At 34.1% G+C, this 89,586-nt stretch carries 82 protein-coding genes, 2 tRNA genes and 2 pseudogenes (1 of these 86 cut by a window edge); 19 read left to right on the forward strand and 67 right to left on the reverse strand.

Annotated features, from left to right (window positions below; translation table 11 throughout):
• The 29 genes and pseudogenes from NAAC61_RS05390 to NAAC61_RS05530 form a co-directional block, all read right to left on the reverse strand.
• A protein-coding gene (locus tag NAAC61_RS05390; RefSeq protein WP_202695448.1) for an AlbA family DNA-binding domain-containing protein crosses the window boundary here: on the reverse strand, positions 1–300 show its 5' end (the start). 1,158 nt of this gene lie to the left of the window's left edge; 300 of the gene's 1,458 nt are visible here — the first part of the coding sequence; it begins with the start codon at positions 298–300; the stop codon falls past the left edge of the window.
• Positions 290–793, reverse strand: a complete 504-nt coding sequence (locus tag NAAC61_RS05395; protein ID WP_012209541.1) for a DUF1016 N-terminal domain-containing protein — start codon at positions 791–793, stop codon at positions 290–292. The genes NAAC61_RS05390 and NAAC61_RS05395 overlap by 11 nt, the downstream gene beginning before the upstream one ends.
• Entirely contained in the window at positions 783–917 is a 135-nt protein-coding gene (locus NAAC61_RS11020) for a formate--tetrahydrofolate ligase (RefSeq protein ID WP_147429919.1), read from the reverse strand. Before NAAC61_RS11020 ends, NAAC61_RS05395 begins: the two co-directional genes overlap by 11 nt.
• 60 nt (positions 918–977) lie before the next feature.
• Positions 978–3,134, reverse strand: coding sequence for a glycogen debranching protein GlgX (gene glgX, locus NAAC61_RS05400; protein WP_202695449.1), 2,157 nt, complete (start codon positions 3,132–3,134; stop codon positions 978–980).
• A 43-nt stretch (positions 3,135–3,177) separates the two neighbouring features.
• The gene (locus tag NAAC61_RS05405; protein ID WP_202695485.1) at positions 3,178–3,939 is read right to left on the reverse strand and encodes an ABC transporter ATP-binding protein; all 762 of its coding nucleotides are present in this window, start codon (positions 3,937–3,939) and stop codon (positions 3,178–3,180) included.
• Positions 3,936–4,979 carry a FecCD family ABC transporter permease gene (locus NAAC61_RS05410; RefSeq protein WP_202695450.1) on the reverse strand — a complete coding sequence of 348 codons (1,044 nt, stop codon included), beginning with the start codon at positions 4,977–4,979 and terminating at the stop codon, positions 3,936–3,938. The genes NAAC61_RS05405 and NAAC61_RS05410 overlap by 4 nt, the downstream gene beginning before the upstream one ends.
• Positions 4,980–5,011: 32 nt before the next feature.
• A complete protein-coding gene (locus NAAC61_RS05415) occupies positions 5,012–6,016 on the reverse strand; it encodes an ABC transporter substrate-binding protein (RefSeq protein ID WP_202695451.1) in 1,005 nt (334 codons plus the stop codon).
• Complete coding sequence (locus NAAC61_RS05420; protein WP_202695452.1) at positions 6,013–6,630, reverse strand: nucleotidyltransferase family protein; 618 nt, start codon at positions 6,628–6,630, stop codon at positions 6,013–6,015. Before NAAC61_RS05420 ends, NAAC61_RS05415 begins: the two co-directional genes overlap by 4 nt.
• Positions 6,631–6,659: 29 nt before the next feature.
• Positions 6,660–7,982 carry an NCS2 family permease gene (locus NAAC61_RS05425; protein ID WP_202695453.1) on the reverse strand — a complete coding sequence of 441 codons (1,323 nt, stop codon included), beginning with the start codon at positions 7,980–7,982 and terminating at the stop codon, positions 6,660–6,662.
• A gap of 23 nt (positions 7,983–8,005) precedes the next feature.
• On the reverse strand, positions 8,006–9,718 hold the full coding sequence (ade, locus tag NAAC61_RS05430; protein ID WP_202695454.1) for an adenine deaminase: 1,713 nt from the start codon (positions 9,716–9,718) through the stop codon (positions 8,006–8,008).
• A 14-nt stretch (positions 9,719–9,732) separates the two neighbouring features.
• Positions 9,733–10,824, reverse strand: a complete 1,092-nt coding sequence (locus NAAC61_RS05435; protein ID WP_202695455.1) for a 4Fe-4S dicluster domain-containing protein — start codon at positions 10,822–10,824, stop codon at positions 9,733–9,735.
• A 4-nt stretch (positions 10,825–10,828) separates the two neighbouring features.
• Positions 10,829–11,380 (reverse strand): nucleoside-triphosphatase, encoded by a 552-nt coding sequence (locus tag NAAC61_RS05440; RefSeq protein WP_202695456.1) that lies wholly within the window; start codon positions 11,378–11,380, stop codon positions 10,829–10,831.
• On the reverse strand, positions 11,373–12,368 hold the full coding sequence (locus NAAC61_RS11195) for a molybdopterin cofactor-binding domain-containing protein (RefSeq protein ID WP_202695457.1): 996 nt from the start codon (positions 12,366–12,368) through the stop codon (positions 11,373–11,375). The genes NAAC61_RS05440 and NAAC61_RS11195 overlap by 8 nt, the downstream gene beginning before the upstream one ends.
• Complete coding sequence (locus NAAC61_RS11200; protein ID WP_202695458.1) at positions 12,365–13,642, reverse strand: molybdopterin cofactor-binding domain-containing protein; 1,278 nt, start codon at positions 13,640–13,642, stop codon at positions 12,365–12,367. Before NAAC61_RS11200 ends, NAAC61_RS11195 begins: the two co-directional genes overlap by 4 nt.
• Positions 13,629–14,123, reverse strand: coding sequence for a (2Fe-2S)-binding protein (locus NAAC61_RS05455; RefSeq protein WP_103067409.1), 495 nt, complete (start codon positions 14,121–14,123; stop codon positions 13,629–13,631). Before NAAC61_RS05455 ends, NAAC61_RS11200 begins: the two co-directional genes overlap by 14 nt.
• Entirely contained in the window at positions 14,120–14,422 is a 303-nt protein-coding gene (locus NAAC61_RS05460) for a hypothetical protein (RefSeq protein WP_202695459.1), read from the reverse strand. Before NAAC61_RS05460 ends, NAAC61_RS05455 begins: the two co-directional genes overlap by 4 nt.
• A gap of 71 nt (positions 14,423–14,493) precedes the next feature.
• The gene (locus NAAC61_RS05465; RefSeq protein ID WP_202695460.1) at positions 14,494–15,036 is read right to left on the reverse strand and encodes an FAD binding domain-containing protein; all 543 of its coding nucleotides are present in this window, start codon (positions 15,034–15,036) and stop codon (positions 14,494–14,496) included.
• Positions 14,978–16,309, reverse strand: a complete 1,332-nt coding sequence (ssnA, locus tag NAAC61_RS05470) for a putative aminohydrolase SsnA (RefSeq protein WP_202695461.1) — start codon at positions 16,307–16,309, stop codon at positions 14,978–14,980. The genes NAAC61_RS05465 and ssnA overlap by 59 nt, the downstream gene beginning before the upstream one ends.
• 20 nt (positions 16,310–16,329) lie before the next feature.
• Positions 16,330–17,697 carry an 8-oxoguanine deaminase gene (locus NAAC61_RS05475; protein WP_202695462.1) on the reverse strand — a complete coding sequence of 456 codons (1,368 nt, stop codon included), beginning with the start codon at positions 17,695–17,697 and terminating at the stop codon, positions 16,330–16,332.
• Positions 17,698–17,702: 5 nt separating this feature from the next.
• Complete coding sequence (locus tag NAAC61_RS05480) at positions 17,703–18,176, reverse strand: (2Fe-2S)-binding protein (RefSeq protein WP_202695463.1); 474 nt, start codon at positions 18,174–18,176, stop codon at positions 17,703–17,705.
• Positions 18,177–18,208: 32 nt separating this feature from the next.
• The gene (locus NAAC61_RS05485) at positions 18,209–19,057 is read right to left on the reverse strand and encodes an XdhC family protein (protein ID WP_202695464.1); all 849 of its coding nucleotides are present in this window, start codon (positions 19,055–19,057) and stop codon (positions 18,209–18,211) included.
• A 26-nt stretch (positions 19,058–19,083) separates the two neighbouring features.
• On the reverse strand, positions 19,084–19,962 hold the full coding sequence (locus NAAC61_RS05490; protein WP_202695465.1) for an FAD binding domain-containing protein: 879 nt from the start codon (positions 19,960–19,962) through the stop codon (positions 19,084–19,086).
• Entirely contained in the window at positions 19,959–22,151 is a 2,193-nt protein-coding gene (locus tag NAAC61_RS05495) for a xanthine dehydrogenase family protein molybdopterin-binding subunit (protein WP_202695466.1), read from the reverse strand. Before NAAC61_RS05495 ends, NAAC61_RS05490 begins: the two co-directional genes overlap by 4 nt.
• Positions 22,152–22,270: 119 nt before the next feature.
• Positions 22,271–23,281 (reverse strand): ornithine carbamoyltransferase, encoded by a 1,011-nt coding sequence (locus NAAC61_RS05500; protein ID WP_202695467.1) that lies wholly within the window; start codon positions 23,279–23,281, stop codon positions 22,271–22,273.
• A gap of 19 nt (positions 23,282–23,300) precedes the next feature.
• The gene (gene hydA / locus NAAC61_RS05505) at positions 23,301–24,656 is read right to left on the reverse strand and encodes a dihydropyrimidinase (protein WP_202695468.1); all 1,356 of its coding nucleotides are present in this window, start codon (positions 24,654–24,656) and stop codon (positions 23,301–23,303) included.
• Positions 24,657–24,670: 14 nt separating this feature from the next.
• Complete coding sequence (locus NAAC61_RS05510; RefSeq protein WP_202695469.1) at positions 24,671–25,873, reverse strand: YgeY family selenium metabolism-linked hydrolase; 1,203 nt, start codon at positions 25,871–25,873, stop codon at positions 24,671–24,673.
• A 93-nt stretch (positions 25,874–25,966) separates the two neighbouring features.
• Entirely contained in the window at positions 25,967–27,232 is a 1,266-nt protein-coding gene (locus NAAC61_RS05515) for a threonine synthase (RefSeq protein ID WP_202695470.1), read from the reverse strand.
• A gap of 1 nt (position 27,233) precedes the next feature.
• Positions 27,234–28,699 (reverse strand): annotated as a pseudogene (locus tag NAAC61_RS05520) (phosphoribosylaminoimidazolesuccinocarboxamide synthase).
• Between the two features lie 256 nt (positions 28,700–28,955).
• Positions 28,956–30,314, reverse strand: a complete 1,359-nt coding sequence (locus NAAC61_RS05530; protein WP_012209516.1) for a uracil-xanthine permease family protein — start codon at positions 30,312–30,314, stop codon at positions 28,956–28,958.
• 263 nt (positions 30,315–30,577) lie between these two features.
• Here NAAC61_RS05530 and NAAC61_RS05535 point away from each other — a divergent pair, with 263 nt between their 5' ends.
• The 3 genes from NAAC61_RS05535 to NAAC61_RS05545 are packed head-to-tail and all read left to right on the forward strand — an operon-like array spanning position 30,578 to position 32,490.
• Positions 30,578–30,901, forward strand: a complete 324-nt coding sequence (locus NAAC61_RS05535) for a hypothetical protein (RefSeq protein WP_012209515.1) — start codon at positions 30,578–30,580, stop codon at positions 30,899–30,901.
• Complete coding sequence (locus tag NAAC61_RS05540; RefSeq protein ID WP_012209514.1) at positions 30,901–31,410, forward strand: hypothetical protein; 510 nt, start codon at positions 30,901–30,903, stop codon at positions 31,408–31,410. The genes NAAC61_RS05535 and NAAC61_RS05540 overlap by 1 nt, the downstream gene beginning before the upstream one ends.
• A gap of 9 nt (positions 31,411–31,419) precedes the next feature.
• Positions 31,420–32,490, forward strand: coding sequence for a hypothetical protein (locus tag NAAC61_RS05545; RefSeq protein WP_202695473.1), 1,071 nt, complete (start codon positions 31,420–31,422; stop codon positions 32,488–32,490).
• A 119-nt stretch (positions 32,491–32,609) separates the two neighbouring features.
• Here the strand turns inward: NAAC61_RS05545 and eno are convergent, their stop codons facing one another.
• The 10 genes from eno to NAAC61_RS05595 all read right to left on the reverse strand — a co-directional run bounded on the left by eno (position 32,610) and on the right by NAAC61_RS05595 (position 42,352).
• Positions 32,610–33,908, reverse strand: coding sequence for a phosphopyruvate hydratase (gene eno / locus NAAC61_RS05550; RefSeq protein WP_121959661.1), 1,299 nt, complete (start codon positions 33,906–33,908; stop codon positions 32,610–32,612).
• A 78-nt stretch (positions 33,909–33,986) separates the two neighbouring features.
• On the reverse strand, positions 33,987–34,685 hold the full coding sequence (pyrH, locus tag NAAC61_RS05555; RefSeq protein ID WP_012209511.1) for a UMP kinase: 699 nt from the start codon (positions 34,683–34,685) through the stop codon (positions 33,987–33,989).
• Between the two features lie 98 nt (positions 34,686–34,783).
• Positions 34,784–35,377 (reverse strand): translation elongation factor Ts, encoded by a 594-nt coding sequence (gene tsf / locus NAAC61_RS05560; RefSeq protein WP_121515393.1) that lies wholly within the window; start codon positions 35,375–35,377, stop codon positions 34,784–34,786.
• A gap of 132 nt (positions 35,378–35,509) precedes the next feature.
• Positions 35,510–35,998, reverse strand: coding sequence for a pantetheine-phosphate adenylyltransferase (gene coaD / locus NAAC61_RS05565; protein ID WP_012209509.1), 489 nt, complete (start codon positions 35,996–35,998; stop codon positions 35,510–35,512).
• Between the two features lie 2 nt (positions 35,999–36,000).
• Positions 36,001–37,104, reverse strand: coding sequence for a tRNA 2-thiouridine(34) synthase MnmA (gene mnmA / locus NAAC61_RS05570; protein ID WP_012209508.1), 1,104 nt, complete (start codon positions 37,102–37,104; stop codon positions 36,001–36,003).
• The gene (locus tag NAAC61_RS05575; protein ID WP_012209507.1) at positions 37,097–37,567 is read right to left on the reverse strand and encodes an RrF2 family transcriptional regulator; all 471 of its coding nucleotides are present in this window, start codon (positions 37,565–37,567) and stop codon (positions 37,097–37,099) included. The genes mnmA and NAAC61_RS05575 overlap by 8 nt, the downstream gene beginning before the upstream one ends.
• 89 nt (positions 37,568–37,656) lie before the next feature.
• Entirely contained in the window at positions 37,657–39,450 is a 1,794-nt protein-coding gene (locus NAAC61_RS05580; RefSeq protein ID WP_202695474.1) for a LysM peptidoglycan-binding domain-containing protein, read from the reverse strand.
• Positions 39,447–40,109: a DUF2225 domain-containing protein gene (locus tag NAAC61_RS05585; RefSeq protein WP_202695475.1), complete on the reverse strand. Its 663-nt coding sequence runs from the start codon at positions 40,107–40,109 to the stop codon at positions 39,447–39,449. Before NAAC61_RS05585 ends, NAAC61_RS05580 begins: the two co-directional genes overlap by 4 nt.
• Positions 40,106–41,020: a signal recognition particle-docking protein FtsY gene (gene ftsY / locus NAAC61_RS05590; protein ID WP_103065483.1), complete on the reverse strand. Its 915-nt coding sequence runs from the start codon at positions 41,018–41,020 to the stop codon at positions 40,106–40,108. Before ftsY ends, NAAC61_RS05585 begins: the two co-directional genes overlap by 4 nt.
• A gap of 51 nt (positions 41,021–41,071) precedes the next feature.
• Positions 41,072–42,352 (reverse strand): alpha-amylase family glycosyl hydrolase, encoded by a 1,281-nt coding sequence (locus NAAC61_RS05595; protein ID WP_103065482.1) that lies wholly within the window; start codon positions 42,350–42,352, stop codon positions 41,072–41,074.
• A gap of 262 nt (positions 42,353–42,614) precedes the next feature.
• Between NAAC61_RS05595 and NAAC61_RS05600 the strand changes: the two genes are divergently transcribed.
• The 3 genes from NAAC61_RS05600 to NAAC61_RS05610 are packed head-to-tail and all read left to right on the forward strand — an operon-like array spanning position 42,615 to position 45,059.
• Entirely contained in the window at positions 42,615–42,989 is a 375-nt protein-coding gene (locus tag NAAC61_RS05600) for a DUF2089 domain-containing protein (RefSeq protein ID WP_012209502.1), read from the forward strand.
• A gap of 16 nt (positions 42,990–43,005) precedes the next feature.
• Positions 43,006–44,115 (forward strand): DUF4097 family beta strand repeat-containing protein, encoded by a 1,110-nt coding sequence (locus NAAC61_RS05605; protein WP_103065481.1) that lies wholly within the window; start codon positions 43,006–43,008, stop codon positions 44,113–44,115.
• Positions 44,116–44,117: 2 nt separating this feature from the next.
• Positions 44,118–45,059 carry a hypothetical protein gene (locus NAAC61_RS05610; protein WP_103065480.1) on the forward strand — a complete coding sequence of 314 codons (942 nt, stop codon included), beginning with the start codon at positions 44,118–44,120 and terminating at the stop codon, positions 45,057–45,059.
• Here the strand turns inward: NAAC61_RS05610 and NAAC61_RS05615 are convergent, their stop codons facing one another.
• Positions 45,060–45,776, reverse strand: coding sequence for a WecB/TagA/CpsF family glycosyltransferase (locus NAAC61_RS05615; protein ID WP_202695476.1), 717 nt, complete (start codon positions 45,774–45,776; stop codon positions 45,060–45,062).
• A gap of 214 nt (positions 45,777–45,990) precedes the next feature.
• Here NAAC61_RS05615 and tig point away from each other — a divergent pair, with 214 nt between their 5' ends.
• The 3 genes from tig (at position 45,991) to NAAC61_RS05630 (ending at position 47,523) form a co-directional block, all read left to right on the forward strand.
• Entirely contained in the window at positions 45,991–47,319 is a 1,329-nt protein-coding gene (gene tig, locus NAAC61_RS05620; RefSeq protein ID WP_103065478.1) for a trigger factor, read from the forward strand.
• Positions 47,320–47,365: 46 nt separating this feature from the next.
• A tRNA-Asp gene (locus NAAC61_RS05625) sits at positions 47,366–47,442 on the forward strand.
• A 4-nt stretch (positions 47,443–47,446) separates the two neighbouring features.
• Positions 47,447–47,523 (forward strand) — tRNA-Cys (locus tag NAAC61_RS05630).
• A gap of 13 nt (positions 47,524–47,536) precedes the next feature.
• Here the strand turns inward: NAAC61_RS05630 and proB are convergent.
• From proB to flgB, 24 genes and pseudogenes are all read right to left on the reverse strand, one after another.
• Positions 47,537–48,640: pseudogene (proB, locus tag NAAC61_RS11330) on the reverse strand (glutamate 5-kinase); the annotation flags it as partial.
• Between the two features lie 7 nt (positions 48,641–48,647).
• Positions 48,648–49,643, reverse strand: a complete 996-nt coding sequence (locus tag NAAC61_RS05640) for an isocitrate/isopropylmalate dehydrogenase family protein (RefSeq protein ID WP_103065477.1) — start codon at positions 49,641–49,643, stop codon at positions 48,648–48,650.
• A gap of 11 nt (positions 49,644–49,654) precedes the next feature.
• The gene (locus NAAC61_RS05645) at positions 49,655–50,158 is read right to left on the reverse strand and encodes a 3-isopropylmalate dehydratase small subunit (RefSeq protein ID WP_103065476.1); all 504 of its coding nucleotides are present in this window, start codon (positions 50,156–50,158) and stop codon (positions 49,655–49,657) included.
• Between the two features lie 30 nt (positions 50,159–50,188).
• Complete coding sequence (locus NAAC61_RS05650; RefSeq protein ID WP_012209494.1) at positions 50,189–51,448, reverse strand: 3-isopropylmalate dehydratase large subunit; 1,260 nt, start codon at positions 51,446–51,448, stop codon at positions 50,189–50,191.
• A complete protein-coding gene (gene nifV / locus NAAC61_RS05655) occupies positions 51,423–52,577 on the reverse strand; it encodes a homocitrate synthase (RefSeq protein WP_103065475.1) in 1,155 nt (384 codons plus the stop codon). The genes NAAC61_RS05650 and nifV overlap by 26 nt, the downstream gene beginning before the upstream one ends.
• Before the next feature lie 146 nt (positions 52,578–52,723).
• Positions 52,724–53,770 carry an N-acetyl-gamma-glutamyl-phosphate reductase gene (argC, locus tag NAAC61_RS05660; protein ID WP_103065474.1) on the reverse strand — a complete coding sequence of 349 codons (1,047 nt, stop codon included), beginning with the start codon at positions 53,768–53,770 and terminating at the stop codon, positions 52,724–52,726.
• Positions 53,767–55,092: an argininosuccinate lyase gene (argH, locus tag NAAC61_RS05665; RefSeq protein ID WP_103065473.1), complete on the reverse strand. Its 1,326-nt coding sequence runs from the start codon at positions 55,090–55,092 to the stop codon at positions 53,767–53,769. The genes argC and argH overlap by 4 nt, the downstream gene beginning before the upstream one ends.
• Positions 55,089–59,579: a carbamoyl-phosphate synthase (glutamine-hydrolyzing) large subunit gene (gene carB, locus NAAC61_RS05675; protein WP_237729786.1), complete on the reverse strand. Its 4,491-nt coding sequence runs from the start codon at positions 59,577–59,579 to the stop codon at positions 55,089–55,091. The genes argH and carB overlap by 4 nt, the downstream gene beginning before the upstream one ends.
• A gap of 25 nt (positions 59,580–59,604) precedes the next feature.
• Positions 59,605–60,648: a glutamine-hydrolyzing carbamoyl-phosphate synthase small subunit gene (gene carA, locus NAAC61_RS05680; RefSeq protein WP_012209489.1), complete on the reverse strand. Its 1,044-nt coding sequence runs from the start codon at positions 60,646–60,648 to the stop codon at positions 59,605–59,607.
• 1 nt (position 60,649) lies between these two features.
• Positions 60,650–61,834: an acetylornithine transaminase gene (locus NAAC61_RS05685; RefSeq protein ID WP_103065471.1), complete on the reverse strand. Its 1,185-nt coding sequence runs from the start codon at positions 61,832–61,834 to the stop codon at positions 60,650–60,652.
• On the reverse strand, positions 61,821–62,720 hold the full coding sequence (gene argB / locus NAAC61_RS05690) for an acetylglutamate kinase (protein WP_012209487.1): 900 nt from the start codon (positions 62,718–62,720) through the stop codon (positions 61,821–61,823). The genes NAAC61_RS05685 and argB overlap by 14 nt, the downstream gene beginning before the upstream one ends.
• Complete coding sequence (argJ, locus tag NAAC61_RS05695) at positions 62,717–63,913, reverse strand: bifunctional glutamate N-acetyltransferase/amino-acid acetyltransferase ArgJ (RefSeq protein WP_369973685.1); 1,197 nt, start codon at positions 63,911–63,913, stop codon at positions 62,717–62,719. Before argJ ends, argB begins: the two co-directional genes overlap by 4 nt.
• A 286-nt stretch (positions 63,914–64,199) precedes the next feature.
• Positions 64,200–66,905, reverse strand: coding sequence for a CBS domain-containing protein (locus tag NAAC61_RS05700; protein WP_202695477.1), 2,706 nt, complete (start codon positions 66,903–66,905; stop codon positions 64,200–64,202).
• Positions 66,906–66,967: 62 nt separating this feature from the next.
• Positions 66,968–68,722 carry a M3 family oligoendopeptidase gene (locus NAAC61_RS05705; RefSeq protein ID WP_202695478.1) on the reverse strand — a complete coding sequence of 585 codons (1,755 nt, stop codon included), beginning with the start codon at positions 68,720–68,722 and terminating at the stop codon, positions 66,968–66,970.
• A gap of 17 nt (positions 68,723–68,739) precedes the next feature.
• Positions 68,740–69,630 carry a riboflavin biosynthesis protein RibF gene (ribF, locus tag NAAC61_RS05710; RefSeq protein WP_012209483.1) on the reverse strand — a complete coding sequence of 297 codons (891 nt, stop codon included), beginning with the start codon at positions 69,628–69,630 and terminating at the stop codon, positions 68,740–68,742.
• 2 nt (positions 69,631–69,632) lie between these two features.
• A complete protein-coding gene (truB, locus tag NAAC61_RS05715) occupies positions 69,633–70,550 on the reverse strand; it encodes a tRNA pseudouridine(55) synthase TruB (protein WP_012209482.1) in 918 nt (305 codons plus the stop codon).
• Positions 70,547–70,900 (reverse strand): 30S ribosome-binding factor RbfA, encoded by a 354-nt coding sequence (rbfA, locus tag NAAC61_RS05720; RefSeq protein ID WP_012209481.1) that lies wholly within the window; start codon positions 70,898–70,900, stop codon positions 70,547–70,549. Before rbfA ends, truB begins: the two co-directional genes overlap by 4 nt.
• Positions 70,887–71,786: an HDOD domain-containing protein gene (locus NAAC61_RS05725; RefSeq protein WP_158245208.1), complete on the reverse strand. Its 900-nt coding sequence runs from the start codon at positions 71,784–71,786 to the stop codon at positions 70,887–70,889. The genes rbfA and NAAC61_RS05725 overlap by 14 nt, the downstream gene beginning before the upstream one ends.
• Positions 71,787–71,837: 51 nt before the next feature.
• Positions 71,838–73,187 carry a magnesium transporter gene (gene mgtE, locus NAAC61_RS05730; protein ID WP_202695479.1) on the reverse strand — a complete coding sequence of 450 codons (1,350 nt, stop codon included), beginning with the start codon at positions 73,185–73,187 and terminating at the stop codon, positions 71,838–71,840.
• A gap of 97 nt (positions 73,188–73,284) precedes the next feature.
• Positions 73,285–74,538, reverse strand: a complete 1,254-nt coding sequence (locus NAAC61_RS05735; RefSeq protein ID WP_369973684.1) for an MFS transporter — start codon at positions 74,536–74,538, stop codon at positions 73,285–73,287.
• On the reverse strand, positions 74,535–74,747 hold the full coding sequence (locus NAAC61_RS05740; RefSeq protein WP_012209478.1) for a hypothetical protein: 213 nt from the start codon (positions 74,745–74,747) through the stop codon (positions 74,535–74,537). The genes NAAC61_RS05735 and NAAC61_RS05740 overlap by 4 nt, the downstream gene beginning before the upstream one ends.
• A 157-nt stretch (positions 74,748–74,904) precedes the next feature.
• Positions 74,905–75,204 (reverse strand): flagellar hook-basal body complex protein FliE, encoded by a 300-nt coding sequence (gene fliE / locus NAAC61_RS05745; protein WP_012209477.1) that lies wholly within the window; start codon positions 75,202–75,204, stop codon positions 74,905–74,907.
• A gap of 18 nt (positions 75,205–75,222) precedes the next feature.
• The gene (gene flgC / locus NAAC61_RS05750; protein ID WP_012209476.1) at positions 75,223–75,645 is read right to left on the reverse strand and encodes a flagellar basal body rod protein FlgC; all 423 of its coding nucleotides are present in this window, start codon (positions 75,643–75,645) and stop codon (positions 75,223–75,225) included.
• A complete protein-coding gene (gene flgB, locus NAAC61_RS05755) occupies positions 75,642–76,043 on the reverse strand; it encodes a flagellar basal body rod protein FlgB (RefSeq protein ID WP_012209475.1) in 402 nt (133 codons plus the stop codon). Before flgB ends, flgC begins: the two co-directional genes overlap by 4 nt.
• A 100-nt stretch (positions 76,044–76,143) precedes the next feature.
• On the opposite strand from flgB, the gene NAAC61_RS05760 reads away from it, so the two are divergent.
• Positions 76,144–77,169 (forward strand): polysaccharide pyruvyl transferase family protein, encoded by a 1,026-nt coding sequence (locus NAAC61_RS05760; RefSeq protein WP_012209474.1) that lies wholly within the window; start codon positions 76,144–76,146, stop codon positions 77,167–77,169.
• Here NAAC61_RS05760 and NAAC61_RS05765 read toward each other — a convergent pair.
• Positions 77,150–78,139, reverse strand: coding sequence for a WD40 repeat domain-containing protein (locus tag NAAC61_RS05765; protein WP_147429918.1), 990 nt, complete (start codon positions 78,137–78,139; stop codon positions 77,150–77,152). The genes NAAC61_RS05760 and NAAC61_RS05765 overlap by 20 nt on opposite strands.
• Before the next feature lie 294 nt (positions 78,140–78,433).
• Between NAAC61_RS05765 and NAAC61_RS05770 the strand changes: the two genes are divergently transcribed.
• From NAAC61_RS05770 to NAAC61_RS05810, 9 genes are all read left to right on the forward strand, one after another.
• The gene (locus NAAC61_RS05770) at positions 78,434–80,362 is read left to right on the forward strand and encodes a hypothetical protein (RefSeq protein ID WP_202695480.1); all 1,929 of its coding nucleotides are present in this window, start codon (positions 78,434–78,436) and stop codon (positions 80,360–80,362) included.
• Between the two features lie 25 nt (positions 80,363–80,387).
• Positions 80,388–81,488 (forward strand): BMP family lipoprotein, encoded by a 1,101-nt coding sequence (locus NAAC61_RS05775; RefSeq protein WP_121959644.1) that lies wholly within the window; start codon positions 80,388–80,390, stop codon positions 81,486–81,488.
• A gap of 109 nt (positions 81,489–81,597) precedes the next feature.
• Positions 81,598–83,184 carry an ABC transporter ATP-binding protein gene (locus NAAC61_RS05780; protein ID WP_121515367.1) on the forward strand — a complete coding sequence of 529 codons (1,587 nt, stop codon included), beginning with the start codon at positions 81,598–81,600 and terminating at the stop codon, positions 83,182–83,184.
• Between the two features lie 39 nt (positions 83,185–83,223).
• Positions 83,224–84,300 carry an ABC transporter permease gene (locus NAAC61_RS05785; protein WP_041534425.1) on the forward strand — a complete coding sequence of 359 codons (1,077 nt, stop codon included), beginning with the start codon at positions 83,224–83,226 and terminating at the stop codon, positions 84,298–84,300.
• On the forward strand, positions 84,297–85,247 hold the full coding sequence (locus NAAC61_RS05790; RefSeq protein ID WP_012209468.1) for an ABC transporter permease: 951 nt from the start codon (positions 84,297–84,299) through the stop codon (positions 85,245–85,247). Before NAAC61_RS05785 ends, NAAC61_RS05790 begins: the two co-directional genes overlap by 4 nt.
• A gap of 25 nt (positions 85,248–85,272) precedes the next feature.
• The gene (locus NAAC61_RS05795) at positions 85,273–85,899 is read left to right on the forward strand and encodes a ribonuclease HII (protein WP_012209467.1); all 627 of its coding nucleotides are present in this window, start codon (positions 85,273–85,275) and stop codon (positions 85,897–85,899) included.
• A 13-nt stretch (positions 85,900–85,912) separates the two neighbouring features.
• The gene (locus NAAC61_RS05800) at positions 85,913–86,920 is read left to right on the forward strand and encodes a peptidyl-prolyl cis-trans isomerase (RefSeq protein ID WP_121959643.1); all 1,008 of its coding nucleotides are present in this window, start codon (positions 85,913–85,915) and stop codon (positions 86,918–86,920) included.
• Between the two features lie 13 nt (positions 86,921–86,933).
• Entirely contained in the window at positions 86,934–87,239 is a 306-nt protein-coding gene (locus NAAC61_RS05805) for a metal-sulfur cluster assembly factor (protein WP_012209465.1), read from the forward strand.
• A 9-nt stretch (positions 87,240–87,248) separates the two neighbouring features.
• Positions 87,249–88,055 carry a HemK/PrmC family methyltransferase gene (locus NAAC61_RS05810; protein WP_103065465.1) on the forward strand — a complete coding sequence of 269 codons (807 nt, stop codon included), beginning with the start codon at positions 87,249–87,251 and terminating at the stop codon, positions 88,053–88,055.
• Here NAAC61_RS05810 and NAAC61_RS05815 read toward each other — a convergent pair.
• Together NAAC61_RS05815 and NAAC61_RS05820 are read right to left on the reverse strand one after the other, a co-directional pair.
• Positions 88,036–88,812: a DUF6115 domain-containing protein gene (locus NAAC61_RS05815; protein ID WP_202695481.1), complete on the reverse strand. Its 777-nt coding sequence runs from the start codon at positions 88,810–88,812 to the stop codon at positions 88,036–88,038. The two genes, NAAC61_RS05810 and NAAC61_RS05815, sit on opposite strands and share 20 nt — an antisense overlap.
• A 26-nt stretch (positions 88,813–88,838) precedes the next feature.
• A complete protein-coding gene (locus NAAC61_RS05820) occupies positions 88,839–89,453 on the reverse strand; it encodes a DUF4897 domain-containing protein (protein ID WP_103065463.1) in 615 nt (204 codons plus the stop codon).
• Between the last annotated feature and the right edge of the window lie 133 nt (positions 89,454–89,586).

Raw genomic sequence — 89,586 nt, forward strand, 5'->3', positions numbered from 1 at the left:
ACCATCTGGAACTTCAACTTCAAGGATTTCTTTTCCATCTAGTGTATATGAACTGATCTTCAAAGGTATTGGAGGATCACAGTTTCTGGCTATACTCTCCAACCTTGAAATTTGATCATTAACATCAGATATACCAACAACTTTGCCATTATTATCGGCTCCAACTATGATGTGGCCGCCACCTGAATTAGCGAATGCTACTATCTCACGATCAACCGAACTAGAAACAGATCGCTTCAGCTCCACAAATTGCCCCTCCGGATGGGATAGCATGAACCTTAAACTCTTTTCAGAATCCATATGCCAACTCCTCCAGATTTGCTTTTATCTGTTTCTTTAATTTCCTCTGTTTTTCGTCTTTTATTTTATTTATAATGGTAAGATTATGTCCCCAGGGAATTTCTGCCACAGCTTGTGGCAGATTTACACCATCGAGAGCCAGCACAAGTTGGGCGAGGTCCTTAGATGAACTTTCTGGCACAGCCTGTGAGAGTTTTATAACATCTTCGGTAAAAGCCAAATAGAACGCACGCATCCGCCAGATATTCCTTGAAGAGAAGCCCTTTACATCTGGGAACTCTCGCCGTAGATCTTTAGCCAACTGCTCCACCACACTTTTGCCCCAGCCCATATCCTCTTGTTTCTCAACTATACTTTTGCCGATGTTCCAGTAAAGATAAATTAATTCCCTGTTTACGCTCAAAATCGCTTTAGTCTGGGCAATTTGGATGCGCTCTTTTAGTTCATTGATGAATTCTGTATACTCAGCTCGTTTTATAATATCAGAATCCATATCCCAACCCCTCCAGATTTGCTTTTATCTGTTTCTTTAATTCTTCTGATTTCTCGAACTGCTCTGCAAGTTGTGTTGACAACCGTTCTATCTTCTCCTCGAAAGGTTCACCGTCGTCCTCCATCTCTTAAGTTCCGGTTGGTCACCTTGATCCTCGTGCTATCGACGGCAATCAAGTATCTAATTATTTTGAAATTAAAACTATTGAGCTTCTTGAATTTACTGTATAGTGATTATCTTGAATTATAGCAGGTTCTAAGAGGAAATCTTGGGGTGATTCTTGAGAGGTATCTACTACCCTATACCATTTTTTCCCGTTCGGTAATTTTGGAATTTCAAATTGTAAATCCTTTATGAAAGCATTTAAGGCTACGTATATATCACTGTCTTTTTCTTTACATCCTTGAATATAGTCATCGCCACTTATCATGAACGCTAGACTGTGAGAATAATATCCAAAATCAGGTTTGAATGGTTTGACTCCATGCCAAGTTATGTCTGCTATGCCATCACCACTTAGATCTCTTCCCGTAAAAAATCTGTCTCTTCTAAGTGCACAATGAACTTTTCTAAAATGGATCATATTTTTTGTAAAATTAAAAATGTCATTGAATTTCGCTTTTCTACTCCAGTCCACCCATGAAATGTGGTTATCCTGACAGTAAGCGTTGTTGTTGCCAAATTGAGTTCTACAAAATTCATCACCCATTAAAATCATGGGTAACCCTTGTGATACCATTAATATTGTTATGAAATTTTTAATTTGTTGTTTTCTAAGTTTTACTATATTTTCGTCGTTACTGTCCCCTTCAACCCCGTAATTGAAACTATAATTCGCGTTGGTTCCATCACGGTTATTTTCCCCATTGGCTTCATTGTGCTTGTTATTGTAGGAGACTAAATCCCACATGGTAAATCCATCGTGTGAAGTAATAAAATTGACACTATGATAAGGCTTTCTACCTCTTTTTTCAAAAAGGTCTGGGCTTCCAGCTATTCTTGTTGCTAAATCCGAAACTACTCCATTATCCCCTTTCGCAAATCTTCTTACCGTGTCTCTGAACTTTCCGTTCCATTCTGCCCAACCAGTAGGAAAATCACCGACGTAGTATCCTCCAGCAGCATCCCAACCTTCCGCTATGAGTTTAGTTCCTGCCAAGATTGGATCATCGGCAATGTCTTTTAAGAGAGACAGATCGCCAATCCAATTTCCCTTTGAATCTCTTCCCAAGATAGAAGCTAGATCGAATCTGAAACCATCCACATGCATCTCGGAAACCCAATACCTCAAGCTATCTAAAATCATTTGTTTTACCACATAATGACTAGAATTAATAGTGTTTCCTGTTCCTGAAAAATTTTCATAATATCTTAGGTTATCTTTCTTCAATAGATAATAAACCGAATTTTCCAATCCTCTAAAGTTGAGAGTTGGTCCCAATTCATTTCCTTCTGCTGTGTGATTAAAAACAACGTCCAATATTACTTCTATTCCATTTTTGTGTAATTCGAAAACTAAATCTTGAAACTGGGTTATCTCCTCACCAATTTTTACGCCGTATCTGTAATTGCTTGTCACAGCAAAAAAGTTTACTGGATTGTACCCCCATACATTTTTTAATTTTTCACCAGTGATAGGATTAACGTTGGGGGTATCGTTCAAAGGAAAAGCGAATATTGGCATGAGTTCAACGGCGTTTACTCCTAAATCTTTTAAATAATTTATTTTTTCCGCGATTCCCTTGTAAGTTCCTCGATGTTCTACATTAGAATTTGGATTTATTGTGTACAACCTGATATGCATTTCATAAATAATTATGTCGTTTAGTGTATAACGTGGATGCTCATCACTTTTCCAATTATATTCACGACTATCCCAAATAAAAGACTTAACTTGAGATCTTGCCGAATCTAAAGTAGAACAACTAAGGTCTTTTTTTGGATCGTTTTTATCATAACCAAAAATAGATTCATCCGAAAAATCTAAAGTTCCTCCAATAACTTTGGCATAGGGGTCTAAGAGTAATTTGTTTTTGTTGAACCTAAATCCCTCCTCAGGCTTATAGGGGCCTTCTATACGCCAACCGTAAGACATCCCAACTTTTGCTTGTTCAACAAAAACATGCCAAATGTCACCGGTTCTATTTCCTTTTTTATCAAGAACATATTTGAAAATTGGTTCTTCATCATAGTAATTTTCAAATATCTCCAAAGTAACCGATGTTCCGTTTCTAGTGAAGACACCAAAATTAACTCCAGTTTTTTCTATCGTGGCACCTAAGACGGGAAATCCTTTGCTGACCTTAAATTTTAGTTTTTCATTAATTTTCGTTTCTTCCATAACGTCACCTTCTAAGAATATAAAAAATTATCATAACATTTCGTTAGTTGATGTAAATTATACTGACATCTTCTACCTTGTTCATTGAAACTGGTGTATCGTACAAGATTTGCAGATTTTGTGGGTTCATAACTTTGGTGTTTTCACCACTAAAAATTACTTCACCATTTTTCACCATTATTATTCTATCACAGAATCTTAAAGCTAAATTCGGATCGTGAAGAGCTGTAATGACACCCTTCCCGTTTTCACTCAATTTTTTTAATTCTTTCATCAATAGATGTTGATTCTTAAAATCCAAGTGGGACGTGGGTTCATCCATAATTAAGTAATCTGTATCTTGCATCAGGGCTCTTGCAATCAGAACCAACTGTTTTTCTCCACCACTCAATTGGTTATAATTTTTTTCAGCAAGGTCTTGAATATTGAAAAATTCTAACTTTGTGTATGCTTCCATGTAGTCTTTTTTTGTAGGCATCCTTCCAAAGGAAAGATAAGGAGTTATTCCCATAGCTACTATATCTATCACAAGGTATGAAAATACGGCAGAGCGTTCTTGAGGAACTACACTTATGAGCTTTGCTATTTCTTTATAACTTAGATCTTTGATACTATAATTTTCTATGTATATTTCCCCAGTTTTTTGTTTCAATGTTCCGTTTAAACATTTTAGTATAGTAGTTTTACCTGAACCATTGGGTCCTAAAAGGGCAATTAATTCTCCTTTGTTCAAATTAAAACTTATATTTTTAATGGTATCTCCAACTGTGTTGTAAGAAAAGGATATATTTTTTACAGATATCATTGATTCCACCCACTTTCCCTTCTTCTTACTAAAAGATAGACAAAAAAAGGTGCACCTATAAAGGCGGTAACAATGCTTATAGGAATTTCGGCAGGTGTGATAGTTCTTGCGATGTCGTCCATAATAAGCAAAAGTAAAGATCCTAAAATGCACGTTGCGGGGAGCATGTACCTATGATTGGCACCTATTATATACCTTGCAATATGGGGAGTAACTAAGCCGATCCAGCTTACTTGACCAGCTATAGCCACTGTAGGGGCAACCATAACGGTACTTACAATGATCAATAAAATTCTCATTCTTCGAACATTTATTCCCATGGATAATGCTTCTTCTTCCCCCATAGACATAACGTTCAAATACCATCTTAAAATAAGAAGAATTATTATCCCTGGAAGCATTGTAAATAATGAAATATATACTTCTCTCCAACCTGCCCTGTTGAAACTTCCCATTAACCAAAATACTATGTTTGGTAACTTTTCATAAGGGTCTGCTAAGTATTGTACTAAAGAGGCACAGGCGTTGAAGAAAGAGGTTACCGCCATTCCCGCCAAAACAAGTACGGTTACCCCCTTCACTTTACTCCAAACGGAAATAAAAAACGTAATAAAAACGGCTACTAACCCTAAAAGAAAAGATAATAAGTAAGTACCTATTAAAGACTCTTCATTTATCAAAATAGCCAAAGCTACTCCAAATGCTGATCCGGCTGATACGCCAAGTATTGATGGAGAGGCTAATGGATTTCTAAAAACGCTTTGATATGTTGCACCAGTTATAGACAGAACCGAACCCACAAACATTACCAATATAATTCTCGGCAAACGAATATGAAAGAAAACTAACCAATCGTTACTACTTTGAACATCATTACGTAAGAGTAAGTTTTTTATAGTGTTGGTAATTTCAACGATCGAGATTTTGTATCTTCCAACAAAAAGTGAAATAACAAAAACCAATAACAGAATTAATAAAAGATAGAGAAGTGTTCTTTTTTGATGTTGACCTAGAGTTTGGTTTTTATTTTGAATGTGCATATTAATATCTCCATGTAAATAAGTTTAATGATTTAATTTCCAATTTTAGATAACAATTCAATGTATGAAACTCCATACAAAGTGTAATAAAACTCGTCAGCTACTTTATTGAAATCGATATCCGAAAAAAGTTCGGGATGTATTTTTGTTGCTAACCAAAGCATGCCCAAATAAGATGAGGGATTTGGATAATCCCATGGTTCAAGCTCTGAAGGGAACCGGTAAATTTGTTTGTTCTTAAAAGCATTAACGTTTTGATATTTTTCTTCTTTATACAACTCCTCTATATCACCTTGAAATGTCTGGGATGTAACTATAACATCAGGATTCCAAGCTATTAACTGTTCTGGTGATATCTTTATGAACCCCACATCGCTTTTTGCAGCTGGATTTATTCCTCCAGCCCACTCTATCATATCCGTTTGCATCATATCTTTTCCTACTGTATCCAATAGCTGAGAATTAGCAAAATAGACAATTTTTTTCTGATTGTCAGGCAAATTTTTAGACTTTTCCAACAATTTTAAAATATTGTCAAACTGGTTATCTACAATTTCCGCTCTATCTTCTAATCCCAATACTTTCCCTAACAATCTATTCGTTTCTCGTATTTCTTCTAAACTTTCAGGATTGATAATAATTGTGGATATCCCCAAAGTTTCTAATTTGGAAGCAGTGAATTCGGCTTGGTTATGTGGGAATAGTATTACTAAGTCGGGATTTAAAGATGCCACAGTTTCAATATTTATCCCTTCTCTTTTTGAACCCACTTCTACTAACAATTCTACTTCCGGATAAATTGAAGTAAATAATTTTTCTCTTGTTGATGTATTATCCACGCCAGCAAGCATTTCTTGGGCGTTTAATGCAAATACAAATTGAGTGGCTGGCTTGTAAGTTGTTACGATACGTTCTATATTAGAGGGTATTGTTACCTCCCTTCCAGCCATATCAGTAACCGTTATTGTGTTGGCAAATAATACGTATGTGAAAGTTAAAAGAAATAAAATCAAAAAAAAGGATGAACCTCTCTTCACTTACTATCATCTCCCTGTTGCTTTTTTAGATATATATTGTAATCTTCAATTGTATCAATATCGATGATAATACCTTCATCGCTAACTTCGTGCAAAGTTACCCTTTCAGGATGCTTACTTAAAAGTGTTCTTAACCCGCCAGGTCCTGATAATTGAAAAATATCTGGTATCTGGCTTTTGTGTACAATCAGTGGATGCCCCCTCTTCCCATGATAAATAGGTGCCAATATAGTTGTTTTAGAATTTATTGCAAAGTTAATAAGTTCGTTGAAGCTTTCAATCTTGATTAAAGGCATGTCGCCAAGTGTGAAGAGTATGTATTCTGAACTTTTTGTTAATGAGTTCAAACCACTCCAAACACTTGTTAACATACCTTTTTTGTAATCGTTATTCTTTACAATTTTCAAACGGTGGTCTTCATACTTCGAAAAAATGGGGCTTATCTTCTCAAAGTTGCCTCCTAAAACGACTATTATTTCGTCATCTATATATTGACATTTCAAAAGTCTAGTAACAACGGTTTCTAAAACAGTTTTGTCTCCCCAAGGCAAAATCTGTTTTGGAGCCTTCATCCTCAGGGACTCTCCAGCTGCTAATACCACCGCTGATATCATTGTAAAACTTCACTTCCTACATAAAAAATTTAAAGCCAAATAAAGTAGACAATAAAAAGAGCACACAAAACGTATACTAACCAGTGAACTTCTTTACCTTTGCCGGTGAATAATTTGATTAAAGGATAGGTTATAAAGCCTAGAGCTATTCCGTTAGAAATAGAATAAGTTAAAGGCATTACTATCATTGCCACGAAAGCCGGAAAAACTTCAGTAAAATCTTCCCATTTTATGCTCATTATATTTGACAACATCATTACCCCGACGATTATCAATGCTGGTGCTGTTGCAGCACCTGGTACTATAGCTATTATAGGCTGAAAGAATAAAGAAAGGAAGAATAAAATAGCAACAACGATACCTGTTAACCCTGTTCTTCCTCCTTCAGATACGCCTGAAGCCGATTCAACGTATGTTGTAACGGTACTAGTTCCAAAGAGTGCACCACCTGTAGTAGCGATAGCGTCAGCTAAAAGAGCTCTATCTGCTTTTGGCAAAGAACCGTCTTCTTTCAAGTAACCCGCTTGTTGACTAACCCCTACCAACGTACCTGCCGTATCAAAAAGATCTACAAATAAGAACGAAATCAAAATACCTATCATGCCGATATTAAATGCAGATCTAATATCGAGTTGGAACAAAACTTGAGACCAATCAGCCATTCTTGGCAACGCCACAACGCCTTCAGGTGTTGGTGTGACCCCGTTGAATAGTCCTAAAATTGTAGCGATTATAATTCCCAACAATAGAGCCCCTTTTACCCTTAAAGCGTGTAAAATTCCCGTTATAATTAGGCCTAATAGTGCTATTAAAGCTGGTCCAGCGAATAAGTCTCCCATTCTTACCAATGTTGCAGGATCTGCTACTACTATACCCGCGTTTTGCAAACCTATAAAAGCTATAAATAAACCTATTCCTGAACTTATCCCCGTTTTCAGACTCATTGGAATCGAATTAACGATCATCTTTCTTACAGGTGTAACACTAAGCACAATAAAGATTATACCTTCTATAAATACTATTCCTAGAGCGGTTTGCCAAGAGACTCCCATACCTATTACGACTGAATAGGCAAAGAAAGCGTTCAAACCCATTCCTGAAGCCAATGCAAACGGATAATTGGTAAGTAAGGCCATCATGACGGTACCTAAAATTGCACCAGCTATAGTGGCTATGAAGACACCGTTGAAAGGCATTCCTGCATCACTAAGTATAGAAGGGTTTACGAAGATGATATAAGCCATCGTCATAAACGATGTTATACCTGCTAAGACCTCAGTTCTAACGTTTGTACCGTTCTCTTTTAACTTGAAAGCCCTTTCAAAAAAACTTTTTTGCTGAGTGTTTGCCATAAGTTTAGCCCCCTTTTTAAATGTCAATTTACAACCAATGATACAAAGATATGATTTTCAACGTCGTATAACCCATCACAAGTTATCTTTAATTTGGGAACCACTGGTAATCCCATAAACGCCAATGTCATGAAAGGACTATTCGTTTTGACCCCTAAATTATGGGCAATTTTTCTAAGTTCTTGCAGTTTTTCAGATACTTTCCCGATTGGGTCGGTAGAAATAAGCCCTCCAATGGGTAGTTCGATGAAATCAACGATTTTTTGATTATTTGCAATCACAATTCCTCCCTGAATTTCTGCAATTTTTTCTACTGCTATCTTCATATCGCATGAATTTGTTCCTAAAACAATAATGTTGTGAGAATCATGGGCTATGGAGCTTGCGATGGCACCAGACTCTAATCCAAAACCCCTTATCAAACCCAAACCAATCTTTCCAGTACTTTTGTGTCTTTCTACAACCGCAATTTTATTTATATTATACCTTATAAATCGTTCTTCTTCAAAACTGTATGGAAATGAGAAAAACTCCTCTCCTGTGATAATCTGATCCTGAATCATGTTAATAACACGGTAAGTTTTCCCTTTAGGAATTTTGAAATCCTCTTCTCTAATGGGGGCAATATTTACAGAATGAAAAATTGTTGGAGGCCTTTCAAAGTTATTAGAATTAACTTGGAATAAGGCTTTCCCATTTTCCGCTACTTTTTTTCCGTCTTTGTACACCTGGAAAATGCCCAATTCATCTAAATTATCTATTATTAGAAAATCAGCCTTGTATCCTGGAGCAATACCTCCAAGATGGTGTAATCCTAACGAGCGTGCAGCATTTAGAGTGGCAAGTTTTATCGCTCTAAGTGGTTCCATCCCGAGCTTTATAGCCTTTTTAATCATAAAATTTATATGGCCTTCTGAGATAAGGTCTTCAGGGTGTTTGTCATCTGTGGCAAATAAAAAGTTACAGTTGTTTTTATCGTTAATTGCAGGTAACAAACTCTGAAGATCCCTCGTGACGGAACCTTCTCTAACCATTATGTACATTCCTTTTGAAATCTTTTCTAATGCCTCGTTGGGGGATGTAGTTTCGTGATCGGCCATGATTCCAGCTAAAAGATAGGCGTTTAAAATTTTTCCTTGTAATTTTGGAGCATGGCCATCAATGAAATAGTCTTTCATGAGTTCTATCTTATCCCAAATATAATCTTGACCTGTTATAACTCCTTCATAATCCATAACCTCACCAAGACCAAAAAAATTTTCTTCTGTAATTAATTCTTTTATTTTCTCTGCATTTAGTACAGATCCTGATTTATCGAAAGTGGTCACGGGTACACAAGAAGGAACCATTAAATTAAAATTCCATGGTATGTTATTCCCGATTGTTAAGAAATATTTTATACCAACCTTCCCAGCTACATTTGCTATCTCATGTGGATCGGCAACGAGAGTCAACGTTCCTAAAGGGATAACCGTTTTAGCGAATTCTTCTATTGTCACCATGGCACTTTCTAAATGCAGATGAGCATCTATAAACCCCGGAGATATGAATTTACCTTCTAAGTCAACTTCTTCCTTGCCTTCATACTTTCCAAAGCCGATTATTACACCATTGGAAATGGCCAAATCCTCTTCTATAACTTTTTCGTTAAAAACATCAATTATTTTCCCGTTTTTGAATACTAAATCTGATTTTTCCTTTCCTAAAGCTATTGGTAAAAGATCTTTGTTTGACAATATATTTTCCCCCTTTATAAAGATAAAGAGAGAGAATTGAAATTACATCTTGTCACACATAATCCACAACCAGCGCATTTGTTTGTATCTATTCTCACACTGTGAAGTTCTTTTATGAGATGGATCGCATCATAAACACAACTTTTAACACATAGCCCGCATTCTGTACATTTTTCATCTTTTACGGTTGGAAATATCAAATTATAATTTGCCTCATTAACAATATTTTTTTGAGCAATACCCCTAATTTCCTCTAAAGACTTAAAATTATGGTCGTCCAAATACTTTTCAATTTCATTGGCAATCTTTTTATATATTTGAGGTCCATTCAAAATAGCTGCAGTACAAACTTGTATCGCTTGGGCTCCTGCCATTATCATTTTTATTGCTTCTTTACCTGTACTGATTCCACCTACTCCAACCACGGGAATATTAACCGACCTTACAGCCTCAAAAACAGCCCTCAAAGCTAAAGGAAATATTGCCTGACCTGATAACCATCCGAACCCATTTTCGCTTCCCAATAAAGGTTTACCGTTCTCTAAATCAATGTCTAAAGTAGGACCAAAAGAGTTGATTAAGACCAAACCATCTGCACCAGCCTTTTCAGCCTCTTTAGCGAACGTTGGAATGTCTATTTGAGGACTAAGTTTTACCATAACGGGTAGATCTGTACTTTCTTTTGCCGCTCTTATACTATTAATCATGGGGGTAGGGTCATTACCAAGGTAATGTGTAGACAGTTCAAAAGCATCAGCGAACCGTTCTACTTTTGGTATTACTTCTTTTATATCTTCAGAGGTATACCCAACGCCTATTATCACAGGCAACCCTGTTTCAACTACCTGAGGATATTCATTTTCAATCCATTGTTCTAGAGATAATTCGGACCAAAGTTCGGTATTTATAAACCCTCCTTTTACTTGAGCCATGTTTGGTTTTGGAACTTTTGCAGCCCTCACAGAAACGGTTTTGGTAACGATCGCTCCAGCTCCCCCTTTTTTGGCTTTGTGAGCACTCTCTCCATCTTTAATAGGTGGTCCAGCCGCAGGCATTACAGGTGTTTTTAACAACATTCCCAGTAAATCGACAGATATATCAGCCATAAATTCACTCCTTTATTGAAAGTATTAGTTTTATCTGGCTTAGCACCTTTTTGTAAACTTCTTCACGGTTTTCTGAAGTCACGCTAAATATTTGAACATCTTTTCTATTCCTAATCTTATCCAAAAATGGATTAGATTCATCCTTTATTACACCCAAAACAGGTTTATCACTGTTTAAAACTTCATATACTTTCTGCTGGAACTGGTAAGCAGTTAACTCGAATCTTCCCAATTCATCCATGATTACAATCTCAGCATCATCAATGTTTGTAAGAAGTTGTACACCAATTTCGTTAAATACTTGAATACTTATCTCCCAATTTTTAGAGTTATCTTTTCTGCAGGCAAATCTGTTATATTTAGATTTTTTAGATCGATCACCGTTATTAAATGAAGATGCTTCTACTAAATAAAAGGCGTTCCAATTATTTTTTTTACCTTCTCTATCAACTGAAAAACCACAAACATGCAATGATAGTTGATTAATCACTTTACGTATAATCGTTGATTTACCTACACCTATAGAACCTGTAAGAAAGATGTTATTTTTAAACATTCTCTTTTTCTTTTAGAGCTTTAAGAATTTTTTCAGGGGTGATAGGCAATTCATAAAATCTAATACCTATAGCATCGTATATAGCGTTAGCAATGGCAGGGGAAGCTGCAATGGTTGTTGGTTCTCCTATACCTTTTGCACCAAATGGCCCGATAGAATCTTCATTTTCTATTAATACAGAATGAAAATTCGGAATATCCATAGAAGTTGGAACCAAGTAACCTGTCATATTTGGATTTAATGTGATTCCATTTTTTATTACTTGTTCTTCCATAAGAGCCATACCTATTCCTTGAGTTGTACCACCCTCTATCTGTCCTTCCACATTTATAGGGTTTATAGCTTTTCCACAATCAAGTGCGGTGTAAACATCTTTCACATCAACTTTTCCAGTGGTTGTGTCAACCTCTACATCGACTATTTGAGTCATAAAGGTATAAGCAACGTAGACTTCATGGGCCTGTCCGGATATTAAATCGGGAGAATATGTTGGTGGAAAGTAGGTCGCTTCACCTTTCAAAGTTTCACCTTTTTCTTCTACCTTTCTTTTTAAATCCCAGTAAGTAATTGTTTTTTCAGGGTTAGGATTGTAGATGATTGTTCCATCTTTCAAAGTTAGTTCAGGATAATTACTATTGAACTCTAAACTCGCATAATGGAAAATTTTTCCCTTTAAGTTCTCACACGCTTGTTTTACGGCGTTCCCTGTAAAGGTAGTTTGACGAGTTGCAGATGTTGATCCTGAATTCATAGTTTTATGAGTATCTCCCTGAATGACTTTTATTTTTTCAACCCCTACAGAAAGAACTTCTGCCGCAATTTGACTGATAACCGTTAAAACTCCTTGTCCTACATCGGCAGCCGCGGTTACCACTAAAACCTTTTCATTATCCGTAAATTCAACCGTCGCATGAGAAAAATCGGGAAATCCTTCACCGTAACCATATCCGAACATTATTGTAGCCATACCTCTTCCTTTTTTCTTCAATGTCGAACACCTTCTTTCTCTTTTGAAAGCTTTAAAGCTTCCTGTATTGTTTCAACGACGTTGACACTTTGTGTAAGCTTTTGACCATTTGGAGTAATTGAGCCAATTCTGTAAGCGTTCTTTAGTCTAATCTCTGCTGGATCCATACCCAACTTTTCAGCTAATATGTTCATTTGAGATTCATAAGCAAAAGCCATCTGCGTTGTTCCAAATCCTCTCATGGCTCCACCATACGTATTATTAGTGTAAACGGTATAAGCTATACCCTTAACGTTAGGTACATTGTATGGACCTGTACAATGATACATACCTTTATGTACAACAGCAGGACCACTGGATGCATATGCTCCGGTATCCCCTACAACTCCAACCTCCCAAGCCTTTAGAATTCCATCTTTTGTGGCTCCTGTTCTAGCCTTAATATACAGTGGATGCCTTTTAGACTGTGCAATCATAGATTCTTCTCTGGTGTAAGTTAATTTAACAGGATGTTTTGTACTCATTGCAGCTAAAGCTAAATGTATATGTACAGAAATATCTTCTTTTCTACCAAATGCCCCTCCAATAACGGGTTGTATTATCCTGATTTTTTCTTTTGGTAAATTTAAAGATTGGGCTATATCAGCTTGTGTATCGTGAAGCCATTGTGTGGATGCCCAAATAGTTATTACACCTGTTTTTTCATCGTAAACAGCTACACCAGACTCTACTTGTAAAGGTAGTTGATCAACATGCTGCGTTTTATACTCTCTTTCTATTATTACATCAGATTCGTCAAAACCTTTTTTTACATCCCCTTTGTTTAATTGATGAGTAACAACTATGTTTCCACCTTCATGAATTTTTGGAGCGTCTTCTTCCATTGCCCTGAAAGGATCGGTAATGACCTCTAATTCTTTAACTTCGACTTTTATTAAATCAATAGCTTTAGTGGCAATTTCTTTACTCTTTGCAACAACTATAGCCAATGCGTCTCCCATAAAGCGTGTTTTTTCTCCTATTCCTACTAAAACAGGTTGATCTTTAATTATCAATCCAAACTTGTTCAAATGAGGATAATCCTTTGCAGTGATAACTTTAATTACTCCAGGTAATGATTCAGCTTTAGAGACATCTATTTTTTGAATATAAGCGTGTGGATGCGTAGCACGTTTAACTTTCACATAGAGCATGTCCTCAAAGTATATATCATCCGGATAGATGGCTTTACCCAATACTTTGTCTTTGGCATCAACTTTGAAAACATTCTCTCCTACATATTTATTTGGTATCAACTTTCTCACCTCTCTTATACTCAGCAATTTTAGTAGCCGAGAGTTTGACCGCATCTATTATTTTTTGGTATCCAGTACATCTACAGATATTGCCGGATAAACCTATTTTTATTTCCTCTTCCGTTGGGTTTGGAATTTCGTCAAGAAGTTTCTTAGTTGCTAGTATAAATCCAGGTGTGCAAAAACCACATTGTACAGCTCCAGTTTCAATGTATGCCTCTTGTATAGGATGTAAAATATTTTTATCACTCAAACCTTCAATAGTAACTATTTCTGCGCCATCTGCTTCGTATGCAAGCACTAAGCAAGAAGCTACGATTTTATCATTCATTATAACCGTACATGCACCACATTCTCCTTTTCCGCAACCTTCTTTTGTACCTGTAAGATTCAGATCGTCCCTAATTAAGTCTAACAAACGGGTAGTTGAATTTACATTGCATTCTCTTTTAATACCATTTATGGTAAAGCTTATTTTCAATCTACCCTCACCATCCTTTCTATTTCGTTTAATGCGCTAATTGTTAGATTTTTAGCAACTTCCCTTCGATATTCTTTGGTACCTCTTATGTCGTCTATTGGTGAAATGTTATTGGAGACTACTTTTCCAATCTGAGAATAGTCTAATTCGTTAAACCTTTTTCCAACCATAAGAGGTTGAATTTCTGATATCTCAATTGGAACTGGAGCCACAGAGCCAAGAGAACATTTAACTGTTTTTATGCGTTCATCATCATTGAAGGTCACAACAATAGCCAACGTTATACTTGAAATTATCAAGGCGTTTCTTTTTCCAACTTTTAACCATTTTCCATAAGTGTGTTTTTGAGGTATTGGAATGATAATTTTTTCTAAAATTTCATCATTTCTAAGTACGTTTTTTTAGGTCCTAGAAAAAACTCTTTTGCAGGGACCTCACGGGTTTCATTTTGGGAAGTTATTTTGAATACAGCATCGTAAGCTATTAAGGGAGGTAATAAATCTCCAGCAGGGGAAGAATTTGCAATATTACCACCAATGGTACCCCTGTTTCTGATTTGTGGTGAACCGACATCTAAGGCAGCTTGACTTATTAGCGGTAAATATTTTTGTATAATTTCAGATTTTACTAATTCCTCGTGTGTGACTAGAGCACCCACTTCTATTCGATCGTTGTTTATTTCAATTTTTTTTAGTTCATCGAGGTTCTTTAAACTCATCCACCTTTCTACTTCATCAAGACGGTCAAAGTAATCTACCAGAAGATCTGTGCCCCCTGCGATGATTTTGATGTTGGGGCTGTATTTTGCGAGAATCTCTGTGGCTTCTTTCAATGTGGTGGGAGCAAAGTAATCATCAGAATCTCTCCCAAAATCTTCTTGCTTGCTCCCTAGTTCTCCTGTGTATTCTTTCATAATCTAAAACCGTCACCTCCCGATTATCCATAATAATTTTGCCGTCTATAATAACTGTTTCAACCATCCCACCGTTCACTCCAAAAAGGATATGAGAATAAACGTTATCTTTTTCTATTGGAGTTGGTGGAATATAATCTACTATTATTAAATCTGCACGAAAATTTTCTTTTATTTTTCCAATTTCGACACCTAATAGGTTTGAAACAATTTGTATATTGTTATTAAAGGCCATGTTGTAAACTTCGTTCCACCCCGCTTGTGGATCACCCAATTGATGTTTTTGGAGCAAGTTTGCAACCTTTATACTTTCGAACATATCGTGTGTATAAGCATCTGTTCCCAGACCGGTTAGGATTTCGTGATCAAAAAAATCTTTTATTGGAGCTGCTCCTACCGCGTTCCCCATGTTTGATTCTGGATTGTGAACAACCCACGCACCACTCTCCTTCAAAATAGGAATCTCTTCTTTCTTGATATGAACACCATGAGCAGCTAAGGTATGTGGCCTTAATATTTTAAATTTCGTTAATCTATCGACTACACCCATGTAACCTCTTTTTACGCTGTCCTGTAAATCTTCTCTCCCCTCAGCAACGTGGATATGAAACGGAACGTGTAACTCGTCTGCTAATTCTGAAGCTTTATTTAAGGTTCTATCTTCAAGTGTAAAAGAAGCATGTAACCCAATCATTCCACCTAACTTATCATTTTGAGAAACCCGAATTTTTCTAATAAACCTTTCATTTTCTTTCAGAGATGCATCGCTTTTAGTTTGACCATGTCTATCTGATACTTCATAACAAAGATTAGCCCTTATACCAACTTCCATTGCTGCTTGTGCAATGATGTCTAAACTGCCATCTATATAATTAAAGCTAGCATGATGATCAAAAATGGTGGTAACTCCGTTTTTTATACACTCTAAAATTGCAAATAACGCACTATAATAAATATCATTCTCGTTTAAAGTGTTGTCTAATCTCCACCATAATTTTTCTAATATTTCTAGAAAGTTTTGTGGGGGAGTGCCAGTTTTTAAGTTCATTCCTTTGGCAAAAGTACTGTACAGGTGAGTGTGAGTGTTTATTAAACCAGGCATTAGAATTTTATCTTGGGCGTTTTTGAAAACAGCGTTTGGATATTTTTGAAGTAAAACTTCGGTTTCTCCTATTTCTTTTATTTTTATGCCTTCTATTAACACCGCACCATTATTAATTATAGGAGTTTCTTCGTCAAAGGTGAGAACAGTGGCGTTACCTATTAACAACATGTTCATTTACCTCCAAATTTTTAGGCCTCGAGTATCCTTTTAGATAGTTCATTAGCCTTTTCGATGATTTTTCTTTCATCAACTTTAACAAGTTCACCATCTTTTACAACTATTTCTCCATTGACTATCGTAATATCTACAATTTGAGAATCACCTGTATTAATAATCATTGAAATAGGATCATAAAAGCCTCCTGCATAACCCAATCGATCCCAACGAACCAAGAACATATCTGCGGCCTTACCTTCTTCTAAACTTCCAATTTCCGGCTGATTTATAACTTCACTTCCACCTTTTGTGGCCATACGCAATACATCCTCGGTAGTGATAGTGCTTATACCGTAAATTAATCTGCTCATCAAAAAAGCAGTTTTCATTTCTAAAATCATATTAGAAGAATCGTTGCTTGCACTCCCATCGACAGCTAGGCTTACTTTAACACCCTTTTTTAACATAGAAGGGATCTTTGCAGCCCCAGAGGCTAGTTTTGAATTAGAAACGGGGCAGTGAGCAACCCCTGTTTTAGTTAATGCCAGTTTAGCTATCTCTTCTTCGTTGAAATGAACTCCATGGGCAAACCATACATCAGAACCTAACCAATCTAAACTCTCCATGTATTCTAAAGGTCTCTTACCAAAGGCATCTATACAAAATCTCTCTTCGTCTTTTGTTTCAGCTAGATGTGTATGACTACAAACACTATATTCTCTTGCCAATTGAATAGATTCGTTGAGGAGTGTAGAAGTCACAGAGAATGGAGAGCATGGAGCTAGAACGACTCTATGCATGGCAAATGGAGAAGGATCATGAAATTTTTCGATAATTCTTTGGGAATCTTTCAAAATTTCGTTTTCTGTTTGAACGACGGAATCAGGGGGCAGACCTCCATCTTTTTCACTCAATGACATACTTCCTCTACTGCCGTGTAATCTGATGCCGATTTCCTTTGCTGCATAAAATTCATTGTCAAGAAGATCTGGTGGTTGATTTTTTGGAAAAACATAGAAGTGATCAACAGATGTTGTGCATCCGGTTTTGAGTAATTCGGCTGTTGCAACTAAAGTACTGTAGTAAACAACCTCTGGTGTCAACTTTGACCATATGGGATACAAAAACTTTAACCAATCAAATAATTCTACATTTTGTACTTGAGGAATGTTTCTTGTAAAGGTTTGATAGAAATGATGATGTGTGTTAATTAATCCTGGATATACATAATATTTGGAACCATCTATAACTTCATCAATTTGTTTGTCTGACACTTCTATATTTTGGGAAATTTTATGTATTATCTTATCTTTAATTAAAATATCGTGATCCTTCAATTGATCCTTCTTCGCGTTCATAGTGGTTATGACTTTAGCATTTTTTATCAATATGTTCGACATATATATCAGCCTTCCTTTATTTGTGTGACTGCTTCTATTGCTTCGACTATTTGCTGATATCCAGTACATCTACAGAGATTTCCTTCTATTGCAGTTTTTATTTCTTCCTTTGAGGGGCTGGGATTTTTATTCAACAAAGCCTTGGCGGACATAATCATTCCAGGTGTACAAAAACCACATTGAACGGCTTGATGATCAATAAAAGATTGTTGAATTGGATCTAATTTTCCATTAACTTCCAACCCCTCGGTCGTAAGAACTTCATAACCATCAATTTGAGCTGTTAATATCAAACATGAATGAACAGCTTCACCATTTAAAATAACAGTACAAGCTCCACATTCGCCTACTGCACATCCTTCTTTTACACTTGTTAATTTCAACTGATTGCGTAGAGTATCAAGAAGTCGCTCCGTTGGTTCCACTTGTAATGTCTCTTTTGTATTGTTCACATAGAGAGTTACTTCAATTTTTCTCATTTTTTGAATACCTCCATAAACATAAGTTTCAATCAATTTTGTACACTGCTTGTTTCTTTGCTTCCAATTGTGTTGTAGAATGGAAGACGGAGTGTATCTAAATCAGCACCTTTTTCCACAGCTATTAATTCAGCAAGTATCGATATGGCTAATTCTTCTGGTGTTTCTGCCTTAATTGGTAGACCTATGGGGGCATGAATCTTGTCCAAAAAGTGTTGGGAGACGCCAACTTTGAGAAGATTTTTCTTCATTTCAGCAATCTTGTGCTTTGAGCCTATGACGCCAAGATAGGCAAAAGGTTTATTTTCAAGGGATTGTACTACCTCTTTGTCTACAGCATGTCCCCTCGTTACGACCACAACATAACTTTTGTTGTGTAAGCGTATTTCAGTATCCAAGGCCTCTTTTAATGGAGAACAAACCACATGTCCCCAGGGTATATTATCCTCATTTGCAAAATCTCTACGATCGTCCCATACGGTTACCTTGTAGCCAGTTAGAGTCGCCACACGAGCCAAAGCTTTACCCACGTGCCCTGCACCGAAAATAACAACTTCACGATTCTGCCCTATCACTTCGAGGAACACTCCCAAACTACCCCCACAGATGGCACCTTCATCTCCAGCTTCTTTTGTGTTGAGCGATTCCCTATATAGAAGAACTTGAGCTTTGCCTTTAAGTAAATTGAGAGCTTCATCGATTACATGGTGTTCGACTATGCCTCCTCCTATGGTTCCAATTGTACTGCCGTCTGCACTAACCCACATTTTGGCTCCCATACTGCGAGGAGTAGATCCCTTTTCTTCAACGACTGTACACAAAACCCCTTCAGGTCCTTCTTTAAGAGCTTTATCTATTGCTTTTAGAATGTCTTCGTTCATATGTGTTGCACCTCTCTTTATCAAAATCAAAATCTTTGGCTTGAGTTTGTAACCTCCATGATAGCCTTTTTGAAAATTGCCCCTAAGGCTGGTTTTTTGTAAGGAGTAGACCATCTTTCACCAGTTATTTTCACCATTTCGTCACCTATTTTTTTTGCTAACTCTTCCAAATTTAATTGATTGGCTTTTTGATTTAGTATTTCCCCTTCTATATTCTTAAATCTTACCGGAAAAGGTGTTGCAGAACCTGGAACTATTCTTATATCTTCAATTTTTGAGTCTTGTTCATTTATTTTTGCAACGACAGCTAAGTTTAGTCTTGCTATATTCAAAGCTCTTCTTCTTCCAATTTTTTGAAAACTAAAACGATAATTTTCATCTACTTTCGGTATTATTATTTTAGTTACAAGTTCATCTTGATTTTTACTAGTCTTGTAAGGTCCTACAATATACTGATCTAAAGGCATATATCTTTTCCCATTTATGGAGCTTAGCTCTATCTTAGAATTTAAAGCCATCAAAGGAGGAATTAAATCAGCTGCTGGAGATGCGTTGGATATATTTCCTCCAACGGTACCTCTGTTTCTAATCTGAACGGAACCTATACTTTTTGCTGCAGTTACGAGAAATGGGAAATATTTGTTGATAACGCTTGATTGAATTAACATTGTATGCGTACACAAAGCTCCCAACTCGACATTATCTTCCTTTTCATCTATATATTGAAGACCTTTGATATTAGAAATATCCAATATATAATCAAATTTTTCTAATCTTTTACTTTCTTTATGTATATCTACCAGTATATCAGTTCCACCAGCTAATACCTTTATATTTTCATATTTATGCATATATTCTAAAGCAGAATCAACATCTTTAGCAATTAAAAAATCATATTCAATCATTTTTTCTTCCTTCCTTTTTTCAAAGAATGACCTACAACAATTTTCTCTAAGTTTATGGGCAAGGATCTTATTCTTTTCCCAGTTGCTTGAGCAACAGCGTTAGCTATAGCAGCAGCACCTAATTCTAAGGTGGGTTCTCCTACGGATTTTGCTCCGTAAGGCCCACTAGGATCAGGGTTTTCAACTATAATGGGAGTTATATCCGGCATATCTTTTACTGTGGGTATCAAATATTCGTCAAAATTGGTGTTGTTGATGTATCCCTCGTCTATATCCAACTCTTCCATGATACCGTATCCAAGGCCCATTGATATTCCACCATAAAATTGTCCAAGAACGCTTGCTGGATTGATAGCTCTTCCAACATCATGAGCAGCTACCATTTTCAAAACTTTTATCTCACCAGTGCAGATATCAACTTCAACTTCTGCTATCTGACATCCATAAACATATGTAAAATAGGGTCTGCCTTGCCCTGTTTCTTCATCCCAACTTATCTCAGGTGATTTGTACCAACCATATGAAGATAAAAAGACGCCAGAGTTGTATGCACTGGAAGCAGCTTCATCAAAAGACATTAATTTTTCTTGATCGGGAGTATAAATCGAATTGTCTTTAAATATTAATTCTTTGTTGGATAAATTGTATTTTTTAACAAGAAAATCCGTTAATTTCTGCTTAAGCTTTTTAGCGGCATCTATTGTTGCATTCCCACCAACCAATGTCGCACGAGAAGCCACCGTAGAACCGCTATCTGGAGATATCAAAGTATCAACGACCATGAAGTTGATCTTTTCAATATCGATCCCTAATTCTTCAGCTACAATTTGAGAGAAGGCAGTTTTAAGACCTTGTCCATTTTCAGCCAAACCGCTGTATAAATATAATGTTCCATCTTTTTGTATGGATAATATGACACCAGCAGCATCTACAGCTTCTGCTCCTAAACTACAGCCTCTATAACTTATAGCCATTCCTATTCCTTTCCTTTTATCACCTTTTTGTTCCTTACTGTATTCTTTGTATTTTTCTAAAAAATTGAGCGATTCAGTAGCCTTTTTAATTACTTCTCCGAGACTGACTTTGTGATTATCAAGTTTTTGGCCACTTGCTGTTACAGAATTATCGTGAAAAATATTTTTCAATCTAAGTTCCAAGGGATTCATCCCAAGTTCTTGAGCTAATTCATCCATTAGGGATTCATTGGCAAATATAACTTGAGGAGAACCGTATCCACGCATGGCTCCAGTGTATACATTGTTGGTATAGTATCCAAAAGTGTCTGTCTTAACGTTTGGAATTTCATAAGGACCAGTAGCTTGAACAACAGATCTCCAGGTAACAAATGGGGTTTGACAGGCGTAAGCTCCACTGTCTGCAATTGCCTCAATTTCCATAGCCAGTAACTGGCCATCTTTTGTTGCTCCGACTTTGTATTTCAGTTTGTAAGGATGCCTTTTATAACTTTCGATAATTGATTCTTCCCTTGTATTTTTTAATTTTACAGGTCTATTCGTTTTCAAAGCTAGAACAGCAGCTCGAGCAGCCATAGAAGAAATCACTTCATCTTTGCCACCAAACGAACCTCCTATGTGATTTTGAACTATTCTAACTTGGTTGAATCCAATTTTAAGAACAGAGGCAACTGCGTTACGACAAGCAAAAGGGTTTTGTACAGACCCATATATAGTAACTACACTGTTGTTTTCATAAGGAACGGCAATTACAACCTCAGGTTCTAAGTATGCATGCTCAACAAATTGAGTTTGATACTCTCTTTCCAAAATTACATCAGATCTTTTAAATCCTTCTTCTACATCACCTTTTCTAAGTTTATGGTGAATGACCTGATTATTGTCTTTATCTTCATGGATAGTTGGTGCATTTCTAGACTCTAATGGATCAAAAATTCCAGGGAGCTCTAGGTATTCTACTTTTATTCTTTCAACCGCTTTTTTTGCGGTCTCATAAGTTTCTGCAGCGACCAAGGCTATTCCATCACCTATGAAATAAGTCCTTTCTTTAGCTAAAACTTGTTGGTCTGGGATAATAACACCAAATTCGTTATTTGGTATATCTTTTGCAGTTATAATAGCTTTCACTCCAGGAATTTTTTCGGCTTCATCTAAGTTTATGTTCAATATTTTCGCCGAAGGATACTTAGTTCTCAGAACCTTCGCATACAACATATTTGGAAATTCTAAATCATCTGCAAATTTAGCTTTTCCAGTAACCTTTTCGTATGCGTCTATTCTCTTTTTTGGTTGATTAACAGTTTTAAAAATGATTGTTCACCTCCAAATAATGATCAGGGCCTTCCTCCCATAGTCAAAGCCATGATTGCTTTTGCTGTATGTAAACGATTTTCTGCTTCATCGTATATTATAGAATGAGGACCATCTATAACAGAATCAGTTACTTCTTTGCCTCTGTCTGCGGGCATCGCGTGCATATAAAGGACATCTTTATCGGCTAAAGACATTCTTCTTTCATCACAGATCCAATCTTTGTGTTTTTCAAGATTTTCCTTCATCTGTTTTTTACCTTCATCTGTATCAGGATCTTCAACTCCTAAAAATCCACCCCAATTCTTTGGAATTACAATTTGGGCTCCATCGAAAGCCTCATCCATATCGTTTGTGAACTTTAAACTTCCACCATGTTTTTCTGCGTTTTGCTTTGCTTGTTCTAGGATCTCTGACATAAGTGGAAATTCTTTTGGATGGGCTATAGTCACGTCCATTCCGTACCTTGTAAATAATAATGCCTGAGTTTGAGGGACGGACAAAGGTTTTGCATGAGATGTAGCGTAAGCCCAAGATATAGTGACTTTAATATTTCTAAGATCATTACCACATTTTTCTTTTATTGTCATCAAATCCGCTAAACCTTGTAGAGGATGGTAGAAATCATCTTGAAGGTTAATAACAGGTACATCCGCATATTTTGCAACCTCTCTCATGTAATTGTTACCAATTCCAAAGAAACAGTTTCTTATCGCTATGGCATGACCGAATCGACTCAAGACAATAGCAGTATCCTTTGCGGATTCACCATGAGAAAGTTGCATCTTATCCGGGGTCAGATCATGAGCATGTCCCCCCAGTTGAGTGATGCCAGCTTCTATAGAATTTCGAGTTCGTGTAGATTGTTCGAAAAACATCATAAAGATAGTTTTTGATCTTAACAAATGATCCGTAGGTTCTCCTAATGCAAACCTCATTTTAAGCTCATTAGATAATTCAAAAACAGTTTCTAATTCTTCTTTACTCCATTCTTGTGTAGTTATAAAGTCTTTTCCCCTAAAAAGTGTATTCATCTTATCTCCTCCAATATAATTATATAGCTTTTATAAACCTTCCAAAACCTTTTTCTCCTAGGAAATTTCTATCTTTTACGATTACTTTTCCTCTTAAAATGGTTGTTATGGGAAGTCCTTCCACTTCAAATCCTTCAAAAGGAGTGTATGCTGCCTTCGAATGAGTGTTAGAACTATTTAATACTTCCTTTAAATTTGGATCGAAAATAACTAAATCAGCGTCAGAATCTATAGCTATTGTTCCTTTTTGTGGATACAGTTTGAAAATTTTTGCTGGATTAGTGGAAAGGAGTTCAACCAACCTGTTTATAGAAATTAAACCTTTATTTACCCCATATGTATATGTCAAAGCAAGAAGTGTTTCCACTCCAGGAATACCAGGAAATATATCCAATGAATTTTTACCCATTGATTTTTGCTCTGCATTGTAAGCGCAGTGGTCTGTGGCAATTACGTCTATCAAGCCTTTTTGAATTCCTTCCCACAAAGCTTCGTTATCTTGACTTTCTCTCAATGGAGGAGTCATAAAATAAAAACTGGCTTTAGGACCTTTTAATAATTCTCTTGTTAATAAGAGATAGTGAGGTGTGGTTTCAACATACAATTTAAAATCTTCTAATTTCTTGTAATCTTTTACAACCTGATAGCCTTTTTCAGATGAAAGATGCACGATGTATAACGAAGCGTTAGCTTTATGAGCAATCTCACAAATTTCTTTAACAGCCTTTTGCTCAGCTTCACTTGACCTTATATCTGGATGGTATTGAACATCTAATTTGTTCTCTTTCTGGAATTTGATAATATTTTTTTCAATAATTTCATTATCTTCAGCATGAACAGCTACTATTAAGTCATTATCTGAAGCTGCTTTAAATAAAGGTTCCCATTTCTCAGGAGACAACATATATATATCTCTGTAGGTAGTGAATGCTTTTAAACTAGATATTCCAAAATCTCTAATCTCTCTAAGCTGATGATTTTGCTTAAGTGGGTTGAAGTTGTTGTTAATAACTATATGAAAATGAAAATCAATCACGGAATCTCTAGTTTCTTCTAATCTATTTTCTAATCCTTTCATCAAAGACGTAGCTTCCATATCAGCAAAATCTATGTGTGTAGTTACTCCACCTAAAGCAGCTGATCGCCCTCCCCAGTAGAAGTCATCTATACTGGTTGTACCTCTAGCGTGCAAACTAAAATGAGTATGACTATCTATAATTCCAGGGAAAACATACTTTCCGCTTGCATCTATTACCTCTTCATCCATAAAAGGAGTTAAGTTAGATTCTATTTGTTTTATCTTTTCGTCCAATATTCTAATGTCTTTTTTTTCAGTTTTTGTGGCAGTAACTACGATACCGTTTTTGATTAACACCGTAATCCTTCCTTTTACAAGTATTTTTGAGTATACAACTTAGGTATGCATGCATACATTGCAGCGGCCTTCACCAATTCACTTTTCCATGTTTTTTCGTTGGGAGCATGTGCTTGATCTTCATGGCCAGGACCAAATCCAATACAAGGTATTCCATATCTTCCCATTATGGAAACACCATTGGTGGAAAAAGTCCACTTGTCTACCAACGGTTTTTTCTCAAATAAGTTTTGATACGCTTCTTTGAGAGTTTTACAAGCAGGATGATCTTCTGGTAATACCCAAGCTGGGAAATATGCTTGTGTTGGATATATTAATCCCGTGTAGGATGGTTTTTCATAGGTGTAAAGTTCCACATCAGCGTTATGTTTCTCGGATGAAGGTAAATTTTTAATCTCTTTTAAAGCATCGTTCCAACTTTCTCCCCAAGTCAATCTCCTATCTATGGATATAGAACAACCATCTGCAACCGCACATCTAGAAGGAGAAGAGAAGAAAATTTCGGAAACTGTCAAGCTACCTTTTCCTAAAAAATCATCATTTTTTAAACAAGTATGTAGTACTGGTAACTCTTTAACAATATCCGCCATTTTATAAATAGCATTGTCTCCTCTTTCAGGTGCTGAACCGTGGCAACTAACACCATGCGTAGAAACTTTTATTTCCATCCGCCCACGTTGGCCTCTATATATATTACACGAAGTTGGTTCGGTAATAACGACAAATTCGGGTTTGATTTTATCTTCTTCAATTATGTATTGCCAACAAAGTCCATCACAATCTTCTTCTTGAACTGTTCCAGTAATTAGAAGCGTATAATCGTCAAATAAATCTAAATCTTTTATAATCCTAGCTCCGTAAACCATAGAAGCCATTCCACCTTCTTGATCACTAGCTCCTCTCCCAACGATAATTTCATCGTCTTCGTAACCTTTATAAGGATCGTAATTCCATAAATTTATATCTCCAATACCTACTGTATCTATATGAGCATCCATAGCTATTAAGTGTTTTCCGTGGCCAATGTAACCTAAAATGTTCCCCATTGGATCAATATCTATTCTGTCAAAACCAACTTTTTCCATCTCTTCTTTAATTCTTAAAATAACATCTTTTTCATTTCCACTTTCACTTGGAATAGCAATCATGTCCCTAAGAAATCTGGTCATGTCTTTTTTGTATTCCTTGGCTTTTGATAGTATTTGTTGGTAATTCATATATTTTAATGAACCCCCTTTTATCTGATAGTTTTATTGCTTATTGCTGTTTTTTTTATGATAGAAATAAATCTCGTTCAACTATTTAATAAGTTATTTAAAATTATATTTTTCTAATAGTTGAGATAATTCATTTAAATTCGGATCTAAAGACAAAGGAGCGCCCGTTGCTTTTTCAGCATTTTTAATATCTTTCAGACCGTTCCCAGTAACAACAACCGCAACACTTTCAGAAGGTTTGATTATGCCGTTTTCAACAGCTTTTTTTATACCAGCCACTCCTGCAACTCCTGCAGGTTCACCAAAAATGCCAGTATTCTTTCCTAAAATTTTTATCATATTTAGTATTTCATCATCTGTTACATTGATCATATCACCATTTGAATCTTTAATGGCTTTGATAGCTTTCATATAATTTCGAGGTTTTCCAACTGCTATGCTATCAGCAATTGTGTTTTCTGGAACGGGAATCAGATCTGTACCTTTTTTAAAAGCTTCAGTTATTGGTGCGCAACCTTCAGATTGAACACCTAATAACTTTGGTAATTTATCAATGAATCCGATTTGTTTTAAATCATATACACCTTTCCAAGCACCTGCTATTGTGCAGCCATCACCCACGGAGTAAACTAACCAATCAACCATTTCCCAATTTAATTGTTCAGCGATTTCAATTGAAGAAGTTTTTTTACCTTCAACTAAGTAGGGGTTTATCGCAGCGTTTCTGTTATACCAGCCCCACTTATCAATAGCTTCTTGTGATAGATAAAAAGTTTCTTCATAAGACCCCTTTACTGATAAAACTAAAGCTCCAAAAACCAATAGCTGAGTAACTTTTCCAATTGGGGCTCGCGAGGGAACAAAAATAACAGCCTTCATTTCATTTCCCATAGATGCTATGTTCCCCGCCAACGAAGAGGCAGCGTTCCCAGTAGAAGCGCAGGCAACGATGTTCATGCCTGCCTCTTGTGCTTTTACAACAGCTATAGCTGAAGCCCTATCTTTCAAAGATCCTGTTGGATTTAAACCATCATCTTTAATGTAAAGGGTTTCTATACCTAACAGTTTCGCCATAACATCACTTTTGTATAAAGGTGTGCCTCCAATCTTCAAAGGGGGTTTAGGGGTGTTAGGTTCTATAGGTAAGAGTGGTGAATATCTCCATATAGATGGATCAGGATTTGCTTTTAAATCTTGCTTATTCCAATCTTTTTTTATCTTTTCGTAATCGTATTCAACATCTAAAATACCTTTTTCTCCACATTTTGGGCAAAGATATTGTGTTGGTGAAGCTTCGTATTTTTCCCCACAAGAAATACAAACCAAATCTTTTACATATTTCAGTTTTCTCCCCTCCAATTTAGCCTAATAATCCCGTTTTTTTGTTAAATTCATTTATTAATTGATCGATTTTGTCTGCAATTTCAAAGGCATTACCCCAATATTTTTCATCGTTGTACCATTGCTCGTTCAATTCTTCTAATTCTTTACCCTGCTGTTCTATCCAAGTATAGTATTTTAAATTGTGTATTCTTTTTTTATCATAATAACTCAGTTCCTGAATAAAGTCTGTTTTTACCCCCATTAGATGCTTCTCAAAATCTACAGCAGCCTGCTGTTCAGAATATTTACCTTTTTGCTCTTGTAACTCTTTAAGCCTAGAATCGTATAATTCCATTGAATCAGTGAATACGGTCATCACAACATCTTTATCTGTTAATTCGTAGTATTTGGCAAATTTTATAGCAGAAAGAACATTTGCAATAGAAGAGATTCCCAGTAAAGATAAATTATTTACTATCGACGAAGAGACTCCCTGTTTTCTTAAAAAGTCTTTCCCTTCAGGTTCGTTGAAAAGCCTTATTAAATTCATAGCATCATTGTCATCTATTGCCATAACCATATCGGTATTTTTAACGTTATGAATCCAAGGCACATGTTTATCTCCTATGCCCTCAATTCGATGGGCACCAAATCCGTTGTATAATAAAGTGGGACACTGCAGTGCCTCTGAGACAGCTAATTTACTATTTGGGTACTTAGATTTTAAATATTCTCCTGAACCCAACGTTCCAGAAGATCCTGAAGTGAGGACGGTTCCTGCCAATCTGTCTTTTTCCCCCATAATTTTTTGCAGCACCTCTTCCATAGCAGGCCCGGTAACTACATAATGCCACAAACGATTGCCCATTTCATCAAACTGGTTGAAAATAACAATATTGTCGTGAGTAGACTTTAATTCATTACATTTATCGAATATCTCTTTTACGTTACTCTCACTTCCGGGTGTTCCTATTACTTCCCCCGCAACTTTTGATAACCATTCGAATCTTTCTCTACTCATACCTTCAGGCAATATAGCTATGGATTCACATCCTAAAAGCTGGGCGTTATAAGCTCCTCCGCGACAATAATTTCCTGTTGAAGGCCAAACGGCTTTTTGAGTAGTAGGATCAAATTGACCGGTTACAAGCTTGGTACAAGGCACCCAAAGGTGGCACCAACCTTGTGGGAGCCGGTTGGGAACCATTTACCTACCAATGCCACGATTCGAGCTTTAACGCCCGTTAATTCAGATGGTAACTCAAAGTAATTTACATCACCATATAAACCACCTTTTGGAACTGGTTCGTTTTTCCATGTAATTCTAAATAAGTTGTATGAATTAACATCCCATAAACCTATATTTTTTAGCTGTTGTTTGATTTTATCAGGAATCAAAGCTGGATCTCGCATCTGTGCAAAGGTAGGTATAATAATATTATTCTCTATAGCCCTTTCTACTGCTTTTTCGAGTACCTCTTTGTCCATAGTAAAATCTATCATCTTATTCCTCCTAGGTCTTTTAAATATTTTTTAGATATGTTCTCATACTTGGAATCAAAAAGGCTTCACAGTGATGTACTTTCAAGATCAAAGCCTTTTTTCTTCGTTAAGTTATTATTATACATCTTTTTGACCAAATAATAAAATTTGATTTTCATTGATAAATCAAATTAATCTTTTTTAGTTGTCTATAAAGAACAATAAACGGGAATAATCATGAATAATCAACTTTATTCATAAGTGGCAATAAGTAAACTTAGGCTTTATATCCATTCTTTTCCTTTTTTGGTTCTGGTATCAAAAGGTTTAAAATAAAAGCGGTTAAAAATCCAACAGTAATGTTAGAAGAAAAGACAACAGCCATCCATTCTGGTAATTGGTTCACTATGTCGGGCCTAAATGTAACTCCCAATCCCAAAGCTAAAGAAAAAGCTAATATAAACATTTTTTTATCGCTTAGTCCACCTTTTGTTGCAATTTTCATACCTGCCATCGCTACCATTCCAAAGAGAGCTATAGTAGCACCTCCTAAAACAGGTTTAGGCATAACGCTTACTAAAGCACCAATTTTAGGAAAGACACCTAATAGTATCAAAACAATTGCCACACCGTAGCCAACGACTCGACTAGAAATTTTACTAAATTGAATAACTCCAGTATTTTGACTGAAAGTTGTGTTAGGAAGAGTATTAAAAACAGCTGCTAAAGCACTCCCTACACCGTCCAATAAAACTCCTCTTTTTAATCTTTCATCGTGAATTTTGCCTTCAATTGGTTCGCCACTAACTTCAGCAATAGCTGTCAAATCACCTACTGTTTCAATTGTAGTAATAATATATGCTAAAATCCAAGGAATGATAAGTGCCCAATTAAATGATAGCCCATATTTAAATGGGATAGGGACTGTTACCCATCCAGCTTCTACAATCGGAGCAAAATCCACCATACCCAACGGTATTGCAACCAGATATCCTGCAACTAAACCAATAGCCACCGCCCCAGCTTTTATGATGCCTTTGCCATATATATTTGCAATCACTATGATTATTAATACGAACAAAGCTATGGCTAAATTTTGCACATTCCCAAAATCAATAGCTCCAACTCCTCCACCAATGTCGGTTATGGCTGTTTCTATCAACCCTAAACCTATTAACATTACAACTGTACCAGAAACTACAGGAGGGAATATCTTGCGAGTTTGAGCTAAAAACCGACTCAAAATCATCTCAACCGGGGACGTAATAAGTGCCATACCTAAGACTAAAGGTAACCCCCCTAAGTTTGCAGCGACAATCGCCATAGGAACAAATGTAAAACTTGTCCCTTGTACTGCTAATAGACCGCTACCAAAAGGTCCTAATTGTTTTACTTGAAAAAAAGTAGTTACCCCGGAAATAATCAAAGCCATGCTGACGAAATATCCCGTTTCTAGAGGATCCAAGCCCACTACCCCCGCGATTATCAAAGGTGGAGTAATGATACCAACGAACATAGCTAACATGTGCTGAATACTCAGAACAACCGTTGCATAAAACGGAGGTTTGTCTTCAAGTTTGTATAAAACTTCTGTTCCTTTTTCTTCTTCCGTAGTCTTTTCTGTGCTATCTCCCATTAATAATCACCCCTTTGAAAATGAATAGGATTTTTACTTAAACATTAACTTTAATTATACTTTAGTTTTGCTTTATTCGCAAGTAAAGTTTTTTATAGATTAATGGGTTTAATCGTTTTTACTTCCTGTTATTTTTTTATAATTCCCCATAATCTGATATATTTAACTTAACGTATAAATTATGATATAATCTCAATATAGATTGAGAAGTAATTGTACAGTTTTAAAAATAATTTAATTGTTCGAAAAGGAGGACAGTCGTAATGTTTAACTTTTTTAAAAGAAATAAGTCAGATAATTCAAAAACCTCTAATAACAATGTTTTTTACGATGAAAAAAATGCATTAGTTATATATTTCAAATGTTCAAAATGTGGAGAGAAATTTAGAAGTTATCTTAGAAAAGGCTACGATTTTATTACGGATTACGATACAGGGGAGTACAAAATAAATAAAGAATATATTGGCTCAAAATGTTTTAACAGAATACACCTTTCTGCCACTTTCGATAGGAATTATAAATTAAAAGAATACACCTTAGAAAACGCGGAAATTATAGGTAAAGAAGAATGGGAGGAAAAAAGCTAATGCCTAGAACGAGAGGGGAAAAAGATACTAACGTAAATTTGTTTGAATATCGACCTGTAAGACCTTTTATTCAAATACCAGAAAAGGTACTTATGTATATTTTGCAACTAACCCCGTCGTCTTTTGCAAAGGTATATTTATACTTGTACAACATGAGCTACGGACTTGGATACGATCATACAGTTACCCATACCAGTGTGCGTGAAATAGCTTCAAATTTGAACATTAGCATTGGAAGAACACAAAATGCAATTACTTATTTTAAAAAAATTAAAGCTATAGAAAAAATAGAGTCAAGAGCGGTAATCGGAACAAAATACAAAATAAACGTGCCTGAATATTCTTCGTCTTTTAACAACTGGTACTTCACTGCCCCCAATAAAGTTAGATACATAATGATGAAAGAGAAATTGCTTACTTCGGAGAAGTTGGTTACTTCAAAAATCAAACGGTATAAATCTGTTAAAAAATCTTTGGAAATGGGTTTGTTTGATGATCTTGAAGAGTAGGTAATAAAAATGTATGACAATTTGTTGAGTTTAATCCTTTCTCAAAATAATTCCTTTTTATACGATTACGCTAAAAAAAATAATATTAATAGATTCGTAGGAACAGTTCTCTATTCTAAGAATAATTTAGTTGTAGTTGGAGTTAGAAATTTTCTTTTCCTTCTAGAAAATCAAAGCACTCAAAATTTTCAAACAGGTGTTAGGGTAAATTTAACTTTTCAAGATAAAACACATAATATGGATGCTCCAATTAAGATGAAATATTTGGGGGAGGCATCAAAAGACAGCATAAAATTAAGTTTGAAATTTCCAAACTTTAAAAATATTGATGCCGTTAACCTTAAATCTCCTAACTTCACTGAAACCCAAAATATTAAAGCGTCGGTATGGCTCGCAGAGTTTTCTCGAACTTTAAACGAACAATTAAAAAAATTAAAATTTGATAATTTAGAACCCCACGAGTTTACTTCTTTTAAAAAACTAACCGAAAAAATAGTAAATTCACTTCTAAAATCTTTTAAAGATAACTTAAACTCCGTTTTATCACCTTCTCACTCTGCGGTCAAAATTGTTGATATGATAAGAGCCTATATTTCTAAAAAGGATAATTTAGATTTTTTCTCTAAGAATGAGATAAGATTAATGAAAGAATTATTAACCTTGCAGGAAGAAGATAAGAATAGTTTACTTAATAAATATGAATCCAAAACTTCTATAAAACATAACATAGTGGATAAAACATTAAATTCTTACCTAACTATTAAAAATCTTAGCTTAGAAATAAAAACACCACTGATGTTTTTTTCTATCTTTGGGATGCCTATATTTTTAGCAATTGATAGAGAATATCAAAACAATTCAAAAAATTACCAGCAAGAGGCAATGAACCAAAAGTTGAATTTAATTCTTTTGACTAATAACTTTGGGGTTATAGATGCAAATATACAAAGTTTTGAGAAGGAAATTTATATAAGTTTTGAATTGGAGAATAACTCTGCGTATTTTAAATTGAAAACCCAGTATCTCATAGAAAAATTGGAGGAGAAAAATTATCTAGTGAAAAGGATTGATTTTGTATGATAAAATTAATTTCGTTCAAGTATTATAACAAATATATCTATTAAAAAAACCGGTGAAATAATAAATCACCGGTTTTTTTTAGTTAATTGAATATTTATTACTTTTTAATTGAATATTTATTACTTTTTAATTGAATAAAAAGCATTCAAGCCTCTATATTGTGCAGTTGAACCAAGCTCGTCTTCGATTCTTAACAATTGATTATATTTCGCTATTCTATCGGTTCTAGAAAGTGAGCCAGTCTTGATAAAACCTGCATTTACAGCTACTACCAAATCGGCAATAAAAGAATCTTCCGTTTCTCCTGAGCGATGAGATACAACGGCGGTCATATTATTTTTATAGGCTAATTCAATGGCGTCTAGAGTCTCGGTTACACTCCCTATTTGATTCAATTTGATCAAAATAGAGTTTGTAGCCTTTAAATCTATACCTTTTTGCAATCTTTTAACATTAGTAACGTATAAGTCATCACCAACTATTTGTACCCTGTCTCCCACTTTTGCTGTGAACTCAGAGTAACCTTCCCAGTCATCTTGATCGAAAGGATCTTCTAATGATTTAATAGGATATTTATCAATCAACGATATATAATATTCGGCTAATTCAGCAGCACTCATTTCTTTTCCATCAACAGAGTATTTCTTTGTTTCTTCATTGTAAAACTCTGAAGCTGCGGCATCCATGGCGATAAAAATTTGTTTACCAGGTTCGTAACCCGCAGCTTGTATGGCTCTAATTATGTATTTTATAGCTTCTTCATTGGAATTTAAATTCGGAGCGAAACCACCTTCATCTCCAACAGAAGTTATGTGCCCTTCTTTTTTCAAAATATTTTTTAAATTGTGGAAGACTTCAGCCCCTGCCCTCAAGGCGTCTTTAAATGAATTAAATCCAGCAGGCATAATCATGAACTCTTGAATATCGAGATTATTATCGGCGTGTTGTCCCCCGTTTATTATATTCATCATTGGTACGGGCAAAACTTTGGCGTTCACGCCTCCTAAATACTTATAAAGAGGTAGTCCCAAGGAGTTAGCTGCAGCTCTTGCCACTGCCATAGAAACAGCTAATATTGCATTAGCGCCAAGATTTTCTTTGTTTTCTGTTCCGTCTAAATCCAGCATCACTCTATCAACGTTTACTTGATCAAAGGCATTCAATCCAACAACCTCTTGCTCAATAATGTTGTTTACGTTGTTCACGGCTTTAGTAACACCTTTTCCCATGTAATAATCTTTATTACCATCTCTTAATTCTAAAGCCTCAAATTTACCTGTTGAAGCACCTGAAGGAACAATAGCTGAACCAGTTACACCTGTAGATAAAGTTACCTCTGCTTCAACGGTTGGATTTCCCCTCGAATCCAATACCTCTCTTGCTTTTACTGATACTATTTCATCGTAAAACTTTTCCATCTAAAAAACACCTCCAGAAATTTATTATTTAATATTTCGTTAAACCTCGAATAGAACTCATGCTTGAAGAAGAATTTGTTAGTGATCGACTTTTGTACCTATATTCTCTCCTTCAACAGCTTTAAGCAAGCTTCCTTCTTTGAAAAAATTGATAATCAATATTGAAAGATTATTTTTTTCACATATTGAAAAAGCCTCTGTATCCATAACTTTTATTTGCTCTTTAATCGCTTGTTCATACGTTATATTATTGTATTTTTTGGCATCTTCGAATAATTTTGGATCTTTATCGTATATCCCATCAACCTTGGTAGCTTTTACAAGTATATCTGCATTCATTTCTATCGCCCTCAATGCGGCAGCGGTATCAGTAGTGAACAAAGGGTTTGATGTTCCTCCACCAAATAAGACAATATAACCAGCTTCAAAATATTGTTCAATAAAATCGTATTTAAGTGGCAATACAGAGGGTAAATTAACAATTGGGGAAACTATAATACTTTTCAAACCATTCTTTTCGAAGAGATTTTTAAGATAGAGTGAATTAATGACGGTGCCCAACATCCCTAATTGATCTGCCATTTGAATTTGGAAATCTTTCAGCTCTTTCCCCCTAAAAATATTGCCAGCTCCTGTAACTATACCCAATTTTATATTTAAACTGTGGATTTTCTTGATCTCGTTCACCAGATATGTTAACATTTGTTCAGAAAATCCTTTTTCACTTTCACCACTCAAAGCTTCCCCACTTAATTTTAATAGTACTCTTTTGTACATAGGGCCTCCTTTTAAATAAGAGCATGCAGCCTTATAGTTGAAAGAAAAATTTTATACTCCATAAATAAAGCAAAAAGGCGGAAGACTCCACCTTTTTATCATTCACCGATTGCAAATCTTGCAAATTTATCCACTGTTATATTTTCTCCTACCTTAGCAATCATAGAATTAATAATGTCTTTGATGCTTTCCCCTTCTCCAAAAACATATTCCTGTTCAAGAAGACAATTTTCACTGTAGAATTTTCCTAATTTATTTTCTACAATTTGTTCTTTAATATTGTCAGGCTTGTTGGAATTTTTTAACTCTTCAAGGTAAATTTCCTTTTCTTTATCGATAATTTCTTGAGGTACATCTTCCCTTGAAATCCACTTTGGATTCATCGAAGCAATTTGTAGTGAAATCTTCTTAGCTAAATCGTGGAAATCATCAGTCCTAGCCACAAAATCTGTTTCACAACCTAATAATAAAAGAACACCTATCTTTTCATTATGATGAATATAAGAGTACACGATACCTTCGTTGGTGACTCTTCCAGCTTTTTTAGCAGCTTTTATGGCACCTTTCTTTCTCAGGATTTCTACGGCTTTATCTATATCTCCATCAGCCTCTTCCAAAGCATTTTTACAATCTAACATTCCTGCCCCTGTTGAAGTTCTAAGATTCTTTATCTTTTCAATTGATACGTCCACTTATAATACCTCCTAATGCTTATTATTAATGTTTAATAAATTTGAGTATTTGAAATCTCAACCGTTGGCTAAAACTAATTTATTTTAACACAATTAATTGAATATTAAAATAAGAAAATTATTGTTTTATTACTATTTTTTTAATAGTTTTTCTTTTAACTTCAATTCGACGAACTTAGAAACCCACTTACTAACATCTCCGTTGTAAGATGCAATTTCTTTTATCATAGATGAAGAAATATAAGAGAAATCAGTATCAGCCATGAGAAAAAAAATTTCTAACTGAGGAAAAAGCATATGATTCGCGTTTGCCATTTGAAGTTCATACTCGTAATCACTGACCGCTCTTAAGCCTCTTATTAAATTATAAATTTTTTTCTCTTTTAGGTAATTTACCAACAGACCGTCAAAAGATTCAACAATAACATTTGGTATATCCTCTAAATCTTTTTTTACCATTTCAATCCTTTCTTGGAGAGAAAACAAATACTTTTTGTTCGGATTATTCACAACAACAACATACAGATTGTCAAATCTTTCAATCGATCTTTTCACTATATTAACGTGTCCAAAGGTTATTGGATCGAAACTTCCTGGATAAGCTGCGTCCCTAATTCCCATTATCAAACTTCCCCCATTTCTTTAATATTGATTACACCGGAAGCCAAAACAACACCGCTTTCATCATAAATTGTTGCAAATTGACCAGGAGTAACGGCAAATATAGGCTCTTTAAAACTTACTTTTAAAGTATGATCTGCAATTTTTTTAACAACTGCGGGCTTTTCCTCACTTTTTTTGCGAACTCTACAAAAGCCTTCTATTTCTTTGAAATCTACAAAAAAGTTGACATTTTGTACAATTAGTTCTTTAGAATACATTTCTTCAGTAGGAGCAACTATGAGAACATTCTTTTGAGGAAATATTTTATAAACATGCAGTTTTACATTTGCGTTTTTATAGTAGCTTATTCCAGAACGCTGACCAATAGTGTAATTCATGTATCCTGTGTGTGTTCCTATTTCGTTTCCTTCTAAATCGTAAACTTTTCCTTCTTCTGTAGTAACTCCATTTTCTTTTAGAAATCTTCTATAATCATTATCAGGAATAAAACACAACTCTTGACTGTCAGGTTTATTTGCCACACTTAAGCCTATTTTGTTGGCTATATCCCTGATTTCAACTTTATACATATTTCCCAATGGAAAGTGCAATTTGGGAAGAGTATTTTTGTCTATATAAGATAAAAAATATGATTGATCTTTGTATTGATCAACACCTTTTTTAATAATATAGGTAGAATACTTGTTAGAATACTCTTTTATTAAATAATGACCGCTGGAAACCCAATCTGCGCCATAGCTATGTGCAATTTCTAAAGCCTTCCCAAATTTAAAAAACCTGTTGCATAACATGCAAGGGTTTGGGGTTTTACCTTCTTTATATGTTTTTATGAAATAATCGATTATTTTTTCTTTAAATTCCTTTTTTATATCAACAATCTGAAAATCATCAAGATCTAACTTATCAGCAATTTTTAGTGCATCTTGTGTATCTGAAGGGCTACAACAAACCTTCTTTTTTTCTGGGATCAATGAGAAAACAACATCGCTTACAGTTTTGAAATGAAGCCCTATAACGTGATAATTTTGTTCTTTCAAAAGATAGGCAGCGACAGAGCTATCTACCCCACCACTCATAAGCATTAATACTTTTTTGTTAGACATTTAATTTTTTTAATCTACCTCCTTCATTTTCAGCGATCTTGATCTTGGCAATTTTTCTTCCGTAATCGATTATATCTTGCAAAGTCATTTTACTCAGCTCTAACATAATAGAATTATTAACCCTTTTCCATACAAATTCAACGGCACACTCTATTTCCAACGAACATTCGCCAACAATACAATCAAAAGATTGAAGTGGTTTATCTAAGACTTGAATAATTTCACTCAAACGTAAATCTTTTGGATTTTTAGCCAAAGCATATCCTCCAAATTTACCTCTAACAGATTTAACTATTCCCGCATCACGTAATTCTATAAATATCTTTTCAAGAAAATCTTTTGGTATGTTTTGCCTTTCTGATAATTCGCTGATAGGTACTTTCTCTTTTCCTTCATCTTCGGCTAATACAGCTAATTCAAACAAAGCTCTTAAAGCATAACTGCTTTTAACAGTAAGAGACATATTTAATTCCTCCTTTTAAGATAAACGTTTCCTCAATTAATTAACACCCTTTAGATAAGCTTCTAATAGATTTACTAACTTTATAATTCTTATACATTTGATTTTCTACCAACTACATATATAGTTAGATTCTGTAAACTATTATTAGCTAATCTCACATCGTTTACATATATATCAATTTTATTACCCAATACTTTAGCTCCCGTATCTTGAACCTCAAAATAACCGTTATTGGGAAGATCCGATAATTCAGGTATATAAACTATGGTTCCTAAAGGCAAGACATCAGGATCTGCTGCAATTGTTTTATACGATGTTGGTTTTTCTCCAGACTTTGTTAGCCTAAAAGTTGGAGAATAGACAAGTTTGTCATCCCATTCTGTGTAGTACGTTGCCTGGAATTCTCCAATCATGTCGTAGAAAAGTTTCAATGGGTCTCTAGGTTCACCATTCTTCCACAATTCAACTGTTACAATACTCCCTGCGTTAGCAATTCCTAACGAAGTATTAGAATCAACCCATTTACCTTCATCAACATATGGTGTTTTTATATTCCCTATGACGCTTATAATAGCATTTCCGTGATCGATTTTTATATACCAATTGTTATTTGCTAACTTTCCGGTCTCAATTACCCTACCAGGTAGAACTGGATAAACTTGTTCGGTTTGAACCAAAACTCCTATCCCACTAGAAATTCCTGCAGCATTCCTTTCTCCAAAACGTACAACAATTTTTTCATACTCGGAGAGTGATGTTTTAGAAAATGGCCATCTAATATACTCTTCAATATTGTTCACTGGTATAATTAATTCTTGTCCTACTTTAATATTTGTGGATTGTAAATTGTTGGCTTGCAGGATAATTTGAACACCATTATTTCCTAATTTAAATGCGTTTGAAATACTAATTAGAGTATCCCCTGATTTCACTTGATACCTTACTTCGTTTGAATTCTCAAACAAATAACTTACTTCTGCATCCCCCACAGATCTATAAAGTTCATCTATCTTCAATTCAATATTTTGTATTTGACCAAGATATTTTTCGTTTAATGAATTTGATGGTTGAGTAATAACCTTCTGAAGGTCATATTTTAAATTTTCAACTTCCTTATCTAAAGAAGCAACTGTATTTTCTAAAGATTTAATATTCAGTATATCTTCGCTCTGATTTTGATAATAAAATTTTGAAACGGTCTCTTCAGTTTTATAATCAACTATATTTTCAACATATTTTTCTAAATTGAGTTTATCTACCTCTTGTTGCACAAGTTCTTTTATATTTCCATTTTCCAAAAAGTAAAATTCAGAGTTTTGAAAACTTTTCTCCAAATTATTAACCTTTTCCGTTAGTGAACTCACCGTATCTAAGAGGATTGTTTGGTCATTCTTAGGAATATTATTCACAACATTTTGTAATTCTGAAATCTGAATTTCCAATTGAGATACTCTTTGATTCAAATCAGTGTTTGTAAAATTATTTACCTTTTGTAGAGAGAGATTGTTAATTTGATTCTCTAAGCTTTGAACTCTTTGATCCAAATCTAAAAGTTTATCAATAGATTCAGAGCTTCGCCCTTCGTATAGATAATTTTCCAAGGTTACCACTCGGCTATCGATATTGGTGTACTGATCTTTTAAGCTTTTTGTCATATCAAAAGCATAAATGTTATTCTTTGAAATTTGATAAATTTCGTCAGATAAAGTATTAAATTTTTCTTCCATTTGAGTTAAACGCTCGTTTAAAGTATCCAACTGATTTTGAATTGCCACTAAGTCTTCGCTTGGCAAAGTAATTTCTTGAGAGGCAGGTTGAAAAACCGTACATCCCGATAGAAAAAATACCAAACCTATTAGAAAAATCCCAAAAAATTTCCTCACTTTAGTTCACCCCTTAGAAATTTCGCAGCTTTTAAATACGGATTTGTAGGATTATTATAATTTTTCAACAAATAATCAAACAAATTCGCCGCTTCTTTTCTATTATTTAATCTATAGTTTATATATCCCAGATAGAACAAAGAAAATATATAATCTTCTTCTGAAAATGTTTCATAGTTCTTTTCAATTATCTTTCCACAATAGTAAAGTATTCCTAACTCCTTTTCTTCTTCATTTTGTTCACGATAATACCAAGCGAATTTTATTAAAATTTTTACTACTTCACTGGGTAGTCCCAAAATTGCGTAAATATTGGCTGCTATCATAAGTTGAGTTGCATAAAACTCGTGAGACTTTGAAGAAGAATTATCTACTTCAGGAAGAGATAATTTATTTATCTTACTCAAAAACAACTTTACCTGTTCAATATTTTGAGAATTTAAGTACTCATATATATAATCTTTATCTTTTTCTTGAAAAGTAAAGTTACAATCGGGACAGGTAATCAAAGAATACAGAGATACATTAACATCTCTATATTCAGGTTTTAAATCGAGATCGTAAGAACTTACCTTTATAGATGTAGAGGCCACTTTATCAAAAGAAAATTCTTTTTGACATATTGGGCAGACTGCAAAATCTCTAATAAAATCTTTCATATTACTTCGTCAACCCCTAATAAAGCATTGCAATAAGAAACCGGATCGAAAATTTGTAAATCGTCTTCTTTTTCTCCAAATCCCACCAATTTTATTGGGATATTGAGTTCATGGTTTATAGCGAAAGCTATTCCCCCTTTGGCGGTTCCATCTAATTTAGTTACGACTATACCCGTTATGTCTATAGCCTCCTTAAAAGCCTTAGCCTGTGAAATCCCGTTTTGACCAGTCGTTCCATCTAGAACTAACAGAGTTTCATGCGGAGCTCCTGGGACTTCTCTTTCAACCACACGCCTTATTTTTTTCAATTCATCCATTAAATTGCTTTTTGTATGTAAACGCCCAGCGGTGTCTACTAACACGACATCTTTGCCTCTTGACTTTGCATGTGTTATTGCGTCATACACAACAGCGGCGGCATCTGAACCTTTTTGGTGAGCTATCACGGTGGTATTTAACCTATTACCCCACTCTTTGAGTTGTTCGATTGCTGCTGCCCTAAATGTGTCTGCAGCAGCTAAAACAACTTCTTTACCTTGTTTAGAATACATCTTTGCTAATTTGGCAGCAGTTGTCGTTTTACCGCTACCGTTTACTCCAACAATGAGTATTACATAGGGTTTTTGTTGAAAATCACTAACTACTTCGTCTTTCTGTAAATTTTCCACTAGAATATCCCTCAATAATAATAGCGGGTCATTGTGAGAGTTATTACTTTTATACCTACTTTTTAACTCTTCCAAAATTTTATGAGAGACGTCAACACCCATATCAGACATTATTAAAATCTCTTCCAATTCTTCCAAAACATCATCGTCGAGAACTTTACCGGAAAAAATAGTTTTGATATTTTTAAATACGGTATTTCTCGCCTTACTTAAACCATTTTTGAACTTTTCAAAAATTCCCATTCATCTACCTCCATTAAATCAATCAAAGGTTTATTTGAATTATTAGCTGTTTTACCTGACTTTTATAATCATAGGTAACTTGCTGATCACAAAGTAGTTTTGTATTGAAACAGTTTCATTCGTTATAAGGTCTGTTCCATATAAATTAAAATCTACTGGTATTTTTCCGTGTCTATCTTCCAAATTCAAAATGGTAATGTATTCCTCCTCTTCTCCATTCCATTTTATCATTATTATACCCTCAGATAACTCGCAAAGAGAGAATTGATTACAAGTAGATTTAATCTCTTTAGTCAATTTAATGATTTTTTTGAAAAAACTTAAAAATTCATAATCACCTTTGTCCCATTTGATTGAATCTTTCTCAAAAAGGTTAGGCAGTTTTTCCATCATTAATTCTTGGCCTGCATATATTAAAGATGCCCCTGGCAAAAGATTATATAAAACAGTCCAATTTTTAATCTTATTTTTTCCCTCTAAAACGGATGCTATTCTAGGATTATCATGATTTTCTAAAAAACGCAACTTAAGAGAATTTTTTGGGAATATAGTTTCCTGCAAAAAAACATGTTCAAAAAAATGCTTCAAATCTTTCTCTCCAGAAAAATAGCTCCTTAGATAATAGAAGCCATCGTAATCGTATGTAAGGTCAAAAGCTTGATATACCTCAGAGTCCGAGTGAACATCGTACCCTTTAGTTCTGAGATCATGAATAAATTTCGGGTCAAGTGTTTCAGCCAACCAGATAATTTCCTTTTTTTGGTTCAACAGTTCTCTAGATTTTTTCCAAAACTCTAAAGGCACTAGCGAAGCGACATCACATCTAAAAGCATCTACACCAAGATCAATCCAACCATCTAAAACATTTATTAGATAATCCCATAAATCTAAATTATCATAATCCAAATCGTAAACGTCGTTCCAATCTTCTACCTTTCTAGTTAATTTTCCGTTTTGATCTTTCATAAACCATTCAGGATGTGTTTCAGCTAGTTTCGAATCAATAGCGGTGTGATTGAAAACAATATCGATCATTATTTTTAATCCGTTATCATGTGCTTTGTCTATTAATCTTTTAAAATCCCTCTTATTACCAATTTCTTTCGATATTTCTTCGTAATCTTTTATTGAATAGGGACTCCCATGTGTACCTTTTCTACCAACTTTTCCGATGGGATAAAAAGGCATAAACCAAAGTATATCTGCTCCCAAAGCCTTAATGCGTTCAATATCGTTATATATATCGTTGAAGGTTCCAGCATTTCCATAATTTCTAACAAAAACTTCATAAATTATAGAACTTTTTAACCAACTTGGTGAATCTATTGCCACGATTGGACCTCCTCGAAGTGAAATTTTTCTTTGAATCCCGATTATTCTAATAAGTATTATATCATCGATTATATCAAATACCTATCCCTTTTTTTAAAATTTATATTAGAAACCATTAAGTTTAATTTTTTTATTTAGAAAATAAAAATTTTTTTATTAAAAGTTGACAATTTTAAAGTTTTATGTTATAATTTTTTCAAAATAACGAGAAAGACTATCAAAATATCATAAAAAAACATAAAAAATAATAGGAGGTCCTAATATGCCTAAATACCGCTTATCCAAATGCCCTGTTTGTGGAGGGAAGTTAAATATCGTAAAATATCGATGTGAAGAATGTGGAACTGAAATAACTGGTAACTTTGAATTAGAGGAATTTGCTCAATTAACAAACCAACAATTAAATTTTTTGAAGATTTTTATCAAGGTTAGAGGAAATTTATCGGAATTACAAAAAGAGCTTGGAATCTCTTATCCTACGGCAAAAGCAAGATTAGAAGAAGTCGCCACAGCGATGGGATACGAGTCTGAAAACATTGAAAGTAGAGAAAAAACACTTGAAATTCTTGAAAAAATTGAAAAAGGAGAAATTACCCCTGAAGAAGCAAAAGAATTATTAAAAAAGTACAAAAAATAAAAAGGAGTGATTTTTAATGCAAAAGATTGATTTGAATGTTGTAAAAGTGATAAAAATAAAGGCACGAAACTTTCATGGAAGAATAAAAATTTGCCACGGTGAAACAACATATCTCGAATACGCAGATCAAGACATCAACGTAGAAACTAGCTGGGGATCAGATCGTACAAGTGTATCAATCGATATAGATTATGAAAAAGGTGATTTCTTATCAAAGTTCTTTTCTTTCTCTAGAATGTTCCATGAAGTACCTATTAATTTGTACATAGGAGATCAAGTTAACAATATATCGTTAGACTTATCCTCAGCTGATATAGAAACAGACTTGGATTCTACCAACTTATACTATTTAACGATCAAAACTCGATCAGGAGATGTGGATATTAGAGGATCTAATCAAACTAAAACTTTGAAATCTTTAAGGGTGGATACCGGGTCTGGGGATGTAAGTATCGACTTAAGTAACAGTGAGATGGATGAATTAATTTTAAAAGGAGCTTCGGGAGATTTTGAAATTCACAACCTAAACATATCATATGGTGATTTTAGCATGGCTAGTGGCGATGTTCTAATTCAAAACTCTAAAATTGAAAATCTTAAGTTAAGTATGGCTTCCGGTGATGTCTCAATAAAAAATTCAATCGTGAAAGTAGCAAATTTTAAATCAGCGAGCGGTGATATCTCCGTAGATTCCCTAGATAAAGATTTTTACTGTACCGTAAACACTGCTTCCGGTGACATAGATCTAATAGTTCAAGGAAAAGAGAAAATTTATTTAGAAGCTCCAATACACAGATTTTCATCATCTATAAGATCAAACGTCGATTTAGTTCAAAATAATGATTCTTCTACTATGCCAAAGAAAAGAGTTTTAAAAATTAATGTGCTGACAGGAGATATTAGTATTAGAGGAGTAGAAATTCAGGGGAAAAGCATAGATTGGCAGGAAGAAGAAAAAGGTGAAGATGTTTCGCAAGACGATGAATTCTTAACTATTGAAGAAAAAAAGATTTTGTCCTTATTAAAAGAGAGAAAAATATCACGTTCATTTGCAATAGAACTTTTAAAAGAGTTGGGTTACTCTGAAGAACTTGCAGAAAAATTTTTAAAGGACAGGGGGGAGTAATAATGCTAGGAAGAATAATATTAGTCGCATTAGGTATTTTAATTGTTTTATCAGTTATTTTCAACGAATTCTTTGTTAGTTTTAACTTGTTAGAATTCTTTTTTACATTGATTTTTCTTGGATACGGATTAAATTTTTTCAAAAAGAGAAATTTAGGAACTTTAGGAAGTCTAATATTTGGAATAATACTGTTGCTAGACACATTTGATTTGTTCCCCACTTCATTAAATTTTTGGGAACTGGTTCTATTGATGATCGCATCTTATATTATTGCTGCTGGATTTAAAGGGCTGTTCCATATTAGAAAGCCCCACTTAAAGATTAACAAATCGATCATATCTGAAAATCTTCCTCCTAAATTTATAGGTGACACACTTGATTTATCAACAGATGTAGACTGGAGCTCTGTAACTATTGACTCTTCTAAGATAGAGACACCTGTAAAAGTAAAAGCTGTAATTGATAATGATATATATTCTTTTAAACAAGAATATGACTCTTCTAAAGTCAATATTTTGAACAAGTTGAAAGTATCAAACATAAAAGTGCCTGAACGGGCAAAGATAACTGTATATTTAAACGAAAATATTAATTACAATTTTCGCGCAAAATTGAACGTTAGTGTAGCTTTTTTTGATTTAAGACAAATTAAAACACAAGAAGTAAGAATCAAATCAACTGCATCTAAGATCACCTTAATACCTTCTCAAAAAGATAATACAACAGTCGACGTGGACTCTGAAGTTTCAGCGATAAACATAAAATTACCTGGGGATGTCGCTTTAGTATTAAACCATGTTGGGGACTTGAACTTCAAAAATGTTGAGCGAATGTATCAAAGAGAAGATGGAACTTATATTTCTGATAATTTCTCGGAGGCATCTTACACTTGTTATTTGAATATTGCTTCTGAAATTTCCCGTTTAAATATTGAATTTATGTAATTAATCTTTATTTCTATACAAATTCATATAAAATTTAAATAGATCGGGTAATTTTTTGAATCGATGGGGCTCTTCAAACATTCTATACAACCATTCTAATCCAAGTTTTTGAAAGAAAAGGGGAGCCCTTTTTGTTATTCCAGCAAATACGTCAAAGCTACCACCAACTCCCATCATTAGCTTTGCTTCTAACGTTTCATAGTTTCGAAAAATAAAAGATTCCTGTTTTGGAATTCCCATCCCTACAAAAAGGAGATCTGTTTTACTATCATTAATTTTTTGAACTACCTCTCCTTCAGCATTTATATCAAAATATCCATGATGAAATCCAACAATATTTACATTGAACATTTTCTCAATTGTTTGCGCTGCTCGTTTAACTACATCCTCTTCGGAGCCAAGTAGAAATATTCTATAATTACTTATTTGAGACAATTCTAACAAATACTTCATTGTATCTATACCGGGACACCTTTCCGTCTCAATTCCTTTCTTTTTGAGTAATTTGACAATCCCCACTCCATCGGGAATAGAAAAAGATGCTTTACTAATGGCTTTAGAATAATCGTTACCTTTTAAATATTCCATATACATCAACGCATTTAAAGTAACTATCCAAAGCTTCTCTTTTCCTATTTGGTCTTCGATAAAAGAATAAATATCATTTTGACTGCCATAAATCATTGGAATATCTTTCAAAAGGAACTGTCCAATCAATACTTTCACCTCTAAATACTATTTCGAGTCGAAATATTGTATCACAAATAAATTAGAATTTCCAAAAAAATATTATACAAATAAAAAGTTGAGTTATGAAAAATGTTTACACTATAAAAACAAAAATTGACGTTTAATTAACCAAATTCCCTCTCTTTCATTGTATAATACTTTGAACTTTGATGAAAACTTCTCAAAATTAGGAGGAAGAATCATGGAAAAAACTTTACTTAGTCAAGACAAAAATGTTAAGAAATACCTTATCAAATTTTCTAAAGATGAAATTGAAAAAATAGAAGATCAAATCGTTCGAGAAATTAACCAGCATTACACCTTTGAAGGATTTAGAAAGGGTAAAGTCCCCAAACAGGTTATTAAGTTGCGTTTAGGTCCCGATTTCAATAATATGTTGTTAGAAGAAGCCGAACATGAGCTAGATCACAAAATCAGAGAAGAAGAAAAGTTACTCTTCCCAATTATTGTTGAATCAAAAGCTCAAGATGAGGAACACATAGAATTTGAAGTTTTACTTCACACCTATCCTGAAATTACAAAAACAGAATTTGAAAATATAACGGTTAAAATCCCTGAATCTAAAGAAGTGGTTGAAGACTTTGTTCAAAGAAGATTGAATGATTTACTGGAGAGCAACGCAATATTAGATCCAAAAGAAGAACCAATACAATATGGAGATTATGTAAGAATTAATTATGATTTAGTAGACGAAAACGGTGAAATAATCAAGTCCAATGAAGAAGAAGAAATAGTAGTAAGAGAAAATGACGAAAGAGAGCTGGTTAAAAACCTTCTCGGGAAAAAATCCGGTGACGAATTTGAATTAGAAAAAGAAGACCAGGGCAAAAAATTGGTTCAAAAAGTGCGAATCGCACAAGCTTATACAAGAAGACTTCCAGAATTGAACGATAATTTCGCCAAAGAGTTGAATATTGAAGTAGAAACATTGAACGACCTGAAAGAGATGCTGAAAAAAGAAGGAGAAGAAGCTGTTAAAAATTGGCAGGATGAATTTGTGATTAACTATATCTTATCTGAGTTACCCAATTATGTTGATATTGATATATCTGAAGAAAGCATAAATTATTATATTGACTCGACAATAAACGACCTAAAAAGCAAGGATAAATACGAAGAAAACTTAAAAAAATTTGAAAATGATGAAAATAAATTGAGAGAAGAAATCAAAAAGAGTGCTTTAAATTGGATTAAAGAGATGGTTGTCATCGAAAAAATATCTTTAGAAAACAACATAAAAGTAGGAAATGAGGAGTTATCTCAAGAAATTAAGAACTTCTCAACTATGTATGGTTTACCTTTCTCTCGCGCTCAGGAAATAATAAGCTCAAATCCCGAACTATCAAATGAAATCCTGTGGAACAAATTAAGAGAAAAAGTTGCCCAATTCATCAAAGAGAAAGTACAAATAGTTGAAATATCAAAAGAAGAGTTTGAAGGTGAAAATGTAACCCCAAACGAAGAACAAAAAGAAGAAGTCATCACTGATGATGAAGCAAGCGAAGAATAGACTAGACAAAATAAGAATTATATGATAAAATACACTTGAAGTTGAAGGGGACGTGGTGAAGTTGGTTATCATGCCGGTCTGTCACACCGGTGGCCGCGGGTTCGAGTCCCGTCGTCCCCGCCAATTTGGCAACGTAGCCAAGGGGTCAAAGGCGGCGGTCTGCAAAACCGTTATTCGAGGGTTCAAATCCCTCCGTTGCCTCCATTATAACTAAATTATCCCTGTGTATTACTTCTTCAGGACCAACGTTGTCTTTGAACGTAAGAATTTCATTGGTTTTCTTACCAATTATTTCTTTCAATTCCTTTGATGAATAGTTTACCAAACCCCTTCCGATATTTTCTCCTTTTTTATTGGATACTATCACCAGATCTCCGATGGAAAAATTTCCTGTTAAACTTACAATTCCTACCGCTAACAAACTTTTTCCTTTTAAAAGTGCCTCGCGAGCTCCATTATCCACAATCAATTCTCCTTTTGGCTTTAAGCTGAACTGAATCCACCTTTTCCTTTTGCTCATCTTTTTATCTTTAGGTAAAAAGGTTGTACCGATGTTGAACTTCGTATTTTCAATATTATCAACAGCTTTTGTGATGATACCCTCTTCGTAAGATGGGAGAATTGTTAAAGGTATTCCTGAAGCATTGGAAATCTTTGCTGCTTTTAATTTTGAACTCATTCCTCCAGTACCAAGTTTGCCACTCTTTCCGTTGGCAAGATTTTCAAGCTCGGGGGTAACTTCTTCAACAATATTAATCAGCGATTTCGGGTTCCCTAAATCTTTTAATAATCCTGGAATATCCGAGAGAATGATCAATAAGTCCGCTTCCAACAAGCTTGCAACTTGAGCAGACAAAACATCATTATCTCCTAATTTAATTTCATCTGTCGTTACTGTATCGTTTTCATTTACAATAGGTACTACATCATTTTCTAAAAGTGCATTCATCGTATTGTATGCATTTAAATAACGCTGACGATTAGAAAAATCGTCAGCCGTTAAAAGTATTTGAGCCACTTTAATATTTTTAACTGCAAAAAGATCACGATATTTAGAGATCAACACACCTTGACCAACTGCTGCACAAGCCTGCTTTTCAGTAACAGAATAAGGTTTATATCGGTAACCTAACTCACTTTTGCCAGCGGCTATAGCTCCTGATGAAACAATAATTATATCTTTTTTTCTTTTAAACTTTAATTCAGTTACTTGCTCAACGACTTTATTCATCTTACCAACATTTATTCCATTTTCATCGGCTATTGAGCTACTACCAACCTTTATAACTATCTTATTGATTGTATTTTTCAAAAAAATCACCAACCATTCAATTCAAAAATGAAATAATTTTATTTTTTATGGACTCTATGTTACCTTTTCCACCTAAATCCGGGGTTAAACTCTCTATATCTTTAACTGTTGAGGAAATAGCGTTTTCGAGTTTTTTTGCTAACTCGTTCAGCTTTAAATAATCTAACAACATAATGGATGAGCTTAATAAGGCGATCGGGTTTGCTATACCTTTATTAGCTATATCCGGAGCACTCCCATGGACTGCCTCAAAGATAGCAGTATCCTCACCAATATTAGCAGCTGGAGCAAGACCCAATCCTCCTATTAAACCTGCAGCTAAATCGGAAAGGATATCTCCGTACAAATTTGGGGCTACAACTACATCAAATTTTTCAGGATTCAACACCAACTGCATTGACATATTGTCAATGATCTTTTCTTCGTACTCTATTTCAGGATATTCATTTGCTACTTTTCTAATAGCTTCCAAAAATAAGCCATCTGTAATCTTTAGAATGTTAGCCTTATGAACAGCTGTGACTTTCTTTCTTTTATTTTCCTTTGCATAATTAAATGCAAAATATGCGATCTTTTCACTTGCGCTTTTTGTTATAACTCTGACGGCACAAGCTGTATCGTCAATCTTATACTCAATCCCTTTATACAAACATTCGGTATTTTCTCTCACTACAACCAAATCGACATTATTGTACTTAGTATTGAGACCCTCTAAACTTTTAACAGGCCTTAAATTTGCATATAAATTGAACCGTTCTCTTAGTGTAACGTTCACACTTCTAAATCCTTTGCCTATCGGCGTAGTTATAGGACCTTTCAAGGCTACTTTATTTTTCCTAATCGAATCGATCACATAATCAGGCAGTGGAGTTCCATATTTTTCAATTACCTTCTCTCCAGCTTCCACTAAATCCCAACTAATAGGAGCTTTCAAATGTTCAAAAATCTCTACCACTACAGAGGTTATTTCTGGACCTATTCCATCACCTGGAATCAAAGTAACTGTATACATAAAATCACCTACTATTCCATTAATTCTAAAGTACCATATTTTTTGTAATAATTAACCAAACCCCCACTTTGTAAAATCTTTAGCATCACTTTGGGGAGAGATTTAATCTTCAAAATTTCATCTTTGGTAAGATTCTTAACTACACCTTTTTCTAGATCAACAGTCAATAAATCACCTTCATCTATATTATCAGTTGGAACTTCAACTAAAGGTAAGCCAATATTTATGGAATTTCTATAAAATATTCGGGCGAAAGATGTTGCTATAACAGCACTTATACCAGCATGTTTTATCACTAAAGGAGCTTGTTCCCTAGAAGAACCACAACCAAAATTTTCTCCTGCAACAATGAAATCACCTTTTTTGATTTCATTATAAAAATTTGGCCTTAGATCCTCCATCAAATGAACAGATAATTCATCCATATCGATGGTATTGAATTTGTATTTTCCAGAAATAATGTAGTCGGTGTTCACATCATCACCAAATTTATGAGAATAACCTTTTAATTCCATTATTTATCCTCCCGTTCTAAAAATTAACTTTCACAAATATTTTCGGGGATCCGCTATTTTTCCCTCAATACAAGAAGCCGCCACTGTGGCAGGTGATCCCAAATAGATGAAAGCTTTGTTGTTTCCCATTCTTCCTTTGAAGTTTCTATTTGCTGTAGAAATTACATTCTCGCCATCTGAAGGTACTCCATTATGTGTACCCACACAAGGCCCACAGCCTGGGGCAACTACTGTAGCTCCAGCTTGAATTAAAGTTTGAATTATTCCCTCATTCATAGCTTTTAATAAAGTATCTTTAGATGCAGGAGCCACAATAAGTCTAACACCCTTATGGATTTTTCTGCCTTTTAAGATATTCGCAGCTATTCTTAGATCTTCAATTCTTCCGTTAGTGCACGTACCTAACAAACCTTGATGTATAGGAATACCTTCAACTTCACTAATTGGACTAACATTATCAACGGCATGGGGTTTGGCAACTTGAGGTTCCAAATCGCTGACATCAAATTTGTATATCTTTTCATAATTTGCACCTTCGTCTGATTCGTAACTTTTAAATGGTTTATCAGTTCTTTCTTTTATCCAATTTTCAGCTTTTTCATCAAGTTTCATCAAACCGACTTTGGCTCCCATTTCCACTGACATATTAGAAATGGTAAATCTTGCCTCAACCGATAAATTATCAATAACTGGGCCCTCAAACTCTACAGCCTTGTAAGTTGCTCCATTGGCGGTCATATTCTTTATAACATACAACGCAACGTCCTTAGAATAAATACCTTTTGAAAGAGAACCTTCTAAAACAATTTTTATACTTTGTGGTACCTTAAACCATAACTTACCACTCGCCATAGCAATAGCCAAATCTGTTGAACCGACACCCGTTGAGAAACAATTAAGGGCACCATAAGTACACGTGTGAGAATCAGCCCCTATTACGATCTGTCCAGGTAGGGCATGCCCTTTTTCGGGCATTAGTTGATGACATATGCCCTCACCGATATCGTAAAACTTGGTACCGTAATTGCTACTAAAATCTCTCATCAATTTATGTAACGCAGAAACCTTTTCACTTGGACTGGGAGCGTTGTGATCTATTACAAAGGCTACTTTTTCAGGGTAGGCAACCTTTTTAGCTCCAACATTTTCAAACGTCTTAATAGCTAATGGAGTGGTTCCATCTTGCCCCATCATGAAATCAACATCAACTATGACTATTTCCCCCGCTTCAACATCTCTTCCCAAATGATCACTGAATATCTTTTCAGATATTGTTTTGTAAGTTGACATCCTTTATCTTTTCCTCCCTCATTTCGTTGTAAAGATAGATTAACTCTTTATCGAATAAGCTTCTTTTGAGTTGAACAGATAGGGATCTTACCCTTTTTAAAATCTCTTCTCCTTCTTCAGGAGTTAAATCTATTTCGTATTCTTTGAATTTTGCAATAATAGCGTTCCTCCCGGAATGTTTTCCAATAAGTATCTGTCTTTGTAATCCTACTTCTTCAGGAGTGAAGGATTCATATGTTTTGGAGTCCTTTAATACACCGTCTGTATGAATGCCAGACTCGTGAGCAAAAACATTATGGCCTACGATTGTTTTTGATAAAGGAAGAACTCTTCCTGACGCCTTAGCAACGTATTCACAAACTTCTTTTAGTAAGTGAGTTTTTATTCCCAAATCATTTTTGTAAATGTATTTAAGAGCCATCACCACTTCCTCTAAAGCTGCATTACCTGCTCTTTCTCCTAACCCATTTACCGTAACACCTGCGTACTTAGCACCCGCTCTTATTCCTGCCAATGTATTAGCTGTAGCTAAGCCAAAATCGTTGTGAGTATGCATTTCAACATTTATACCAACTTCGTCTATTATTCTTCTGATATGTTCGTAGATGGAAAATGGTTCCATCATGCCAACGGTGTCACAGTATCTTAACCTATCCGCTCCTGCCTCTTTAGCCTCTTTGGCAAACTTTATAAGAAAATCCATATCACTTCTAGAGGCATCTTCAGCGTTTACAGACACGTACAAATTGTGTTTTTTGGCAAATTTTGTGGCATCTACCATGCTTTTTAATACCCAATCCCTATCTTTCTTTAATTTATGTTTGATGTGAATATCTGAAGTGGAAATAGAAATGGCAACCGCATCAACCCCACAATCAATAGATTCTTCAACATCCTTTATAACTGCTCTATTCCAGCCCATAATTGATACACCTAAGTCTAATTTACTTATCTTTTTTATGGCTTCCTTTTCATCTCCACCCATCGTGGGAATCCCGGCTTCGATCTGATAAACCCCTAACTCTGCTAACATCTTTGCTATTTGGACCTTTTCTTCATTTGCAAATACTACCCCGGCAGTTTGCTCGCCATCTCTTAAAGTTGTATCAACTATATATACGTTACTCACGTTCTTTTGTACGTTCTTCTTTCCTTTAGATTTAGAAGAATCGTACCCTCCCTCCTTTCAATTTTAGTGTCTATTGTAACTCTAGACTTACATCAAGGTCCTTAAATTTTTCTTAATTATACATTAATTTCAAAAAAATATCAAGTTCATGGAAAAATTCTTATTATGTCAAGACCTTTATTTTCAGGCAGTCCAAACATTAAATTCATATTTTGTACCGCCTGGCCACTGGCTCCCTTCATTAAATTATCAATCACAGACATGATTATCAAAGTATTTGTATGTTCGGCCATTTCAAAACCTATTTGACAGAAATTAGAGCCAGCAACACTTTTAGTAGATGGATACTTTCCAGGTTTAAGAATTTTTATAAAATAATCGTTTTTATAAAATTCTTGGTAAAGATCGTAGACTTCTTTTAGGGTTATATCTGATTTCAAATTACAATAAATCGTACTTAAAATTCCCCTTGTCATTGGAACTAGATGTGGAGTGAAAACAACTTTCACCTCTTGTTCCATTATTTTTGATAGCTCTTGCTCTATTTCTGGAATATGTCTATGTTTAGCAACGTTATACGGTTTAGTATTTTCATTACATTCTGAATATAGGTTACTAAATTTAGGTTCATGACCTGCACCCGATACACCAGATTTACTGTCAATAATTATGTTTTTATCTGTCACAACTCTATTTTTTAAAACAGGGGCAAGTGCCAAAATCACACTAGTTGGATAACAACCGGGATTTCCGATAATTTGTGCATTTTTAATCTTTTCCCTATATAACTCTGTTAATCCATAGACTTTATTGTATTTATCATATTCTATTTGTTCTATGTCTTCGTTTGAACCATACCAATTTTTGAAAATATTAAAGTCATCAAAACGAAATGCTGAACCTAGATCTATCAATCTCTTACCTGCATCCACTACCATCTTACCGATTTCGAAAGTTAGTTCGTGAGGTAAAGTTGAAAATATAATATCGCAAGTAACAACCGCTTTTTTAAAATCATCACCCTCTAATATCAGATCACAAAATCCGTCGAGACCTGGATAAACTTCCGAAATTAATTGGGATTCAAAGTGTTTTGATGACAGATAAGTTATCTTAGCATTTGGGTGTTTTGAAAGAATTCTGATTAATTCAATACCAGTGTATCCTGTTGCCCCAAGTATACCTACATTCATACATCTTCCTCCCATCTGGCTGCCCCAATTGTTTTACGGCTTTTTAGAATATTTCTTACATTTAAAGCTTCATATACATCCTCATCTATCGACTGACAAAAATTTTTAAATTCTGAAATATTCAACTCTTCTAATGGAACCTTTTTTGTTATAGCATACGCAACTAATTTTCCAACTATATCGTGAGCGGTTCTAAAAGGGATCCCTTTTTTTACCAAATAATCTGCCAAATCCGTTGCATTGAGATAACCAAATTTTACAGCCTCTTCCATTTTTTCTTCGTTCACACGCATCGTTTTCAACATACCTATAAATACCTTTAAACAAACTTTTAATGTATCAACTGTATCAAACAGTGGTTCTTTATCTTCTTGCATATCTTTGTTATACGCAAGGGGTAAACCTTTCATAGTTGTTAAAAGGCTAAGCAAATTTCCATATACCCTACCCGTTTTACCCCTGATTAATTCAGCAGAGTCTGGATTTTTCTTTTGTGGCATTATACTACTTCCAGTCGAATATTCATCGCTCAGTTCAACAAAATTGAACTCTTGGCTAGACCAAAGTACTATCTCCTCAGAAAATCTACTCAAATGCATCATTATCAAAGAAGCTATTGATAAAAATTCAACGATGAAATCCCTATCGCTTACTCCGTCAATACTGTTTAGTGAAACCTCTTTAAAGTCTAACAATGAAGCCACATACATTCTATCTATATCGTATGATGTTCCAGCTAAAGCTCCTGAACCTAAAACCAAAACATTCACTCTTTTCAAAGAATCTTTCAACCGTTCTATATCCCTTTTAAACATCTCCACGTAAGCCAACAAATGATGAGAAAATGTGATAGGTTGAGCTCTTTGCATATGTGTGTAACCGGGCATAATTTTGTTTTTGTATTTTTTTGAAAGTTCCACTAAAACGACATTCAATTGTTCTAATAAATCTATAATTTTGAATATTTCATTTCGTAAGTACATCCTTTCATCTGTTGCTATTTGATCGTTCCTACTTCTTGCTGTATGAATCTTTTTGCCCACATCCCCTATCTTTTCAACCAATATTTGCTCTACCAATGTGTGCACATCTTCTACCTTTGGAATCTCTTCAAATTTTTCTTCTTTTATTTCTCTTAACGCCCTTTCAATTTGTTCAAACTCTTCTTCAGAAATAATTTTTGCCTTTTTCAACCCTTCCGCATGGGCTAATGACGCTTCTATATCGTAGGGCAATAATCTGATATCAACATTTATTGACGAATTAAATATTTCCATGTCTTCTGCAATTTTTTCTTTAAACCGACCTCCCCATAATTTCATTGTTCTCCTCCTGCAGTCGTTTTGTCGTATTTTTGATTTTCAACAAAATGCTTCATCTGATAAGCTCTCATCTTCAAAGGTAGTCCAAACAAGTTTATAAAACCTTCTGCATCCTTTTGGTCGTAAATTTTATCTTCTCCAAATGTAGCTAACTCTTCGTTGTATAAGGAATATGGTGAACTTAATCCTGCAGTTATAATATTTCCCTTGTAAAGTTTCAATTTCACAACACCGGTAACCACCTTCTGTGTTTCATCTACAAAAGCATCTAAACTTTCTTTCAACTGAGAGAACCACAATCCATTATAAACAAGATCCGCATACTTTTGTGCCACTAAATCTTTGAATCTTGACGTTTCTTTGTCAAGTACCAAGCTTTCCAGTTCTTTGTGTGCAGTATATAGTAATGTTCCACCTGGAGTTTCATACACACCTCTTGATTTCATTCCAACTAATCGATTTTCTACGATATCTGCAATCCCCACACCATTTATTGATGCAATTTCATTGGCTTTCTTTATCAACTCTACGGGAGAAAGGTCTTCTTCGTTTATCTTCACTGGAATCCCTTTTTCAAATTCTATGGTTACATATTCAGCAACATCGGGGGCTTTTTCGGGTGGAGTAACCATATCGAATAACTCAGCTTTAGGTTCATTCCAAGGATCCTCTAAATCTCCGCCTTCATGGCTTATATGCCATATATTTTTATCTACACTGTATATTTTTTCTTTGGTTATAGATATTGGAATTCCCTTCTTTTGGGCATAGGCAATTTCTTCCTCCCTAGACTTAATTTCCCATATTCTCCAAGGAGCAATAATTTTTATAGAAGGATCTAATGCCTTAATAGATACTTCAAATCTTACTTGATCGTTACCTTTACCCGTACAACCATGAGCAATAACATTTGCACCTTCTTTTTGGGCAATCTCAACTAGTTTTTTTGCCATTAGAGGTCTTGCAAAGGATGTTCCCAACAAGTATTTACCCTCGTAGATTGCTCCAGCTTTTAAGGTGGGAAAAATATAATCGGTTACAAATTCTTCCACAACATCTTCTACGTAAACCTTACTTGCACCACTTGAAAGAGCTTTTTTCTCGATAACATGTGTTTCTTCTCCTTGACCTACATCAATACATACTGCAATAATTTCACAATTATACTTTTCTTTTAACCATGGTATGATTACAGATGTATCTAACCCTCCTGAATATGCCAATACTACCTTTTCCCCGGTTTTCATAAATAAATCACCTCTTTTTGATATTTGAAAATTTTTTTGTAGATTATGATAATAACCTACGTATTCGTTCAAGGACTGTACATTATTTTTTCCGATTTTGCAATTCTTTGTTGCTTCAATTGATTTTTGAGCTGTTTCCAATGCTGTAAATAGAGGAATGCCGTTTTCTAAAGACGTTCTTCTTAATTTGAATCCAAAGTTGGATACGTTTTTACCTTTTGTAGGTAAATTAATAACCATTGAAAAATAACCTTTCTTTACTAACTCTAATGATTTTTGGTGATCTATCTCTTTTATTGTAATATCCATCAATTTGAAGGCTTCTGCTGTCCCAGTAGTTCCCCACAATTCGTATCCACAGCTTTGAAGATATTTAACAAAACTTTTACTTCCACTCACTTCTTTTTCTGGAAATGATAATAGTACATTACCCGTAGAAGGAACATCCAAATGAGCACTTTTAAAAGCCTTATACATCGCATTATGATAGTCGAAATCGATGCCAAGAGTTTCCCCTGTAGATTTCATCTCTGCACCTAAGGCAACTTCAACACCTGGCAATTTTTCTAATGAAAATATTGGCGCTTTAACCACCGTATATGGGATTTTTAGATAAAAAGGTTCATAATACCCAAGTTCTTTCAAGTTATTACCTAACGCAATTTCAACTGCCAGTTTTATCATTGGAATTCCTGTTACTTTACTGATTATCGGAACCGTTCTTGAAGCCCTAGGATTCACTTCAATAACGTAAACTTTTCCCTCTTTCACGATAAATTGAATGTTTATTAAACCCTTAACTTTCACCGCTTTGGATATTTTTTCAACGTATCTCACAATTTCTTTCTCTTCTAATTCTGACAAGGTTTTGGCAGGAAATACGGCAAAACTGTCACCTGAATGAATTCCCGCTTTTTCAATATGTTCCATTATTCCAGGAATTAATACATTTTCTCCATCAGAGACGGCATCAACTTCAACTTCTACTCCTTCTATGTATTCATCTATTAGAACTGGTCTATTGGGTGATAAGTCTAAAGCATGTGATAAGTACTCGAATAATTCATCTTCGGAATTAACCTTTTCAATAGATTGTCCTCCAATCACATAAGAGGGTCTAACTAAAAGAGGAAACCCTAAACGCTTAGCAATTTCTCTAGCTTCATCAAATGAAGTAACGTACCCACCACGAGGCTGATTGATCTCCAACTCTTTTAGCAACAGTGAAAATCTTTTTCTATCTTCACACAAATCAATATGCTCATATGATGTTCCCAAGATTTTGATTCCATGTCTTTCAAGTTCTTCACCTAGATTTAAAGCTGTTTGCCCTCCAAACATGACCATTGTCCCCATTGGATCTTCTTTTTCTATGATATTCAAAACATCTTCTTGAGTAAGGGGTTCGAAGTACAATCTATCACCTGTATCAAAATCTGTACTGACGGTTTCAGGATTGTTGTTTATGATGATTGATTTGATACATTTTTCTTTTAATGCCCATAGAGCTTTAACTGTACAATAATCAAACTCCACCCCTTGTCCGATCCTTATCGGTCCTCCACCTATAACTATGACTTTTTTTATGTCCTTGTGAACCTCTATTTCGTCCTCTTCACCATAAGTTGAGTAGAGATATTGTGTTACTGAATCAAACTCCGCTGCACATGTGTCAACCATTTTGTATGACGGAGTAATAGCATAGGTTTTTCTCAATTCTCTAACTTGATCTTCTTGTAACCCGTTTAATTCAGATATTTCTTGGTCTGAAAAGCCAAGACCCTTTGCTTCAAGTAATAGGTCGTAATTCAATTGGGAGAATCTAATAGTATTTTCAAAATCGACGATGTTTTTTATTTTTTCTAAAAACCATTCGTCTATGAAGGTTAATCTATGAATATCAAAAACCTTATAACCTCTTCTAAGTGCTTCGGCAATATGAAACAATCTTTTTTCGTTCGGAATTTGTAAATGTTCTACTAATTCTTCATCGCTCTCTTTTTGAACCTCTTTAATTCTCAAGCCTTTAATTTTCATATCAAGAGAGCGTACCGCCTTTAATAAAGAACTTTCAAAGGTACGTCCAATAGCCATCGTTTCACCAGTGGATTTCATTTGTGTACCTATCTTTTTATCAGCTTGATAAAACTTATCAAAAGGCCAGCGGGGGATCTTTGTGACAACATAATCTAAAGATGGTTCAAAAAAAGCTGTTGTTTTTCCAGTAACGGGATTTTTTATCTCATCCAAAGAAAATCCTATTGCGATTTTTGTAGCAATTTTTGCTATAGGATACCCCGTTGCTTTGGACGCTAAGGCACTGGATCTACTCAAACGAGGATTCACTTCAATAACTCGATATTCTTCGTTATAAGGATTGAGGGCAAATTGAATATTGCAAGCACCTTCTATCTTTAAAGCTTTTATTATCTTAATGGATGAGTCCCTTAACATTTGATGTTCTTGATCTGTCAACGTTTGAGAAGGTGCAACAACTATACTATCTCCGGTGTGAATTCCTACAGGATCAAAATTTTCCATATTACATACGGTGATGCAATTATCAAAAGAATCCCTAACCAATTCGTATTCGATCTCTTTCCAACCCAATAAGGATCTTTCTATTAAGACCTCTTTCATCATGCTCTTTTTCAACCCATTCTCTACAAATTCTATTAACTCCTCTTCGTTGTAAGCAAATCCACCACCTGTTCCTCCTAAAGTGTATGCTGGGCGTATTATCAAAGGATACCCAACTTTGTTAGCAAAATTTATGGCTTCGGATACTGTCGACACCGTGAGGCTTTCAGCGATAGGTTCTTCAATTTCTTGCATTTTTCTTTTAAATAATTCTCTACTTTCTGCTATTTTTATGGATTCAACCGATGTTCCCAATTCTTGAATATCGTATTTATCGATAATTCCACTATCCTTTAATTGGATAATTAGATTTAAGGCTGTTTGTCCTCCAAGTGTTCCTAAAATCCCATCCGGTTTTTCTTTTTCTATAATGGAAATTAAAGTATCCATTTCAAGGTTTTCCATATAAACTACATCTGCTATTTCTGTATCAGTCATAATAGTTGCAGGATTGTTGTTTACCAATATTACTTTACATCCTTCTTCTTTTAAAGATTTACAAGCTTGGGTTCCTGAATAATCGAATTCTGCTGCTTGACCTATTATTATTGGTCCAGAACCTATAACTAAAACATTTTTTATTTCACGTTTTTTTGGCATTGTTGACCTCCCCGGAAGTATGCTCTTAGTTTCTATTGATTAAATCTTTGATTTTTCTAAAAATAAAAGTTGTATCGTGAACCCCAGGACCACCTTCTGGATGAAATTGGACAGTAAAAATGGGATACTTTTTGTGCATGATTCCCTCGATACTTTGATCATTCAAATTGATGTAGGTAATTATTACATCTTTGTTTTTCACTGACTCTTTTTCAACCATATAACCGTGGTTTTGAGAAGTGATATAACATTTATTGTTCAACAAATTCATCACAGGATGGTTGGTACCTCGGTGACCAAATTTCATTTTTACAGTGTTAAAACCTAACGCCAAAGAGATTATTTGATGACCCAAACAAATCCCAAAAAGTGGTTTCTCACCTATAAACTCTTTAGCTAAAAGTATGGCTTCTTTTGCCTTTTTTGGATCACCGGGACCGTTGGAGAATAATACTAAATCTGGTTGAACCTTATCTACATCATTTTTAGTACTGTTATATGGAAAAACATAAATATCGTATCCTTCAGATTTGAGCTGGTTCACTATATTTTTCTTAACTCCTAAATCTATCAGGGCTACTTTTGGACCGTTCCCTTGAATTCTATAAATTTCCTTTGTTGAAACACTATCAAGTAAATTCTCATCAGAAGTTGGAACTTCAAAATCCTTCTCGGTGGTTATCACACCATTCATACTACCTTCTATTCTTAACTTTTTCGTAAGGGCCCTCGTATCTACTTTACTTAAAATAGGTACTTCATGTTGGTCTAAATAATCTAAAAGTGAATACTGAGATGTGTGATGAGAGGGAAATTGACAGTAATCTTTAACTATCAAACCTTTGATGGGGGGTCTTTTTGACTGTAAATTCTCTAAATTTACACCATAATTTCCTATCAATGGATAGGTCATTACCAGTATTTCTCCTGCATAAGATGGATCCGTTATTGATTCCTCGTATCCAGTCATAGACGTGTTAAAGACAACTTCGCCTTGTCCAAAATCTTTTTTACTGATAATTTCTCCTTCAAAAATGGTAGAATCATTTAACTTTATAAATCCTTTCATCTTAATACCCCATTTCTAAAAAAACTTCTTCGAGAATATTCATACCCTTGGCTATCTCTTCTTTTGTGATTATAAGAGGAGGGACGAATCTTAAAACATTGTGATTTAAAAGATTTATCAAAAGTCCTTTTTCCATAGCTTTTTTTACTATATCACTGCCATCTTCTATGTCTAACTTGACTCCGATCATCAAACCTTTTCCCTTAACTTTGTCAATTATTGAATGTTTTTCCTTCATTGCTAATAATTGATTTTTGAAAAATTCACCATTTTCTTTCACCATATTCAGAAAAGATTCTTGTGCAACGTTTTTCATCACAGCCATGCCAACTGCACAGGCTAACGGGTTCCCACCAAATGTTGATCCATGATCCCCTGGTGTAAATACGTCAGCTTTTTCATTCACAACAAGCACACCGATAGGGAAACCACCACCTAAGGCTTTTGCAAGGGTCATCACATCGGGTACCACTCCAGAATGTTCATAGGCAAAAAGTTTTCCAGTTCTTCCTATCCCTGTTTGGACTTCGTCAAAAATCAAAAGAAGGTCGTTCTCATCACAAAGTTTTCTAACTTGTTGAAGATATTCATTTTTTGCTTCGTTTATTCCCCCTTCACCTTGGATAACCTCCAACATTACAGCACATGTATTTTTATCAACAGCCGACTTTAGTGAATTTATATCGTTGTACTCTACGCTTTCAAATCCTTCCAATAGAGGTTCGAAATTCTTGTGATATTTTGGCTGGGCTGTTGCCGTCAATGCACCGTAGGTTCTTCCATGAAATGAGTTCTTTGCCGTGATAATTTTGTATCTTTGCCCATTGTATTTAGTGTTTCCATATTTTCTTGCTAACTTAATCGCAGCTTCGTTCGCTTCTGTTCCACTGTTGCAAAAAAAGGCACTTTTCCCAAAAGATTTTTCACAAATCATCTTGGCTAACTGTACTTGATTACCATTCCAATAGAGGTTAGAAACATGAACTAATTTGTCAACTTGAGATTTCACTGCTTCTACAATTACGGGGTGAGAATGGCCCAAAACATTGACAGCGATCCCAGCAACAAAATCTAAGTATTCTTTACCGTTTTCATCCCACACCTTTGTACCTTTCCCTTGTACCAAAGTTATTGGAAATCTTGAGTAAGTATTCATTACATACTTTTTATCTTCAGAGATTATCATTATCGTATACCTCCTTCGCTATCATTGTTCCCACACCTTTGTCTGTGTAGATTTCTAAAAGTAAGGCATGGGGAATTCTTCCATCTATTATATGTGCCCTTTTTACTCCATCTTCTAAGGCTTGGATACAACATTTTAACTTAGGAATCATACCGCCAGTGATAAATTGAGAATTCAATAAGTCTTTTGCTTCTCGATATGACAGTCTTGAAATCACACTTTCTTCATCTTCTTTGTTTTTTAAAACGCCTTCCACATCAGTCAATAAAACAAATTTATCCGCGTTCAAAGAGGAAGCAATTTTACCTGCCGCTATGTCGGCATTAACGTTATAAGTTTTCCAATCTCTTCCAATTGCACAAGGTGCGATGACAGGGATATAATCTTTTTCAATTAAATTCAAAATTACTTCCCTATTTACATTCACTACCTTACCAACGTAACCCAAATCCCCTTGGGACAAATCTTTTTCTGCCAACAATAAATTTGCATCTTTCCCACTTAATCCAACAGCCTTTCCCCCAGTTTTATTTATCAACGATGTAATCTCTTTATTTATCTTACCAACCAACACCATCTCTACTATTTCCATAACTTTTTCATCGGTTACCCTTAATCCATTTACAAATTTTGTTTCTATATTTAAACTCGCAAGCATTTTATTGATATCTGGTCCCCCACCATGAACGATAACAGGATTTAGCCCAACATATTTCATAAGTACGATATCTTCTGCGACCATCGATTTAATTTGTGGATCTTTCATAGCGTTACCACCAAACTTAATAACAGCTATACTTCCCGCAAATTTTTTTATGTAGGGTAATGCTTCAACCAAAACTTCCGCTTTAGATATCTCATCAGAGAACTTTTCAACTTTTATCATGTTCTGTACCCTCCATTTATTTCTACATATTTGTAACTAAGATCACATCCCCAAGAAATAGCACTCTCTTCACCATCTTTTAAATCTACAATAATTTTTAATTCTTTCTTACCTAGAATTTCTTTTGCTTTAACTTCGTTAAAATCTATAAAATGACCATCTTGACAAAGTTGAATCTTTCCCACACAACTTTGAAACCAGACATCTACCTTATCAGGATCAAAGTTTCCACCTGAATAACCAGCGGCTGCCAGCACTCTTCCCCAATTAGCATCCTCTCCATGAATTGCTGTTTTGACTAAATTAGACTTGGCTATAGACCTTGAGATCAATTTAGCATCTTCTTTCGTCTTAGCATTTTTTACTTGTACCTCGAAAAATTTAGTAGCTCCTTCCCCATCCATAACGATTTTTTTAGCTAAATTTTCAACTACTTCATAAAGAGCTTTTTGAAATAAATTGTATTCAGAAGAATCTTCTGTAATTTCTTCGTTTTTTGCTTGCTTATTTGCCAGAATAAGCACCGTATCGTTGGTACTTGTGTCACCATCAACCGTTATTAAATTAAAAGAATTATCTACAGAGTGCTTTAAGGCCTTATTCAAAGCAGATTTAGAAATGTTTGCATCTGTCATGATGAAAGACAACATTGTAGCCATATTGGGATGAATCATACCTGAACCTTTGGCAACCCCGGTTAATGTTATCTTTTTACCCCCAATCACAACTTGTGTAGAATTAATTTTTGGGAAGGTATCTGTAGTCATTATCGCCTGTGCGAAACTTAAAAGATCATCATTTGTTAAATCAATATTTTTTTCAAATGATTCTATGCCGTTTAAAATTTTTTCAATTGGCAATGGAACACCTATAACACCTGTTGAACTTACAAATACATCTTCTGACTTTAAATTTAAGATCTGAGCGGTTTTTTCTGCCATGCTTATCGCATCTGAATATCCTTTTACACCAGTGCAAGCGTTTGCGTTACCACTATTCACAATAACAGCTTGTATTTCGTTATCCTTAATGTTCTCCATACTCAAAATAACTGGAGCCGCTTTAACTTTATTCGTGGTAAAAACGGCTGAGGCATTAGCCTTTTTTTCTGAGTATATCAGTCCTAAATCTTTTTTGAGCTTCTTGATTCCACAGTGAATTCCCCAGACTTTAAAACCCAATGGTAAAACAATACCTTCTTGCATTATTTCCGTACTTTCCATACACTAACCTCCCTCTATTCTTTTGAACTTACTGTCTTTAGAAACTCTAAAAAAAACGGCTACATCTTAAAAGATGTAGCCGCATGGATTAAAAATCAATTAGGAGAGTAACCATCTCCCAACCTCATAAGCACCCATTACCGGTGCTTATGATCCACCGGCTACATGGGCGCCTCCTATTGTTATTTAAATTTATTTGATTATAAGAAATGAAATTTTTTTCACAATTAGTCATAAATTCAAAAAACTCCTTTTGCTAAATTTTAGGGATTATAACATAAAAAAATTGAATTGTCAAATTTATATCAAATTTTTTTTCTTCGCCAGGTTGTATTTCGCAATTCAAGAGTTTTTTCTTTATTTCTTCTAACTTTGCTTTAATTTGAACACCTTCGTATCCTTTATTTAATAAATCTTTCCCTGTGATGGACAGTTTTAATTTCTCGACTTTTATTAGATATTCATAGTATTTTTCTAATAATTCTTCAGAAAGTTTTACAGCCAAGAAAATTAATTGTTCATTTTGAAAACCATAGGTTTTATCATAAAAATACGACAATTTTGATATGTTCTCTTTGTCTTTAAAATCTTTAGAAATTTCACTATATACGTTTTTTACTTGCATTAAATTCTTAATAAAATCTTTTGGTAGTCCATATCTTGCAGTAATTTTCTTGAGAGAATCTTCGGGCGTGTATTGTAGTAGAACGTATAATACTAAGTGAAATAGTCGGACTTTATTCAGATAATTTGGTAAGTTTTTCTTAAAGAATTCTTTAACCTCAAAAAGTTTTTCTAAATCTTTTTCCATTGTGGGAGAGTAATAAGTTGTTTCGAACAAGTGAAAAATTATTTTCAGGCTACCCATTCTTTTTATTGCTTTCATTGGTTCAGGTTCTTCTAGTATTTTTTCAAATTCATCTCTTATTCTCATTCCAGTCACTTTTTCAAAATATCCATTTTCTACAGCTTCTTCCAATTTTGTTAGGGTGTTAGGTTCAATTTCAAAACCAAATCTTTGTTCAAACCTTATAGCTCTCAATATTCTAGTAGGATCTTCGATAAAAGAAAGAGGATAAAGTATTCTGATTTTGCCTTCTTCAAGATCTTTTTTACAATTAAAAAAATCCATCAGTATCCCAAAAGAACCCGAATTAAGCTTTATGGCCATAGCGTTTATAGAGAAATCCCTTCTATATAAATCTTTTTTAATAGTTGATAATTCAACCTTGGGAAGTTCTCCTGCTTCTTCGTAATATTCTGTTCGGGCAGTTGCAATATCAATCCTTATTATCTTATTTTCCCCATTTTTATAAAAAATTGAGCAGGTGTGAAATTTGGGGTGTTCAACATATTTTGCCCTTAATTGTTTAGCAACGTATCTTCCAAATAATAAGCCATCTCCTTCTACTACCACATCTAAGTCGTAAGGTATGGCCTTTTTCGAACCGTATGATTTTGAGCGAATCGCTAGCAAAAGATCTCTGACAAATCCTCCTACTATATAGACGTTTAACCCTAGCTCATTGCCATACAAGCCAATAAGTTTTAGAAGATTAAGAATAGATATCGGTAGAATTTTTTCCATTTCTTCTTTTAGATTTTGCGATTTATACTTTTCTTCTAATATTGGGCTAAGTGAAAAATTAAAAACTCCGTTAGTAGCCCTTAAAAGATCAGTTCTAGTTATTATGCCAACAAGTATTCCATCTTTTAAAACAGGAATCCTTCCAATGTCTGCTTCTGCCATGATCCTTCTTACTTGAGTCAACGAAGTTTCTACATCAACAACCTTTAAGTTAGTGCTCATTATAGCTTTAACAGGGGCATTTTTTAAACCATGTTTCATTGCTTTTTCTATGTCTTTTTTAGTTACAATACCCACTAATTTATTATCAGAAATTACAGGAAGGCCTGAATGTCCTGTTTGAAACATCAATTCATGAGCTCTTTCCACTGTTTCAAATGATAATATGGTTCTTACAGGAGATGACATAATATGTTTTGCTTTTAAAACTGGGGTAAAAGAGGAGCTTAGCTCTTTTTTAATCTTGTCAATAACCTCTTCTATCCTAAGACCTTTTATTTTAGCTGAACCAGCTTTTTTATGACCTCCACCGCCAAATAAAGATAGAATTTTATTTAAATCTATTTCTTCGATCCTTGATCTTGCAACTATATGTATGCTTTTTCCCATTTTTACAACAATAAACAAAACATCTGGAGTTAGAGTCTCAAACAATTTGTGGGTTATAACGTTTAACCCGCCTATAAATTTGTCGATCTCAGAATAAGTAATATGTATTGTTATTTCCTCCAAGGTAAGCTCTTGAACATTGTTATAGAGTTTGTCAAAAAGTTCTTTTTGTTCTTTTGTCATTTCCAATGAGACAAACTCTTCTACTTCTTCTATCCTCGCACCACCTTTTAATAGCTCTGCAGAGATTTGATGATCTAATGGCGTTGTTGTAGAATAAACAAAATTTCCTGTATCTTCATGGATTGCTATTAAAAAAAGAGTTTCATAGGTATCAGGAAGAACTATTTTGGTTTCTAATAATTTTTGAACAATTAGCGTTGTGGCGCTTCCTACCTCTTTAGAATAATTATTACCTTTGATATTTTGCTCCTTTAACTCAGGATGATGATCATATATGTCAACTTCTGTTCCCTGTTCAATTAGAGATTTGATAAATTCTGGAATTCTATTGATATCTGCAGTATCCACAATAACAACTTTTTCGACCTTGTGGTTTTTTATTTCTTCTTGATACTCTTTTATAAAATTATTTTCTTTTTCGTATTGAATATCATATATATTCAAAAATTCCTTAAGATTTTGCTGAGGTTCTCCTTCAAGCACAATAATAGAGTCTTCATATATTAATGATGCCGCAACACAACCAGCAAAACCATCAAAATCTGCATTTTTATGCGTAGTTATTATAATTTTAGGAACCAAAATAAATTCTCCCTTGGATTCAATCCATTATTTAAAAATGTGTTGAATGTTTCTATTTTACTTCAATCTAATTTGCTGATAAATTCCCTTTCTATAAACTCGAAACCTTTTTCCCAAAAATCTTTATTTGAGATATCAATCCCAATTTTTTTCAACAATTCTTTCGGGGAATCTTTTGCACCACTTCTAAGCAACTCTTTGTATTTTGGTGCAAAAGATTTTCCTTCAACTTTGTATTGCTGGTACAAAGCTAAGACTAATAAATTAGCAAAATTGTATGCGTATACGTAAAAAGGTGTTCTATGGATATGAGGTATGCTTGCCCATTCATAATAATACTCTTGTGGTATTATTACTGAATCACCAAACATAATTTCTAATTCTTTTTTATACAGTTCTGCAAGTTCTTTCCAACTTGCGCTTCCATTTTGTTCTATCAAATTGTGAGATGATATTTCGAATCTAGCAATCATATTTTGCCTGAACATTGTCGAAAACATTCCTTCAACATTCGATGCAAGATAAGCCGTCCTTTCCTCTTCAGAAAGGGTGGGTAGTATTTTATCAATCACCAACATCTCACCAAACACAGAAGCAACTTCTGCCATCGTTAAAGGAGGGTGATAATTCCAAATGTTTTGTTCAGAGGCTAAAGTTCCATGTATCCCATGTCCTAGCTCATGCGCCAAAGTGCTTACATCGGCAAGGGTTCCAGTAAAATTTAATAAAATAAAAGGTTTTCTATTTGGAAGTGCATAAGAAGTGTAAGCTCCTCCCCTTTTACCTTTTCTTATTTCAGAATCTATTCTTTTTTCTTTAAAGAAAGACTCAGCAATTTCTCCAATTTCTTCATCAAACTCGTAATACGAATCTAAAACAATCTTCTGTGCCTCTTCAAAAGTATATTCTTTTTGTACTTTTGCCAAAGGCGCATAGATATCGGCAAGAGTTTGTTCTATCCCTAACCTTTTACCTTTCCATCTGTAATATTGGTGAACCATGGGCGTCCTGTCAGTTGTGACCTTTATAACGGTTTCCACAATTTCATCTTCAACTTCGTTGTTAAAGTTTCTCATAGAAATCGGCTCTTTGTAATTCCTCAAACTAGCCTCTGTGTCGTAATTTTTTACGATAGAATTGTATATTTTTTCGAATAGGAGGCTATCTTCGTCGTACTTTTTAAAGAATTCTTTCATTGCTTGTCGTCTTAAATTTACATCAGGTTTTCTTCTTAAACTCCTTACTTGCGGATCGGTTAATTCTTTAAGTTCACCATCGATCTCTAACTTGAAAGTATAAGAACTTGTTAACCGACCATATAATTCTTCAAAGCCTCCCCGTGATGAGTTGTACATAGCGGCTAACACCTTTTCAGCATCTTCACTCAATATATGGCTTTTTGATTTAATAAGCTTTTGAAGCACATGGGTGTAATCTTTCAATTCCTCGGCATACATCAATTCGTTAAGCTTTTTTTCATTTTGCTTCAATAACCTCGGCTTCCAAAATGATGATTCCATTTCTATTTTTGAATCGTAATCTTTAGCCATCGCATAGAGTTTTTGAGCAGTTTCGTCTTGGGTGTTGGAATCATAAAGCAAGTGACAATACTGGTAAGTAAAATTATGCATTTTTAAAACTTTCTCAAACTCTTGGAAAAAGTTCTTCAATTCGTGGGGAGTCAGCGAAGGGTTCGACAGTTTGTCATAGTACTGTTGATATAATTTTTTGATTTGCCTTAAGCTTTCTTCGAAATCTTCTTTAATTTGTGAGTCTTCGGGTGAGGAATAAAAAAATGTTAAATCCCATCTAGACAAAACGTTTCATCTCCCTTCTATATATAATGCTTCTGTATGATCTTTCTAGCTTGGTCTTCATCTTTTTCCATAGCGCCAATTAATTCTTGTTCATTATCAAATTTTACTTCATCTCGTAAAAAATCTATTACTTCTAAAACTATATAATCACCATATAGATCACCAAAAAAATCCAAAAAATAGACTTCAACTTTTGGAGTCTTTTTGTATTCATCAAAAGTTGGTCTTAAGCCAACGTTCATTAGGCCCCACAAAAAACCCGATCGACCTCTTACATATCCTTTCACAATGTAAACACCAAATTTTGGCAATAAGATCTCCTCTTTTTCCCAAACGTTAATATTTGCAGTTGGAAATCCAAGCTTAAATCCTACATGTCTATCTTCATAGACTGTACCTTCAAGAGTCCATGGCCTTCCAAGCATTCCATTTGCTGTCTTAATATTACCTAATTTTAACTCTCTTTTTATAGCTGAAGAACTAACCCTGTTTCCTTGACTTTTTAAATCTTTCAGCACTTTGACTACTAATCCTTTGCTTTGACTAACAGCTTGTAAATATTCTACATTGCCTAATGCATTTTTCCCAAAAGTAAAATCTTCACCACAAACTATTGCTTTTACTCCTTTTTTCATCAATTCCTCAAGATATTGTTCATGGGGTAATCCCCATACTTCTTCTAAATCTTTAACTTCAACTTTAAATCCAATATCTTCGCAAATTTGTTTCCTTCGCCAACTAGGTAGAATGAGACCTTCAAACCCTCCTAGATGCTTTTCAGGAGGGTATCTGAACATCAAAACCAAGGGTTCAAACCTTAAGTTATTCGCGAGTTGGAGAGTGTTTTTCAATATATACTGATGGCCCTTGTGTACACCATCAAAGATCCCAATTGTGAGTGCATACAATTTTATGTCACCTCGTACAGAATTTTATATATTTTTACTATCCTATCGTTCCTTTCTTCTTCTTTAAGAAGGGTTCTTAAAAATGTCGATTTTTTTTCAGCCCTACCTATTCCTAAAAAACATTCTTTTTCGTCGTATATTTTAACGTAATCATTTTTATTGAAATTAGAAAATTCTAAAACATTATCTTTATAAATTTGCTGCCCTTTAATGACTAGTTGCCCGTTATTAATCTTAACGTAAGGAAGATCTAAAGCCTCATCCATTTTTAACATTTTTTCCAGTGAAACCTCTTCTAACAAAATGCTATCTTTTAATTCAAACTTACCACTTTTCACTCTACAAAGTTCTTTGGTAACGGCTCCACATCCTAAAGCATATCCTATATCCATGATTAATGATCTTATATAAGTTCCCGAACTTACTTCTACAAAGAAACTAAATTCTTGTCCTTCTTGTGAAAAATTTGAAAGCTGATATATTTTTACTTTTTTTGGAGGAAGATTAATTATTTTACCTTCACGGGCATATTCATAAAGCTTTTTACCTTTATATTTTTTGGCTGAATAGGCAGGAGGAACTTGTAGATATTCCCCCACAAAAGAAAAACATATGTCTTTCAAATTAGAGATGTGTTGCTGAGTAACTATGTTCTTTTCCTGTATTTTCCCTTCTATATCAAAAGTATCTGTGATGATTCCCAATTCAGCTTTTACATAGTATGTCTTTTTTTCGTTTTGAAAAAATTCTAACAATTTTGTAGCTTTATTTACTCCTACAACTAGTACTCCCGTAGCAAAGGGATCTAGAGTTCCAGCATGACCAATTTTCTGTAAGCCAAACTTTTTTCTAAGAATATTGATTACATCATGAGAAGTAATACCCTTTGGCTTGTTGATTACTAAAAAACCACTTTTCATTTCCCTTCCTCGTTTTTCTCTATTTTCTCTATTAGTTTATTTATTCTAATACTTGCTTCAATACCTTCGTCTTTATGAAACCTTACCTCGGGAACCTTGAACATTTTAATATTTTTTGCGATAAGAGTTCTAAACATACCCTTTGCGTTGTTTAGAATATTAATGATGGTATCAATATCTTCATCAAGAGATGAAACATATACATCTAAATAAGATTTATCTTTTGATAAACGTACCATATTTATGTCAATAAATTTGTCTTTTAATCTAGGATCCTTTAATTGAGAAAAACCTTGGGTAATTAATTTTTTCATTTCAGACTCAAGCATTTCTCTTCTATACTGAGCCATCAGATGTCACCTCCAGATCATCGAACACTTCTTTCATGTTAGTAAATTCAGGGGACCTTTTAATTATATCTTTGAATTCTTCAAAATAACTGGCATACTTATTATAATTTAATCCCAAAAAGTTCCAAATTTTTAAATCAACCTCAGGAATATCGAAGCATCCTGAATAGCCGTAAAAATATAAATTAGTAGTTATATTCGCAACATTTACAATATACAATAATTTTTTTGCTTCTTCATTACTAGACTCCAAAGGATTATCATGGTATGTAGCAGTTTCTATGACTAAGTCTGACATATTCCAATTTTCAAAAAGCTTCCTTCCAATCTGTTGATGCGAATAAGTTGATAACAAATTTTCCGCCTGAAAAAAAGAAATTTTTTCGTGTTGAGCAACTTTAATGACCATCTCAAAAACATCCGGCATAATATGTGCCATCACTACCTTACTAAGATCATGCAGAACACCACACATAAAGGCTTCTTCTTTATCTGGGGAATTAAGATATTTTGCTAAAAGTTCTGAGGCGACGCCAGTTGAGATCAAATGAACCCAAAAATGCTGTGTATTGAAAAAAGGTATATCTTGGGAAAAATAATTCTCGACAGTAAAAATACTTAAAGCTAAATTTCTAACCGTTTTGAAACCAAGCAGATTTATCGCTTGCGTAAGTTTCGTTACTCTCTTTGGTAGTGCATAATAAGCAGAATTAGATAATCTTAAAATCTTTGCAGTTAAAGCAGGTGATTGAACGATCATATTATGCAAGTCATTTATATCCGCTTCGGGATCGTTGGCTATGTTAATAATCCTTTGTACAATAAAATCAGGCGTTGGTAATTCTTTAATTTTTTTGGTGATCTCTTGAATATCCATTTCGTTCATTATATCAGTTCCTTCCATCAAGTTCTAATTCACTTTTTTGTTGTTTGTTATTCATAACAAATCTTTAAGAAGTAACGCGGAAATAGAAAAATAAAAAAACATACTTAGTATATCCATCAAAGTAGAAATAAATGGTCCAGAGATCAAAGCAGGATCTAAATGTATCTTTTTGGCAAGAAAAGGTAGTATGGCTCCTAAAAGATTTGAAATCATAACTACTATAATTATAGATAAAGATAAACTCAACATAATCAATGGTTCTCTAGTATTCACTATTGACCGTAAAAACATGATTATTCCTAAAATTATACCTAAAATTACACCAGAAAACAACTCTTTTCCTAATACCTTTTTAAAATCATCCTCTTCAATATCTCCAACTGCCATTGACCTAATTACTATAGCGGACATTTGACTCCCAGTATTTCCTCCTATAGCGTTAATAGTTGGCATAAATGCTGCTAATACAGTAATTTTCTGTAAGACATCTGAAAATCCCTCAATTACAAAGACAGCGATACTCTCAAAAAGTAGCAAGGCACCAAGCCAAATTACTCTGCTTTTAACCAGCCCCCAAATGGAAGTATGAAAATAAGAAGTCTCTGTTACTCCTACTGCTGCCATTTTTTGGATATCTTCTGTGGCTGATTCTTCTAAAACATCCACGATATCGTCAATGGTTATTATTCCTACCAACCTTTTTTCACTATCTGTAACAGGAATAGCTAAAAGATCATAATCTTGCATGATCCTTGCGACTTCTTCTTCATCATCGTAAACGGTTGAATAGATAGGATTTTCATTCATTATATTTTTTATAATCTCATTTTCTTCTGAAAAAATCAAGTCTTTTAATTCTACTGTACCTTTCAATTTTCTGGTGTTATCTATCACAAACAAAGTATAGATAGTCTCTTTTTTATTGCCTTCATTTCTAATATGCTGAAGCGCTTCTTTTACGGTCATATTTTCTTTAAGATCCAAAAAATTTGGGTTCATTATCCTTCCTGCAGAATATTCAGGATAATTAAGAAGAATAAGAGTATATTGCCTCTCTTCATTGGAAAGATGACCAAGTAAACGTTTAACTACATTCGCAGGAAGTTCTTCTAGCAAATCAGCTCTATCATCTGGTTCCATATTTTCTATTATTTCTTTCAACTTATCTTCTTTAAAAAGAGAAAGTAATTCCATTTGATCATCTTTCTCTAACTGAGAAAAAACTTCTGCAGCGGTGTCTTTAGGCAAAAATCTGAAAACAACAATTTTTTCATCGTGAGGTAATTCTTCAATCATCTCTACTATTTTTGCGGGTTCTTGTTCTTTTAACAACTCTTTTAGAAGTTTAAACTCCTTTTCGTTTATTAATTTTTTTATATCAACTTTTACTTCAACCTTCAATTTTACTCCTCCTTTCAATCATTACGGTGGTAGATCGAGAAATTCACAGAAACTACCGTGACTATCCATATTTGCATCTCCTTTCTAGCCGATAATTTTACGCTTCTTCAGGCTCTTTTACAAAATAGAAAAGTATTCCTCCAATGATAAACAAAAAGAGCAAGCTTGCAACTCCCCATCTAGAACTCTTCCCAATTTGTGTGAAGATCCCTACTAAAAAGGGCCCCAAAATTGCTGAAAATTTTCCAAATATATTGTAGAACCCAAAATACTCTGCAGATCGATCCTTTGGTATCATGCGACCATAAAGTGACCTGCTAAGAGCTTGAATCCCACCTTGAGAAGATGCTACTAACATAGCTAATATCCAAAATTGGACAATGGTTTCTAAGAAAAAAGCAAAAACAGTGATAAAAGTATAGACAAAAATTGCAAAATATATCAAATTTTTTGTAGAAAATCTCTTGGATAATCTTCCATACAACAAGGCAAACGGAAAAGCTACTATTTGTATCACCAAAAAAGCGACCAGCAAATCGTTGGCGTTAAGTCCAACATCAAGTCCGTAAGAAGAAGACATCCTTATTATTGTATCCACTCCATCTATATAGAAAAAATATGCCAATAAAAAGAGAAAAACATTTTTGTTGCCTTTCATATTCTTTAAAAATTGCGAGAGCCTTTTAAAAGAATCTTTTATTGGAGTTTTCGTTTTTTCTACATAGTATGTTTGCTTAACATTTTTCATGATTGGGATTGAAAAAACAAACCACCACACTGCAGTGATAACAAATGCCAACTTTGTTGCTGCAGTAGTAGATTTAAGGCCGATTAATGAAGGATTCAAGATAAAAATAAGTCCAATTAAAAATGGTATAGTACTACCTATATAACCCCATCCAAAACCGCTAGATGATACCCAATTCATACGTTCTTTTGAAGTTACATCCGTTAAAAAGGAATCGTAGAAAACATTGGCTCCAGAGAATCCTATGCTTGATAAAACATATAACACTAAGGCAAAAAACCATTGTCCTTCTTGAATCAATGACAAAGAAGCTGTAAACACAACACCCATCAAAAGAAAGAAAAGCAAGAACCTTTTTTTATAATCCTTATAATCAGCTAATGTCCCTAAAATTGGTGCCAAAATTGCCACTATCAAAGTTGCTATAGTAGATGAATAACCCCAATAAGCAGTCGATAAATAATCTGGCATGTGAGCAGCGGCATAATCCTTAAAGAATATTGGTAACAGTGCGGTGGTTATAGCAACTGAATACGCGGAATTCGCCCAATCGTACAAAATCCAACTTCTTTCTTCTTTTGTCAACTTTGCCCTCCCCCTTATTTATTATCTTTTTCATCATCATTAATGAATAGATCTAAAGGATCTTCATAATAATTTTCCATCGCTGATAAAATTTCACCGATCTGAGCAAAGTACTCATCAACGTCTTTTTCATCGTAGATTCCTCTTAAGAATTCTTCCAACTTTTCTAAATCTACTTCAGGATTTTCCTCAATGTACTTTTCTGCACTTTTGATTATTTCTTCCATAAAAATCACCTCCTTTCACTATATGCATAAATTATAACAAACTTTTATCAACTTTTTTTAAATTTTAATAAAATATAATAAAACAAAAAGATTGGGTAAAAATACCCAACCATTTAAAGATCAAATTGATAATATTTATAAGGGAGAAAAAACATAATTAAATCTGCATTCTCATTATTTCTTTATATGCTTCAACGATTCTATTTGTAACTTCTGTTGTTAATTGTAACGAAAGAGAAGCCTTTTCTGCAGCAATCATAACTTGATGTATATCCGTTATATTGCCTGCGGCATAATCTGCTGCAACTTTATCAGCATTCTTTTGGATTGAATTTACTTCCTCAATTGCATCTTTTAATAATTTAGAAAAGTCTAAATTTTTATCTTCTTGTTTAGTTTTTTCTGGAGCTAATTTATTGGGGTCAATCCCATTTATTCCATTTATACCTTCTGTCATCAATGCTCACCTCCTTACTTATCTGCCTATTCCAAGGGCAGAATTGTACATGCTTTTGGCTGAATTTACAACCGCTGCATTCATCTCATAAGCTCTTTGGGCAGACATCATATCGACCATTTCTCGTAATACATTGACATTAGGATAACTAACGTATCCTTCAGCGTCTGCATCGGGGTGGTTAGGGTCATATACTAATCTAAAAGGTGAGGGATCCTCTACTATAGAAGAGACCTTCACTCCGCCAAAATTCCTATCTCCATTTGTACTTTCACTGAGTGCTTCTTGAAAGATTACTGCTTTTCTTCTGTAAGGTCCACCTTCTTCTGTCCTAGTTGTATCTGAATTAGCCAAATTCTGAGAAATAACGTCTAACCTAAATCTTTCTGCTGTCATACCGCTTGCAGCAATATCCAAAACCTTAAATAACCCATCCATCATTTACCACCTCTAATAGCTGTTTCATATCTTTGGATTGCATAGGTCGTCAATCTGGATAAAGTGTTGTATTTTAAGGTATTTTGAGTCATTCTTACCAATTCCATATCGGGGTCGACATTGTTTCCGTCATCTCTAAGCGATTTGGAATTATCTATTTGAATATTTGGTTGAATTTTTCCTAAAGATAAGGTATTATTTATGTGTTGGTCTCTATTCACTTTAAGAGTCAAAGCTGAATCTTCACTCAACGCTTTTTGTAACTCGTTTTCAAAATCAACGTACTTTCTTTTGTACCCAGGTGTTTCATAATTTGCTATATTTTGAGAAATCACATTTTGCCTTAAAGATAATGCATCCATAGTATTTGGAATAATCTGAAAATTGATATTATCAAACAATAATTTTCACCCACCTTTATTTTATCTATTTTATTTTTCTTTTCAAAAACAACATTTTCCTAAATAATGATTTTTAAATAATTAATTTGGAGGAAAAAAGATGAAAAAAATTTTTTTAATTGGGTTTTATGGGTACGGCAACTATGGAGATGATCTATTGTTAAAAAGTTTCTTACAAATATTAAATGAAATAAAATTCGATGGAATTATATTCTTACCTCTTGAAAACGAGTTGGAATTCGATGAAGAATATAGATTTCAAATAATCACTGTTCCAAGATTCAATTTCTACGAAATACGTAAAACTATAAAAGAGAGTGATGTTATAATTTTTGGAGGAGGAAACCTTTTTCAATCCGAAACATCTTACAGAAGTTTTATGTACTATTACTATATAGCCCACCTGGGGGAAAAATTTAATAAAACAATCTTACTGTTATCCCAAGGTTTTGGATCTTTTAACCAAAAACGAAGCCTCCAAAAATTAAAGAAAATCCTTTCTTACCCAAAACTTTACGCTAATTTGAGAGATGAAACATCTTATGTCTTTGCAAAAAAATACAATAAAAATATCTCTCTAGGTGTAGATGTAGGACCATATCCTTTTTTAAATTATACTTATAAAAAAACAGACAAAATATCAGTTTGTTTGAAAGAAGAACATGATTTACAGCTTTTAACAGAATTCTTATCAACTTTTGAACATTATACACTTTCCACTTTAGTAATAAATGCAACCCAAGACACATTAAAAAATTATGAATTAGTTGAAAACATTAGAAAAGAAACCAAGGTATCCGCTGAATTCCCTTTTAAAGACCCAAATAAAATAACCAAAGAAATTTCTCAATCTAAAATAATTATATCTGATCGTTTACACAGTGCTCTAACTGGAATCTTTTTTGCTGGGCAAACATTAACTTTCAACAATGTTAAGAATAGAAGAGTCCTAAAAAACATAAAGGAAGATTACAACTTTTTTTATAAAAGCACTCCTGAAATACCCTTTATCTATTACGACACCGTTTCTTCAAATTATGATTTCAAAGAAATTTCTGATATATACAAAGATAAATTACAAAAAACGGTGTTTGATATTAAAACACTCATTCAAAGTATCTTATAACCTGCAACTTCGAAGAATCGGTACAAAGTACCAAAACTACATTATCAGTAGGAGACTCAACGTCGATTGGATAATTGTAGGTATCAATTGTTTGATAGACGTTCGTACCCTCAATTACAAAAAGCTTATTTTCTATATGTGAGATAGCGAATAAGTATTGTCCATTGGGAGAAACAGAAATATCACTAATTGGTACATCATCTAAAATAACGTTGGTTTCACCAGAGGAGAGATCGTAGTAATAAACACCACCCATGAGAGAATTGCCCACAATATTATTTTTGTATATCTCAATGTTTGTAGTGTACCTTCCAAATTGAGCTATTTTAGGCTGTTTTCTGAAATCATTCCTATACAAATTGCCATTGTAATACGAAACCATATAAATGATTCCATTTGATCCTACAATATCTATAGGATGTTCTATATGGTTATAATTTACAATATAAGTATCATTATTAGGAATCAAAAAAAGCAAATCGGTTAAAAACACGTTGTTTTGAAAATTATCAAATAAAGGTATAAAAACTTGGTTGCCTATATTTCTAATTAACGGGCTATGCACAGGAAGGACCATTGATTTTTTTATAAACAGGTTGTAATCGACAATGTATAATTTAAAAGGATTTGTGCCTAATATGTACAATTCGTTGTTTATAAGTTTTATATTTACAGGTTTAGAATCTAAGATTAATTTTTGCATCACCTTGTTGTTTTTGATTTTTAGTAATTCTTTATTGTAATTATCAATAACATAAAAAAATTCTCCATCGAATGCTCCACCCATAGGTAAGATAGCTTGTGTAAACTCAATTTTTTCTAAAGTAAAGATATCTATAAAATGAGCTGTACCTTGGTAATCGGCAATTATCGCGTAATTTTTGCCCAAATCTATATGAAATGCTCTTTCCCCAATGTTGAAATTGTTGACTTCTAAAAAAATTGATTCTGAAAATAAAGACGCTGCCAAAAAAATAGATAGAACCATTAAGAAATGAAATTTTTTTGAAATATCAATCTCTCCTCTTATAAGTATTTTATAGGATTATTTTACCACATCAGATTTTCTCAATCAACATTTAATTACCTTAATTTTTTAATGAAAAAGCTCTTAATCATCTTTAATCGTTTTTAAAAGGATATAATTACTAATAATCAAGTATAATTAAGATAATCCAAGGTTGAACAACTACAAAAAAAATGATATAATAAAATCAATCATTTATTTGTTGTTCTAAATAATTACATAATTTGGAGGATAGAGATGAAGAAATTAGCCATTTTATTAATTACAGTCATTTTTTCTTTAACAGCTTTCACCCTCGATGTTGAAGCAGTTAGAGATGTTTATACATCGCTTATTCAAACCTACAACAGTGATGGTAATCTTTCCAACGAAGAATTCAATTCTTTTTTCCAAGAACTTAACAATTTAGGATTGTATAGATTTTATAGAACTCAAATGATAGGAAGTGCTGAATACGTTGATAGACCTACAAATATTCAAACTTATCTTTCTCAGATTTATGACAATGTAGAGTCTCAATTAACTACAATTGAAGAAAAATTGGCTTTTGCGGGATTCTTAGTGTATGTTCAATCCGATCTTTCTGGCGAACAAATTACACAAGAGATGATTAGATCTATGCCAGCCTACTTTGCAACCGTTCAAGATTATACAAGATCTTTAGAAAATGATGCTTTAACTTATTTTGGCAACGTTATTATATATTCTTTGGGAATTGTTGATACCGCTCCTTTCACTAATATTGAAAGATTCGAATCTAAGGCTGAGATTTTAGATAAAAGATTTTACATATATGAAGGGGAAGCTAATCCTGAACTTAATGAGATAATATTAGAAAATAGAGAAAGTTTAGAACAAGGAATTCAGCAGCTTGTACAATCTGGTATAACTGGAAGGCCACTCCAAATCGCGATAGATCAGCTCTCTTACAATTATGTCAATTCGCTAATAGATGAAACCAACCGCCAAGTACAACAAGTCACTCAAATATTTATTGAGGAAGGCAAGACTGGGACTAATATTTCTTTTATAAGAATTATCATCTATGCTGTTTTGATTCTTATAACTTTCTTATTTTTAAGAAAGTATCTTTGGGTGACAGCTTTAAGTATTTTTGGAGTTGAATTTGTCTATCTTCTGATCTTCTACAATCCTATAAAAGATACAATATCTTCCTTTCTATATGGAAGCTATATAGTTACTTTTGTGTTTTTGTTTTTAGCCGTTTTGCTCTTTAAAAGTTTCGGAAAAAAGACCAATTTTACAGAAAAAATTATAAACTTTTCCATCTTTTTCTTGGTGTTGCTTACTTTATTCGTACCCTCATATTATTCTTACGATCTTTTGATGCAAAATAATACTCAGTTTGATAATTCCACTTTTGAAGCTCAATTATTGAACGATGTTGTTGTTTACCCACATGCTCCATTTCATAAAACTATATCCAGTTTGAATTCATACTTAGGAAGCGAATACTCAAAAGTCAACACTTTTTATAGATCAACTTTTTCATCTTTTTTAGCTGATCTTTTGAACTCACAAGTTTTGTCAAACCTACAAGGATCATCGGTTCAAACAAATAGAGACGGCTTGAAAATTGATAAAGTACAAAATTACCGAAGTATACCACTTGATTTTTCAAAAGAGGTTATTGACTTTGTTAATTCATCAGAAATTGCAGAAAGAAATATCTATAATGAGTTAGACGCATTAAAAGTCCAAGCCAACGATGTGTTAAAATTTTCTGATGCAGAATTCGAATCTAAATTCATAGAAACTTCAAACCAACTCCTTCAATCTACTGATCTAATCGATCCCTTGTTACCCACTATAAAAGCCTTTTTTGACGTAGAAAAGGTCGACAAAATAAATTTAAGAGCCTATAACACTGTTTATGGTACAAAAATCTTTCTTTTGTTTTTTTTAAGTATAACGATTCTTGTCATTTTTGAAGAGAAAATCACAAAATTTGTTTCTTTAATATCTATGTATATAATAAGCATTCTTAGCTTCATACAAGTAACTCCCCTTCAGGTTTTCAGCCAAACTGGCTATCCTAGTATTCACACTGTTGACTACACTATAAACTATATATTTGGAATAATTTTATTACTTTTAACTTCTCTGTTGTTTGTTAGAAACTTTTACTTTCAAAAAAACAAGTAAATTTACCCAAAGGAGGTAGGAAAACATGAAAAAGTTGCTAGTTCTTAGTTTAATCAGTTTAATGTTTGTAAGTTCTTTCGCTTTAAAAGTTATTATGGTAACTGATGTGGGTGGTTTGGGAGACAAGTCTTTCAACGACGGAACATGGGCTGGAGTTCAAATGGCTATGGATCAACTTCCAAATGTTGAGGGAGAAATAATCATTTCCAAGGAACAAACTGATTATATTCCAAATCTAACCAACGCAGCTCAAAGAGGAGATGTAGTAATTGGAGTTGGATTTATGATGGCAGATGCCTTATTCAATATCTCCGCTCAATATCCAGATACATTTTTCATAGGAATAGATATAGAACCATCTCCAGGTCAAACGGTCCCAAACAATTTAGCCCTTTACACCTTCAAAGAACATGAGGCAGGCTTCTTAGGTGGATACGTAGCGGCTGCCATGACCAAAACAGGTAAGATAGGTTTCGTTGGTGGAATAGAAATACCCCCGGTCAAAAGATATGAAATAGGTTACAGAGCAGGAGTTGAAGCCTACAATCAAATCCATGGTTCCAATGTCCAAGTTTTAATCGGGTACGCTGCCAGTTTTGAAGACCCTGCAAAGGGCAAACAGTTAACCCTTTCTCAATACGACAACGGCGCAGATATCGTCTTTGCATGTGCTGGTGCAACAGGTAATGGTGTCATCGACGCAGCAAAAGAAAAAGGAATGTCTTTCTACGGTTTACCAGCAAATGCGCCTCTACAACAGGTTATAGATAAATATTATGAAAAAGGTGAGGGTTACTTCGCAATAGGAGTCGATGTTGATCAAGATTATATGGCACCTGGTTATGTTTTACTTAGTATCACAAAAAAGATCGATGTAGCAACTTTTGATGGTATCAACTCAGCTTTGTCAGCAAGATATTTTCAATCTGGACATAACAACTTAGGTATAGTCGATGACGGTGTTGGAATATCTCCAATGAAATATACCAAGGGACTTATACCAAACGAAGTAATAGCAGAATTGGCATATTTACAATCACTTGCCAAGGAAGGAAAAATCAATATCCCTCAAAGCGAAGCTGAATTAGGTTCCTTTAATGCAAGTAATATAGTTTTTCCATTCTAATTTACTCATTTATTGCAAATATGAGGCGGGATAAAATCCCGCCTATTTTGTAGATTATTTATCAAAGTTTGTTAAAACTTTTATTCCTGAAGTTGAAAGGAGGTTGCAGATGCCTCAAACAGAAAATATCCATGAAGAGTTAAATGACTATGCAGTATACATGAAAGAAATAACTAAAATATTTCCCAGGGTTGTTGCAAATGATAAAGTTACCTTTAAAGTAAAAAAAGGAGAGATTCATGCACTAATCGGTGAGAATGGCGCTGGAAAAACCACTTTGATGAATCAACTCTATGGTTTGTACCAACCCACAAGCGGCGAGATTTACATAAAAGGAAAAAAAGTTGATATCAAAGGCCCTTCTGATGCTATAGACAATGGTATAGGCATGGTTCATCAACATTTTATGCTGGTTGAAAATTTATCAGTTGCGGAAAACGTTGTTTTAGGAAACGAACCCACAAGGGGAGTTATTTTTAATTTTAAAAAAGCCAAAAAAGATGTTGAGGAATTGTCAGGAAAGTATGGACTCAAAGTAGATGTAGAAGCAAAGATCGAAGATATTCCTGTAGGAATGCAACAGAGAGTCGAAATAATTAAAACACTTTATCGTGGAGCGGACATTTTAATTCTCGACGAACCAACAGCAGTTTTAACCCCCCAAGAAACTCAAGAGCTCTTTGAAATATTGAGAAGTCTCAAAAAAGATGGTAAGACTATTATTTTCATTAGCCATAAATTGAAAGAAGTGCTGGAGATAAGCGATAATATTACCGTTATGAGACTTGGGAAGGTTACGGGTAACGTTAAAACTTCAGAGACAAACGAAAAAGAATTGGCTAATATGATGGTTGGAAGAGAAGTTGTTCTAAGTATAGATCGACCAGGTATAGAACCAGGAGAAGTACTTGTGAAAGTTGAAAATTTATGGGTAAAAGACAATAGAAAGTTAGATGCCGTAAGAGGTATTACCTTTGAAGTTAGAAAAAACCAGATTCTAGGGATCGCAGGAGTAGCAGGAAATGGACAGTCTGAACTCGCCGAGGCCTTAACTGGGCTCAGAAAAATAGAAAGAGGCAAGTACTATTTTCAAGGGAAAGAGGTCAGTAATTTATCTGTGAAAGAATTAAGAGAGCTAGGCATAGCTCACATACCTGAAGATAGACAAAAAAGAGGTATGGTTCATGAATTCCCAAATTATTTTAACCTAATTTTAGGTTCTCATGACAAACCACAATTTTCAGAAAGAGGATTCCTAAAATTTGATGGTATAAGGGATTTCTCCAAAGATCTCATTGAAAAATTTGACGTTAGACCACCTGAGATTGATATATATACAGGAAACTTATCGGGTGGAAACCAACAAAAAGTTATCATAGCGCGAGAAATTGGCACTTCACCAACATTTATAGTTGTTTCTCAACCAACAAGAGGATTAGACGTGGGAGCAATAGAATATGTTCACAAAGAATTGATACACTTGAGGCAAGAAGGAGTTGCTATTTTACTTATATCTATGGAACTCGACGAAATCTTGTCTCTATCTGATAGAATAATGGTTATGTATGAAGGAAAATCCATGGGTGAATTTGAAAATGGTCAATTAACAATCGAAGAGATCGGTTTAATGATGGCAGGAAAGAGTTTAGATGAAGTAAAATTAATGGAAGAGGCTGGAGAAATTAAAAGTCTATAAATAGGAGGCGCTAATAAAGTGACTTCTTCCTCAAAACTTATGAAATCAAGATGGATGTCTTTTCTAGTTCCTTTTTTAGCGGTTGTAGTTTCACTTTTAATTGCAGCAATTATAATTTTAGCCATAGGCCAAAACCCCTTAAAAGCCTATGGAGCTATGATTAAAGGCGCAGTTGGTAGCAGGCTTTCCTGGGCGGACAATATAACAAAAATGACAAGTTTGTTACTAACTGGTTTGGCTGTAGGATTTGGATTCAGAGCAGGAGTATTCAATATAGGTGCGGAAGGTCAAATGGCTATGGGTGGGATAATGGCGGTAGCGGTAGGACTGAGCTTAGGTAATGTCCCTTCTGCTATAGCAATACCTTTGACTATTCTGGCAGGGATGGCTGGAGGAGCCTTTTGGGCCTCTATAGCAGGGTGGCTTAAAGCTCAAACAGGTGCCCACGAAGTTATAACTACCATTATGTTGAACTGGATAGCTTATCATATTACCAATTATCTGGTAGCCGGACCATTTGCTGTAGGTGCAGGCGTTCCAAAATCCCCTGAAATTGCAGAAAGTGCTCAACTTCCTCCACTGTTAACAGTCCAAGCATCTACCATTCCTTCTAGTATTTTAATAGCCATCGTTGCGGCAATTGTTATTTATATAATATTAGAGAGAACAACAACTGGATATGAAGTTAAAGCTGTGGGATTCAATCCATATGCAGCAGAGTATGGAGGAATATCAATAAGTAAAAATATTGTACTTACAATGGCTATTTCAGGAGCGTTAGCTGGTTTAGCTGGTGCTTTAGAAGTTATGTCCGTTCATCATAGAATTTTTGGTGCATTTACAAGCGATAGAGGTTTTGATGGAATAACTATTGCATTGATCGGTCAAAACAATCCTATAGGTATTATTTTTGCAGCTTTTCTCATCTCCTCACTAAGATCTGGTTCAAATGCTATGCAAACTATAGGTGTACCAGATGATATTATTGTTGTTATACAAGGAATAATAATATACTTTGTCGCAGCGGATAGAATAATACGAACTTGGATCATAAAGGCTTCTCAGCTCGGAAAGAAAAAATCCCCTAATACACTTCAAGGTGGTGAAGATGAATGAATTGGTTTGAAGCTATATTTACCGCTTTTGCTTCACCTTTATTTTATAAATTAACGATTCTTTCTGCATTACCATTGATTTTTGCTGGAATTGGAGGAGTTTACAGTGAAATAACCGGCGTAACAAATATTGCTTTAGAAGGTATAATGAAATTAGGAGCCTTCATCGGGGTGGCTGTTACTTTTCTTACTGGAAACCCTTGGATTGGACTTCTTTTAGGTATGGCCGGAGGTTTACTTTTGGCATTTTTACATGCCTATGTTTCTATAGAATGGTCCGCAAATCAAATCGTTTCTGCCACAGCTTTGATTCTAATCGCTCAAGGATTCACTGGCTTTTTGATGAAACCTGTTTTTGGACAAGAAGGTCAAACAGACTTTGTTGCTAAAATCCCAACGGTAAAAATTGAGGCAATTCAAAACATTCCTTTCATTGGAGAAATTTTTGGAGAGATCAGTTCTTTCTTCTACATTGCAATAGTAGTAATCATTGGATCTTGGTTTTTACTTTACAAAACTCCTTTAGGCTTAAGAATGCGATCCGTAGGGGAAAATCCCAGGGCTGCTGATACGCTAGGTGTAAACGTAAAAGCGATAAGATACTTTGGAGTTTTAATGAGTGGAGTTCTTGCTGCATTAGGAGGAATGTATCTAGCCCTAGGTGATATAGGACAGTTTCAAGAACAGATGCCTGCGGGCAAAGGATTCATTGCCTTGGCAGCTATGATATTAGGCAATTGGAATCCTATTGGGACCATGTGGGCAGCTTTGCTTTTCGGCGCTGCAGAAGCTATGAACATTCAACTTCAAACTTTGATGGTTCTCCCTTCAGAAATCAAAGCTTTACTAAATTTATTGCCTTTCGTTTTGACTATAATTGTCGTTGGAGGATTTGTTGGTAGAACAAGAGCACCTGCAGCTGACGGAGTCCCTTACGAAAAAGAGTAAATAGTTATTTTCAAAGGTGGTTAAGATGAAAGAAAATATTGAAATAACTCTTTTAAATAAGTACAAAAAAATAATTGGAATAGATGAAGCTGGAAGAGGCCCATTAGCTGGGCCTGTTTTTGTTGGTGCTGTTGTTATAGAATCAAAAAAAGAGGGTGAGTTATTAGCAAAAATTGGAAAAGATTCAAAATCACTATCTCCAAAACAAAGGGAAAGAAGATACTTTCAAATAACGAGAAATTTTAAATATTATAGCAATTTTTCAACTTCACAATTGATAGATGAAATAAATATATTCAAGGCAACTGAGCTAGCAATGATTAAGTTATTAGAAAAAATCGTAGAGGAAAACGCCAACGATTATTATGTAATTATTGATGGAAAGTTCTTCAAACTTGATTATAACTACGATTGTATTGTCAAAGGAGATCAAACATCCCCTCTGATAGGAGCCGCATCTATTGTAGCAAAATACGAAAGAGATATATATATGAATCAACTACATGAACTATATCCTAATTATGGCTTTATAACCCATAAAGGCTATCCTACCAGGAAACACATTGAAAGCATAAAAAAGTATGGTATAATATCAGAGCATAGAAAAACATTTAATCCTATTAAGAGATTCATCGAAGAAGGAATTTTATGAGGAGGCAAATATCTTGAGGAAAAAAGCTCAACTATTGTTATTTTTTGTATTTCTTATTTCAACTATTCTTTATCCAAAAATAATCTATCAACCATTGGAGCAAGCAACCTTTGCAAAAGTTAATGAAGAAACACTTAGTGAAGAACTATTAATATCAAGATCTCAAATAGTTTACCTTTTGTCAGATATTTATAATTCTTATCCCGAGTTTTATTCTGTTTTAACAAGAACAGCTACAGGTGTTGAACTCATGAATACATATTTAGAAGATCAAGCTTTAAAAATAGTCAATCAAGTTCTTTTTATACAATTCGTCGAACAAAAAAACATAGATTTACAACGCAAACAAACGTGGAATAACATTGAGGAAAACTTTTCAAAAGCCTTTAAAGACGTTGGAATACCTGACGAAGAAATAGAAAATTATCTTCTCGCCTTAGGTTACACTTCAAAAACAAATTATTTAGAAGATGCATATTATTCAACATTATACAATAATTCTATAGCTGCGCTTTATACCAAAATTGTTCAAGAGGCAGAAGTAACCGACGAAGAAATTGCAAAGGAATATCAAAACAACAAAGCCATCTATAAATCTGATCCTGCAGCTGATATAAAGCTAATTGTATTCAATAGCACAGAAGATGCTTCTTACACATACAATCGTATTATTGAAGGTTATTACACATATGATGAAGTATTCGAACAAACTGATTCAGCTACCTCTATGAGAATAAATCTTAAAGATGATTCAAATTCGATTGTACAAACTGTGAAAAGCAATCCTCCAGGATTTATTACAACACCTCTTTTGTATGATTCGCAAAACGATACATATGCTCTTTTAAAAATAGAACGAAAATACCCAGAAAAACAGTTAACTTTTGAAGAAGCAAAAGACCAAATAATTTTTAACTTAAAAGACAAAAAAGCTCAAGAATATTTTGATAAAGTTTTACCAACTGAATTCCAAAAATTTCAAGAAGAATCTTCAATAATTCTCAATTCTGATATGTTTTGAAGGAGGCTTACACATGCCTGATATAGAAAAAGATAAAATCATAAATGCTCTGAAAGAGGTTTATGATATGGAAATTGGATTCGATATCGTTTCATTAGGTTTGATATACAAGGTAGATATAGATGAGAACAATAACGTTCATATATTGATGACATTAACCACCCCAATGTGCCCTTTGGCCGGTTTAATAATTGAAAATGCAAAAGAGAAGGTAAAAGAAATAGAACAAATCAACGATGTAGATATCGAACTTACCTTTGATCCCCCTTGGGATCCGCAGATGGCAAGTGAAGAAGTTAGAAATCTTTTGGGAATTTGAGGTAAGATAATGAAGATAACAGAGTTAGTAAGTAAAATTCAGGGGGAGTTTAAAATCTCCCCCTTTCGTATATTGAAAATATTATCAAAAATTGAAGATAAAGATATATCTTTTTTTCTTAAAGATTCAGAAGTAGAAATTTCTCACCAAACTTTCGATTTTTTACTTAAACATCTTAAAGAAGGGTATCCTATCGAGTACTTTACAAAAAAGGTTTCTTTTTTAGGAAATGAGTTTTTTGTAGATGAAAATGTACTAATACCCAGGATAGAAACTGAAGATTTAGTAATATTAGCAGTCAATCTTATAAAAAATAAAAATATAAAACATGTAATTGATATAGGGACAGGTTCTGGTGTGATAGCAATCTCGATAAAAAAACAATTACCAAAAATTAAGGTTCAGGCTTCTGATATTTCAGAAGCTGCGATAAAAGTAGCTCAATACAACGCTCAGAGATTAGGTGTCAATGTTGAATTTAAAATTGGTGATTGCTTAGATCCATTTTTGAAAGAGATTGAGGAAGTAGAATTGATAATTTCAAATCCTCCATATGTTGAAACTTCTTTTATAGAACAAAATTGTTTTTTAAGATATGAGCCTAGAATTTCTCTTGATGGGGGATACGATGGTCAAAGTTTTTTTAAAAAGATATCTAAATATTCTCACCTTTTAAAATCTAAATATCTCTTGTTCGAAACCAGTGAATTTACTGTAAAAAAAACGGCTGAAATTCTATCAACAATAGGAAAAGTTCAAATTTTGCCTGACTCTTTTAAGAAAGAAAGATTCATCTTTATTTCTCCTCATTATTAAACAAACTTAGAACAAGCATTATCTCACCTACACCAATTTTCAATTCCTTAGCTATCTCTTGAGGGGTATAGCCATTTTTGGACAACTCAAGAATTTTGTTAGTTTTGTCGTATTTATAGTTAACATTATCTTTACTTATATTTATATTTTTATCTTTAGCCATATCGATATTTGATGGAATATTTTCTTTCTTTGACGAGATGTTGGGAACTTCTTTGATTTTCTCAAATATCATTTTTTCTTCTTCTGGTGTCAACTTCACCAAATGGTTAGAAACATCTAAAGCAGTATTTGTATTAATAAAATCAACCAACTCTTTGCTTGACATATTCAGCTTTCGTGAAAGCTCGTAAACCCTTACCTTATCGTCTTTGTCAACTATGTCTTTTTGATCTTCATCATTCTTTTGATCTTCTAAGCTTTTTGAAGGTTGGAGCTTATTTTCTAACTCCTGCCTCTTATACGAATCTAATTTTCTTTCTAAATCTGTCAACAATGAAAAAGTTTTAGCATAAGCATCATCTAAATCTTTCATAAGTTGATCAACCAATTCTATTTTATTATCTAAGGCCCTTAATCTTGTGGAGGTTATCTTTTGAAATCTTGCTAAATAGAGGTTTTTTTCTTCCTCAAAATTTTCATATTTTTCCCCTGTCTCGTTATTTTCTTGTAAAAAGTTGCCTAAACGGATCATAAGAAAAATATTAACAATTGATATTGTGAGAGAAAGGACAACTAATAAATATAAAATAACCATTACAATTCCCCCATTTTTACGATAGTCTATTTAGATTGGAATTCTATCGTGGGATAACCTAATGCCCCGGTATAGGAATAGCCTATAACATTCTGGTCTATATAAGTGGGAGTAGGATTTACACTTAAGACTTCCCAACCATAAGGATAATGAATACTTACAGTCACTTCCTCATTCTGAGCACTTAAAAGTTGTCCAGAAAGAGAAAATTCAATATTTCCTCTATCATTTCTATAAACCAACCCTTCCAATTTAACCGTTTCATTCACATAAATCCTTGGAGAATTGGAATTTACGGTTGACTCATAAGATAAAACCACAAAATCTCTTGGGATTTGTTCTTTTAAATTATCCAAAGATTGTTGAAAAAGAGAAAGCTTTTCTTCATCGGGGGTGTTAAACCCTTCTACCAAGGTTTCGTAATCTCTCTCGTTTTCTGTTAGTATTTCTACTTTGGTTGCAAAATCCACGGAAAGGTCTTCGTAAATAGTAAATGTAATATCTCTTGATATTACTTGAAACTGAGGCTGAAGATTTCTGTACATAAAAAATTGAAAAATAGCTAACCCAGCAAAGAAAATTAATGTTATGATTATGAAATTAAAGCTATTACCCCTTTTTTGTTTTTGATCGTTAGCCATGTGATTCCTCCTAATAAATGATCTTTAACCTGTTGATTATTTTTTATTATAACATAAATCAAGTGTTTTTTTTAAAGGTACAAAAATTTAGTCAATACCCCGTACAGATTTCTCCCTTTCACCCCCTAGCCTT

The organism is Petrotoga sp. 8T1HF07.NaAc.6.1, assembly GCF_016772115.1.
In the GTDB taxonomy this organism is placed as follows: domain Bacteria; phylum Thermotogota; class Thermotogae; order Petrotogales; family Petrotogaceae; genus Petrotoga; species Petrotoga mobilis.

Bases quoted from the DNA above. Each gene is read 5' to 3' on its own strand.
- NAAC61_RS05605 (WP_103065481.1), top strand. From the start codon at position 43,006: ATGCAAAAGATTGATTTGAATGTTGTAAAAGTGATAAAAATAAAGGCA.
- NAAC61_RS05770 (WP_202695480.1), top strand. From the start codon at position 78,434: ATGAAGAAATTAGCCATTTTATTAATTACAGTCATTTTTTCTTTAACA.
- NAAC61_RS05650 (WP_012209494.1), bottom strand. From the start codon at position 51,448: ATGTCAACTTACAAAACAATATCTGAAAAGATATTCAGTGATCATTTG.
- NAAC61_RS05410 (WP_202695450.1), bottom strand. From the start codon at position 4,979: ATGCACATTCAAAATAAAAACCAAACTCTAGGTCAACATCAAAAAAGA.
- rbfA (WP_012209481.1), bottom strand. From the start codon at position 70,900: ATGGCTCAGTATAGAAGAGAAATGCTTGAGTCTGAAATGAAAAAATTA.
- NAAC61_RS05740 (WP_012209478.1), bottom strand. From the start codon at position 74,747: ATGGAAGAAATAATCAAAAGTGCAGAAAAGTACATTGAGGAAAATCCT.
- NAAC61_RS05465 (WP_202695460.1), bottom strand. From the start codon at position 15,036: ATGAAAGAATACACAGGAGAACTAGGGAGCAAGCAAGAAGATTTTGGG.
- argB (WP_012209487.1), bottom strand. From the start codon at position 62,720: ATGATAAAAGTTGAAAAGTTCTCTGATGAGATATCTAAAGCGGAAGTT.
- NAAC61_RS05530 (WP_012209516.1), bottom strand. From the start codon at position 30,314: ATGGGAGATAGCACAGAAAAGACTACGGAAGAAGAAAAAGGAACAGAA.
- NAAC61_RS05535 (WP_012209515.1), top strand. From the start codon at position 30,578: ATGTTTAACTTTTTTAAAAGAAATAAGTCAGATAATTCAAAAACCTCT.
- NAAC61_RS05440 (WP_202695456.1), bottom strand. From the start codon at position 11,380: ATGTTTAAAAATAACATCTTTCTTACAGGTTCTATAGGTGTAGGTAAA.
- NAAC61_RS05495 (WP_202695466.1), bottom strand. From the start codon at position 22,151: ATGTTGTATGCGAAGGTTCTGAGAACTAAGTATCCTTCGGCGAAAATA.
- truB (WP_012209482.1), bottom strand. From the start codon at position 70,550: ATGAAAAGTGGTTTTTTAGTAATCAACAAGCCAAAGGGTATTACTTCT.
- NAAC61_RS05545 (WP_202695473.1), top strand. From the start codon at position 31,420: ATGTATGACAATTTGTTGAGTTTAATCCTTTCTCAAAATAATTCCTTT.
- NAAC61_RS11020 (WP_147429919.1), bottom strand. From the start codon at position 917: ATGGAGGACGACGGTGAACCTTTCGAGGAGAAGATAGAACGGTTGTCA.
- fliE (WP_012209477.1), bottom strand. From the start codon at position 75,204: ATGACAGAAGGTATAAATGGAATAAATGGGATTGACCCCAATAAATTA.
- NAAC61_RS05435 (WP_202695455.1), bottom strand. From the start codon at position 10,824: ATGGCTGATATATCTGTCGATTTACTGGGAATGTTGTTAAAAACACCT.
- NAAC61_RS05510 (WP_202695469.1), bottom strand. From the start codon at position 25,873: ATGAATTACCAACAAATACTATCAAAAGCCAAGGAATACAAAAAAGAC.
- NAAC61_RS05600 (WP_012209502.1), top strand. From the start codon at position 42,615: ATGCCTAAATACCGCTTATCCAAATGCCCTGTTTGTGGAGGGAAGTTA.
- glgX (WP_202695449.1), bottom strand. From the start codon at position 3,134: ATGGAAGAAACGAAAATTAATGAAAAACTAAAATTTAAGGTCAGCAAA.
- NAAC61_RS05645 (WP_103065476.1), bottom strand. From the start codon at position 50,158: ATGGAATTAAAAGGTTATTCTCATAAATTTGGTGATGATGTGAACACC.
- NAAC61_RS05585 (WP_202695475.1), bottom strand. From the start codon at position 40,109: ATGAAAGATTTTATTAGAGATTTTGCAGTCTGCCCAATATGTCAAAAA.
- NAAC61_RS05685 (WP_103065471.1), bottom strand. From the start codon at position 61,834: ATGATAATCTCTGAAGATAAAAAGTATGTAATGAATACTTACTCAAGA.
- NAAC61_RS05405 (WP_202695485.1), bottom strand. From the start codon at position 3,939: ATGATATCTGTAAAAAATATATCCTTTTCTTACAACACAGTTGGAGAT.
- ssnA (WP_202695461.1), bottom strand. From the start codon at position 16,309: ATGTTGTTAATAGGTAACGCCACTGTTCTCACCTTTGACGAAGAAACT.
- NAAC61_RS05490 (WP_202695465.1), bottom strand. From the start codon at position 19,962: ATGATTGAATATGATTTTTTAATTGCTAAAGATGTTGATTCTGCTTTA.
- NAAC61_RS05775 (WP_121959644.1), top strand. From the start codon at position 80,388: ATGAAAAAGTTGCTAGTTCTTAGTTTAATCAGTTTAATGTTTGTAAGT.
- NAAC61_RS05810 (WP_103065465.1), top strand. From the start codon at position 87,249: ATGAAGATAACAGAGTTAGTAAGTAAAATTCAGGGGGAGTTTAAAATC.
- carA (WP_012209489.1), bottom strand. From the start codon at position 60,648: ATGAAAGGATTTATAAAGTTAAATGATTCTACCATTTTTGAAGGAGAA.
- tig (WP_103065478.1), top strand. From the start codon at position 45,991: ATGGAAAAAACTTTACTTAGTCAAGACAAAAATGTTAAGAAATACCTT.
- NAAC61_RS05485 (WP_202695464.1), bottom strand. From the start codon at position 19,057: ATGAACGAAGACATTCTAAAAGCAATAGATAAAGCTCTTAAAGAAGGA.
- argC (WP_103065474.1), bottom strand. From the start codon at position 53,770: ATGAATGTAGGTATACTTGGGGCAACAGGATACACTGGTATTGAATTA.
- NAAC61_RS05795 (WP_012209467.1), top strand. From the start codon at position 85,273: ATGAAAGAAAATATTGAAATAACTCTTTTAAATAAGTACAAAAAAATA.
- coaD (WP_012209509.1), bottom strand. From the start codon at position 35,998: ATGGGAATTAGGGACGCAGCTTATCCAGGAAGTTTCGATCCAATAACC.
- NAAC61_RS05425 (WP_202695453.1), bottom strand. From the start codon at position 7,982: ATGGCAAACACTCAGCAAAAAAGTTTTTTTGAAAGGGCTTTCAAGTTA.
- NAAC61_RS05785 (WP_041534425.1), top strand. From the start codon at position 83,224: ATGAAATCAAGATGGATGTCTTTTCTAGTTCCTTTTTTAGCGGTTGTA.
- NAAC61_RS05420 (WP_202695452.1), bottom strand. From the start codon at position 6,630: ATGATATCAGCGGTGGTATTAGCAGCTGGAGAGTCCCTGAGGATGAAG.
- NAAC61_RS05540 (WP_012209514.1), top strand. From the start codon at position 30,901: ATGCCTAGAACGAGAGGGGAAAAAGATACTAACGTAAATTTGTTTGAA.
- ftsY (WP_103065483.1), bottom strand. From the start codon at position 41,020: ATGGGAATTTTTGAAAAGTTCAAAAATGGTTTAAGTAAGGCGAGAAAT.
- NAAC61_RS05805 (WP_012209465.1), top strand. From the start codon at position 86,934: ATGCCTGATATAGAAAAAGATAAAATCATAAATGCTCTGAAAGAGGTT.
- NAAC61_RS05475 (WP_202695462.1), bottom strand. From the start codon at position 17,697: ATGTCGAACATATTGATAAAAAATGCTAAAGTCATAACCACTATGAAC.
- NAAC61_RS05575 (WP_012209507.1), bottom strand. From the start codon at position 37,567: ATGTCTCTTACTGTTAAAAGCAGTTATGCTTTAAGAGCTTTGTTTGAA.
- NAAC61_RS05640 (WP_103065477.1), bottom strand. From the start codon at position 49,643: ATGTATACAGTTACTTTGATTCCAGGTGATGGAATAGGTCCAGAAATA.
- NAAC61_RS05820 (WP_103065463.1), bottom strand. From the start codon at position 89,453: ATGGCTAACGATCAAAAACAAAAAAGGGGTAATAGCTTTAATTTCATA.
- NAAC61_RS05780 (WP_121515367.1), top strand. From the start codon at position 81,598: ATGCCTCAAACAGAAAATATCCATGAAGAGTTAAATGACTATGCAGTA.
- mnmA (WP_012209508.1), bottom strand. From the start codon at position 37,104: ATGTCTAACAAAAAAGTATTAATGCTTATGAGTGGTGGGGTAGATAGC.
- NAAC61_RS05395 (WP_012209541.1), bottom strand. From the start codon at position 793: ATGGATTCTGATATTATAAAACGAGCTGAGTATACAGAATTCATCAAT.
- pyrH (WP_012209511.1), bottom strand. From the start codon at position 34,685: ATGTACAAAAGAGTACTATTAAAATTAAGTGGGGAAGCTTTGAGTGGT.
- NAAC61_RS05725 (WP_158245208.1), bottom strand. From the start codon at position 71,786: ATGAACGAAATGGATATTCAAGAGATCACCAAAAAAATTAAAGAATTA.
- carB (WP_237729786.1), bottom strand. From the start codon at position 59,579: ATGCCAAAAAAACGTGAAATAAAAAATGTTTTAGTTATAGGTTCTGGA.
- NAAC61_RS05760 (WP_012209474.1), top strand. From the start codon at position 76,144: ATGAAAAAAATTTTTTTAATTGGGTTTTATGGGTACGGCAACTATGGA.
- NAAC61_RS05815 (WP_202695481.1), bottom strand. From the start codon at position 88,812: ATGGTTATTTTATATTTATTAGTTGTCCTTTCTCTCACAATATCAATT.
- argH (WP_103065473.1), bottom strand. From the start codon at position 55,092: ATGAAATTATGGGGAGGTCGGTTTAAAGAAAAAATTGCAGAAGACATG.
- NAAC61_RS05480 (WP_202695463.1), bottom strand. From the start codon at position 18,176: ATGAGAAAAATTGAAGTAACTCTCTATGTGAACAATACAAAAGAGACA.
- flgC (WP_012209476.1), bottom strand. From the start codon at position 75,645: ATGATGGATGGGTTATTTAAGGTTTTGGATATTGCTGCAAGCGGTATG.
- eno (WP_121959661.1), bottom strand. From the start codon at position 33,908: ATGGAAAAGTTTTACGATGAAATAGTATCAGTAAAAGCAAGAGAGGTA.
- NAAC61_RS05500 (WP_202695467.1), bottom strand. From the start codon at position 23,281: ATGAATACACTTTTTAGGGGAAAAGACTTTATAACTACACAAGAATGG.
- NAAC61_RS05610 (WP_103065480.1), top strand. From the start codon at position 44,118: ATGCTAGGAAGAATAATATTAGTCGCATTAGGTATTTTAATTGTTTTA.
- NAAC61_RS05790 (WP_012209468.1), top strand. From the start codon at position 84,297: ATGAATTGGTTTGAAGCTATATTTACCGCTTTTGCTTCACCTTTATTT.